Genomic DNA, 112019 nt, shown 5'->3' with positions numbered 1-112019 from the left:
AGCGGCCCCAGCAGCCGGACGTACAAGCGGTCCTCCCGCCTCCGGCGTGGCAACGGGGCGCGGCCGGACCTCGGTTGTCGGACAGGTCGGTCGCCAGCATCATGACACCCGCCCGGCCCCGGCCCAACCCGGGGACGGCCCGGCGGCGCGCGGCGGGCCCGGCGGGAGCCCGGCGGTGGTGACCTGCGGGAAGGTCAGCGCTCGCGGGTTCGCCGACCGCACCGGTGTCTGGATACGCTCACGACGTGATGGAGAACCTTCCCCCCTGTCCCGAGTGTGCCTGTGAGTACACCTACGAGATGAATTCCCTTGCGGTGTGCCCGGAATGCGCACACGAGTGGAACCCGGAGAGCGCCACGGAGGACGCGGGCACCGCGGAGCGCGTCGTGAAGGACGCCGTCGGCAACGTACTGCGGGACGGCGACACCGTGGTCGTCGTCAAGACGCTCAAGGTGAAGGGCAGCCCGTCGGGCATCAAGGCGGGTACCAAGGTGCGCAACATCCGGCTGATCGACGCCGTCGACGGCCACGACATCGACTGCCGGGTCGAGGGCTTCGGAGCGATGCAGCTCAAGTCCGGCGTCGTGAAGAAGGGCTGAGGAACGGCGTACCGCGCACGGTGCCGCGAGGGGTGTCCGCGGCCGGAGCGTGCCCCGCCCGCCGGGGGCACGCACGCACCGGCCGCCGGAACCCGGTCTCCGCCGGGGCCCGGGGCGGCCGGCTCCGGCGCGTGTCCCGCCGTCACGCCGCCCCGCGCCGGCTCCTGAGGGGCTCGCCCACGCGGTGCAGGTGGGTGAGGGCCTCGCGGTAGGACCGGATCAGGCCCGTCTCGTGGTAGGGCACGCCGGTCTCCGCGCAGTACGCGCGGACGAGGACCTGGGCCCGCCGCAGGTGAGGGGTGGGCATGCTCGGGAACAGGTGGTGCTCGATCTGGTAGTTGAGCCCGCCGAGCAGGACGTCGGTGAGCGGGCCGCCCCGCACGTTGCGGGAGGTGAGCACCTGGCGGCGCAGGAAGTCCGGGCGGTCGTCGCCGGTGAGGGTGGGCATGCCCTTGTGGTTCGGGGCGAACGTGCAGCCGAGGTACACGCCGAACAGGCACTGGTGCACGGCGAGGAACGCCACGGCCTTGCCGGGGGAGAGCACCAGGAAGAGCGCGGACACGTAGACCGCCAGGTGCAGGAAGAGCAGGGCGCCCTCCAGCAGGCGGTGCCTCAGCGTCGGCGAGCGCAGCGCCCGCACGCTCGCCACGTGCAGGTTGAAGCCCTCCAGTGTCAGCAGCGGGAAGAACAGGAACGCCTGGTGGCGGCCGACGAACCGGGCCACGCCCGTGCTGGCGCGGGCCTGGTCGGTGGACCACACCAGGATGTCCGGGGCGACGTCGGGGTCGAGTTCCTCGTGGTTGGGGTTGGCGTGGTGGCGGGTGTGCTTGTTCATCCACCAGCCGTAGCTCATGCCGATGCCGAGGTTGCCGAAGAGCCGTCCCCAGAACGCGCTCGCGCGGCGGGTGCGGAACACCTGGCGGTGCGCCAGGTCGTGGGCCACGAGGGCGACCTGGCCGGACATCAGGGCCATGAACGCGGCGATCGCCACCTGCCACCAGGAGTCGCCGAGGACGGCGAAGGCCGCCCAGCCCGCCGCCGTCAGGCCGGTCACCAGACCGAGGCGCACCGCGTAGTACCCGGGGCGCCGGCGCAGGAGACCCGCCTCGGTGACGCGCCGCGACAGCCGGGCGAAGTCGCTGCCGGCGTCCGGGCGGGATCTGCTGGGGCGCACGGCGGCCGGGGTGGTCGTGACCGTGGCGTCGGGGGAGAGCGTCATGCGGAAGAGTCTGGCGAGGGCGGGCCCCGCGTCACCAGCCTGTCAGCCGGAGACCGCGCGGGGGGCCGGACCCCCTCCGCCCCAGGGGGATAACCCCACCCCGGCGCCCCGCTGAACAGGGTATTCGCCTGTTCGTCCGCCGGTCCCCCCGACGGACCGAAGGCCCCGCACGCCGTCCACCAGGAGACCGGCGAGAAGGTGGTCCCCCTGCCCCTGCCGGAGCCCACCGACGAAACGTCGGGCGTGGTCGCCGGAGAGTTACCGCGCGCCGCCCCCGCGGTCGGGAGGTCGCGGGGGCGGCGCCCGCCGGCCCGCCGGGGGAGCGGCGGCCCGTACTACGGGAACCGTGGGGCGGTGGGCCCGGCCGGGCGCGGGCACGGTGTCAGCCGCCCGCGCCCCGGGCCGCTGCCGCCGCCCGGTCAGTGCCCGTGCGGGCGCAGCCACTGCGGCCGGTGGACGGCGGGCCGGCGGTGCCCGGCCGGTTCGCCCGCGGTGCTCCCGCCCCGTTCGTCGAGGCGGTCGGCCATCGCGTCCCGCTCCGCCGTGGCCTGCCGCGCGGTCTCACGGTGCCGGCGGTTCCGCTTGCTGCGGTGACGCGCCATCGCCATTCCGGCGAGGAGCATCCACATGCCCAGGCCGAAGATCAGCGTCAGGGCGATACCGCCGAGAAACGCTCCGAGCGTGTTGATCGTGAACGGATCGCTTCCGAGCAGGGTCACGGTGTAGTCCGGACCCCCGGACAGGTTGTACGCGATCAGCAGGCCTGCGAAGGCGGCGGCGCACGCCATGAGCAGGAGACCCAGCACCAGCATGGTTCTCACCTCGTTGCACGGGGATGTCCTCCACTCGAGTCACCACCGGCGCCCGGGCAAAACGCGGCTCCGGGCGCGGGCTGCGCGTCACCGCAGCGCCGGAAGCCGCTGCCTGGTGCATGTCGGACACGGCCGGCGGGGCTGTCTTCCGCGGTTTGCCTGCCTCGCGGCCTCTGGCCGACCTGGGCGTACGTCGGCAGCGGGCCTCGTCGAGGACGGCCCCGCCCTCACCCGTCCTCGCGAGGCCGCGCGTGCCGCCGCCCTCGCCGGAACGCGGGCTCAGGAGATCAACGCCGGTGCCAGCCGTTCTGGAGGGAGTAGGTGTGGGTGGACGTGTTGACGTTGGTGGTGATGTCGCCGACGTTGATGAATCCGCCGCAGACCAGGAAGCAGAGGCCGGGCGACGGGGTCGGGGGCGCGGGCGGGGTGGGAGCCGCCGTGACCTGGACGGTGGTGGTGTCGTTGGAGGCGTCGCAGTCGGTGTTGCCGTTGTAGGCGGCGGTGATGGTATGGGAGCCGGTCGTGGTGAAGGTGGCCGTGTAGGCGGCCTGGCCGTTGGCGTTCACCGGCACGGTGTCCAGCAGGTCGCCGCCGTCGAAGAACGTGACGCCGAGGCCGCCGGTGGGGTCGGCGGGGCAGTCGACGGTGGCCTGGAGCTGGACCGGGGTGTTCACCTCGGCGGACGGGGGAGTGGCCGTCACCGTGGTGCTCGACGCCACGGCCCAGGCGGGCGAGGCCAGTCCCAGTGCGGCGGCCAGTGCGGCGGCGACGGCCCATCTCGCCCTGCGGGGTGTGATGTTCATCTGTTCGGCTCCTTGTCTCTCACCGGGCCCGCGGGGCGCGGGCGCCGTGGAGCTTCACGCTAGGCCGGGTCCCCGGCCCCTCCAGGGACGCTGCGCCCAGAAGTAACCTGCCTGGATCAGCGGCCCGAAAGGCCGTCGGCCGACCGAGTGGGAGTGCCCTACGGGTGCCGTACGGGCGGTGCGCGCGTCGTCGGCGGGGTCAGATGCCGGGAGCCGCGACCCGGGTGTAGGCCGGCCCGGTGCCCGTGCCGCCCGCGGTGGTGACGGCCACCGTGACCGGTCCGGCGGGACCCGCGGGGGCGACCGCGGTGAGCTGCGTGTCGGACACGACGGTGAAGGAGACGGGCGTTCCGCCGAAGGTGACGGCCGAGGTGGTGGCCAGGTGGGTGCCGGTGAGGGTGACCACCGTCCCCCCGGCCGTCGGACCGGAGGCGGGTACGAGCGCCGTCAGGGTGGGCGCGGCGACGTAGGCGAAGGCGACCGGGTTGCTCGTGCCGCCCGGGGTGACGACCGTGACCGGCGGACTGCCCGTGCCCGGTGGGGAGGTGGCGGTGATCCGGGTCGCCGACACCACGGTGAAGGAGGCGGCGTCGGTGGAGCCGAACCGGACGGCGGTGGCGTTGAGCAGGTCGCTCCCGGTCAGGGTGACCACCGTGCCGCCCGCCGTCGGGCCCTGGGCCGGGGCGACGGCGGTGAGCACGGGGGGCGCGGCGTAGAAGAAGTAGGTGTCGGGGGCGCTGGTGCCGCCCGGCGTCGTGACGCTCACCACGGCGGCCCCGGCGGTGCCGGCGGGTGTCACGGCGGTGATCTGGGTGGCGGAGCCGACCAGGTACGACGTCGCCGGTACTCCGCCGAAGGAGACCGCCGTGGCACCGGTGAACCCGGTGCCGGTCAGGGTGACGCCGGTGCCCCCCGCCGTCGGCCCGCCGGCGGGCGTCACCCCCGTGACCACCGGCACCTGTGCCACGACGTAGGTGAAGGTGACCGAGTTGCTGTTGCCGGTGGGGTGGATGACCGTCACCGCTGCCGCGCCCGCGGCGCGGGGCGGGCTCACGGCGGTGATCTGGGTGGCCGAGTTGACGGTGAAGGAGGTCGCGTTGGTGCTGCCGAACCGTACGCCGGTGGACCCCGTCATCCCGGTGCCGGTCAGGGTGACGGGGGTGCCTCCGGTGGTGGGCCCCTGCGTGGGCGTGATGCTGGTGATCGTGGGCGGCATGAGGATGCTCCTAGGGCAGCCTGGGCGAGGCCCGCCCCGTCACCGGTGCCGGCCGGGCCGGGGGAGCACCGCGGCCGAGGGACGTCCGACGGCCGCGGACCAGGCGGCCGGGCCGGGGCGGAGCGGGAACCGTCGCTCGAAGGGCGGTGGCCGGGGCAGGACTGCCGCCCGGCGCGAACCGGGCGGCAGGAGGTGCGGATCAGATGCCGGGAGCGGCGACGTAGGTGAAGGCGTCGGCGGCCGTGTCGGAGCCGGCCGCGTTGGTCACCACCACGTCGACCGCGCCGGCGGCGCCGGGCGGGGTCACCGCCGAGAGCGTGGTCGTGTTCACCACGGAGAACGGTGCCGGGGCGCCGTCGAAGGTGACCGAGTCGGTGGTGTCGAGGTTGGTGCCGGTGATGGTCACCCCGGTCCCGCCGGACGTCGGCCCCGAGGTGGGGTTGACGGAGGTGATCGTGGGGGCGTCCACGTAGGTGTAGGACAGGCCGTTGTTGGTGCCGCCCGCGGTGGTCACGCTCACCCCGACCGGGCCGGCCGCCACGCCCGCGGGGACGGTGACGGTGAGCCGGGTGTCGGAGACGACCGTGGGTGTGGCGGTGTTGGCGCCGAAGGACACGCTGGAGGCCGTCGCCAGCCCGACGCCGTTGACGGTGACCGTGTTGCCGCCGGCCAGCGGTCCGGAGGTGGGGCCGAGGGAGGACTTGAACGGGGCCCCGACGTAGAAGAACGGGACCGGGTTGCTCGTACCGCCCGCGGTGGTCACGGTCACTCCGACGGTGCCGGTGCCCGAGGGGGACACGGCGGTGACCTGGGTCGGGGAGACGTTCGTGACGTTACTGGCCGGCTTGGTGCCGAAGGTGACGGCGGTCGTGCCGGTCAGGTTGGTTCCGGTGATGGTCACCAGGGTGCCACCGCCGGTGGAACCCTGGTTCGGAGAGAGGGGCATGAGGGAACTCCTCGCTGAGGGAGGGAACGGGGACACGGCGGAACCGGGAAACGGCCGGGCAACCTCCGGAGGAGGGCTCTCACGGGGGAGGGGCGACACGACCGCGGTGCGCGCCGAGGGAGTTCGCTCACGCGCACAGAAGGAAAACCGGCAGACGCCGCCCTTACCGTGATCCCCGGTCGTGGGATGGGCGGCCCGCCGGTTCGCTTTCTCAAGTAGCCCACAAAGTGGAGATCCTGACAAGACGTTCCTCACCATCTCCGGGGGCAAGGTGTGCGTGGTGGTGACCGCGTACCACCGGCGCGCGCTCGCGGTGTCCCCGGGCTCGGCGACCGACCCGCCCGTGCCATGGGCGACACGGGCCCGGCAACGAACCGGCCGGTGTCACGAGTGACACCGGCCGGCCATCCAACCCCGTCGGAGATGCCCATCGTGAGAGCGGCCGACCCGCGCCCTCCCCACGTGTGAAGGGCACCGGACCGCGCCGCAACCACGCTCCCCGGTCGGAACGGGCTGCCCGTCGATTGGATGGGTCCAGTAACTCAGGGCCGTCGCGCCCGCCTCAAGACCCGCCCTTCCGGGTCACCTGAACGAGGGAGCGCGTGGTGGTGAATGCGGCTCACGCCGACGGCGCGTGACAGCGAGGAGTCGCCAACTGTGAAGATCTCCCACGCTGTTCGACCGATGACTGTTCGCCTGGTCGGCGGCGGCCGGGGGACACGCTTTCGTCACCGCGCCGGCAGCATCGCCAGGATGATGACCGCGAGCAGCGCCGCGTAGGCCCAGGCGTGGGTACGGTCGGTGATCCGCGGCGGCCGGCGGCGCAGTACGGCGATCACGGGCAGTGCGCCGATCAGCAGGAGGGCTGCCGCGCGCAGGTCGACGGTGCCGACCAGGTGCGCCGGGAGGCGCGCGGTGGCGGGAGCCACGGCACCGGCCAGCGAGACCACGGTGGCCGGCAGCGCGATCGCCAGGGTGAGCGGATTGGCCAGGACGGTCGCCACCCGCATGGTGTGCCCGGCCCGTCGCATCGCCGGCACCGTCAGCACGCTGCCGCCCACACCGAGGAACGCGGCCACCACGCCGATCGGCGCCCCCACCCAGGCCCGCAGCGGCTCCGGCCCGCCCGTCGTCTCCTCGGCGCGGGCGCGCAGGAACCCCGGGCGCAGCAGCAGGTCGGCGAGGGTGACGGCGACGTACACGACGAACGCCCACCGGACCGGCCCCGAGGGGGCGCGCAGGGCGGCGAACGCGCCGGCCGAGGCACCGGCGGCCAGCAGCAGGACCAGCCCGCCGCTGCCCCGCAGCCGGTCGAGGAGGTGGCGAGGGGTGACGGCGGTGGCGAAGCCGGCGTTCACCACCATGACCACGGCCGAGGTGGCCGTCGCCACCCGCACGGCGTCCGGGCCGAGGCCGGCGTCCACCCACAGGACGACCGGGACGGTCACGAACCCTCCGCCGAAACCGAAGAGCACCGTGGTGACTCCGGTCAGGACGCCGATACCGAGCAACAGTGCGAGATCCACGGAGTCCACCCCACCAGCCGCGCGCCCCTTCCCGCATGCGATGCTCGGCGTCATTCCTTCGCGTCTCGGCCCCTAGCATGCGAGGGGTGAAGAACGTCCCCCTCGCCGACGTGGACCACGTGGACCGCGCCGTCCTGCCGATCGGCACCGACTACGCGCCCGGTCAGCTCCTGGACTGGCACGAGCACCGGCGCGCGCAGTTCCTCTACGGCGCCACCGGCGTCATGGTCGTCGACACCGCCGACGGCTCGTGGACGGTCCCGCCCGAGCGCGCGCTCCTGATCCCGGCCGCGACCCGGCACCGCGTGCGGATGCTCCAGGTGAGCACCCGGAGCCTCTACATCGAGCCGAGCACCGTGCCGTGGTGGCCGGCCGCCTGCACGGTCGTGGACGTCCCCCCACTGCTGCGCGAACTGCTGCTGGCCGCCGTCGAGTTCGAGCCCCGGTACGATCTGTCCGGGCGGGCCGGACACATCGCGGCGCTGCTGCTGCACGAGATCGCCGCGCTCTCGCCGCTGTCGTTCCACATCGGGCTGCCGGCCTCCGACGACCTCGCGGCGCTGTGCCGCGCCTACCTGGAGGCTCCCGACGTCACGGTCACCAACGCCGACTGGGCCGCGCGGACGGCCCTGAGCGAACGCGCCTTCACCCGGCGCTTCCGCCGGGAGACGGGGCAGAGCCCGGCCGGCTGGCGGGCGCGGGCCCGGCTGCTGGCTGCCGTCCCCCTGCTGCGGGCGGCCTCCGTCACCGAGGTCTCCGGCCGACTGCGTTACGCCTCGCCCGCCGCGTTCACCGCCGCCTTCACCCGTGCCTTCGGGGTTCCGCCGAGCCGGTTCCGGCCCGGCCCGCGCTGACGCCGCCGCCCACGAGCCCCGCGCAGCAGTGTTCGGGCGGGCGTGTGGCGTGTTCCCAGAGGTCGAGTCCCGCCCGCAGGAGCGCGCGGACGGCCGCCGTCTCCCGCGCGGTCCAGGCTCCCTCGCCGGCCGCCGGATCGAGGGCGCCGCCGCCGAAGACCTTCTCGTACGCGCTGTCGTGGACCGGGCCCTGGGCGGGCAGGCGCGGGCCGGTGCGCAGGCTGCGGGCGAGGTCCTCGAAGAAGTTCCACGCGTCCAGCAGCAGCCCCGGGGAGACCGGCCCGAGGCCCGGCTGCTCCAGGACCCACAGCCGCACGTCGACCAGATCGAGGGTGGCTTCGCCGTCCGGGACGAGCGTCCAGCCGTTGCGGTCACAGTGCTCGCGCAGGGGCGGGAGGTCCGCGAACGCGAGGAGCCTCCCGTCCTCGCCGACGGCGAGCGCGTCGGGCGCGTCGCCCTCGCCGCGCCGCCAGATCAGGGTCAGGTCCCCTCTCCTGCCGGCGATGCGGTACGGATGGTGGTCGGCCATGCGGGGTCTCCCTGATGTCGCGGCGGTCACTGCCGGCAGGGGCCATCCTGCCCGGAGCGACGGCGGGCGGGGCCACCCCCCTGGGCCCCCGGGGCCGCCCCCCTGAGCGACCCGGCGGGGTCGTCACGCCCGGCGGTACATTGGCCCTGCCATGGCAGCGCTCGCGGCAGGCCCGTTCCGGTGGCCGCGCCGGCTGCCCCGGGGCCGGCCCGGGGTGGCGGAGGACGGGAGGGGAAGTGTCCGAGAAGCATCGGCCCGAGAGGCGTCAGCACGGCGAACTGGTCGCGGACGTACTGGCGGTGCTCTGGCAGGCGGGCAAGCCGATGACCGCGCAGCAGGTCATCGCCGCGCTCGACACGGGGCTGGCCAGGACCACCATGGCCACCATCCTCGGCCGCCTGCACGAGAAGGGCACCCTGCGGCGGATGCCGGCGGGACGCGGATTCGCCTACGAGCCCGTGGCGGACGAGGCCGGGCTCGTCGCCGGCCGGATGCGCCGCGAACTGGAGAGCGAGCCCCGGCGGGAACTGGTGCTGAAGCGCTTCGTGTCGTCCCTGTCCGAGAGTGACGAGGAGACGCTGCGCCGCCTCCTCCAGGACATGGAAGACGGCTCCGCGTGACGTACGTGCTGGTCGCGGTCGTCCTGACCCTCGCCTTCCCGTGGGGCGGGGCGGCCGTCGCCGGGCGTCTCGCCGCGGCGCTGCCGCCGCGCGGGGCGTGCTGGGTCCTGACGGGCTCGGCCGTCCTGCTGGCCGGCGGGACCCTCTCCGCGCTGGTCGGCCTCTTCCACGTACCGTTCCTCGCCTCGCTGGAGCACCTGTCCCTGGCGCGGGTGCTGGACGCGTGGCCGGCCGCGGTGCCGCTCGCGTGCGCCGCCGGGGCGGTCCTGCTCGGACAACTGGTGCTGCTGGTGCGGCGCCGGCTCCGGCACCGTTGGCTGCTGAGGCGCGCGTGGCTGTCGGCGGAGGGCGGCACCGCGGAGGGCGACCTGGTGGTCGTCCCGGGACGGGACGTGGACGCCTTCGCGCTTCCCGGACGCCGGGGGCGCCCCGGCCGGGTCGTCGTGACCTCCGGGATGGTGCGGTCGCTGCGGGCGGGCGAGCGTGCCGTGCTCCTGGCGCACGAGCGGGCGCACCTGGCCGGGCGCCACCACCTGCTGTCGGCGGTGGGCGACCTCGCCGCCGTCGTCCACCCCGCGCTGCGCGGGCTGCGGGACGCGCTGGGCTTCCACCTGGAGCGGTGGGCGGACGAGGAGGCGGCCGTGGCCGTGGGCGACCGGCGGGTGGCCGCCGCGGCCCTCGCCCGCGCCGCGCTGGCGGGCGCGGCCCACGACCGCGTCGGCGGCTCTCCACTGCTGTCGGCGACGAGCGGGCCGGTGCCCCGGCGCGTCGAGGCGCTGCTCCGGCCGGAGCCCGCCGCGCCGCGCGGCGGGGCCCGGTGGGCCGCCGCCCTCGCCCTGGCGGGAACGGTGGTCCTCGCCGCGGCCGGTGCCCTCGCGCTGGCCTACGGACTGCACGAGTACGTGGAGTACGCGGCCCGCCGGCTCCTCGGCGCCCCGTCGGCAGGCTCGGGCTCCTGACCCGCGCGGCGCGCGGGACGTGCCAGGGCGGGGCCGGTCCCCGGTCCTGCCGAGAGCCCGCCCGAGTCCGACGAGGCACTCGGGCCGCGCTGCCCGGGGCCGAATTCCGTTGCCCCGGAGATGGGCGGCGGGCTAGGGTCTTTCGTCTGGATCAGGCCGGATCAGGGAGGGGGTCCGGTGCCGTGCATCGCAAGGCGGAGGAGGGCGGCAGGGCGGAGCCCTGGCAACCGACGACAACGCGGCGAGGTGCGGTGCAGGGCCCCGCGAGCCCGGCGTGATCCCAACGAAAGACCCTAGGTTTCCCCGGCCGTCCGCCGGAGACGAGCGCACGGGCCTTCTCCTCCTCCCGACGTACGGAGACACCTTGACGCCTCGCCTGACCGCACTGACCGACCCCGCTCCCGGCCCGCACGGCAGGCGTCTCGCCTGGCTGGCGTCCGATGCTGGCTCCGTGCCGCTCGGGACGGCCTTCCTGCGGCTGTTCACCGATCCGGACCGGGCACACCTGGCCGAGCTGGACCTGCACGTGCATCCCGCGGAACGACGCGGGGGCGTCGGTTCCCGGCTCCTCGCCGCCGCCGTGGCCGCCGCACGGGACGACGCCCGGCGCCGCCTCGTCGCGGGGGCCGAGGACGGGTCGCCCGGCGCCCGCTTCCTGACGGCCCGCGGCTTCCGTACGGTCCTGACCCTGCGGTTCTGCCGCCTGGCACTGGCCGAGGTGGACACCGCCGCACTCGCCGGGATCGTCGGGTGCCCGCATCCCGGCTACCGGCTGGAGTCGTGGGAGGGCACCGTGCCCGACGCCCTCGCCGCGACCTTCGCCGCCTCACGGCGTGCCATGGACGACATGCCCGCGGGCGACGCCGACCCCGCCAGGGTGGCCTGGGACGTGGACCGCGTACGGGCCGCGGCGAAGGCCGTGGCGGAGCGCGGCGACCTGCTGCACACGGTCGTCGCCGTCGACGTCCGCGACGGCGCGATCGCCGGGTTCACCGAACTCGTGATCCCGGGCGACGGCACGGGCGACGGCCGGCACTACGGCACCGGCGTGCTGCCCGAGCACCGCGGGCACGGCCTCGGCCGGTGGATGAAGGCCGAGTCGATCCGGCAGGCCCGAGGGCGCCATCCGGACCTCGGCGCCCTCCTGACCGACACCGCCGACGGCAACACGCACATGCGGCGGATCAACGACGGCCTCGGCTACCGGCCCACCCACACGAGCCACCAGTACCGGCTCGACCTCTGACCACCCGGGGCGCGAGGGCCGGGCGGGGCCGCGCCCGGCCCGTACCCGCGGTGCACGGCAAGCCTCCCGGGGCCGGGCCGGTGACCGCTGCCCCGCGCACGAGCGCCCCCGAGGGGTAAGGGTAGCCTTCCCTCTGTGTCTACATCTGCGTAGACTCCGCTGCGGCCGGGCGGGTGCGCCCGTGCCGTCGGCCCACCCGTGCGAAGCGAGGAACCATGTCCGTCAGACCCCGCCCCCTCCTCCTCGGTGCCGGCACCGCGATGGCCGTCGCCGTCACCCTGACGGGTTGCACGCAGAAGGCGGCGAGCGGCGACGGCGTGGTCACGGTGACCGCCACCGACACGCGGTGCACGGTCTCCGCCACCGAATTCCCCGCCGGGCACGTCACGTTCGCCCTGGAGAACAAGGGCTCCAAGGTCACCGAGGTGTACGTGCTCTTCCCCGACGACCGGATCGCCGCGGAGCGCGAGAACATCGGCCCCGGTACCAGGGCCTCCCTCGTCACCGAACTCAAGGCCGGTGACTACGAGATCGCGTGCAAGCCCGGGATGAGGGGCGACGGCATCCGCCAGGAGGTCCGGGCCACCGGCCGGAGCACGGCCACCCAGCGCAGCCCGGAGGCCGACGCCGCCGTCGCCGGATACCGCTCCTACGTCCTGGCGCAGGCCGAACAGACCCTGCCCCGGGCGAAGGCGTTCACCGACGCGGTGAAGGCCGGCGACATCGAGAAGGCGAAGAAGCTCTACGCCCCCTCCCGCATCGGCTGGGAACGCACCGAACCCGTCGCCGAGTCCTTCGGCGACATCGACCCCAAGGTCGACGTCCGCGAGGACGGTCTGGAGGACGGCCAGGACCCGGCCACGGACTGGACCGGCTGGCACCGCCTGGAGAAGGCCCTCTGGCAGGACGAGACGATCGGCGACCGGGAGAAGGAACTCGCCGACCGGCTGATGACCGACCTGGAAGACTGGGTGCGGCGCGTCGGCACCGCCGAGATCACCCCGACCTCGATGGCCAACGGTGCCAAGGAACTCCTCGACGAGGTCGCCTCCGGCAAGGTCACCGGCGAGGAGGAACGGTACTCCCACACCGACCTGGTCGACTTCAAGGCCAACCTCGAAGGCGCCCGGAAGTCCTACGACCTGCTCAAGCCGATCGCCGCGAAGAACGACCCCGCCCTCACCAGGGAACTCGACCGGCGGTTCGCCGAACTGACCGGCCAACTCGACACCCACCGCACGGACAAGGGCACGGACGAGAACGCGTACGAGTACGTCTCCTACGACAAGGTCCCCCAGCACCGGCGCAAGGAACTGTCCGACGGCGTCAACGCGCTGGCCGAGCCCCTGTCCCGGCTCGCCGCCGCCGTGGCGAAGTGAAGCGCGCGGGAAGACGAACGGGAACGGGCATGCAAGACAAGCAGTCACACCCCGCCTACTCGCGCCGCGCGGTGCTCGGCTGGGGCGGGGCCGGGCTCGCGCTCGGCGCCGCCACCGCCGGCGGCGCCGCGGCCGTGGCCGGCGGGCGGGGCACCGGCTCCGGCGACGGCGGTGCCGTCCCCTTCCACGGCCGGCACCAGGCCGGCATCGCCACCCCCGTACAGGACCGGCTGCACTTCGCCGCGTTCGACGTGAAGACGCGGGACCGCGCCGAACTGGCCGGGCTGCTCAAGGACTGGACCCGGGCCGCCGAGCGCATGACGGCGGGCCGCACCGTCGGCGACGGCGCCGACGGCGGCGTCCCCGAGGCGCCGCCCGACGACACCGGCGAGGCCCTCGGACTCCCGCCGTCCCGGCTGACCCTCACCGTCGGCTTCGGACCCTCCCTCTTCGACGACCGGTTCGGCCTGGCCGGCCGGCGGCCCGGCGCCCTCGTCGACCTGCCGAGGTTCCCCGGCGACAACCTCGACCCGGCGCGCAGCGGCGGCGACCTGTGCGTGCAGGCGTGCGCCGACGACCCGCAGGTCGCGGTGCACGCCATCCGCAACCTCGCCCGCATCGGCTTCGGCACCGTCGCGGTGCGCTGGTCCCAGCTCGGCTTCGGCAAGACCTCCTCCACCACGCCCGACGCGCACACCCCGCGCAACCTGTTCGGGTTCAAGGACGGCACCCGCAACGTCTCCGGCACCGACGACGCCGCCCTCGACCGGCACGTCTGGGCCACGGCCCGGGACGGGGCCGACTGGATGGACGGCGGCTCGTACCTGGTGGCGCGCCGCATCCGGATGCACATCGAGACCTGGGACCGCGCCCCGCTCCAGGAACAGGAGGACATCTTCGGCCGGGACAAGCGCGAGGGCGCCCCGGTCGGCAGGCCCCGCGAGCACGACGAGCCCTTCCTCAAGGCGATGAAGCCGAACGCGCACGTCCGGCTCGCGCACCCCGACTCCAACGACGGGGCGACCCTCCTGCGGCGCGGCTACTCCTTCACCGACGGCACCGACGGGCTCGGCCGCCTGGAGGCCGGCCTGTTCTTCCTCGCCTACCAGCGCGATCCGCGCACCGGGTTCCTCCCCGTCCAGACCCGGCTGGCGCGCTCCGACGCGCTCAACGAGTACATCCAGCACGTGGGTTCGGCACTCTTCGCCATCCCGCCGGGCGTCCGCGGCACGGACGACTGGTGGGGCCGGACGCTGTTCACGTGACGCACCGCGGCGCCCCGCCACCGTACCGACCGGAGAAAGGACCACCGGCGTGTTCGCCAACTACCTGATCGGGCTGCGCGAGGGACTGGAGGCGAGCCTCATCGTCTGCATCCTCGTCGCCTACCTCGTCAAGACCGGCAACCGGCACCGGCTGCCGCCCGTGTGGGCGGGTGTCGGCATCGCCGTCGCGCTCTCGCTCGCCTTCGGCGCCCTGTTGCAGTTCGGCTCGTCGACCCTCACCTTCCGGGCGCAGGAGATCCTGGGCGGCTCCCTGTCCGTCCTCGCCGTCGGCCTCGTGACGTGGATGGTCTTCTGGATGCGGCGCACCGCCCGCCACCTCACCAGCGAACTGCGCGGCAAGCTCGACGCGGCCCTCACGCTCGGCACCGGCGCGCTGGTGCTCACCTCGTTCCTCGCCGTGGGCCGTGAGGGACTGGAGACCTCGCTGTTCATCTGGACGGCGGTGCAGGCCGGCGGCGACGGGCTCCGGCCGCTCCTCGGGGCGCTGCTCGGGCTCGCCACCGCCGTGGTGCTGGGCCGGCTGTTCTACCAGGGCGCCGTGCGGATCAACCTCGCCGGGTTCTTCCGCTGGACGGGCGCCATGCTCGTGGTCGTCGCGGCCGGCGTCCTCGCGTACGGCGTCCACGACCTCCAGGAGGGCGACGTCCTGCCCGGCCTGCACACCCTCGCCTTCGACATCGGCGACACCGTCCCGCCGGACTCCTGGTACGGCACCCTGCTCAAGGGCGTCTTCAACTTCCAGCCCGATCCGACCGTCCTCCAGGTCGTCGTCTGGCTGCTCTACCTGGTCCCCGTGATGGCGTTCTTCCTCGCCCCCGAACGCCGCCGCCCCGCCGTCCCGGCGGGCCGGGCGGCGGACGAGGCGAGTACCGGCTGACCACCCGCCCGCCGGGCCGGCCACCGAGGCGACGGCCGGCCCCGGCGGTGCGCTTCGACGGCGCCCGGGGGAGCGGGCGCCGCGACGGGCCGGGGCGGGATCAGCAGGACGTGAGGTCCGGTTCCGGGCCGGAGTCGCCCATCAAGGGCTTGAGGTGGCGGGCGTAGACACCGGCCCAGCGCGAGGGCTGCCCGGAGGGCTTCGCCGTGATGGCGGCCAGGGCCGAGCACACCTTGCCGTGCAGCTCCCGGTCGCCGGCCTTCATCGCCACGCCGTAGCCCTCCGAACCCTTGAAGCTGTCCAGGGCCTTGGTCTTCTCGGAGTACTTGGCGGCGAGCCCGGCGACGATGACGTCGTCGGTCGCCACCGCGTACACGTTGGTGTCCGGGTCCAGCAACGCCTTGACGCAGTCGTCGTAGCCCGCCCGCAGCGTCATCTGGCCGCCGAGGCCCTGTTTCTCGATCCAGGGTTCGTAGACCGAGTTCCGGGCGGTGCAGATCTCGGCCCAGCTCGTCCGCTTCAGGTCGCTGAGGTCGTTGAACGGCCGGTTCTTGCGGACCAGCAGGCCCTTGAGCGCGGTGTAGTAGGGGCCGGCGAACCGCACCCCGTCCTCCTTCTCCCGCTGCTCGTTGATGCTGTACGAGGCCAGCACGAGGTGGACCCGGCCGGTGTCCAGGTAGCCGCTGCGGTTGTCGGAGTTGACCTCCACGAACGTGATCTGGTCGTCCTCGTACCCCATCTCCCGGCCGATCTCCTTGGCGAGGTCGACCTCGAAGCCCCGGTACGTGCCGTCGACCGCCACGCTCAGTCCGGGCTGGTCCCTCTTGACACCGATCCGCAGCTCACGGTCCCGGCCGCCGGCCGGGGCGCCGCCCTTCCTGTCCTCCGCCACGGTCCCCTCGCCCGCGCCGGCCGTGCCGGAGCCGCCGTTCACCTTCTCCCAGGTGAACCACGCCGCGCCCGCCAGCAGCGCCGTGCAGAGGACGGCCGCCGGCACCTTCCACCGGTCCCCGCGCCCGGCGGGTCTGCCCCGTCTCGCCTCGCCGGACGCCGGTCCGGCCGGGCCCTCCCCCTCGGCGTCGCCGGCCCCGCCCGCCGTGCCGGGCGCTCCGGACGTCGTCGGGGCCGGCTTCGGGACCGCTTTCGGGGCGGGCTTCGGGTCGGGCTTCGGGGCGGGGGAGACCGCGGCCGGGGTGTCCAGGGCCGCGTCGTCCGTGACGGCCTGCAGCATCCGGTCCGCCGCGGCGGCGTCGGGCCGTTCGGCCGGGTCCTTCCGCAGGAGCGCCTCGATCAGCGTGGTAAGCGGCCCCGCGTACTTCGGGGGCGGTGCCGGCGCCTCCCGCGCCGCGATGAAGATCTCGAAGCTCGTGGCCCCGTCGAAGGGACGCCGGCCCTCGACCATCTCGTACAGGGTGACCCCGAGCGCCCACAGGTCGGAGGCGGTGGACGCGGGACGCGGGTTGTCCGGGGTGTGGCTGAGCAGTTCCGGTGCCAGGTACTGCGGCGTGCCGATGATCTCGTGGGACCGGGTGACCTGCGTGGCGCCCTCGAAGGTGGCGATCCCGAAGTCCATGAGGAGCGCCCGCCCGTCCGGGCGGAACAGGATGTTGTGCGGCTTCACGTCACGGTGCAGGACCCCGGACTGGTGCACGGCGGCCAGCCCGCGCAGCACCTGGAGGCCGATCCGCGCCGCGTGCGGGACGGACAACTGGCGCTGCTCGCGCAACAGGTCCGCCAGGGAGCGGGAGTTGAGCAGCTCCATCACGATCCAGACCTGGTTGCCGTCCTCGATCACGTCGTGCACGGCGACCACGTTCTGGTGCCCGATCCGGGCGATGGCCTGCGCCTCGCGGCGTGCCCTCTGCACCCACTTCGCCTGGGCCTCCGGGTCCGCCGCCCCCGGGTACAGCAGCCCCTTCACCGCCACCTTCCGGTCCAGGCTCGTGTCGAGGGCCTCCCAGACGACGCCCATGCCGCCCCGCCCGAGGTGACGCTGCAACCGGTAACGGCCCGCGATCACCATGTCCGGCCCGTCGCCGTGGCCGCCCGCACCTTCGCTGCGCATGTGTCCCCCATACGTTTCCGATACGGAAAGCCACACTAGACGCACCCTCAGCCATACCGATGCCAGAGCGGACAGAGCGGTGACACCGGCTACGCTGCTCTGTGACCACCCCGTGACGTTCCCCTCGGGCCGCGGTTGACCGAGGACCAGGCACGCGGGCCGCGCCGCGCGCGCGTGCCCGCGGGGAGCGCCGGACGCGGGGCGGACCACCCGGGAAGCGCCGCGCGCGCCGCGAAAGAAGAACGGGGGCACCCCGCGGGGTGCCCCCGTTGACAGTCTCCGGCCTCAGTGAATGCGGATCGACATGACCCGGTGCACGTGACCGGGATTCCACGCGGTCCACTTCTGGAGGGTGACGGTATCGATTCTGGAGTTGCCCGCGTCCTTCTGGTATTCGAGGGTCACCACGTTGTTTCCGGATTCAACCCAGTTGACTCCGTAGATGGCGACCGGCATGAAACCGGCGTTGGCGAAGCACAGGAGGTCACGGCCGTTGTTGTTGTGGATCGTGAGGAAGGCGCGCTCGGTACAGGAGGTGCGGTGGATCAGGGCGCCGGCCTCCGAGGCGGCTGCGGTCCCGACGGGTACGGCCGTGGCGACCAGTGCCGCCAGGGCGGCGGCGGCGACGCCGACGGAGTGACGTACGGGCAGCTTCATTTCTTCCCTTTCCCTGTTGATCAGGAGCCTTCACCCTGGCACGCGCGGTGTCCCGCCGGGAGCGTATTTCTCGGCCAAAGATGAATGCGAGGGCGTCTTATTCGTCCTGCGGTGGTCTTCTTGCCAATCGGTCCGATGGAATGGCGAATTCCCTGTGGAACCTTTATCGGTCATCGTCGTGGCGTTCAATGGAATTTTCCAGTACGTGTCCGGGAGTTGTGCTAATGGCCGCTCGGTCGTGGTCGGCGGGCGTTTCACCGTGACCGGTGTCGTCGGCCGTCTGACGCCCCTCAGGCGCGGACGACCGGGACCTGGAGTTCCGTGACCCACTCGTCCCGGTCCGGCGGGCACCCGAGGCTGATCTCCCGAGGGTGGCCGGTCGAGCGGTGGCCGTTCGCGTCGATCCAGTGGGCCAGGGCCTGGACGGTGGGCAGCACGGCCTCCATCGGGCCGTGGTGCACGATGGTCGCCGCCCGCTCCAGGGGCGGCAGATCGAGCACCCGGAACGGCCCCTCCCGCAAGGGGGCCGCGACCTGGACGGCGGCGTGGACGACGATGCGTCCGTCGCCCTCCGGGGCGTCCTCGTAGGAGGCGACCCCGGGGCCGGCGGGCGTGACTCCCGCCGCCTCGAGGAGCCGGAACAGCTCGTCGTAGAGCGGTCCGGCCACCAGGCCGACCGCCTCGGGCGCGAAGCTCGCGGCGGTGGCCGTCAGCTCCGCCACCCGCAGGGCGGGGACGCTCTTGAGGACGACGTCGTTCGTGGGCATGTGCCCCTCGCTCTCGATCGCTCGGAGCCTCGCCTCGACCCCCGCCAGCCGCAGGGCCGCCGTCTCCATGGCGGTCTCCAGCTCGGCCCGCCGCAGCCGCAGCATGCCGCGCAGTTCCCCGGGCGTGACGCGCTCCTCGATGATGTCCCGCACCTGCCGGAGGGTGAAGCCGAGGTCCTTGAGCGCGATGACGCGGTGCAGCCGGGAGAGCTGCGCGGCCGTGTAGCGGCGGTAGCCGGTGACGGGGTCGACGTGGGCGGGGCGCAGCAGTCCGGTCGCGTCGTAGTGCCGCAGCATCCGGACCGACACGCGCCCGTGCCGGGCGAAGTCTCCGATGGTGAACATGGTGTCTCCGACTTCAGCGCCTGACACGGTGTGAGGGTCAAGGAAACCACCCCGCCGGCCGGCGGCCGTCCCCCGCGACACGAGACGTCAGGGGACACGCGAGGTCGCGGCGCGGCGGGGCCGATCGGACCGGACCGGGGGAATCGGGTGCGGACGGAGCGCCCCCTGAGAGGGTCGAGGCGGAAGGAGGCCCCGTGATCGCGGCACTGAACCGGCTCGTCGGCCTCGTCGAGGACCACCTCGCCGGGGAACTGGACGTCCACGAAGCGGCCAGGTCGCTCGGCACGACCGAGTACCACCTGCGCCGGATGTTCTCCTCGCTGGCGGGCATGCCGCTCTCGGAGTACGTGCGCCGGCGGCGCATGACCGTCGCCGCCGCCGAGGTCGTCCGGGGCGGGGAGCCGCTGCTGGACATCGCGGTCCGGCACGGATACGGCTCGACCGAGGCGTTCGGACGCGCGTTCCGCGCCGTCCACGGCGCCGCCCCCGGTGACGTGCGCCGCGACGGAGGCCCCCTGCGCACACAACCCCGGCTCAGGTTCCGCCTGACCGTCGAAGGGAGCACCCCCATGCACACCCGCGTCGTCGACCGCCCCGCCTTCCGCCTGATCGGACACGCGGCCCGCGTCCCGCTGGTCCACGAGGGCGTCAACCCCCACATCCGGCGGCACGTCACCGGCCTGCCGCCGGGCGAGCACGACCGGCTGAAGGCCCTCGGCGACACCGACCCGGCGGGGCTGCTCCAGGTCACCGACGGACTCGCGCCGGACGCCCCGGAGGGCAGCGAACTGACCTACCTGCACGGGGTCGCGGTCACCGGGCGGACGCCGGTCCCCGACGACCTCGACGCCCTCGCGGTGGAGGCCGGCCGGTGGGCCGTCTTCCGCAGCTCCGGACCCCACCCGCGGGCCCTCCAGGAGACCTGGGCGGCGACGGCGTCCGAGTGGTTCCCCTCCAACCCGTGGCGCCTGCGCCCCGGTCCGTCGATCGTCGCCGTCCTCGAACGCGCCGCGGACTTCACCACCGCCACCTGCGAACTGTGGCTGCCCGTCGAACCGGCGTGACGGCCCCGCCCCGGCGACCCCCGCGGCGTGCCGGGGAGCGCCGGGGCGCCCGCTGACCCCTGCCGGCCCCCGCGGTGAACAGGGACTTGACGCGGCACGGTCGCAGGGAACGCCTTCACCCGGAGCGAGGGGGCCGCTCGGTGAGCCGGGCGGGACGGCCGTGAACCGGCCGCTGGGTGCCGGCGGTGTTCTCGCCGTCCGTCATCAGCACGATCCAGGCCCTCCTTCCCCCTGCTCAGTACATGCATTGACATGCCTGAGAAGTCATGACATTCAGAAGGTATGGATTTTCGCCAGCTCGAGTACTTCGGAGCCGTCGTCGCCGCCGGTTCCGTTTCGCAGGCCGCCAAGAACCTGCACATGACCCAGCCGCCGCTGAGCCACGCCATCACCAAGCTGGAGCGGGAGGTGGGGGTGAGCCTGCTGGAGCGGACCGCCAAGGGCGTCCGTCCCACGCAGGCCGGGCTGCACCTCCTCTCCAAGGCGGAGCGCCTGATAGCCGACCGCAAGCGGGTCGTGGAGACGCTGCGGCTCATGGGCGGGGGCGCGATCGGCGACCTCTACATCGGCGTCGAGCCCATGGTGATCAACGAGATCATCGCCGACGTGCTGGCCGAGTTCCTCGACCAGGCGCCCAGGGCCCGGGTCAGCCTGGTGGACGTGACCCCGGACGTCATCGTGCAGCGCGTGCTCTCCGGGGAACTGGACATGGGCTGCATTCCTTTCGGCGCCACACAATTCGCGGGATTCGTCGAGGCCACCTGCGACTGGTACCCGATTATCGACATCGACCTCAAGCTCGCCGTGCCACGTTACCGTGCCGCCGAATCCCATCCGGACGGAAAGGGGTGGGGCCGGTGGATTCTCCCCTCCCGCATTCCGGCGTTCTCCGGCATGCCGGAGGTCGCGGAGAAGGCCCTTTCCGGCGACGAGACCTTCGACGTCCTCGAAGTGTCCACCCCGCAGACCGCCGTCGCCTTCGTCGCCGCCGGACTGGGCGTCGCGCCCGTCACCCGGCGCCTGGCCGGCCGCAGCGACTCCGTCGCCCTGCTGGACCCCCCGGAATGGCTGCGCCCCATGCAGGCCACGCTGTTGTGGAAGCGCGGGGGAGAGGTCACCCCGCTCATGGACCGCTGGCTCCAGGCGACCCGGACCGTCGCCGACCACCGCCGGGCCCTCGCCCACTGACGGCGGCCATACCGGGAACTATGCACCCCTCTCCTGCCGCACATATGGAAAGGCGATGCGACATCGATCTTTCCGCCTCGTAAAGCCCCGCCATTTCCTGTGATGCGCATCACATTCGCTCGTTTCGGCGGGCGGGCCCGATTCCTGCGCAGGCCCCTAAAACCGCTGGTCAGCGGTAGTTCGAGGTTCCCGCCCCCGCCGTGGGGCCGCCGGACGGCACCCCCATCCGGCGGCCCTCGCGGACTTCCGCCCTCTATTGCCCGCGCCCTTCCACCGTGCAAGTCTTCCCGGCAATTCGACGACGCCGGCAGCCCCGGGCCGAAGAGGGAATGTTCCCCCGCCACGGCTGCCCGCGTTCTCACTGTGGCGAAACGATGAACCGAACCGGTTCCGTGAACGACGAGGAAGGGCCGGACAATGACGGCGGAAAGCGCGAACCAGCCGGCACGGAGTCCTGTCGGACGTGACCATCTCCCTTTCACCGGAGAGGAATATCTCGAAAGCCTCGACGACGGCCGGGAGATCTGGATCTACGGGGAGCGGGTGGAGAACGTCGCCGAACACCCGGCGTTCCGCAACTCCGCCCGCATGATCGCCCGCATGTACGACGCCCTGCACGACCCCGCGCGCAAGGACGTCCTCACCGCCCCCACCGAGTGGGGAGGCTTCACCCACCGCTTCTACCAGGCGCCGCAGACCGTCGAGGAGCAGGTGGCCTCCCGGGACGCCATCGCCGAATGGCAGCGCATCACCTGGGGCTGGATGGGCCGCTCGCCCGACTACAAGGGCTGCTTCCTCGGCACCCTCGGCGCCAACGCCGGGTTCTACCGCGGCTTCGAGGACAACGCCCGCGCCTGGTACCGCAAGGCGCAGGAGAAGACCTGGTACATCAACCACGCCATCATGAACCCGCCGGTCGACCGCGGCCTCGGCGCGGACGCGGGCAAGGACGTGTTCATCCGGGTCACCAAGGAGACCGACGCCGGCATCCACGTCACCGGCGCCAAGGTGGTGGCCACCGGGTCCGCCCTCACCCACCACACCTTCGTCGGCCACGTCGGCCAGGTCGCCGTACAGGACCCGGCCTTCTCCCCGGTCTTCATCACGCCCACCAACGCCCCGGGCGTGAAGCTGCTCTGCCGCACCTCCAACGAGTACCGCGCGGCCGTCCTGGGCAGCCCCTTCGACTACCCGCTCTCCAGCAGGCTCGACGAGAACGACGCCATCCTCGTCCTGGACGACGTGTTCGTCCCCTGGGAGAACGTGTTCATCCACAACGACCTGGAGCAGGCCAACAAGTACAACATCCACTCCGGCTACCTGGAGCGCGCGTCCCTGCACGGCTGCACCCGGTTCGCCGTCAAGATGGACTTCCTCGTGGGCATGCTCTCCCGCGCCCTCGACGTCACCGGCGCCGGACAGTTCCACGGCGTGATGTCCCAGCTCGGCGAGGTCATCGCCTGGCGCAACACCTTCTGGGCCCTGTCCGACGCGATGGCCAAGAGCGCCGTGCCGTGGAGGGGCGGCATGATCCAGCCCGACCCGCAGTTCGCCGGCGCCTACCGTGTCATGAACCAGCTCGCCATGCCGAAGATCAAGAACATCATCGAGCAGGTCGTGGCGAGCGGCCTGATCTACCTCAACTCCCACGCCAACGACTTCAAGACCGAAGAGATCCGGGGCTACCTGGACACCTACCTGCGCGGCACCGGCGGCATCGACGCCGAGGAGCGGGTCAAGGTCATGAAGATGCTGTGGGACTCCATCGGCACCGAGTTCGGCGCCCGCCACGAGCTGTACGAGATCAACTACATCGGCAGCAACGACGTGACGCGCCAGACCAACCTGTTCGGCGCCCGCGGCAGCGGCCTGCTCGACTTCTGCCGGGACTTCGCCCAGAGCGCCATGGACGAGTACGACCTGGACGGCTGGACCGTGCCCGACCTGCGCGGCCCCGACGACGTCAGCATCCTCAAGCGCTGACCGTCCGCGGCTCCCCCTCGACGGGGAGCCGCCCCCCTCGCCCGGCGGCGCCCTCCGCGCACGCCGCCGTGCTCTCACCCCAGTCGAGGAGGACCCGTGGCCACGGCGATCGACGCTGCCCACGTCACCTACGAAGCACCGGACCTCACGGTGATGGAGGAGTTCCTCACCGCCTTCGGCATGGTGCGCGCCGAAGGGAGCGACGACCGGACCCTGTACATGCGGGGGACCGGCACCCAGCACCACATCCACGTCACCCGCAAGGCCGCCCGGCAGCGCTTCGCCGGCGCCGCCATCGAGGTCGCCGACCACGCCGACCTGGTCGAACTCGCCGCGCTGCCCGGCTCCTCGCCGGTCCGCGCGTCGACCGAACCGGGCGGTGGCCACGAGGTCGTGATGCACACGCCCGACGGCGTCGAGATCCGGGCGATCCACGGCCGGCGCCGGGTGGAGCCCCTCGCGGACCGCGAACCGTTCGTCATGAACAACCTCCGCGACAAGAACCGGGTCAACACCCCCGTGCGCCAGCCGGTCGCCCCCTGCACCGTCGCCCGCCTGGGCCACTTCGTGCTCCACGTGCGCGACCACGACGCGACCATGGCCTGGCTCACCGAGCGCTTCAACTTCCTCCCCTCGGACTACTTCGTCCCGCCGGGCGAGGAGGGGCCGGTCGTCGGCACCTTCGTCCGCCTCGACCTGGGCGAACGGCTCGTGGACCACCACTTCATGCTCGTCCTGCAGTCCGACTGGGCCGGCGTCCACCACAGCGCCTTCGAGGTCACCGACATGGACGCCGTCATGTCCTCGCACGACTACCTCGTGGGCCGGGGCTACTCCCTCGACGTCGGGGTCGGCCGCCACCTGCTCGGCAGCCAGATCTTCGACTACTGGAAGGACCCCTTCGGCTTCCGCATCGAGCACTACACCGACGGCGACGTCGTCGACCACCGTCACCGCCCCACCAAGTTCAACGGCACCGCCAGTGACACCACCCAGTGGGGGAACCGGCCGCCCCTGGAGTTCTTCCGATGACCGCCACCCCCGCCACCCTCCCCGACGACGCCCTGCCCGAGCGGGTCCGGGAGCGACTGACCCGGGCCGGCTCGGCCACCGTCGCCAACATGCTGCTCCGGCGCGGACTGCGCCACACCGTCATGGCCGGCGTCGGGCCGCTCGCGGCCGGCGCCCCGCCGATGGCCGGGCCCGCCCGCACCCTGCGGTTCATCCCGGCCCGCGAGGACGTCGACACCCTCGCGGGATACGCGAGCAGCGAGAACCTCCACCGGCGCGCGATCGAGGAGTGCCCGCCCGGCGCGGTCCTCGTGATCGACGCCTTCGGCTCCACGGCCGCCGCCTCCATGGGCGACCTGATGGCTGCCCGGCTGCGCCACCGCGGCGTCGCCGGTGTCGTCACCGACGGCGGCTACCGCGACGCGGAGGCGATCAGGGCGACCGGCCTGCCCTGCTACCACCGCGGCAACGCGCCCACGGCGACGCCCGTCGCCCTGCACCCGGTCGCCCTCGACGAGCCCGTGGGCTGCGGCGGCGTCGCCGTGTACCCCGGTGACGTCCTGCTCGGCGACGGGGACGGCGTCGTCGTCATCCCCCGCGAACTCGCCGCCGAGGTGGCCGAGGAGGCGGCCGACGCCGCCGCGTACGAGGAGTTCGCCGCGCTGGAGATCGGGCGGGGCCGGTCCCTGTTCGGACTGTTCCCCGCCACCCCCGAGAGCCGGCAGGAATACGACCAGTGGGTGGCCCGAGGCCGCCCCGGAAGGAAGTGAACACATGACCGTCGACCCCGCGGCGCTGAAGTCGCTCGAACTCCTGATCCACGCCACCGACCTCAGGGAAGAGGAGTGGATCGACTACCCGGACTACGGGTTCCGCCAGTACTTCCTGCACAAGAACCCCGAGACCGGCGCCAGCATCGCCCTCCTGGAGTACGAGAAGGGCGGCACCATCCCCACCAAGCACACCCACGCCTCGAACCAGTTCATGTACTGCCTCGAAGGCGACTACGAGTACACCGACTCCGGCCTGCGGCTGCGCCCCGGCTCCTTCTACATGAACCCGAAGGACCACCCGCACGGCCCGACCCTGGCCCACGAGCGCAGCGTGCTGATCGAGATCTACGACGGCCCGCACTACTACGAGAAGCCCGAGTACCACACCGACGAGACGATCGGGGACTTCCTTGCGAAGGAGTGAGGCGCCCGTCCGCCCCGCCCGAACCCGCCTCCTGCACCCTGCCGTTGGGGAGTGAAGATGACCCAGACCACCACCAAGCTGTTCGACACCGACGCGGCGCTCGCCGCCTTCGGCCTGCACGAGGTGCACTCCGGCACCTACGCGGACGCCCTCGGCTGGGGCCGCACCGAGGGCCGCCCGGTCATCGAGGCGTACTGCCCCGCCGACGGCGAGCTGGTCGGCCGCGTCGCCGCCTCGAACGCCGACGACTACGAGGCGCTGGTCGCCGCCGCCGTGCGGACGCAGCGCGAGTGGCGGATGGTCCCGCCGCCCCGGCGCGGCGAATTCGTGCGCCGCATCGGCCAGTTGCTCGAGGAGAACCTCGACGCCCTCGCCGCCGTCGTCTGCCTCGACACCGGCAAGTCGACGATGGAGGCCAAGGGCGAACTGCGCGAGGCCGTCGACATGGCGACCCTCGCGGCCGGCCAGGCGCGGATGCTGTACGGCTACACGCAGCAGTCGCAGCGCGCCGAGCACCGCATGTACGACCAGTGGCTGCCGCTGGGCGTGGTCGGGCTGATCAGCGCGTACAACTTCCCGGCCGCCGTGTGGGCGCAGAACGGCTTCCTGTCCGCGATCGCCGGCAACACGGTGATCTGGAAGCCGAGCCCCAAGGTGCCGCTCACCGCGATCGCCGTGCAGAAGCTGGTCAACCGGGCGGCGGCGGAGCTGGGCTGTGAGGGCGTCTTCTCGCTCTTCGTCCCCGAGGACGCCGACGCCGGCCGGCTGGTGGCCGACACCCGGGTCGCCATGATCTCCTTCACCGGCTCCACGACGGTGGGCCGCAAGGTCGCGGAGGTCGTGGGCTCGACGCTCGGCCGCCGCTACCAGCTCGAGTGCTCGGGCAACAACGGCTGCATCGTCGACGAGACCGCCGACCTCGAACTCGCCGCCAAGGCCCTGACGTTCGGCGTGCTGGGCACGACCGGCCAGCGCTGCACGAGCACCCGCCGGGTGATCGCGCACGTCAGCATCGCCGATGAACTGGTCGAGCTGATGAAGAAGTCCTTCGACCAGATCACCATCGGCGACCCGCGGGACCCGGCGACGGTCGTCGGCCCGCTGATCGACCGGCAGGCCGTCGAGGACTACCGCGAGGTGCTCGCCGCCGCCGAACGCGAGGGCGCCACCGTCGTCCACGGCGGGAAGGTGCTCGACCGGCCCGGACAGTACGTCGAGCCGGCCATCGTCACCGGCGTCCGGCCGCACTTCGCCATCGCCCAGTCGGAGACCTTCGTCCCGATCGTCTCCGTCCTCACCTACGAGGACCTGGACGAGGCCATCGAGATCCACAACGGTGTCGCCCAGGGCCTGGCCTCGGGCATGCACAGCACCGACCTGAACCACATCGAGACCTTCCTGTCCGCCCGCGGCAGCGACTGCGGCATCGTGCGCGTGAACATGGGCACGACCGGCGCCGACGTCGGCGCGGCCTTCGGCGGCGAGAAGGAGACCGGGGGCGGGCGCACCGCGGGCTCGGACGCCTGGAAGGGCTTCATGCGCCGCCAGAGCGTGTGCGTGAACTGGGGCGGAACCTCCGCCTGGGACAACCGGATCGACCTCTGAGGACGGCACAGCCATGAAGAAGGAACGTTTCATCTCCGACGCCGTGCGGGAACCGGCCGACCGGATGTGGTCGAACTGCCTGCGCGTCGACGACCTGATCATGATCTCCGGCATGACCGCCCGCGCCCAGGACGGCGAGTCGGTCCTCGGGGACACCGCCTACGAACAGGCCCGGACCGTCTTCGGCAAGATCAGGCACCTGGTGGAGGCGGCGGGCGCCGTCATGGACGACGTCGTCAAGATGACGATCTTCGTCACGGACATGGGTGACAACGCCGACGTGTGGAAGGCCCGCCAGGAGTTCTTCTCCGGCGACTTCCCGGCGTGCTCCCTGGTCGAGGTCTCCGCGCTCGCGAAGCCGGAGATCCTCATCGAGATCGAGGCCATCGCGGTGGCCGGTTGCAGCGCGGACTGACCGCTCCCAGCGACACCAGGCACGTCCTGTTCCGGCAGGCGGCCGTGGGCGCCCCAACTCACATGGGTAGGACCTCGTGACCACACACACCACAAGACCCGCAGCCGGCTCCACCGACTCCGCCCTGTCCGTGGCGGCGGAGGACCACGCCCTGGTCAGCGTGCCGGCGGCCGATCGCAAGAGCGGCTACCAGCTCGCCCTGAGCCCGGTCAGCGTGGCGACCGCGCTCGTCGTCTTCGCCATCGCGGGCTTCACCGTGGTGCTCGCCGGTTTCGCGGTGGGCATGCTCGTCGGCGCCCTCGTCGCGGCACTCGCCGTCCTCCTCGGCAAGTCCCTGGGGCGGATGGCCTTCGAGACGGGCATGTCGAGCACGCTCACCTCCCGCTTCTTCGGATTCGGGCACACGGGCTCGGCGATCGGCTCGGTCATCTTCGCGTTCATGATCCTCGGCTTCCTGGCCATCGAGTCGGCCCTGCTCTACCAGGGCACCCTGCTGATGCTGGACCTGCCGGACACCTGGCCGGTGCGCGTCCTGCTCTACGGCGCCATGACCCTGCTGTGGATCGCGCTGGCCATCTTCGGCCTGAAGCTCGCCCTGCGCGCCTCCGGCGTCCTCACCGTGGTCACGCTCCTGGTCACGGTCTACATGATCGTGCACATCTACGTGATCGAGGGCGCCAGCCCGATGGACGTCTTCACCTACGGCGGCGTCGTCCCCGGCGGCGTCTGGCCCCGCTTCGAGGCCGCGTTCTCGGTGATGGGCGCCACGGCGGGCACCATCGCCCTGGTCACGACGGACTTCGCCCGCTACTGCCGCACCCGCCGCGACGTGACGATCCTCGCCACCGCCGGACCGGTCACCCAGAACCTGGTCATGACCGTCCTGGGATCGCTCGTGGTCATCGGCGGCATGCCGGAGGTCGTGCGCCACCTCATGGCGCACGACCCCGGCCTCGGCCCCGAGGCGGCCAACGCCGCGGGCAGCGACTACGTCATGCAGAACACCGGCGCCTTCTTCGTCATCTTCGCCGGCTGGGCGGGCTTCGTGACCATCTACGCGGCCCAGGCGAAGGCCCAGGCCATCAACGCCTACTCGGGCTCGCTCTCACTGGTCAACCTGGCCGACTCGCTCACCGGGAGGAAGCCCGGCCGCGCAGTGATGGTCGTCGTCGGAAACCTCGTCGCCCTCGGCATGATCGCCGCCGGCATCCTGGAGCAGTTCAGCTCCTACCTCGCCTACCTCGGCGCCATGACGCTGGGCATGTGCGGCGTGATGATCGCCGACTACTACCTGGTCCGCCGCCGGGTCCACGACGGCTCCGCCCAGCGGGTGGAGAAGTGCAACTGGGCCGGCGTCACCACGCTGGTCGTCTCCGCCGCCGCGGGCATCGTCCTCATGGCCACGGACGTCTTCGCCCTCGGCTTCCTCGTCTCCCTCGTGCTGGCCGTCGCCCTCTACCCGGTGCTGCGCCACCTGCTCCCCGAGGGCACCGGCACCACCTTCGTCGCGGGCGAGGAGGCCGCGGCGGAGGCCCACTGACCCCGCGCCGGCGGCCGTCCCCGCGACCGGCCGCCGGCCCCGCCCCGGCCCGCACGGGCCGACCCCACGACGCACAGGAGGTTCGGATGACCGACATCATGTGGGACTCCGACATCTACGAGAGGGCGGCCGACGCGAGGACCCTCGCGCCGAGCGCCGCCGGCCCCCCGCCCGCCGACCCGCGCCTGCTCCGCAACACGCTGAGCAACTTCGCCACCGGCGTGGTCGTGCTCACCTACCGCTCCGGCGACAGCTACTACGGCGTCACGGTGAACTCCTTCACCTCCGTCTCCCTCGACCCGCCGCTGGTGCTCGTCTCGATGCAGCGGACCTCGCGGGCCCTGACGTACCTGCTGGAGCGGCCGTTCGCGGTCAACGTGCTCGGCGACGACCAGCTCGACACCGCCCTCCACTTCGCCGGAAAGCCCCAGGACGGGCACGTCGTCGAGTGGGTCGGCGACGACATCGCCCCCCGGATCAACGGCTCCCTGGCGTACTTCCAGTGCACGCCGTGGGCCGGCTACGACGGCGGCGACCACGTCCTGGTCCTCGGCCGCGTCATGTCGTACGGCCAGCAGGACGACACCAGCCCCCTGCTCTTCTACCGCGGCCGGTGGAGCGCCCTGGCCCCGGAGGCCGAGGCGGCCGAGCCGGGAAGGAGCCGGTCGTGAACCCGCGCACGCACCCGGGCGCGGCCGACGTCGACGCCCTGCTGGCGCGGCTGGCCGCGCTGTGGCCCCTGCTGCGGGAGGAGGCACCGGAGAGCGAACGCCTGCGGCGGCCCACCCCGGCGGTGCAGGACGCGCTGCGTGACAGCGGCGTCTTCCGGCTGATGGTGCCCGCCGAACTGGGCGGCATGGACGCCTCCCCGCTCCAGGTCCTGCGGGTGACGGAGGAACTCTCCCACGCCGACGCCTCGCTGGGCTGGCTGGTGCGGGCGGTGGCGAGCGAGACCGCCACGGCCGCCACCTACCTCGGCGACGAGGCCGTGGCCGAACTCTTCGGCGAGGGCGGGCACCCGCTGGTCGCGGGCCAGTCCACGTCCCACACCGGACACGCCGTGCGCGAGCCCGGCGGCTACCGGGTCACCGGCACCTGGCAGTTCGCCCCCGGCGTCTCCATGGCCACCCACCTCCACCTCGCGGTCACGGTCGAGGGCACCGGCGAACGGCTGGTCTGCCTGGTGCCCCGCGCGGCCCTGCGCATCAGCGACACCTGGGACATGCTCGGGCTGCGCGCCACCGCGAGCCTCGACTACCACGCCGAGGAACTGCGGGTGGCCGACACGCACGTCTTCGCCGTCGGCCCGGACAACGTCCGGCGCGGCTCCGCGATGCACGGCCTCAGCCCCGCCCTGATGGCCGGACTCCAGCAGGCCGCCTGGTCCCAGGGCGTCGGCCGCCGCATGCTCGACGAACTGCGCGACCTGACCCGCCACAAGGACCCGGCCGTGGGCTCGCCCGTCACCAGTGACGAGTTCTTCGCCGAGTACGCCCGCCACTACTCGCACGTGCGCGGCACCCTGGCGCTGCTCCGCGAGACCTGGCAGGACAACGAGGCGGCCCTCGCCGCCGGCCTGCCGCTCACCGACGAGCAGGAGACGATGTCCCGGCTCGCGTGCAGCCTGGCCACCCGGACCGCGCTGGAGATCGGCCAGCTCGTGCACCGCTTCGCCGGGGCCCAGGTCATGCGCGACGGCGCCCTCCAGCGCTTCTTCCGCGACAGCCACGCCGGCAGCCAGCACCGCGGCTCCTCGCACATCGTGACGCAGAAGTGCGGCCGGATGCTCTCGGGCACCCTGCCCACCGGATCGCACTGGGGCTTCTTCGACCTGGTCGTCCCCGAACCGGCAGCCGCCTGACAGACCCCGCCCCCGCGCCGCCGCCGTCCCCGACGACGGCGGCGGCGCGGCACGCGGGGCGAGAGGAAAGGAACCACGTGAGACTGGCAACCGTGCGCACCCCCGAGGGGACCACCCACGCCGCCCGACTCGACGGCGAGGAGTACACGCTCCTCCCCGGCCACGCCGACCTCGGCGCCCTGCTGGCGCACGAGGACTGGCGGCGGATCGCGCGGGACGCCGAGGGCCCCCGCCACCACCGGTCCGGCGTCGAGGAGCGGACCCTCGTGCCGCGCCCCTCGAAGGTGCTGTGCGCCGGCCTCAACTACACGGGCCACATCCGCGAGATGGGCCGTGAACTCCCCGCCCACCCGACCCTGTTCGCCAAGTTCGCGGACACCCTGACCGGCCCCCGCGACGCCGTGGAGGCCGTGGCGGAGGACCCGGAGATGGACTGGGAGGGAGAGCTGGCACTCGTCGTCGGCCGCACCGCCCACCGGGTGAGCGAGGAGGAGGCCGGCGCCCACATCGCCGGCTACACCGTCGCCAACGACATCTCGATGCGCGGCTGGCAGTACCGGACCACCGAGTGGCTCCAGGGCAAGATCTGGGCCCGCTCCACCCCGGTCGGCCCGGTCATGGTCACGCCGGACGGGTTCGACGCGGACACGGCGGTGCTGCGCACCACGCTCAACGGCGAGGTCGTGCAGGAACACGCCGTCGCGGACCTGCTGTTCAGCCCCGCCTACCTGCTGGCGTACGTGTCCACCATGGTGCCGCTGCACCCCGGGGACCTGATCCTCACCGGTACCCCCGGCGGCGTCGGCAGGGCCCGCACCCCGCAGCGGTACCTGCGTCCCGGGGACCTGGTCGAGGTGAGCGTGGACGGCATCGGCACCGTGTCCACGCCGATCGTCTGACCCGCCCGGGGGCACCGCAGGACGCCGTCCGCCCGGCACGACCCGTGAGGCCGTGCCGGGCGGACGCGTCGTTCCCGGGGCGCCGGTCAGGCCAGCCTGATCCGCTGGAGGTCCTCGCCGACCACGACCTCGCCGCCGTACCCGCGCTGCGCCCACTTCTTCCACTGCCGCGCGTCGATCGGGTTGCGGGCGACCTCGGAGATGTGCGACAGCACCAGCATGCCGACACCGGCCCGCCGGGCGATCGGGCCGACCTTCTGCACCTCGACGTGGGACTGCAGGAGGTGGTCCACGAAGACCGCGGGCGCGTCCAGCCCCTCGACGCTGATCGCCTCGTGGACCAGCACGTCCGACCCCTTGGCGAGCCGGATCAGGTTGTCGCTGTACGTGGTGTCGCCGGAGAAGGTGACCGACCCGTGGTCGGTGTCGAAGCGGAAGGCGAAGGCCGGGAAGACCGGGCCGTGCGGCACCAGTACGGCGCTCACCCTGACCCGGTCGTCCTCCATCACGAGGAACGGCTTCATCGGCGGCGCCGTGTTCGCGAAGCCCGCGCCGACCTCCGGGACGGCGATCTCGTGGACGTCGGCGAGGTCGCGGACGTCCTGGATGCCCATGTCCCGCAGGAAGACGTTGGTGCTGTAGGCGTACGCGGCGTGGCAGTCCTCGGTGAGCTGCCGGATGCCAGGCGTCGGGTTCCCCGGGCTGACCGTCGGCGCGTCGCCGCCGCCGAACTTCGGCGGCAGCCCGCCGGCCGGCCCCGGGCCGTGGACCGGCACCGGGCGCGTGATGTTGTCCTTCTCCTGGTTGGGGACGCTGCCGCCCAGCAGGAAGAAGTTGTAGTAGTCGGCGACGTGGTCGGCGTGCAGGTGGGTGATGAAGATGCCGCTCAGCGAGGACATCGTCAGGCCCGCGCGCACGTACTGGGTGGCGGCGGCCCGCCCGCAGTCGACCACGTAGGTGGCCCCGTCGACGACGAGCGCGGTGGAGATGCCGGTCCGCAGCGGGTCCACGGGCGGGCCCGCCTTGGTGCCCAGCAGTACCAGGTCGAGCTTGCCCCAGCGGTTCTTGCCGGGCTTCCCGGTGCCGGGTGCCGCCGCGGCGGCCGGGGCCGCGACGCCGGAGAGACCGGCGGCCACCGAAGTGGCGCCGAGGGCGGTCAGCACGGACCGGCGGCCGAGCCCGCCGCCGGTCCCGGAGGACGCTTCGCCGGTGTCGGCCGCAGGCGTGGCATCGCACAGGTTGCACATGGTCATCCGCCTTGAGGAGAAGTGAGGGTGAAGGGTGGTGACGCCGTTTTCGGAACGAACCCGCCGGGGACCGCCGGGAGAATGCGGGGATCGCCCACGGTGCCGTCGGCGTCGAATCGCGGCGAAGACTGGCACGGCAATTCCGGCCGGAGCAAGAGGCACGGGAAAGGCGGATGAACCGCCGGTTCACCCAGGATGAAGAACCGGCTGCGAGGCCCGCGGACCCGGTGCGCGCCCCTGAACTGGCGATTTAGCACAGGAGTTGAGGGACGGGGAAAGACGGACCCGTTCTTGGTGTGACGCAGGTCACGGCCCTGGCGAGTCGTTCCGGAACCGCTGGTCGGGGAAGTGACGGCCTTTCCCATACACGTTCCCGGGGAAGGGGACATAGAAATCGATATGGCACCGGGCCTTTTCCTCCGGGGCGGAATGCGGAGAAAAAGCGGGCCCGAGAACGCCGGGGGGGCCCGGCTTCGCGCACGGACCTCCACCACGGCTTCCCGGTCGCCGGCCCGGCGGCCGGCGGGCCGGTCAGAGCGTCCGCACCGCACCACCGTCGAACTCGACGGCACCGCCCACCACCGTGGCGCCCACGGTGACGTCCCGGATGCGGGAGGGGTCGACGGCGAACAGGTCGTCGGAGAGCACCACGAGGTCCGCGAGCATGCCCCGGGCCAGCACGCCCTTGTCGCCCTCCTCGCCGACCGCGTACGCCGACCCGTAGGTGTAGGCGCGCACCGCCTCCGCCACGGTCAGCCGCTCGTCGGCGTTGAAGACCTCACCGCCCGCGGTGACCCGGTTGACCATGTCGTGGATGTTCACCAGCGGGTTCCCGTCGGCGACGGGAGCGTCGGAGGAACCGGGCAGCACCGCGCCGGCCTCCAGCAGCGACTTCATCCGGTAGCACAGGCGGGCCCGCTCCGGACCGAGCGCCCGCAGCATGCCGTCCCCCAGCTCCGAGACGAACGCGCCCTGCGGCACCGGCACCACACCGAGCCGCACCAGGCGGGCCACCTGCTCGTCGCTCGCCACGCCGAAGTGCTCGATGCGGTGCCGTGCGCCGGCCCGGGGCGTCCGGAGCTGGGCCGCCTCGAAGGCGTCCAGCGCGGCGTCCACCGCCGAGTCCCCGATGGCGTGCGCCGCCACGGACCAGCCGGCCCGGTGCGCGTCGACCACGAAGTCGCGCACCTCCTCCGCGGTGAACTGCATGAAGCCCTTGTTGGACGGCTCGCCGTGGTAACACGTGTGCATCGCCGCCGACTTGCCGATCAGCGATCCGTCCGTGACGATCTTCACCGGCCCCAGCCGCATCCGCTCGTCGCCGAAGCCGGTCCGGATGCCCAGGTCGAGGCCGAACCACTCGCGCGGGTCCCGGAACCCCTCCAGGTAGTGCAGCTTGGTGATGTACGGCATCAGCGTGGTCCGCAGCCGCATCAGCCCCCGCTCCCGGGCGAGCTGGTAGGTGTGGACGTCCGAGGGGGAGGCACCGATCATCTCGTGGGCCCCGAGACCCGGCTCGGTGACGCTGGTCAGCCCCTCCGACAGGGCCTTGTCCGAGGCCAGCCGCACATGGCCGAGGACCTCCTCCGTCGGCAGCGGCCGGATCACCGAGTAGACGAGCCGCATGGCCCGCTCCTGGAGCAGCCCCTCCGCGGTCCCGTCCGCCAGCCGCGCCACGTGGCCGCCGTCCACGTCGGGCACGCCCCGGCCGTCCGCGTACCCGACCCGGCGGAACGCCTCGGTGCTGGCCACGCCCATGTGCCCGGAGACGTGCTCCAGCCACACCGGCCGGCCCCCCGCGGCCTCGTCCAGCAGACGGGCGACCGGGTGGCCGCCCGTCTTGTTCTGGTCGTAGCCCGAACCGAAGACCCACTCGTCCGGACCGAGACCGGCGGCCCGGTCGGCCACCGCCCGGTACAGCTCGTCGAGGTCGCCCACGGCCGAGGCGCGCAGGTCGAGCCAGGCCAGGCGGCGGCCCAGCAGGTGGGTGTGGAAGTGCGCGTCGTGGAAGCCGGGCAGCACCGGGGCGCCGCCCAGGTCGTGGGTGACGGCGGCGCTCACCCCGTCCAGCTCCTCGTCGAGCCCGACGACACGCCCGTTCAGCACCCCGAGCCGGGAGGCGGTGGGACGGGCCGGGTCCATGGTCCGGATACGGCTGTTGACGAACATCGCGTCGATCTGCATGTGGACGTGCGCTCCTGAGGGAAGGGGAGGGACGGGAAGAACGGCGAGGACGGGACGGCAGGGGGAGGGGCCCGGCCGGGCGGGCTCAGACGGCCTCGGGGACCCGCGTGCCGGAGTCGGCGGCGCCGGAGTCGGCGGCGCGCCGCGCGGCCAGCCGGGCGAGGCCGAGGACACAGGCCAGGGTGACGACCAGCATCACGCCGTAGAAGACCCCGATGCCCGCCACGCCGGTGTTGATCAGCACGGTCTGGGCGATCAGCGGGGTCGCGCCGCCGATCAGGGAGGAGCAGAGCTGGTAGGCGAGGGAGACGCCGGTGTAGCGGACGTTCGCGGGGAAGACCGAGGCCAGGAAGCTGGAGAGCATCGCGTAGTACAGGACCGTGCCGAGCGTCGGCAGGATCAGGCCCACCGTGATCAGCACCGGGTTGGCCGTGGAGATCAGCAGGAACATCGGCACCACGATCACCACGGAGAGCGTCAGACCGCCCGCCATGACGCGGACCGCGCCGAAGCGTTGCGAGAGCCGGGCCGCGAGCGGCTGCAACAGGAACTGGAGCACCGCGATGACCAGCAGGATGTTGAGCATCGTCTGCCGCCCGACACCGAGGTCGGTGGTGGTCCAGGACAGCACGAAGGTGTTGTTGAAGTAGGCGGCGGCGATGCCCATGATGGACGCGCCCATGCCGAGGGCGACCACGCCCGGCGCGGTGCGCAGCACCTCCATGAGGGGCATCTTGACGACGTCGTCGCGCTCCTTGGCCCGCTCGAAGTCCGCGGACTCCTCGACCTTCAGCCGGATCACCAGGCCGACCACGACCAGGAGCGCGGAGAGCAGGAACGGCACCCGCCAGCCCCAGGTGAGGAACGCCCGGTCGGGCAACGTGCCGACCAGCAGGAACATCAGCGTGGCCAGGATGGAGCCGGCCGGCGAGCCCTGCTGGACCCACATGCCGGCCGAGCCCTTGCGCTTCTCGGAGGCGTTCTCGGTCGCCATCAGCACGGCGCCGCCCCACTCGCCGCCCACCGCCAGGCCCTGCACGGCGCGCAGCAGCACCAGCAGGGTCGGCGCGGCGACGCCGATCTGCCCGTAGGTGGGCAGCAGGCCGATGCAGAAGGTCGCCACGCCCATCATCACCAACGTGATGACCAGCGTGTTCTTCCGGCCCACCCGGTCGCCCATGTGGCCGAAGACGATGCCGCCGAGGGGGCGTGCGAGGAACCCGACCCACATCGTGGCGAAGGAGGCGAGGACCCCGGCGCCGGGCGCGATGTCGGGGTAGAAGACCTTGCCGAAGACGAGGGCGGCGGCGGTGCCGAAGATGTAGAAGTCGTACCACTCGATGGCGGTGCCGACGAACGCGGCGGTCGTGGCTCTGCGGGACGACCGGGCGGAGGCCGACGGGGGAGTGCGGGACATGGGCGATTCCTCGGAGAACGAACCTCACCACTGTGGTGCTTCGCCGCCCACGGGACGAGCGCGGCGAAACGAGGTTGGGTGTATTCACTCCGCTCCGATATGCCCGGTCAAATAGCAGGAGTGCATGCTGGCTATGCCTGAACCGTATTTCCGCAGACAGCAGGGTGATGATGAAGCAGACGGTGCTCCGATACTTTTTGCACGTGGCCGTGCTCGGCAGCGTGTCGAAGGCCGCCGAACGGCTCGCGGTGACCCAGCCGACCGTCTCCCGGCAACTGGCCTCGCTGGAGAAGGAACTGGGCGCCCGGCTCTTCACGCGCACCTCGACCGGCCTGGAGCTGACCCCTGCCGGCCGGAGCTTCCTCCCCGCCGCCCGCGACATCCTCACCCGCATGGAACGGGGCGCCGAACTGGTGCGGGCGGTGGACGTGGGCCGGCACTTCGGCATCACCGCCGTGGCGCCGACGACGACCATGCACTACGTCCTGTGCCCCTTCCTGGCCGAGACCGGGGCGCCCCTCGTCGACGTCCGCGACACCGTCCCCGAACTGGTCTACGGGCAGGTGTCCGACGGGACCGCCGATATCGCCGTCAACTCCCGGCCGGCCCCCGTCGAACTCACCGAACGCCGGCTCGCCGAGGTGCCGCTCAACGTGCAGGGCCCGCCCGGCGGGCCCTGGTCCGGCCGGGCGGAGATGGACCTGCGGGAACTGCGCGGCCGGCGCGTGGTGGTGCCCGGCCGGGGCAGCGCGGTGCGCGCGGTCTTCGACGCCGCGGTCCGCCGGTCCGGGCTCGACGTCACCGTCCGCGAGGTGACCAGCGCCCCCGTCGCCCAGGCCGCGGCCCGCGCCGGACAGGGGCCCGCCGTCATCATCGAACCGGTGCGCTTCGGCCTGGACGGGGCCCGCCTCACCCTCGGCGGGAAACGCCTGACCATCAGCCTCTACGCGGCCTGGGACCCGGCGCACTACGCGGCCGGCGAACTCGCGGCCTTCGCCGAACGCCTCGCGGAGTGGAGCGCCGGCACGGTCTCCGAACCCCTGGCCTGGCCCACCGGAGCCCACTGACCGTGGCGGCCGGCCGGCTCACGCCTGCGCGAGCAGGCCGTCGTAGGCGCCGGAGCGGCGGCGGCCGGTCATGAAGGCGACGAAGTCCGCGACGAACGCGCTGCGGGAACAGCTCTGCCCGGCCTCCGCCATCTCGCGCCGGAAACCGGTGCGGAACAGCGTCCGGTACTCCTGCTCGTCGATGGTCCCGTCGCCGTCCCGGTCGGTGACGTCGAACAGCACCTCGGCCACCCGGATCAGCGCGGGCCCGGCGAGGGACGGCACCCCGGCGGCGTACTCCGCGGCGCTCACCCGGCCGTCGCCGTCGGTGTCCAGCGCCCGCTGGAGTTCCCGCCACCAGAGCGCGAACGCGTCGTAGAGCCGGGTCTCCTCCGGTTCGTCCAGGTCGAGGCGGCCGGCGACCTCGCGGGCCATCGCCGCCAGATCGGGCCAGTCCAGGAAGCCGTCGCCGGTCTGGTCGAGCACCGTACGGAAGAACTCCGCGGCACCCCTCCCCACCCCGTCCGGCTCGGCCTCCTCCGGCTCCGGCGGCAGTGGGGCGAGCAGCCGCAGCAGGGCACCGGCCCGTTTGAGCCCGTCGCGCACGGCGGTGACCGTCCGGGCGGGCGGGTCGTCCTCCCCGGGGGAGAGCAGCAGCCCGGCGAGGCCGTCCGTACTGCTCCAGCCCTCCGGCAGGTACCGGGCCAGACCGACGGCGAGGTACGCGCTCTGGGCGAGCGTCTGCCCACCGGGCACGTCCGGCAGCCCGGCCCGGCGGCGCAGGGACTCCGGCAGCGAGGCGATGGTGATCGCGCCGATCACCGGACCGGCCAGCGACCGGCCCACCGCCCACAGGGGCGCCAGCTCCTCCAGGACCGGGGGAGCGGGCAGGTCGTCGAAGAGCCGGTAGAGGATGACGCGCACCGCCTCGGTGCCCTCCAGGTCCTCCTCCACCACTCGGTCGAAGTACGGCCAGAACTCCTCCAGCGTCGCCGGGAGGTCGTCGTCCGCGCCGCCGAGCACCGCCAGGTAGGCGCGGAACTCGGCGTACAGCCCGCGCAGGGTGGACTGGTCGAGGGGCTGCCCGCCGAGCCGGCACATGGTGACGGTGCTCTCGAACAGGGTCGCCACCACCCAGGCACGGGCCGCCGGGTCCATCGCGTCGTACGGGCGGCCCTCGGCGTCGGTGCCCCGGATGCGGGCGTGGAGCCGGTTCAGGCGGGTCGCCTCCCGCTGCCGTACCGCCTCGTCGGCGCCGAACATCCGCCGCAGGCTGAGGAAGGTGTTGCGCAGCCGCCGCCAGGGGTGCGTCACGAACGTGGAGTTGCCGGCCAGCGCGGCGCCGACCTGGGGGTGCGCCGCCTCCAGGACCGTCGCCCGGATCATGGCCAGCGCCCAGCGCGGGTCGTCGAAGAACGGGTGGAAGTGCGAACCCGGTCCGAACAGCGGCCGCCCGTGGTCCTCGGGCGCCGACGGGCCGGAAGAGCGGTCGTCCGCCGGGGCCGAGGGGCCGGGGACGCGGGGGCCGGGATGCGGGTCGCGGCTGTCGGTCACGTTGCTCCGTTCGCGTGCGGTGCGACCCCGCCGAAACGGCGGTCGCGCTGCCGGTAGGTGTGCAGGCACTCCACGAAGTGCGCCGCCCGGAAGTCGGGCCAGAGCACCGGCGGGAAGACGAGTTCGGCGTACGCGACCTGCCAGAGCATGAAGTTGGAGATGCGCTGTTCGCCGGAGGTGCGGATGACGAGGTCCACGTCGGGAGTGTCCGGGAAGGGGAGGTGCGCGGCGAAGGTCCGTTCGTCGACCGCCTCGGGTGGCACGCCGGCCCGCAGCAGGGACCGGGCCGCCTCGACGATGTCCCGGCGTCCGCCGTGGTCGAACGCCACGGTCAGCGTCATGCCCCGGTTCGCGCCCGTCAGCGTGGTCAGGTCGGCGAAGTCCCGGGCCAGCGGTGCCGGGACGCGCGAGTCCGTCACGCCGAGGAAGCGGCAGCGGACGCCGCGGGCGTGCAGCAGCGGCGCGTGTTTGCGCACCACCCGGCGGACCAGCAGCATCAGGGAGGCGACCTCCTCGCGCGGGCGGCGCCAGTTCTCGGTGGAGAACGCGAACAGGCTCAGCCACTCGACCCCGGACCGGCGGGCCGCCTCGATCACCTCGATCACGGTGGCCTCGGCCGCGCTGTGGCCGGAGCTGCGCGGCAGGGAACGCCGGGTCGCCCAGCGGCCGTTGCCGTCTATCACGCAGGCCACGTGGCGCGGTACGCCGCGCCGCGTCGCGTCGTCGGCGGCGCGGTGCGGGCCGGGCCCGTGGCCCGCCGCGTCGTCCGCGGCGCCTGCGGTCTCCTCCGTGCTCAGAAGGGCCCCCTTCTCCGTTGCTCGGTCCCCGGGCAGCAGAGTGCCGGGACGGCCGCGCCGGCCGGGCGGAACTCCGGCCGGGTTCACCCCTTCGGGGAGAGCGGGAGCGTGTACGGGGAGCGGGGGCGTGCGGGCGGCGCGGAGCCGAGGGCCCCGCGCCGCCCGGGAACGGCTCGCGCCGTGCGGCCCGCGGGGTCAGCAGCCGCCGCAGTTGTAGTAGGTGACGTCCCAGTGGTTGCCCTCGTCGGCGTAGACGTTGCCGGAGGCGGACCGCCACTGCTGGGCGCCGTCACCGCGCACACCGATGTAACTGAAGCTGTTCTTCACGTAGTTGTTGAGGCAGGTGGACTTGCTGAAGTCCAGCTTGTAGCCGTTCCAGTGCGAGTAGGTGCCCGAGGCGTGCCCGGTCTCCGTCCCGCCGGTGATGTTCAGCGCGCACCCGCTGGCCCGCTTGAGGGTCTGCGCCCCCTGCGCGGTGGCGAGGTTGAGCTGCTCGAAGGACGTGCACGTCGAGATGTTGCGGTTGGAGCAGTTGCCCGAGGACGACCAGGTGACGCCCGCGTCGCGGAACATGGACGTCGCGGTGGCGTGGCTGATCTTGGTGGCCGCGGCGGCGTCGCCGGCGGTGCCGAGGACGACCGCGCCCGGAGCGGCCACCAGGGCCAGCGCCGTGACGAGCGAGCGGATGCGCGCGCCCCGGGAGCGCCGTGAACCGCGCGCCGCCGTACGGGGGGAGAGCGGGGCCGTGGAAGACGTCATGGGAACCTCCATGCGTACGTCATGCTGCCTGTGGGGTGGTTGAGCATGAGGTGCGAGACGATGGTGCCCGAGGTCTACGCGCGTACGCCAGAGTGCCGCACCCCCTATTTCGCCGTCCGCCGGCTGCCGCCCCCCGCCCGCGAGCCCGCCCGCCGCACCCGCCGCCGCCCGCGGGGCCCGTCCCGTTCCCGCGCGCCGCCCCGGACCCGGCTGATAAACTCGACGCCGGTCTCTTCGGCCGCTGTCGAGTGAGGAACGCGCGGACATGGTGGGTGACGACGACATCATCGGGTGATACCCGGCCCTGACAGGCCACGGCGGGCGCGGAGAGCGCCGACGCGGTGGCCGTCTCGTCGTCCCCTTCTCCCGCCTGCCGAGGCGTCCGTCCCGGCCGCCTCCCTTCCCGCGAAGGCACCTCCATGTCCGACGCCCGCGTCGTCTGCTCCGCCCTGTCCTTCTCCTGGCCCGACGACACCCCCGTCTTCGACGGCCTCTCCTTCACCGTGCCGTCCGGCCGCACCGGCCTGGTGGCCCCCAACGGCTCCGGCAAGTCCACCCTGCTCCGGCTGATCGCCGGCGACCTGCGGCCGGCATCCGGCTCCGTACGCGTCTCCGGCACGCTCGGCCACCTCCCGCAGACCCTGCCGCTCACCGGTGACCTCACCGTCGCCGAGGTCCTCGGCGTCGACGCCGTCGTCCGCGCCATCGACGCGGTCGAGTCCGGCGACGTGGCCGAGGAGCACTTCACCACCATCGGCGACGACTGGGACGTCGAGGAGCGCACCCACGCCCAGCTCGACCGGCTCGGCCTCGGCGGCCTCGCCCTCGACCGGCGCCTGGAGACCCTCAGCGGCGGCCAGACCGTCTCCCTCGGCCTCGCCGCCCGGCTCCTGCGCCGCCCCGACGTCCTGCTCCTCGACGAACCCACCAACAACCTCGACCTCGACGCCCGCCACCGCCTCCACGACGCCCTGGACGACTTCACCGGCTGCCTCCTCCTCGTCAGCCACGACCGCGCCCTGCTGGACCGGATGGACCGCATCGCCGAACTCCACGACGGTGAACTGCGCCTGTACGGAGGCGACTTCACTGCCTATGAGGAAGCGGTACGTGCCGAGCGGGACACCGCCGAGAAGAACATCCGCACCGCCGAAGCCGAACTGCGACGCGAGAAGCGGGAGAGGCAACAGGCCCGCGAACGCGCCGAACGCCGCGCCCACAACGCCGCCCGCAACCTGAAGAGCGCCGGCCTGCCCCGGATCGTCGCCGGCGCCATGAAACGCGGCGCGCAGGAGTCCGCCGGACGGGCCGGGCAGACCCACGCAGCCCGCGTCGGCGACGCGAGGACCCGGCTCGACGAGGCCGAGCGGGCCCTGCGCGACGAACAACGGCTCGTCCTGGACCTGCCCGCGACGGACGTGCCCGCCGGGCGCACCCTCGTCCACGGCGCGGGGCTGCGGGTGCGCCGCGGCGGACGCGACCTGTTCGGCGCCGAGGGCGTCACCCTGTCCATCCGGGGCCCCGAACGCATCGCCCTGACCGGACCCAACGGGGCGGGCAAGTCCACCCTGCTGCGCCTGCTGCACGGCGGACTCGCCCCCGACGCGGGCGAGATCCGGCGGACCGACGGCCGTGTCGCCCACCTCTCGCAACGGCTCGACCTGCTGGACGGGCGGCGGACCGTCGAGGAGAACCTCGCCGCCTTCGCACCCGGGCTGCCGGAGGCCGAGCGGAGGAACCTGCTCGCCCGGTTCCTCTTCCGCGGAGCCCGCGCCCAACTGCCGGCCGGCGCCCTCTCCGGCGGCGAACGGCTGCGGGCCACCCTCGCCTGCGTCCTGTGCGCCGAACCCGCCCCCCGGCTGCTGCTCCTGGACGAGCCGACCAACAACCTGGACCTGGCGGGCACCGCCCAGCTCACCAGCGCCCTCGGCGCCTACCGGGGCGCGTTCGTGGTGGTCAGCCACGACGAGCGGTTCCTCGCCGAGATCGGCGTGCGGCGCCGGCTGCGGCTCGCCGACGGCCGGCTCACCGAGACCGGCCCGCCCGCGAACTGACGGCCCGGCGCGCACGGCCCGCCCGGCGGCCCGCACACCCCTCGGGGCGCGCGGACCGCCGGGCCGGGGCCGCTCCGGTCGGATTCCGGCGAACGCGGCGAGCCTGGCACACCGGGCGGGACGCCCGATATATCCCTATCGGGTGCCCTGCCGTCCCTCCGCCGCCCAGCACCGCGAGACCGTGTGACCGCGCTCGTCCTCGCTCACTTCGCGCTCGCCCTGTTCGCCGCGCCCCTCGTGCGGTGGTACGGCACCCGGGCCTTCCTCGTCCTGGCCCTGCCGCCCGCCGCCGCCACCCTCTGGGCGGCCGGCCGCTGGAACGCCGCGGCGGCGGGCGGCGCCCACACCACCACCTGGACCTGGCTGCCCGACTACCACGTCGACTGGGCCCTGCGCCTGGACGCCCTCGCCGAGATCATGGTGCTGCTGGCCGCCGGCGTCGGCTGCCTCGTCCTCCTCTACTGCGTCTCCTACTTCGACGACCACGCCCCGGGCCTCGGCGGTTTCGCCGGGAACCTGCTCGCCTTCGCCGGGGCGATGCTCGGCCTCGTCCTCGCCGACGACCTCGTCCTGCTCTACGTCTTCTGGGAACTGACCACCGTCTTCTCCTACCTGCTGATCGGCCAGAACAGCGACCGCAAGCAGAACCGGCGCAGCGCCCTGCAGTCCCTCACCGTCACCGCCCTCGGCGGGCTCACCATGCTCGTCGGCTTCCTGACGCTCGGCCAGGCCGCCGGCACCTACCGCGTCTCGCGGATCCTCGCCGACCCGCCGCCCGCCTCCCCGGCCCTGACCACCGCCCTCGTGCTGATCCTCGTCGGCGCCCTGACCAAGTCGGCGATCTGGCCGTTCAGCCTGTGGCTGCCCAACGCCATGGCCGCCCCCACCCCGGTCAGCGCCTACCTGCACGCCGCCGCGATGGTCAAGGCCGGCGTCTACCTCGTGGCCCGCCTCGCCCCCGCCTTCGCCGACGTCACCCCCTGGCGGCCCCTCCTGCTGGTCCTCGGCTCCCTGACCATGCTCCTCGGCGGCTGGCGGGCGCTGCGCCTGCACGACCTGAAACTGGTCCTCGCCTCCGGTACCGTCAGCCAGCTCGGCTTCCTCCTGGTCCTGGCGGGAGCCGGCGGCCACGACACCGGCCTCGCCGCCCTCGCCCTGATCCTCGGCCACGCCCTGTTCAAGGCGCCCCTCTTCCTCGTCACCGGCATCGTCGACCACGCCACCGGCACCCGCGACCTGCGGCGGCTGTCCGGGGTCGGGCGGCGGCTGCCCGCCGTCTGCGCGGTCGCCACCCTCGCCGGGCTCTCCATGGCCGCCGTCCCGCCGCTGCTCGGCTTCGCCGCGAAGGAGGCCGCCTTCCAGGCGCTGCTGGCCGGCGGCACCGCCGAACGGTGCGCGCTCGCCGCGACCGTCGCCGGATCGGCGCTGACCACCGCCTACACCCTGCGGTTCCTGTGGGGCGCCTTCGCCCGCAAACCCGGCGTGCCCGACACCCCCGCCCACCGGGTGCCGCACGCCTTCCTCGCGTCCCCCGCCCTGCTCGCCCTGTCCTCCCTCGGCCTCGGCCTCGGCGCCCGCGCGCTCCAGCCCCTCCTCGGCGCGTACGCCGCCCGGTTCCCGGCGCCCGCGCACCCGTACCACGTGTCCCTGTGGCACGGGGTGGGCACCGCGCTGCTCCTGTCCGCGGCGGCCTGGGCGGGCGGCGTCCTGCTCTTCCTCCGGAGCGACCGGGTGATCCGCCTCGGTACCGCCCTCGCCTGGCGCAGCGCCGACCGCACCTTCGGACGGATCGTGCTCGGCCTCGAACGCGCCGCCCTCCAGTGCACCGGCTTCGTGCAGCGCGGCTCCCTCTCCGGGTACCTGGTGACGGCCCTCGGCGTGGTCCTGGCCGGGCAGATCGCCGTCCTCGTCGCCGACGAACCCTGGTCCGGCACCCCGGCCCCGCACCTGTGGGACACGCCCGTCCAGGCCGGTGTCGCCGTCCTGACCTGCGCAGCCGCCCTGCTCTGCCTCGGCGTGCGGCGCCGGATGAAGGCGGTGGTGCTCGCCGGGCTCACCGGCTACGGCACCGCCCTGCTCTTCGTGGTGCAGGGCGCACCGGACCTGGCGCTCACCCAGTTCTGCGTGGAGACCGTCTCGATGATCGTCTTCGTGCTGGTGCTGCGCCGGATGCCCGTCCACTTCGAGGAGAGCTACAGCAGCCTGCGGCGGGCCCTGCGGATGCCGGCCGCGCTCGCGGGCGGGGCCGCCGTCGCCGTCGTCGTCTGGATCATGGCGGGGCACCGGCGCGGCCCCACCGCGGGCGAGGCGATGGTGGCCGAAGTCGCCGACCACGGGCTCAAGGACGTCGTCGCCACCATCCTCGTCGACCTGCGCGCCTGGGACACCATGGGGGAGTCGGCCGTCCTCGCCGCCGCCGCGATCGGCGTGACGAGCCTGCTCTACCTGCACCGCCGCACCGACGCCGAACCGCCCGCGGGGCCGCTGCCCGGCGACCGGCCGGAGACGGCGCTCAGCACCACCTGGAGCCTGACCGCGCACCGGCTCGCCGGACTGCCCAGCGGTGACGAGGGCGCCCCCGAGCGGACCTGGATCGCGGGCGGTGCCACCCTCGCCCCCGAGCGGCGCTCCATCGTGCTGGAGGTCGTCGCCCGGCTGATCTTCCACCCGATCCTCGTCCTCTCCGTCTATCTGCTCATGTGCGCGGAGAACCTGCCGGGCGGCGGCTTCGTCGGCGGCATGGTCGCGGGCGTCGCCTTCATCACCCGCTACCTCGCCGGCGGACGCCACGAGTTCGCCGACGCCGCGCCCTTCGCGCCCGGCCTCTTCACCGGCCTCGGCCTGTGCCTGTCCACCGGCGTGGCGCTCGCCGGACTGGTCCACGGCACGGTGCTGCACGGCTGGACCTGGCACGGCCGGCTGCCCGTGTGGGGCGAGTCCCACCTGTCCACCGCCGTCCTCTTCGACTGCGGCGTCTACCTGCTGGTGCTCGGTGTCGTCCTCGACATCGTCCGCGCCCTCGGCGCCCGTGTCGACCGGCACATCGAACGGGCCGCGGCCCACCGCGCCGGACGCCCCGAGGGCGGTGCCGCGTGACGGTGAGCCTGACCCTGCTGGTCACCGCCGCCGTCCTCAACGCGGTGGGCGGGGTGCTGCTGCTGACCCGGTCCCTCACCCGCATCCTCATCGGCGCCGTCGTCCTCGGCAACGGCATCAACCTCTTGGTGCTGGCCTCGACTGGGCGGGCCGGCTCCGCCCCGCTGCTCCACCCGCACGTCATCCGCAACCGGCTCACCGACCCCCTGCCCCAGGCCATCGCGCTCACCGCGATCGTCATCACCCTCGCCACCACCGCGTTCCTGCTCTCCATGGCCTACCGCAGCCACCAGGTCACCGGCTCCGACGAGATCAGCGACGACACCGAGGACCGGCTCGTGGCACTGCGCGCCGACGTCCTGCACCGGCGCAGCGAACTGCGCGCCCGCTACCGGCGGGCCCGCGCCGGACGCGGCACCACCGGCGACGAACGCGCCCGCTACCGCGCCGAACGCCGCCGGCTGCGCGACCGGATGCGCGAGGAACGCGCCTACCAGGCACGGGCGCGGGACGTCTCCGGCAACCTGTGGAACGACATCCTGGGCGCCGATCCCGAGGACTACCGGGCCGGCGCCGAGCGGGGTTCCACCGACGCGGCGGGCCGCCCCGGACCCGCCCCCGCCCACGACGCGGGGCCCTCCAACGACCCGGAGGAGACCGGCCGGGAGCCGGACGGGGACCAGGACGCGCCCGGACCCGACGACCCCGGCCGGGGCGAGGGCCGGGACGACCCCGGACGGGACGAGCCCGGACGGGGCGACGGCCCCGAGGACCCCGGTCAGGAAGGACCCAGGTGAACGCGCTCGTCCCCCTCCCCGTCCTGCTGCCCCTGTGCGCCGCGGGCCTCGAACTCGCCGTCGGGCCACGCCTCCAGCGCCTCCAGCGGCTGGTGAGCCTCGCCGTGCTCGTCGCGGTCCTCGCCCTCTCCGTCGCCCTCATGGTGGCCGCGGACCGGCACGGCCCGCTCTCCGTCCACCTCGGCGACTTCGCCCCACCCCTCGGCATCACCCTGGTCGCCGACCGGCTCGCCGGGCTCATGCTCACGGTCTCCGGCGCCGTGACGCTGCTCGTGCACCTGTACTCGCTGGGCCAGGGCATGGCCGACCGCGACGACCAGACCCCGTTCGGCGTCTTCCACCCGGCCTACCTGATCCTCGTCGCCGGTGTCTCGTGCACCTTCCTCTCCGGAGACCTCGTCAACCTCTACGTGGGCTTCGAGATGATGCTCGTCGCCAGCTTCGTGCTGCTCACCATCGGCGGCACCGCGACCCGCGTCCGGGCCGGGTCCACCTACGTGATCATCTCGCTGTTCTCCTCGATGCTCTTCCTGGTGGCGGTCGCCATGACCTACTCGGTGGCGGGCACCGTCAACTTCGCCCAACTGGCCGGGCGGCTCCAGGAGGTACCGGCGGGGGTGCGGACCCTGCTGGAGGCGATGCTGCTGACCGTCTTCGCGATCAAGGCGGCGGTGTTCCCGCTCGCGGCCTGGCTGCCCGACTCCTACCCGACCGCGCCCGCGCCGGTCACCGCGGTCTTCGCGGGCCTGCTCACCAAGGTCGGCGTCTACGCGATGCTGCGCACGGAGACGCTGCTCTTCCCCGGCCACCGCCTCGCCGACCCGCTGATGTGCGCCGCGCTCGCCTCGATGGTCGTCGGCATCCTCGGCGCGGTGGCGCAGACCGACCTCAAACGGGTGCTGTCCTTCACCCTCATCAGCCACATCGGGTACATGGTCTTCGGCATCGCGCTCGCCGGCCGGGACGCGCTCAGCGGCGCCATCGTCTACGTGGCCCACCACATCACCGTGCAGACCACCCTCTTCCTCGTCGCCGGGCTCGTCGAACGGCGCGACGGCACCACGGAACTCACCCGCCTCGGCGGCCTGGCGAAGTCGGCGCCGCTGGTCGCCGTGCTCTTCTTCGTCCCGGCGATGAACCTCGGCGGCATCCCGCCCCTCTCCGGGTTCCTCGGCAAGCTCGGCCTGATGCGGGCGGGGGTCGAGGACGGCGGCGGCTGGGCCTGGGCGCTGGTGGCGGGGGCCGCCGTGACCAGCCTGCTCACCCTGTACGTCATGGCGAAGGTGTGGAACCTCGCCTTCTGGCGCGAGGCCCCGCCCGGCGCCCCGGGGGAGGGGACGGTCCTGGAGTCCGCGGAGAACGACGACGACGGCGACGGCGACCGCGCCGAGGGCGCCGGGGGCCCAGGCCGGGACGGCGCGGCCGGCGACGAACGCGGGGCGCGGGGCGACCGGCGCCGGCGCGGCCGGCGTCCCGCCCCGGCCGGCGCGGTCGTCTCCGCGGGCCTGCTCGGCCAGTCCATCACCACCACCACACGCCTGCCCTGGCCGATGCTCGCGGCGACCGGCGCCGCCGTCGCCCTCGGCCTCCTCTACACGGTGCTCGGCGGTCCCCTCACCACCTTCACCGGACACGCCGCCGCCGAACTCCTCGCCCGGACCCCCTACATCGAGGCGGTGCTCGGCACATGAGCCACACCGTCAGGAACCGCTCCGCTCGCCGCCGCCGCGTCCCCGACCCGCCGCTCGTCGCCTGGCTCACCGTCATCTGGGTCCTGCTGTGGGGCACGCTCTCCTGGGGCAACGTCGTCAACGGCGTGATCGTCGCCCTCTGCGTGAGCCTCGCCTTCCCGCTGCCCGCCGTGGAACTGGGCCTGCGCCTGCACCCGCTGGGCATCCTGCGGCTCCTCGGCTACCTCGTCTACGACATGGTCTCCTCCAGCGTCGAGGTCACCCGGCAGATCCAGGCCCGCGGCCCCTACCCGGCGGCCGTCGTCGCCGTACCGCTGCGCTGCCGCAGCGACCTCATGCTGACCGCCACCGCGGTCGCCGTCTCCAACGTCCCCGGCGGCTCCGTCATCGAGGTGCGCCGCGCGACGTCCACCGTGTTCCTGCACGTCCTGGACGCCGACGATCCGGGCGCGGTCGAACGGGCCCGGCGCTCCGTGTGGCGGATGGAGGAACTCGTGGCCGGGGCCTTCGGCACCGCGGCCGACATCGCACGGGCCCGCGGCCCGGTGCCGGAAGGGAACGGACCGTGATGACCACCCTGCACACCGTCGAGGACGCCCTGCTGGTCGCCTCCGTCGTGGTGATCCTCGCCGCGGGCGCCCTGCTCCTCTACCGCATCTGGAGCGGGCCCTCCATGCTGGACCGCGCCGTCGCCCTCGACGTCGCGGCGGCCCTCATCATCGCCGGGATCGGCGCCAAGGCCGCCCTGAGCGGCGACCCCTTCTACTACCCGGTGATGCTCGTCCTCGCCTTCCTCGGCTTCACCGGATCGGTGGGCATCGCCCGCTTCATCGCCGTACGCGACCGGCCCGCGATCCGCCCGGACGGCACCGAGGACCACCGGTGAACCCGTGGCTGGAGGCGGCCGACCTGCTCGGCGCGGTCCTGCTGCTGCTCGGCTGCGTGCAGTGCCTCATCGGCGTGATCGGCATGCTCCGCTTCCCCGACGTCCTGACCCGTTCCCACGCCGCGACCAAACCGCAGACCATCGGTGTGCTGCTCGCCCTCGCCGGGGTGACGCTGCGCCTGCGCGACCCCATCGACCTGGGCACGCTCGGGCTCATCGTCTTCTTCCAGTTCCTCACCAGCCCGGTCGCCTCCCACCTGGTGGCCCGCTCCGCGTACCGCACCGGGCAGACCGGCAGCCGCGGGCTCCTGCGCGACGACCTCGACCCGCAACTCGGCGAGGGCGACGACTGAGAGGCCGCCAGGGCGAAGGGAGGGAGGGAGGGGCCTTCGGCCGGGGCGAGATCACATCCCGTGCGGGAATGACGGCGAGCGCCCGCCCTGTTGCAAGGTGTCATGCAGGAAACCACCGCACGGCCCCCGGCTGCCCGTATGCCACTCGCCGTCTACGTCCTCGGCCTCTCCGTCTTCGCGCTCGGCACCAGCGAGTTCATGCTCTCCGGCCTGCTGCCGCCCATCGCCGACGACATGGACGTCACCATCCCGCAAGCGGGCCTGCTCATCTCGGCGTTCGCCATCGGCATGGTCGTCGGCGCCCCGCTGCTCGCGGTGGCCACCCTCCGACTGCCCCGCAAGACCACGCTGGTCGCGCTCGTCGCCGTCTTCGGCCTCGGTCAGATCGCCGGCGCTCTCGCGCCCACGTACGCCGTCCTGTTCGCCTCCCGCGTGGTGAGCGCGCTGGCCTGCGCCGGGTTCTGGGCGGTGGGCGCCGCCGTGGCCATCGCCATGGTGCCGCGGACCGCGCGGGCCCGCGCCATGGCCGTGATGATCGGCGGCCTGTCCATCGCCAACGTGCTCGGCGTCCCGGCCGGCGCCTTCCTCGGCGAGCACCTGGGCTGGCGGTCCGCCTTCTGGGCGGTGGGCGCGGCCTCCGCGCTCGCGCTCGCCGGGGTGGTCGCCCTGATCCCCCGCATCCCGCTGCCCGAGCGCCGGCCCCGGCTCAAGGGCGAACTGGCCATCTACCGCGACCGCCAGGTGTGGCTCTCCATCGGCGTGACCGCGCTCGCCGCGGGCGGTGTCTTCTGCGCCTTCTCCTACCTCGCGCCGCTCCTGACCGACGTGGCCGGACTGGCCGACGGCTGGGTGCCGACGGTGCTCGCGCTGTTCGGTCTCGGCGCGCTGATCGGCACCACCATCGGCGGCCGGGTCGCCGACGCCCACCTGTTCGGCGTGCTGCTCTCCGGCATCACCACCTCGACCGTGCTGCTGGCCGTGCTGGCGCTGACCGCGTCCAGCCCGGTCGCCGTGGTGCTGCTCTCCTTCCTCCTCGGGGTCTCCGCCTTCTACACGGCCCCCGCGCTCAACGCGCGCATGTTCAACGTGGCCGGCGCCGCGCCCACCCTCGCGGGCGCGACGACGACCGCCGCCTTCAACCTGGGCAACACCGGCGGACCGTGGCTCGGCGGCACCGTGATCGACGCGGGTCTCGGCTTCGCGTCCACCGCCTGGGCGGGAGCGGCGATGACCGCGGTGGCGATCGTCCTCGTCGTCCTGTCGCTGCGGCTGCACAGCCGCTCCCGCGTCGTCGCGGGCAGCCTCGCCGCGGAGCCCGCCGCGGCCGAGGCCCTGCGGCGGGCATGACACCCGCGGGGTGAGCGGCGGCGCCGGGGCCGGGTGCCGCCCGCCGCGTCAGCCGCCCGGCCCGCCCGACGGGGCGCGGGCGCCGGAGCCTCCCCCGGAAGCGGAGGCCGGGCCCCCGGCGCCGCCCGGGGAGGCACCCGGCCGGGCGGGGCTCCCGGTCTCGGCTTCCGGACCCCCGGCCCCCGGGACGGCGTCCGGTGTCGCGGGGGCCCCCGCGCCCGGCTCCGCCCCGTCGCCCGGGGCCGGGCCGCCGTCCCGCGCCGTACCGTCCCGGCCGCCGCCCCGGAGCAGGACGGCCACGGCGACCAGCGCCGCGATCCCCGCCAGCACCAGCAGCACCGTCCGGTCGGACACGGCCGAGCCCAGCGCCGAGATCCGCTCCTCCAGGGCGAACTCGGCGTCGGTGCTCAGCGGCGACGGCAGCGCCGACGCGCCGTCGAACACCAGGAAGGCCACACCGAGCAGGACGAAGAGCGCCCCGCCCAGCGCCGAGGTGCTGTGCACCGTCACCGGCCCGAGCGCCACCGCCCGGCCGCGCAGCCAGCGCCGGCGCCCGAGGTCGAACCGGTCCCAGAGCAGGGCCAGGAAGAACACCGGCACCGCCATGCCCAGCGCGTACACGGCCAGCAGCACGCCGCCGTGCACCGGGTCGCCGTCGAGCGCCGCGACGGTCAGCACCCCGCCGAGGATCGGCCCGGCGCAGAACCCGGCCAGCCCGTACACGGCGCCCAGCGCGAACACCGACAGGGCCGAGCCGGACCGCCGGGCCCCCGCCGCCCGGGCCAGCCGCCGGGAGCCGAAACCGAACCCGGCGACCTGCGCCGCGCCGAGCACGATCAGCGTCCAGCCGCCCACCGTGATCAGCAGGTCCCGGTGCCCGTAGAAGAGCCGGGCGGCGAACGAGCCGGCGACGCCGAGCGGGACCAGGGTCGTGCACAGCCCGGCGTAGAACACGCCGGTGCGCGCCACCAGACGGGTCCGCCCGGTGAAGGAGTAGGCGAAGAACGCGGGCAGCAGCAGCGCGCTGCACGGGCTGAGCAGCGCGAGCAGCCCGCCGAGGAAGGCCACCAGCAGGCCCACCTCGCTCACTCGCCGGCCGCCTCGGCCGCACGGGCCGCCGCGTCCACGGCCGCCTCGAAGGTCTCGGTCGGCTGCGCCCCGAGGATCGGCCGGCCGTTGACGAGGAACGCCGGGGTGCTGCTGACACCGAGTCCGTACCCCTCGTAGGCGTCCCGCTCGACGGCCGCGCCGGCCTCCTTTGACTCCAGGTCCGCGCGGAACGCGTCGAGGTCGGGGACCCCGGCCTCGCGGGCCATGGCGACCAGTTTGTCGGCGGCGAAGGCACCGGAGTTGCGCTTGCGCTCGGTGGCGTAGACCACGTCGTGGAACTCCCAGAACTTCTTCTGGCGGCCGGCCGCCCAGCCGGCGCGCGCCGCGCGGTCGGACTCCTCGCCGAAGACGGGGAAGTTGCGCCACTCGATGCGCAGCACGCCCTTGTCGACGTAGGAGCGCAGCAGTTCCGGTTTGGTCTCGCGCGCGAACCGTCCGCAGAAGGGGCACTGGAAGTCCGAGTACTCGATCATCACCACGGGGGCGTCGGCACGGCCGACCGCGAGCGCGTCGGAGGCGTCGCGACGGGCGAGGGCGAGCAGGCTCTCGTCGGCCGGGCCCGGGTCGGTCGCTCCGGTCTCGGCCGCCGCCGTGTCGCGGCGCTTCGTGTCCCCGTCGCCGGAGCCGTCCAGCGTGAGGGCGAGGGAGGCCGTGAGGGCGGCGGCGAGGAGCACCGCGACGGCCGTGTAGGTGCGCCGGCGGCGGCGACGGGCGGGGGAGGGTGTGGATGCAGTCATGGGAAGGAAGCCTTCGAACGTGTCGGAAGAACGGATCGGAGGGGATCGGAAGGGCTCGGAGCAGGTGGCCGACCGGAGCGGGGGAGTGCCGGGTCCGCGCTCAGGCGGCGGGGACGACCGGGCACGCGGTCTGCGTGGAGAGCCGCCGCAGCGCCGCCTCCGCCAGCAGGGCGAGGGAGGCGAGGGCCACCAGCGGCTGGAGGGGAGCCCAGTAGGCGAGGGCCCCCGAGGCGCCGAGCAGGACGAGGACGAGCTTGTTGCAGACCGGGCAGCCCACGGCGAGGAACGACAGCACCCCGCCGACCGCGCCCATCCGCCCGGCCCGCGCGTCGCCGGGACCGCCGGCGTCGGCGTCCTCGGGGACGGGCGGGCGGACGTACGTGCTCAGCACGAGGCCGGCCAGGACGGAGGTCAGGGCCAGGACGGGGTAGTTCCACCACTGGACGGGGACCGAGCGGGCGAAGAGCGGGTTGGGCACGACGACGGTGGGCACGCCGACGGCGACGGCCGTGGCCAGGGCACCGAGGCCCGCCACCCACCACTGTCCGGCCCGCCACGCGCGCAGCGACCGGCTCGCCCGGACGAGGGAACGCCGGGAAGAGGACATGCGGACGAACTCCGTTCACGCGGAAGCGGAAGAGCGAAGGAAGCAGGACGAGACCGCGCGGTCCGGCCTACAGCCGCAGAACGGAGGGGGAGGAGGACGCCGGGGGCGGCGCGGGCCCGCCCGAGGCCGAGGCCGGGCCGCCGCGGGCCGTCGCCGGGGCCGCCAGGGCGTCCGGCTGGAGCGGGGAGGGGACGAGCGGCGCATGCGTCGTGGCCTCGGCCCGCTGGGCGCTGTGGTCGGTGACGGCCTTCTTGCCGCACGGCGCGGCGTCGTCGTCCCCCGCGGGCTCCGTCCCGGTCACGGGCCCGGAGACCGGCGTCGCGTACGACACGGCCGTGGCGGCCGGGGCGAGGGGAGCGGCGGCCTCGTGCTGCGCGGCGCGGGCCGACACGCAGACCACGGCCACCACGGCGAACAGCAGCGCGAGCACGCCTCGCAGGGCGACCCTGGTCGCCACGAGGTCCGCCGCTCGCCGCATCCGTACTGCCCGCCTTCACTGTGGAGGTCACGCCACGATAGACGACGGGCCCGCGACCGGCGACGACCGGGCCGTCCGCCGGACGGGCGGGGCGCGCCGGATCAGCGCAGCAGGAGCTGGACGATGGCGAAGCTGCCGACGACCACGATGAAGACGCGCAGCGCGAACGGCGGGAGCCGGCGCCCCACCTTCGCGCCGATCTGCCCGCCGATCGCCGAGCCGACGGCGATGAGCACGACGGCCGTCCAGTCGAAGTGGGCGACGAAGAGGAAGAAGAGCGCCGCGATGGTGTTGACGATGGCGGCGAGGACGTTCTTGACGGCGTTGAGGCGCTGGAGGGAGTCGGTGAGCAGCATGCCCATCAGCGACAGGTAGATGATCCCCTGGGCCGCCGTGAAGTAGCCGCCGTAGACGCTGGCCAGCAGGATGCCGCCGAGGAGGACCGGCCCGCCGTGCGCGCGGGCGACGGTGCCCTTGCGCTCCCGGCGCCGCCGCACCCGCGCGGAGATGCGGGGCTGGAGCACGACGAGGACGAGGGCGAGCGCGACCAGTGCCGGGACGATCGTCTCGAAGGCGGTGGCCGGGAGCGTCAGCAGCAGCACCGCGCCGCACAGTCCGCCGGTCGCGGCCACGGCGCCGAGCCGCAGCACCAGGGGCCGCTGGCCCTTCAGCTCCGCGCGGTAGCCTATGGCGCCGCTGACGGACCCCGGGATCAGCCCGAGGGCGTTGGAGACGGTCGCGGTGACCGGGGGCAGCCCGGTGGAGAGCAGGACGGGGAACGTGATCAGCGTCCCCGATCCGACGATGGTGTTGATCGTTCCCGCGCCGATCCCGGCGGCGAAGACGGCCAGTGACTCCCAGATGGACAACGCCATCTCCTTCGTGTTCGGTCAGGTGCCTCCCCGCCGTGCAGGTCGAAGGGCTCACCGATCATGCACGAGCCGGGCCCGCGCGCACGGCCCGAGGGCCCCGCCCGTGGCGCATGCCACACCGCCGGCCGTCGCGCCCCGCCTCGCGGCCCCGCGCCCCGCCTCGCGCCGTGCCCCGCCCCGCGCTACGGCGTCCCCGGGGCGGCCGTCGCCCGGTGCCGGAGTGCCGCGGCGAGCGTGCGGTGCGCCCGGCGCTCGGTGCGCAGCAGCCGCTCCTCCGGCAGCGCGCGCTGCCACCACTCGCCGGCCGCCGTGTCGGCCGCGTCCCGCAGCTCCACCAGTCCGGCGGTGAGCCGGCGGCGGGCGGCGGCCAGTTCGGCGGCCGAGCCCGGGACGGCCGTCAGGACGCGCTCGGCCTCCCCGGCCGCCAGGTCGACCGCGGTGAGCGCCCGCTCCAGCCGGCCGCCGGTGCGGCGGCTGGTGACGAGGACGGCGGCGAGCATGCCCACCGCGACCCCGGCCACGGTGTCCAGCACCCGGTCGGTGATCAGCTCGGCGACCGGCCGGACGGCGCCGAACTCGGTGATCAGCAGCGCCATCGGCGTCACCGACACGGTGCCGAGCCAGTAGTTGCGGCTGATCAGCATCTCGTTGCAGAAGCTGAACGCCACGCACAGCGCGGCCAGGGCCACGACACCGGTCCGGGCCAGCGGGACGACCGCCGCGAAGACCGCGACCCCGCCCAGGTTGCCGGCCGTGCGCTGGAGCACCCGGTGCCAGGTCAGGGTGACGTTGGCCTGGTGGATCGAGGCGGCCGAGACGATCGCCCAGTACGGGTGGCCGACGCCGAGCGCCAGCCCGGCGTACCCGGCCAGGGCGCAGCCGACCGCGCAGCGCACGGCGAGGGGGAGCAGGGGCGCGGAGGGGGACAGGAGCCGCCGTGCGGCGCCCGCGCGGCGCCGGGCCCGGCGCTCGGCGGCGATGCCGAGGAGTTCGGCGTCGCCGCCCGGCGGGACGGGCACCTCGGGCAGCGGGCCGTGGCCGCGCACCCGGCGGGCCCAGGCGCGCAGCCGGGCGGGGCCGGTCTCGCCGGGTGCGTCGGCGAGGGCGGCCTCGGCGCACAGCACGAGGCGTTCCAGGGTGTGCCGGACCGGGGTGCGCCGGCCGCCCGCCGACAGCGACTGCCAGGCCCCGTGCACGGCGGCAGCGGCGGCGTGCCGGGCGCGGGCGCGGGCCGGCCCGTCCGGCGTGTCGAGGAAGCCGGCGGCGGCCTCCAGGGCGCGCGCGGTGGTCCGGCGCTCCGGTCCCTCGCGCCGGACCAGGGCGGGGGCGAGGGCGACGAGGCCGCCGACGACGCCGGCACCGAGGGTCAGGGCGGTGTGGAAGGGGACGTCCGCGAGCCGCTGCGGCAGGAAGAGGGTGCCGGAGGAGACGAAGACGAGGATCGTGTGGCCGGGCGGGCCGACGCGGGTCGCGTCGCAGACGGCCTTCTGGACGCCGGCGAGGAGGGCGGCGAGGGCGACCAGCACCGGCACGTCGTCGACGAGGGCGGCGCCGAGCAGCGCGGCGGCCATGCTCGCCGTCATGCCCGCCACCACCCCGGCGGTGGTCCGGACCCGGGCCGCGTAGGGGAGGTGGTGGGCGTACAGCGCGCAGAAGGCGCCGGGCATCACGTACATCGCCAGGTCGGTGCGGCCGGTGAGCAGCAGGGGGGCGAGGACCAGGGCGACGGCGACCGCGACGCTGGTGGCGGGCTTGAACCAGATGTCGGAGGGGCGGTTCACCCGGAACACGCCGGACAGCGGGAGTCTGCGGACGGGAGGCTGTCGGGTGGCGGTTTCCGGGGTGCTCATGGAGACCGATTTTAGCAGGTGTTTTACTAGTAAACGAAAAATGCGCGGTGCGGGCCCCTGGGCCGCCCCCCGGCCCGTGCCGTGGGCCGGGGGGCGGCGTCCCGGGTGCTCAGCGCACGGACGCGTCCGGTCCGGCCCGCTCCGTCGCCCCCGGCACGCACCGCTCGCCCGGGAGGAACGTCACCCGGGGCGCCCCCGTGCGGGGGTGGACCGCGACCTCCGCCGTCACGCCGTACACCTCCGCCAGCAGCCGCGGGGTGAGGACGTCGGCGGGCGGGCCGGAGGCGGTGACCTCGCCGTCCCGCAGGACGTAGAGGCGGTCGCAGTAGTACGCGGCCAGGTTGAGGTCGTGCAGGGCGACGAGGACCGTGGCGGAGAGCCGGCGCAGCGTGTCGAGGACGTCGAGCTGGTGCCGGATGTCCAGGTGGTTGGTCGGCTCGTCCAGCACGAGCAGGGAGGGCTGCTGGGCGAGCGCGCGGGCGATCAGGACGCGTTGCCGCTCCCCGCCGGAGAGCCGGTCGAAGGACCGGCCGGCCAGCGCGGCACCGTCCACCGCCGTGAGCGCCCGGTCGACGAACGCGGTGTCCTCGGCGGTGTCCCCGGCCAGCAGCCGCTGGTGCGGGGTGCGGCCCATGGCGACGACCTCGCGCACCGTCAGGTCGAAGTCGGCGCCGCCCTCCTGGACCACCGCCGCCACCGTGCGGGCCAGCCGGCGCACCGTCAGGGACCACACGTCGGCGCCGTCCACGCGGACCCGGCCCGCCCCGGGGCGCAGCACCCGGTAGACGGCGCGCAGCAGACTGGACTTGCCGCTGCCGTTGGGCCCGACCAGGCCGACGGTCTCGCCCGGCCGGGCGGTCAGGGACACGTCCTCCACCAGGCGGCGGGCGCCCGCGGTGAGGGTGACGCCCTCGACGCGGAGGTCGGCGGCGCTCACCCGGCACCCCCTTCCCGGTGCCGCCGGGCGTCCCGGCGCAGCAGCCACAGGAAGAAGGGGCCCCCGCACAGCGCCGTGAGCACACCGACCGGGATCTCCATCGGCGCGGCGATCGTGCGGGCGGCGATGTCGGCCCACACGAGGAAGACCGCGCCGCCGAGCGCGGCCGTCGGCAGTACCCGGCGGTGGTCGCCGCCGACCAGCAGCCGGACCACGTGCGGCAGCATCAGGCCGACGAAGCCGATCGGCCCGGCCGCGGCCACCAGCACGCCCGTCACCAGGGAGAGCAGCACGAACATCCGGGCCCGGAACCGCGCCACGTCCAGGCCCATGGTCGTGGCGGCCTCCTCGCCGGCCAGCAGCAGGTTGAGGCTGCGGGCCTGCGTCATGAGGACGCCGACCCCCACCAGCAGGGCCGCGCTCGGCAGGGCGAGGGTGCCCCAGTCGACGCCGCCGAGACCGCCGAGGGTCCAGGCGAGCACGGCGCGGGCCTCGTTGCCCCGGCCGGAGGTGAGCAGCAGCAGGTTCAGGACCGCGGTGAGCACCGCGGCGATCGCCACTCCGGAGAGCACCAGCCGTACGGAGGTGATGCGTCCGCCGGTGCGGGCGGTCGCGTAGACGAGGACCAGCGCGCCCAGGGCGCCGGCGAACGCCGAGACCGGCAGTGACGCCGCACCGAAGACGGAGATCCCGAACACGATCACCGAGACCGCCCCGAGCGACGCCCCGGAGGAGACGCCCAGCAGGTACGGCTCGGCCAGCGGATTGCGCACCAGCGCCTGGAGGGCGGTGCCCACCACCGCGAGCCCGGCGCCGGTCACGGCCCCGAGGACCACGCGCGGCGCCCGGACGTCGAGGACGATCGTCTCCCGGGCCCGCGTCCAGTCGGGCGCCCCCCAGTCGGCGCCCAGCGCGTGCGTCACGATGCCCCAGACCTGGCCGGGCGGCACCCGCACCGAGCCGATCGCCAGCCCCGCCGTCAGGGAGGCCAGCAGCAGCACGACGAGGACCGCCACCGTCGCGGCCAGGCCCGTCCGGCCGGGGTGCCGGACGGGCCCGGGGGCCGTGGTGGGGGTCCGCGGGGCGGGAGCCGTCACCGGAAGCTCGCGGGGTGCAGCCCGCGGGCCAGGTCCTCGACCAGGTGCGCGGAGCGGACCCCGACGAGCGTCGCGGTCAGCGGCAGGACCACGAACCGCTTCTCGCGCACCGCGGGCACGTCCGCGAGCGCGGGCTGCGACAGCAGGAACTCCTTCTTCTGCTCGACGCTGCCGGCACCGGCGTAGTCGTAGATGGCGATGACCTCGGGCCGGCGCTCGACCACCTGTTCCCAGGAGACGTCGCCGAAGACCTCGTCCAGGTCGGAGAAGACGTTCTTCCCGCCGGCCAGCCGGATCAGGTCGGTGCCGAGGCCCTTGCCGCCGGCGGTGAAGGCGCTCTTGTCGCCGCTGTCGTAGACGAAGACGGGCACGGTGGGCGCGTCCCGGACCGCGGCGGCGGCCTCGTCCACGCGGGCGCGGAGGCCGGCGACGAGACGGTCGGCGCGTTCGGACACCCCGAAGATCCGGCCGATGGTGCGGATCTCCTCGTAGGTGTCCTCCATCGTCACCTTGTCCCGGCCGCAGTACTCGCGATTGAGGTGGGTGTCGATCCCGGCGTCGGCGAACGCCGTGCGGGAGCGGCCCTCCTTCTCCGCGAACGCGCTGCCGTAACCGCCGTAGACGAAGTCGGGCTCCGCCTCCAGGATCGCCTCGAAGGACGGCTCCCGCTTGGCCAGTTCGGGGACGGACGCGAAGTCCTCCCGCAGTTCGGGCAGGACGGCGGAGTCGGGGAAGGCGGTGCCCACCATCCGGTCCTTCAGCCCGAGGGAGAGCATCAGTTCCGCCGGGTGCTGGTGGATGGTGACCGCGCGGGACGGCGGTCTGTCGTACGTGGTCGTGACACCGCAGTTGTCGACGGTCACGGGGAAGCCCGCCGGAGCGGACGCCGTGGCCTTCGCGTCCCCGCCGGTGCCGGGGGAGGTGCCGCAGCCCGCGGTGAGCAGGACGGCCGCCAGGGCGAGTGCGCCGGCGGCGCGGGCCGGGCGGCGCCGCCTGGCGGGGGACGGCGGTCGCAGGGAAGGGGGCATGCCGGAATACACGTGAAGCCTCCTGGGGAGTCCGCGCTCCTCGGAACGGGCCCGCGACAGGCCAGTGTCCTGACTCCCGGATCGACGTTCCCCCCGCCTTCCCGCGCGGCGCGCAGTGGCATGTCGAAGGGTTGCACTCCCCGGTCACAGTGGCGGGACCGTGCCGGATTCACACCGGCTTCCTGTCTCCCGTCGCGGCGATGACCCGACGATCCTACGTTCCCTCAGGTGACGGCGAGGCGCCGGGACCGCGATTTCCCGCTCCCGGCCGGGAACCCGCCGCCCCGCCTGCCGACCGTCTTCCGGGGCCGGGCGGGAGCGGCGGCGGAGGCGGGAGGGGCGGACCGGGCGACACCGCCCTCGTCCGCGCGGTGCTCGGCCCGCACCGCCGGCCGCCGGGGCGGCGGGCACAGCGCACGAGCCCTCAGCCGCGGGGGCCGGATCGGCGTGGTCGGCGGACGGAGGCGAGCCGTCGCCGGTGGGTACGTGAGAGCGTGGACCGCGAGGGCGGGGCGTCGGAGGAGGAAGCATGGCCGAAACCGTGCCCGCCCAGATGCGGGCCGCGTACATCGACTCCGTCGGCCCGGCGGAGGGCATCCGTCACGGGCCGCTGCCCGTCCCGCCCGTCGGGCCCACCGACGTGCTGGTCCGCGTCCGGGCCGTGGCCGTCGACCCCGTGGACACCTTCGTACGCTCCGGGGCCTACCCGACCCCGCTGCCGTTCCCGTTCGTCGTCGGCCGCGACCTCGTCGGCGAGGTGGCCGCCACCGGGAGCGGCGCGGTGGGCTTCCGGCCGGGGGACCGGGTGTGGTGCAACAGCCTGGGCCACGCCGGCCGGCAGGGCGCCTGCGCCGAGTACGCCACGGTCCCCGCCGACCGGCTCTACGCCGCACCGCCCGACCTCGACCCCGAGCACCTGGTGGCGGCGGCCCACCCGGCCGCGTCGGCCTGGCTGGCGCTCTTCCGGCACGGGCGGCTGACGGCGGGGGAGACCGTGTACGTCGGCGGCGGGGCCGGCAACGTCGGCGGCGCCGCCGTGGCCCTCGCCGCCTCGGCCGGCGCCCGGGTGATCGCCACCGCACGCGCCGAGGACGCCGCCGCGGTACGCGCCCTCGGCGCCGCCGAGGTCCTCGACCACCGCGCCCCCGGCCTGGGCGAACGGCTGCGCGCGGCCCTGCCCGACGGCTGCGACGTCCACCTCGACACCTCCGGCCGGGCCGACCCGGCCGACGCCGTCGACCTGCTCGCGCCCCGCGGCCGGCTCGTCGCCATGGTCGGACTGGGCGGCGCCGCGGCCCCGTTGCCGCTCGGCCGGCTCTACACCAAGGACGCGAGCATCGTGGGCTTCGCCCTCAGCAACGCCACCACCGACGACCTCGCCCGCGCCGCCCGGCAGGTGGTGCGCCTGCTGCGCGGGACGCCCTGGCGCCCGCGCGTCGCCGACCGCCTGCCGCTGTCGATGACGGCACGGGCCCACCGGCGGCTGGAAGACGGTGAGGTGAAGGGCCGTCTGATCCTTGTCCCGTGATTTCCCGGCGTATGGGCGCGAAGTGCGGGCACTCGAAGGAGCGGAGGTGGATAAAAGATGGTTCCCTTGCTTCTCGTTCTTCTGCTGGCCCTGATTCTTTTCGGTGCGGGTTTCGCCCTCAAGGCGTTGTGGTGGATCGCCGTCATCGTCCTCGTGGTGTGGCTGCTGGGCTTCCTCGTGCGCCCGGCGGGCAGCGGCGGTCGCCGGGGGCGCTGGTACCGCTGGTGAACGCGGACAGACCGAGCGAGGAACGGAGCGGGCCCACCGGCGATCGTCCGGTGGGCCCGCTCCGCCCGTCGTCCGGGAAATGCCCCGGCGTTGTTCCTGCCCGGCGCCCCGCATTTCCGCCGGATTCCCCTGCCCGCGTTCGGCGTCGGAATACGTCGCGGAATTCCGTAAAGGCTTTCGCCTCACCCGGCTCCGCTCAGGGCTGCGGGCGGACGGTCAGTATCTGCTGCGCGTGCCCGACCGGGCCGTCGACGTCGTGCAGGACGGTACTGGTGATGCCCTGGCCGGTCGGCCCGAAGACGACCGTGGTGTCCAGGCCGGTCCAGCCGCCGCGCGGCGCGCGGTGGAAGTGGAGGGTGAGGTCGACGTTGGGGAACATCCACTCCGTCGGCGACTCCCGCACCGCGATGCCGTTCGCGGTGTCGACGAGCGTGACGAAGGACGCCCGCGGGCTCGCCGCCTCCCCGGCGACCAGGTCGAGCCCCGTGGAGATCCACGCGGTGGTGCGTCCCGGCAGCGGCTCGGCGAGCGGCCGGACGTCCAGCGAGGCGATGTAACCGCCGGGCCACCGGGACGCCATGTCCCACGGCGCGAGGGACGCCGGGTCGGCGAGCCGGTCGTCCCCGCCGCCGGCGACGGCGCCGGTGTCCAGGGTGGCCAGCAGCCACGCCCGTGCCCGGACCACCGCACGGCCGCCGATCACCACCGTGACCTCGACCAGTTCGATGGTGCGGCCGGGGCGCAGCACCTCCACGCGGGTCTCGCACTCGTCGAGCGCGAGCCGCCCCAGGATGTCGAAGCTCATCCGGCCGAGGGCCATCTCCGCCGCGGGCCGTCCGGCGAGATGCCGGTCCAGGGCGTGCACGATCAGCCCGCCGAGCGGACTGAAGTGCTGCTCGTCCGTGCTCCACGCGCCGCCGGCGTGCGCGGTGGGCTTGTAGCGGTGCTCGTCGATGCGCTCGTAGTAGCTGTCCGGCGTCGATGTGCTGGTGGTCAACAGGCTTCTCCCGAGGCGGCGGCAGGGCGGGTGCGGCCGGACCGGCGGTGCCGGGACCGGCGCCGCTCAGGATAGTTCGCCCCTTCGGCGCGGGACCGGGCGCCCGGTGCCGTACGGTCCGGCCCGTGCTCCGGTGCGTCAGGCCGCGGCCGGTGCTCCGGTGCGTCAGGTGGGGCCGGGCCGTGCCCCGGTGCGTACGGGGGACAGCCCGTGCCCCGCGCGCCGGCGGGCGGGCCTCAGGCGCCCGGACCGCTCGTGGAGGGGGCCGGTGCCGGGGCGGGGAAGCGGGCCGCGGCGAGCGCGATGTTGCGGGCCATGCCGCCGAAGACCACCGAGTGGAAGGGCCACACGCTCCACCAGTAGGCGTGGCCCGCCAGCCCGTGCGGGTGGAACAGAGCCCGCTGCCGGTAGCGGGTCCGCCCGGCCTCGTCCGTCTCGGCGTACATCTCCAGCCAGGCCAGTCCCGGCAGCCGCATCTCGGCGCGCAGCCGCAGCAGCCGGCCGGGCTCGATCGCTTCGACCCGCCAGAAGTCCAGCGAGTCGCCCGCGCGCAGCCGGGCCGCGTCCCGCCGGCCCCGGCGCAGACCGACCCCGCCCACCAGCCGGTCCAGCCGGCCGCGCACCGCCCAGGCGAGCGGGAAGGAGTACCAGCCGTTGTCGCCGCCGATGCCCTCGATGACCCGCCACAGCGCCTCCCGCGAGGCGTCCACCGCCAGTGACCGGCGGTCGGTGTAGAGGCTGCCGCCCGCCCAGTCCGGGTCGGTGGGCAACGGGTCGCTCGGGGCGCCCGGCACGGACGCGGAGGACCAGCGCGTGCTGACCTGCGCCTCGCGCACCCGCCGCAGTGCGAGGCGGACCGCCTCGTCGAAGCCGAGCGCGCCGCCGGGCGGCGGGGGCACGTACCGGTCGATGTCGTGTTCCCGGCAGACCACCTCGTACCGCAGCGATTCCGTGAGCGGGCGGGCGATGGCGGCCGGGACGGGGGTGATCAGCCCCACCCAGTGGCTCGACAGCCCCGGGGTGAGCACCGGCAGCGGCAGGATCAGCCGCCGCGGCAGCTCGGCGGCCTCGGCGTACCGGAGCATCATGTCCCGGTACGTGAGGACATCGGGCCCGCCGACGTCGAAAGCTCGGTTCACATGATCCGGCATCCGCGCGCTGCCGACGAGGGCGCGCAGCACGTCCCGTACGGCGACCGGCTGGATGCGGGTGTGGACCCAGCTCGGCGTGACCATCACGGGCAGGCGTTCGGTGAGGTAGCGCAGCATCTCGAAGGAGGCCGAGCCGGAACCGATGATCACCGCGGCCCGCAGGACCGTGGCGGGCACCCCGGAGTCCAGGAAGACCCGGCCGACCTCCGCACGGGAGCGCAGGTGCGGTGAGAGCTGCCGCTCCGGCACGCCGGGCGGGGTGAGGCCGCCGAGGTAGACGATGCGCCGGACCCCGGCCGCGCGGGCCCGCTCGGCGAAGGTGCGCGCCGCGCGCCGGTCCTTCTCCTCGAAGTCCCGGCCGCTGCCGAGCGCGTGCACCAGGTAGTAGGCGACGTCCACGTCCGCCAGCGCGCCGTCCAGCGAACCGGGGTCCGTCACGTCCGCCCGGACCGTCTCCACCTCGCCCGCCCAGGGGTGGTCGCGCAGCTTCTCCGGGGACCGCGCCAGGCACCGCACCCGGTGCCCGGCGGCCAGGAGTTCCGGCACCAGCCGGCCCCCGATGTACCCGGTGGCCCCGGTGACCAGGCAGCGCAGGCCCGCTCCGTCGTCGTCCGGCGCCGTGCCGTGTGCTTCGCCCATGGTGCCCTCGTCTCCCGCCTCGCGCCGGACCCGTGTCCGGTCATCCCTTCCCCGGGGTTGCCCGCGGTGGACGCGGCATGCCCGAACGTGACCCTTCTATACGCTGGCCGCGTGGCGACAGCGAACCAGCGCGGACCCCGCGCGCAGCACGAGCGGCAGACCCCGGCCGCACCCCGCAGCGACGACCTCCAGACCGTCGCCGTCCAGCTCAGGCGGATGAACGGGGAGATCAACCGGCTCGTCCAGGGCTTCGCCGGCAGCCACGGACTGCACGCCACCGACGTCCAGGCGCTCGCCGCGATCCTGGACTCCCCGGGGCCCATGACACCCAAACGGCTCGGCGAGCACCTGGGGCTGACCTCCGGCGCGGTCACGGCGTGCGTGGACCGGCTGGAACGCGCCGGGCACGTGCGCCGGGTGCGGGAGAGCGCCGACCGGCGCGTCGTCCACCTGCACTACGCGCCGGACGCCCGGGAGTCGGCCCGGCTGTACTTCCGGCCGCTGGCCGAGGCGGCGGCAGCCGCCCGGGGCCGCTTCGACGCGGACGAACTCGCCACCGTGGCGCGCTTCCTGACGGCGGTCAACGAGGAACTGCGCGCCGCGCGCACCACCGACCGCTGAGCCCGCGCGCCGCTCACGCGCGTCGGCCGTCGCCGCGCCCGGCGGCGGAGCGCCCACGGGGACGGAGCGCCCACGGGGACGGTGCGGGTCCGAGCGCGCAGGACCACGGGCACGGCTCGCGTCCGGGCCGGGAACGCCGAGCGGTACGGTCCGCGTCCGGCCGCGCGGCGCACCGCGTGCCCCGTCATTAGCGGGGAGCAGTTACTCGATCATTGAGATTGTTTATGATCGAGTGACTGTCCGGCGCGTCGCCTTCGGCTCGGCCCCGGCCGGCCGGTTCACTTTCCCGTGGCAGGACCACCCCGCCACCCCAACGCCCAGACGCTCGGAAACCCAGACGCCCCGCGGTCCCGCCGGACCGCACGCCGATCCCCGGAGACCGTCGCCCCGATGACCCTCACCTCCCGGCGGGCCCGCCGGCTCGTCCCCTTCCTCCTGCTCCTGGTCTGGCTCGGCATCGGCGGGACCCTCGGCCCCTACGCCGGGAAACTGGGCGAGGTCGCCACCAACGACCAGGCGTCCTTCCTGCCCCGCAGCGCCGAGTCCACGCGGGTCATCGACGCGCAGAAGGCGTTCCAGCCGGAGGAGACCCTGCCGGTCATCGTCGTGTGGACCGCCGACGGCGGCGGCGCGGTCGCCGACCGGCGCGCGGCGGCCACCGAGGCGGTCGCGGCCCTCGACGGGGCGGCGGGCACCGTCGGCCGCGCCTCCCCGGCCCTGCCCTCCGAGGACGGCGAGGCGCTCCAGGCCGTCGTCCCGGTCGAGCCCGACCTCGGCGACCGCCTTCCCGGCACGCTGGACCGCATCCGCGCCGCCGCGGAGAAGGTCCCCGGGACCACGGCCCACCTGGCCGGTCCCGCCGCCACCCAGGCCGACCTCTCGCACGCCTTCTCCGGCATCGACGGACTGCTGCTCGGGGTCGCCCTCGTCACCGTCCTGGTGATCCTGCTGCTCGTCTACCGCAGCGTCCTGCTGCCGCTGGTCATCATCCTCGGCGCGGTCTTCGCCCTCGGCCTGGCCTGCGCGATCGTCTACGTCCTCGCCGACCGCGGTGTGGTCCGCGTCGACGGCCAGGTGCAGGGCATCCTCTCCATCCTGGTCATCGGCGCCGCCACCGACTACGCCCTGCTCCTCACCGCCCGCTACCGCGAGGAACTGGTCCGGCACGAGGACCGGTTCGCCGCCGGCCGCGCCGCACTGCGCTCCTCCTGGTCCACCGTCGTCGCCAGCGCCGCGACCGTCGCCCTCGGCCTGCTCGCGCTGCTGCTCAGCGACCTGACCAACAACCGGGCCCTCGGCCCCGTCGGTGCCATCGGCATCGTCTGCGCCGTCCTGAGCACCCTCACCTTCCTGCCCGCCGTACTGGTCCTGCTCGGCCGTGCCGCCTACTGGCCCGCCGCCCCCGCGCCCGCCGCCGGCCCGGACACCGGGGGCCCGGACGGCGCCGACGACGCCCCGGCCGGACACCCCGTGTGGCACCGGGTCGCGGCGGCCGTGGACCGTTCGCCGCGCCGGGTGTGGTCCGTCTGCCTGATCGCGCTCCTCGCCTGCGCCGCCTTCGCGCCCACGCTGACCTCGCGGGGCGTGCCGCTCGACGAGATCTTCGTCAAGGAGGTCCCGTCCGTCTCCGCCCAGCGGACCCTGGCCCGGCACTTCCCCGGCGGCTCCGGCACCCCCGCCGTGATCATCGCGGACGCCGGCCGCACCGACCGGGTGCTCGCCGCGGTCCGCGACACGACCGGCGTGGCCTCCGCCGGCGCCGTGACCGACACGGGCCGGCCCGGCGGCGGCCCCCCGCGTGTCGTCGACGGGCGGGTCCGCATCGACGCGACGCTGCGCGACCCGGCCGACAGCGACGCCGCCAAGGACACGGTGGCCCGGCTCCGCTCCGCCGTCCACGCGGTGCCCGGCGCCGACGCCCTGGTCGGCGGCTACACCGCCCAGCAGTACGACACCCAGCGCACCGCCGAGCACGACCGGACCGTCATCGTGCCCGTCGTCCTCGCCATCATCCTGGTCATCCTCGTCGCCCTGCTGCGCTCGCTGCTCATGCCGGTGGTGCTGGTGGCGACGGTGGCGCTGAACTTCCTCGCCACCCTGGGCATCGCGGCCCTCGTCTTCCGGCACGTCCTCGGCTTCACCGGCACCGACGCCTCCGTACCGCTGTACGGCTTCGTGTTCCTGGTGGCGCTCGGCGTCGACTACAACATCTTCCTGATGTCCCGGGTCCGGCAGGAGGCGCTGCGCCACGGGGTACGACAGGGCATCCTGCGCGGACTGACCGTCACCGGTGGCGTGATCACCTCGGCCGGGGTGGTGCTGGCCGCGACCTTCGCCGCCCTCGCGGTGATCCCGCTGGCCTTCCTGGTGCAGATCGCCTTCATCGTCGCCTTCGGCGTCCTGCTCGACACGCTGGTGGTGCGTTCGCTGCTGGTCCCGGCCCTCGCCCGGGAGACCGGGCCCGTCGCCTGGTGGCCCGGCCGCCTCGGCCGCGACCGCCCGGCCCGGACCGGCGGTCCGGACGGCGCCGCCGAAGGCTGAGGGGGCGCCGGACGCCGCGGGGGCGACGGCGCGGACGCCGAGGGGGCGGGGCCGCGCCCGTCACCCGGCGCCGTGCGCGTCCGGTCCGGGGCGCACCGTGCCGAGGAAGCGCCGGACGGAGACCTCGATGACGACCCGCCGCGGGTTCTCCCGGGGCCGCCGGTAGCGCGCCGCGTACCGCTCCTCCGCCTCCCGCACCGCGCCGGGGTCGTCCCGGACGGCCGCCGTGCCCTCCAGCGTGGACCAGCGCCGGCCGTCCACCTGGCCGACCGCGACCGTCGCCCGACCGGCCTCCACCGCCCGCAGGACGTTGCGGACCTTGGCGGTGTCCCGGCTGGTGATGACCCGCGCCGTGCGGGTGGCGTGGTCGTACGTCACGCCCACCGGCACCAGGTGCGGGCCGCCGCCGACGCGTGGGGTGGCCAGGAAGCACACTCGGCGCTCCTGCCAGAACCGTACGAACGCGTCGTCCGCCTCGTCGGTGGTCATCGCTCTCCTCCCGGACACGGGGTCCGTCGCCCACAGCGTGGCCCCGCGAGGACCCCGGAACCGGAACGGCCACACCACCAGGACCCTACGCGGCGCCGCCGGGCCCCCGGCCGTCAGGCCGCGTCCCGCTCCTCCCGGCCGTCCCCGGCCGCCGCGTGCCGTCCCCGGCCGCCGCCCGGGACGAGGCGCAGATGCCGGCGCCGGGAGCGCCGGGCGGGCCGCCCGGTCCCGTCGAAGAGCCGGTCCTCCAGGAACGTCATGGTGAGGAGCAGCAGCCCGAGGCAGGGCAGCAGCAGTACGGCAACGATGACCACGCCGCGGATCCCTCCTCGGTGGGCGACGTCCCACCGGGTGCCCCGCGACACGCCCGGGATGGGCGGACGCCGGTGAAGATGCCGTAACCATCCGGACAAGGCGGCGGAAGGCGGATGTATCGCCGTGTCGTCGTACGGCGCCGGGCGAAGGCGGTGACAAGGGGAGTCCGGGGCGGGCCGGTGGTGCGGCCCCGTCATGTTCGGGGCGGCCGTGGGTAGGTGTCGCCGACGGCGGTGCCGGCCGCGCACGCCGACGAACCCCGACACCCCCGACACCTCGACACCTCGATACCCCGAGATCCCGAGACCCCTGAGAACTCCGAGAGAGGGAGCACGCGAGCCGATGACGCACGCAACCGCACGCACCGGACCGGCCGCCGACGTCACCACGGCGGCCGACTGGTCGGGCTGGGTGGGCGAACACACCACCGCACTGATCGGGATACCGCTGCGCATCGCGCTCATCGTCGTCGTCCTGCTGGTCGTACGGGCCGTCGCCCGACGGGCCATCACCCGGATCGTGCAGCGCGTCCTGGAGCCGAACGGCGGCGAGAGCGACCACGGCCGGCCGCGCCGTGCCGGACGCGGGCCCGCCGTGCTCCACCGCGACCGCTCGCGGGCCCGGCAGCGCCGCGAACAGCGGGCCCGCACCATCGGCTCGGTACTGAGCAGCGCCGTGACCATCGTGCTCTTCATGGTCGGCGTGGCCATGGTCCTCGACCAGGTCGGCATCGCGCTCGGCCCGCTCCTCGCCAGCGCCGGAGTCGTCGGCCTCGCCATCGGCTTCGGCGCCCAGAGCCTGGTCGCCGACTACCTGTCCGGACTGCTCATCATGATCGAGGACCAGTACGGCGTCGGGGACTCCGTCGACCTCGGCGAGGCCGTCGGCGAGGTGGAGCACGTCGGGCTGCGCCTCACCCACGTCCGCGACCTCAACGGCGGCCTGTGGCACATCCGCAACGGCGAGATCCTGCGCGTGCGCAACGACAGCCAGGAGTGGGCCCGCGCCGTCCTGGACGTCACCGTCTCCTACGACGAGGACCTCGACACCGTCTACCGGGTCCTGGAGGAGGCCGGCCGCGGACTGCGCGAGGACCCCGGCTTCTCGGACCTGCTCCTGGAGGACCTCGCGGTGTGGGGCGTGCAGTCCCTCGACGCCGACGGCGTCCTGGTGCGCGTCGCCGTCAAGACCGTGCCGCTCCAGCAGTGGGGCGTCACCCGCGAACTGCGCCGCCGGGTCAAGGAGTCCCTGGAGGCGGCCGGCATCGACCTCGCGTTCCCGCAGCGCGCCCGCTTCCTGCGCGGCGAGGACGACGACAGCGGAGCCACCGCCCGCCCCTACCGCTGACCGGGCGCGCTTTGCCGGAACGGCAACGCCGTTTGTCCCCGGGGCCGCCCCCGGTGCAACCTGCGGGGGAGGCGCCCGGCACGCCGCGCGCCACCGGCAGCAGCACACCGTCCCCGGGGAGGCACCCATGACCGACACGCCGTCGCGGCCCGCCGACTTCTGGGAGGCCCGCTACCGGGACTCCGGGCGGGTGTGGAGCGGACGCCCGAACGACCTGCTGGTCCGGGAGGCCGCGGACCTCGGCCCCGGCACCGCCCTCGACCTGGGCTGCGGCGAGGGCGCGGACGCCGTCTGGCTGGCCTCGCGGGGCTGGCGGGTGACCGGCGTCGACATCTCCGCCACCGCCCTCGAACGCGCCGCCGCGCACGCCGCCGACGCCGGGGTGGGCGAGCGCACCGCCTGGGAACGGCACGAGTTGGGCCGCACCTTCCCCGAGGGCTTCTTCGACCTGGTGAGCGCGCACTACCTCCAGTCCCCGGTGGCACTGGACCAGCGCGGTGTGCTGCGCTCCGCCGCGCACGCCGTCGCGGAGGGCGGCACGCTGCTGATCGTCCTGCACGCCGCCTGGCCCTCCTGGCAGACCGAGCCGCCCTTCGACGCGGTGTTCCCCACCCTCGACGGGCTCCTCGACGACCTCGCCCTGCCCGACGAGGCGTGGACCCTCGTCACGCGGGAGACCGTCAGCCGGCCCAGCACCTCGCCCGAGGGCGTCGAGGGCCACCGCGAGGACCACGTCTGGCGCCTGCGCCACCGCTGAGCACCGCCCCGGCCGGCGACCCCGCCCGGCCCGCACGAGGCGCCGCGCACCCCGCCGGTCCGCGCGCCGCGCACATGGCACGGGCCTCGGCGGTGCGCGCCCACGGCACGGGTGCTCGGCGCTGCCGCGTCCACGCACGGCCCGGCGCCGAGGGACGCCGGCCGGCGAGGGTGGCCGCCCCCGTCCGGGGCCCGTGCGCGGACCGGCGGCCCGTCAGGCGCGCCGCCACAGGGACGGCGTGGCCTCGGGGGAGGCGGCGGCCTGCGCCTGGTGGTCCTGCAGGCAGCGGTAGCGGACGCCCCCGTGGCTCACCGCGGCCCCGGCCTCGTAGACGCGTCCGGCGGTCCACGCGTCCCCCGCCGTGCTCTCCTGCGGCGCGGGCGTCTTCGTCGTGGCGGACGTGGTCAGCAGGGTCAGCCCGAAGTCGGCGAGCGTGGCGTTGACCGGCTGGTAGTACGTGGTCCCGCCGCGCGTGCAGTCGCCGGAGCCGCCGGAGGTGGTGCCCTGCGCCTGGGCGCCCGCGAGGAAGGGGCCGCCGGAGTCGCCGGGCTCCGCGCACACCGAGGTCTCGGTGACGCCCCGGACCGTGCCCTCCGGGTAGCTGACGCTCGTGTCGTGCTGCCGGACGGTGCCGCAGTGCCAGCCCGTGGTGGAGCCCGAGCGGCAGACCGACGCCCCCGCCAGGGCCTCCACCGAACCGGCGACCTGGATCGTCGTGCCGTCCTGGGCCCTGACGTCCGGCGTGGCCGTCCAGCCCGCGCCGACCGCCACCCACGCCATGTCCCGGCCCGGGAAGACGGACTGCCGGACGGTGCCCTGCGCGCTCTCGTCGGGGCCCGTGGTGACCGCGCCCGGGGCGCCGCAGTGGCCGGCGGTGGCGAAGCCCTCCTGCCCGTCCCGGGTGACGGAGAAGCCGACGGAGCAACGGGCCCGGCCGTCGATGAGGTAGGCGTCGCCGCCCACCAGGTCCGTGAACAGGCGGGGCCGCTCCGCCGAGATCCGGACGCCCAGGTCCGCGCGGTCCACGCCGGCGGCCTCGGCGAAGGCGTCCGCGGCCGGTTCACCGGCGGCCTGGACCACGACCCGGTTGGCGCGCACGTCGACGTACCAGACCGGCGTGGCCGCGGTGGACACGCGGCCGGCGGCGGCGTCCAGCCGCTCCTTGACGGCGGTGAGTTCGCCCAGGCCCCGGGCGACGACGGCCGCCCGCGCGCCCTGCGCCTCGATGGCGTCCGTGTCGGCGGCGTCCGTGGTGGCGACGGTCAGCTCGGCGGAGGTGTCGCCGCTCACCCAGGCACCGGCGAAGCGGTCACCGAGGCTGTCGCGCAGCAGCCCCGCGCGGGTGCCCGCCTCCGCCTCGTTGACCAGCCGGGCCGCCGCCCGGCCGGGCGCGAGCCCCAGGTCCCGCTCCATCGCCCGCAGCAGCGCCGCGGGCGCCCGGCCGGCGCCGGAGGGCGGGACGGCCGAGGGGGCGGGGGCGGGCGGCGGCGCGGCCGAGGCCACCGGGGGGAGCGCGGCCAGGGCCAGCGCGCCGAGCGCCGTCCAGACGGCGCGGCGGCCGTACCTGGCGTGTCTGCCGACCATGCGGGATGCCTCCTTCGGTCGCCGCCCGGCACGGCGACGGCTGAGTGGGGGGAAGGGACGGGAGCGGTACCGGCCGGGGAAGCCACAGTCCTTGCCGGAACGGCTCCGGACGATGCCGAGCGGCGGCGTCATTCGCGCGATGGGGGACCCGCCGGGCGGCAAGTGCAGTAGGCGCGGACCGGAACCGGGAGGTCCGGGGCCGGTCGCAGGCGGGTTTCAGGCGGCTTTGAGGCCGGGGGCGCCGGCCTCGGTGACGAAGGACGCGGCCGTCGTGACGGGGGCGCCCGGCGTGGTGACGGCCGGGACGGCGCGGAAGTCGACGCGGGCCGCCGCCCGGCCCAGTTCGACCCGGGCGTAGCCGCGTTTGCCGTGGTAGAAGCGCAGGTGCGGATTGGCCCGCAGATACGCGTCCCAGGTGGCCGGCTTCTCCTGGCCGTCCCGGCCGCTGGCCACCGAGGTGCAGGTGATCTCCGTGCCCAGCGTCCGGGAGTCCGGGTCGTCGAAGTCGTCCAGGACGTCGAAGGCGTAGGCCACGTGCACGTCACCGGTGAGGACGAGCCAGTTGTCGATCCCGGCCGCCTTGGCACCGGCGACGACCCGGTTCCGGGAGGCGCGGTAGCCGTCCCAGGCGTCCATCGACATGTCCGCGTCGGCCCCGGCGGCGAACTTCCGCTGGGAGAAGCAGACCTGCTGCGGCATCACGTTCCACAGCGCCGTGGAGGCGTGCCAGCCGTCGAGCAGCCAGCGCTCCTGCGCCGCCCCGGTGAGGGTGCGCGCCGGATCGTCGGACTCCGGTCCGGGCGGGTGCGGCCGGTCGTCGTAGACCTGGTCGGAGCGGTACTGGCGGGTGTCCAGCACGTCGAACTGGGCGAGCGTGCCCCAGTGCAGCCGGCGGTACATCCGCGCGTCGGGTCCCTGCGGCAACTGGGCCGCGCGCAGCGGCTGGTGCTCCCAGTACGCCCGGTACGCGGCGGCCCGGCGCAGCAGGAACTCCTCGGGCGGCACGTCGTTCTCGGGCACGGCGCCCGCGTAGTTGTTCTCGGCCTCGTGGTCGTCCCAGGTGACGACGAAGGGGTGCGCGGCGTGCGCCGCCCGCAGGTCCGGGTCGCTCTTGTAGAGGGAGTAGCGCAGCCGGTAGTCCGCGAGCGTCATGGTCTCGTGGTCGAAGACGCCGGGCAGCGTGCCGGAGGGGTAGCGGCGCTCCCCGCCGGAGGAGTTCACCGCGTACTCGTACAGGTAGTCGCCGAGGTGGAAGACGACGTCGACGTCGTCCTCGGCGAGGTGGCGGTGGACGGTGAAGTAGCCGTCCTGGTACGCCTGGCAGGCGACGGCCGCGAGCCGCAGCGACGCCACCGGGGTGCCGGCGGCGGGCGCGGTGCGGGTGCGGCCCACGGGACTGATCCAGGCGCCCGCGCGGAAGCGGTAGTGGTAGACCGTGCCGGGCGCGAGCCCCCGCACGTCGACGTGCACGCTGTGCCGGTACTCGGCGTGCGCGAGGGCCTGACCGCGGCGGACCACGGTGGCGAAGCGCTCGTCGAGCGCCACCTCCCAGTCGACCGTGATCCGCTCCTCGCCCAGCCCGCCGTCGGCGGTGAACGGCTCGGGCGCCAGCCGCGTCCACAGCAGCACCGAGTCGGGCAGCGGGTCCCCGGAGGCGACGCCCAGGGTGAAGGGGTCGGCGGCGATCCGCGCGCCGCCCCGGGCGGGGGCGGCGAAGGCGCCGCGGGCCGGCAGGTCGGTGGCGAAGGCGAGCGCGGCGGCGGCCGCGGTCACCGTGAGGAAGCGCCTGCGGCCGAGGCGGCGGGCGGCGGCCCGCAGCGTGGCGTCGTGCGGGGCGAGGGCGTGGTCGGCCGGTGCGCGGTGACGGCCCCTGGGCGCCATCTGGTGTCCTCTCGTACGGGCGGGCGGGTCCCGGGGCGAGCGGCGCGGGCGGGCGTGGTCCCGGACGGTCGTCCCGCGCACCGCGGCACGGGGCCTTCGCCACGTGGCGCCGGGGTGCGCCGTCCGGGCCGGGGTGCCGTCGCGCGGTGGCGCCGACGGCCCGTCAGGCGCGGACCCCGCATGCTAAGCAGACAAACCGCCTGAAAGAGGGAGGGCTTGCGGGGCGAACGCCAAGATGATCACACAAGAGGCGGTACGGGGGCGGGGTACCCGCTCCCGTACCGGGTGCGTACGGCCTCCGGCCCCCGTCCGGGCGTGCGGCGAGCGGGAACCGCGCGAGGAAGCACCGCGTCCGGCCGGTGCCCTGGCTCAGCACCAGCCGGTGGGTGCCCAGCTCCCGGTCGCGGCCGGGCAGCGGCGCTCCCCAGGACATGCCGACGAGCACGGGCGGGGCGAGGCTGAGCGCCTCCGCGACGGCGGCGGCCCGGCGGCGAGCGAGCCGTGCGCCCCGCCGCGGTGTCTCGGCCCCGGTGCCGCGCGCCGCGTAGCCTCGACGGGAGCGCCCGACGAGAGCGCGACGACGACCGGGGGCGCCGCGGGCCGCTGTCGGAAAGACGCCGGTCCGCCGCCCGGACCAGAACCGGAGGACCCGCGTGCCCGCCACCGACCCGCTGCCCGTCACCCTCGGCGACGTCCGGGCCGCCGCCGCGCGCCTCGCGGGCGTCGTCCACCGCACCCCGGTCCTGCGCTCCCGCACCCTGGACTCCCTCGTCGGCGCGGAGATCCACCTCAAGTGCGAGAACTTCCAGCGGGTGGGCGCCTTCAAGTTCCGCGGCGCCTACCACGCCGCCTCGCGCCTGCCGCCCGCCCGGCTCGCCCGGGGCATCGCCGCCTACTCCTCCGGCAACCACGCGCAGGCCGTCGCCCTCGCCGCCCGGGAACTGGGCACCACCGCCGTCATCGTCATGCCCGAGGACGCGCCGCCCTCCAAACGCGCGGCCACCGCCGCCTACGGCGCCGAGATCGTCACCTACGACCGCTACGGCGCCGACCGCGTCGCCCTCGCCGAGGCCCTGGCCGCCGACCGGGGCCTGACCCTCATCCCGCCCTACGAACACCCCGACGTCATCGCCGGACAGGGCACCGCCGCCCTCGAACTCCTCGACGACGCCGGCGCGCTGGACGCGCTGATCGTCCCGGTCGGCGGCGGGGGACTGATCGCCGGCAGCGCCGTCGCGGCCACCGGCCTCCACCCCGGGCTCAAGGTCATCGGCGTCGAACCGGAGGCGGGGGACGACACCCTGCGCTCGCTGCGGGCGGGCCGGCGGGTGCGGGTGCCGGTGCCCCGCACCATCGCCGACGGCCAGGCCGTCGACATGCCCGGGGAACTGACCTTCTCCGTCAACCGGCGGCTGCTCGACGGGATCGTGCTCGTCGGCGACGACGAGATCCGGGACGCCATGCGCTTCGCCTTCGAACGGCTGAAGATCGTTCTCGAACCGAGCGGTGCCACCCCGCTCGCCGCGCTCCTGACCGGCCGGGCCGGCCCGCTGCCCGGCCGGGTGGGGCTGATCCTCTCCGGCGGCAACGTCGACGCCGCGCGCTTCGCCCGGCTGTGCGGCACCCGCGGCTGACCCTCGCGCCGCGGACCGGGCCCGGGGCCCGCCCGGGGGTTGGCGGCACGGCCCCGGCGGGCGGACCATGGAAGGAAGGGAAACCAGGGAAGGAGGAGCGTCATGCTGGAGATCAAGACGCTCGACAAGCCCGACGAGCGGCGCGATTTCCCCCGCGGCCACATCGAGGCCGTGCACCTCGGCGGACTCGACTTCGCCGTCGCCACCTTCGAACCGGGCTGGCGCTGGTCGGAGTCGGTGGCACCCATCGCGGGCACCGACAGTTGCCGCATCCACCACAACGGCTACGTCGTCGCGGGCCGGATGCGCATCCGCATGGACGACGGCGCCGAGAGCGAGGTGGGCGCCGGCGACGTCTTCGTCTGCCCGCCCGGACACGACGCCTGGACCGTGGGCGACGAACAGTGCGTGGTCTACGACTTCGCCGGCGGTATGGCCCAGGAGTACGCCAAGGCCGACTAGGGAACGGCCACGGCGCCGGGCCCCGCGCCCGGCGCCCCGCCACGCGCCCACCGCACACGCCGCCGCACCGGACCCGGCCGTGCCGGGCCCCGGCCGCAGCGGAGGCGGGGCCGGCCGGCGCGGCCACACCGGGCGCCTACTCCGCCAGGACCACCTCCAGGGTGCGGGGGCCGTGCACCCCCTCGACGCGGCTCAGCTCGATGTCGCTGGTGGCCGACGGGCCGGAGATCCAGGTCAGCGGGCGGGCCGGATCGAGGCGCGGCAGCGCCAGCGGAACGGAGGCGACCACCTGGTCCGGCACCCGCACCACACAGACGTGGTGGTCGGGGACGAGGGTGACGCGACGGCGCCCCTGCCCGGCCGAGCCGTCCAGGACGATCGTGCCGGTCTCCGCGATCGCCACGGCGCACCCGGTGACCACGCTGTCCACCAGGTCCAGTTCGTCCGGCGTGCTCTCCGCCCGGTCCCCGACCCGTTCCGCGCCGCACGCCGCGACCCAGTCCGGGTCCAGCCCGGCCGGGACCAGCACCGTCCGCGCCCCCCGCGCCGCCAGCAGCCCGGCGACCGTGGCCGCCACCTCGCCGGCCGCGCAGCGGTGCACGAGGGCCCGGTAGTCGGCCAGGTTCCGGGCGAGCAGGTCCACCGTCTCGGCGGCCCCGCGCTTCCCGTGCTCGCGCAGGTAGTCCCGCGCGATCACCTCCTCGTAGGGGCGCTCGTCGCGCGGTACGTCCGCCAGCGCCCGCCGCACCCGGCCCAGGATCCGCTCCCTGGAACTCATCGAGCCGCTCCCCCTGTCCCGTCCGCCCCGCCGCCCGTGCGCCGCCACCAGTCCCTGAACGGTTCCGCCGGCACCGGGGGCAGGTCCCGGGTGCCGCTCCAGGCCCGGCCCGGACCGGGCAGCGTCCGCGGATGGAAGCGGCGGGTGCGCGAGGCCAGCCGCTGGCCCGTCCGCAGGGCCCCGGGACGGGCCAGCGCCCACAGCGCCGCCCGCATCGCCGCCCGTTCCGCGGCGTGCCCCCGGGCCGGGCGCAGCACCACCCGGTCGCCGCCGCGGACCGCGGGGCCGCCCCGCACCACCCGCTCCCGCAGGTGCACCAGCACCTCGGGGATGTCGATGGCGACCGGGCACACCTCGTAGCAGGCGCCGCAGAGCGAGGACGCGTACGGCAGCGACGCGTCGAGCGCGCTGCCCGTGCCGCGCAACTGGGGGCTGAGGATCGCGCCGATCGGACCCGGGTACACCGAGCCGTAGGCGTGCCCGCCCGCCCGCTCGTAGACCGGGCAGACGTTCAGGCAGGCCGAGCAGCGGATGCAGCGCAGCGCCTGGCGGCCCACCTCGTCCGCGAGGGTGTCGGTGCGCCCGTTGTCCAGCAGCACCAGGTGGAAGACGCGCGGGCCGTCCCCGTCGGTGGTGCCGGTCCACATCGACGTGTACGGGTTCATGCGCTCGGCGGTCGAGGAGCGGGGGAGGGTCTGGAGGAAGACCTCCAGGTCCCGCCAGGCCGGCACGATCTTCTCGATGCCGACCACGGAGATCAGCGTCTCGGGCAGGGTCAGGCACATCCGCCCGTTGCCCTCCGACTCCACCACGATCAGGGTGCCGGTCTCCGCGACCACGAAGTTGGCGCCCGAGACGCCCACCTTGGCACGCAGGAACTTCTCCCGCAGGTGCAGCCGGGCCGCCTCGGCGAGCTGCGCGGGCGTGTCGGTGAGCCCGTCGGGGGCCGGCCGTCCCCACGCGCCCATCTCGGAGCGGAAGACGTCGCGGATCTCCCCCCGGTTGCGGTGGATGGCCGGCACCAGGATGTGCGAGGGGCGGTCGTGGCCCAACTGCACGATCAGCTCGGCGAGATCGGTCTCGTAGGCGTGGATGCCCTCGTCGGCGAGGGCCTCGTTGAGGCCGGTCTCCTGGGTGGCCATCGACTTGACCTTGACCACCTCCGACTCGCCGGTCTCGCGCACCAGCCGGGCCACGATCCGGTTCGCCTCGTCCGCGTCGGCCGCCCAGTGGACGATGCCGCCGGCCGCCGTCACGGACGCCTCCACCTGCTCCAGGTAGCGGTCGAGGTGGCGCAGCGTGTGGTCCTTGATCCGCCGGCCCGCCTCGCGCAGCGCCGCCCAGTCGGACACCTCGGCCACCGCGGCGGCCCGCTTGGCCCTGATGGTGTGCGTGGCGTGGCGCAGGTTGCCGCGCAGGGTCGTGTCGCGCACCGCCGCCCGCGCCGCCTCGGGGAAGGCCGGCATGCCCAGGTGGGTCCCGCTCATCCGCGCGCCTCCGCTTCCGTGGTCGCCAGGATCTCCGCGATGTGCACCGGACGCAGGGCCGTGCCCAGCCGCCCCATCGTCCCGCCGAGGTGCATCAGGCAGGAGTTGTCCGCCGCGCACAGCACCTCGGCGCCCGTCGAGACGGCGTGGCGCACCTTGTCCGCGCCCATCGCCGCCGACACGTCCGGGTTCTTCACGGCGAAGGTGCCGCCGAAGCCGCAGCACTCCCCGGCACCGGGCAGCTCGACCAGCTCCAGCCCCCGCACCGCCTCCAGCAGCCGCCGCGGCCGGTCGCCCAGGCCGAGGGAGCGGAGCCCGTGGCAGGTCGGGTGGTAGGTCACCGTGTGCGGGTAGTACGCCCCCACGTCCGTCACCCCCACCACGTCCACCAGGAACTCCGTCAGTTCGTACGTCCTCGGCACCACCGGCGCCAGCGTCGCGGCGAGGGCGCCGCCCCGGCCCTCGGCTCGGGCCCGCGCACCCAGCCGCGGGTACAGCTCCCGCACCATCGCCGCGCAGGACCCGGAGGGCGTCACGATCGCCTCGTAGTCCCGGAAGACCTCGGCGAAGCGGACGGCGAGGGGCTCCGCCTCGTGCCGGTAGCCGGAGTTGTAGTGGGCCTGCCCGCAACAGGTCTGCCCCATCGGGAAGCCGACCTCGACGCCCAGTCTGGTCAGCAGTCTCACCACGGCGCGGCCGGTGTCCGGATAGAGCGTGTCGTTGACGCAGGTCAGGAACAGGGCGACACGCATCGCGGCTCCTCGGTGTGCTCAACGGATGGACGCAGGGTAGTGGGGGCGCGCGGGTGAGCGGGAGACCCCGTTCGCCGTCCGGCGAGTCGGTCCCCCGCGGCCCGCAGGCGGGCGGTGGTGCCGCGGGGCGTGGCGGACCGGGCGGACGGTGCGGCGCGGCAGCCCGCCGAGGGCCGCGAGGCCGCCCACGTGCCAGGGCGCGGGCCCGCACCAGGCCGTCGCCCGGCGCGGCCATCCGGGCGGACCGGCCGCCACCGGCGGCCCGCGCGCGTCGGCGCCGTGGCCGTCCCCGGCGGTCTCGCCCTCGTCTTCCACGGCGACATCGAGTGCCGCGGCCCGTCCCCCTCACCTCGGTGCGCCGGCCCGCCGTCACCATGGGCGCCCTCGCCGCCGAACTCCCCCCGGAGGAGACCGAGTCGGCGTGCACCGGCCGCCCGCGCGCGCACCGCCGGGTCGTCCCGCGGCCCGTGCCGGTGGTGCGCGGCCCGGGCCTCACGGCCCGCTGGGCGCCAGAAGTTCCGGTCCCGGGGGAGGCCGGCCGCAGGTCCATGTGCTGAACTGGGTCCCGGCCGAAAATCCGTCCGCCCCAGGAGTCACCGTTGAGCGTCAGCTACCGCCAGCCCGGCGTCGTCCTCACCGACCGCCGGTTCACCGTCCCCCTCGACCACGACGACCCGGCCGGGGAGACGATCGAGCTGTACGCCCGTGAGGCCGTCGCGAGCGACAAGGCGGACCGGGACCTGCCCTGGCTGGTCTACCTCCAGGGCGGCCCCGGCTTCGGGGCGAACCGTTTCGTCGGCCGTCCCGCCTGGCTCGGCCGGGCCCTGGAGGAGTACCGCGTCCTCCTTCTGGACCAGCGTGGCACCGGCGCCTCCACCCCCGCCAACCGGCAGACGCTGCCGCTGCGCGGCGGCCCCGCCGAGCAGGCCGACTACCTCACCCGCTTCCGCGCCGACTCCATCGTCCGCGACTGCGAGGCGATCCGCCCCCGGGTCACCGGCGGCGCCCCCTGGACCGTGCTCGGCCAGAGCTTCGGCGGCTTCTGCACCGTCGCCTACCTCTCCCTCGCCCCCGAGGGGCTGAGCACCGCCCTCGTCACCGGCGGCCTGCCCTCCCTGGACGCCCACGCCGACGACGTCTACCGGGCCGCCTACCCGCGCATCGAACGCAAGGTCGCCGCGCACTACGCCCGCTACCCCCAGGACGTCGAACGCGTCCGCCGCATCGCCGAGCACCTGCTCACCCACGACGTCGTCCTGCCCGGCGGCTACCGGCTCACCGTCGAGGCGTTCCAGTCCCTCGGCATCCTCCTCGGCAGCGGCGACGGCAGCCACCGCCTGCACTTCCTGCTGGAGGACGCCTTCGTCCGCACCCCCTCCGGAGCCGAGCTGTCCGACGCCTTCCAGGAGCAGGTCCAGGGCCTCCTGTCGTACGCCGGGCACCCGCTGTACGCCCTCGTCCACGAGGCGATCTACGCCCAGGACGCGCGTCCCACCGCCTGGTCGGCCGAACGCGTCCGCGCCGAGTTCCCCCGCTTCGACGCGGCCAAGGCCCTCGCCGGCGACGACCCCGTGCTGCTCACCGGCGAGTCCGTCCACCCCTGGATGTTCGCGTGCGACCCGGCGCTGCGCCCGCTGCGCGAGACGGCCGAACTCCTCGCCGCCCGCACCGACTGGACGCCGCTGTACGACCCGGCCCGGCTCGCCGCCAACGAGGTGTCCACCGCCGCGGCCGTCTACCACGACGACATGTACGTCGAGACCACCCACGCGCTGGCCACCGCCCGCACCGTCCGCGGCCTGCGCACCTGGGTCACCGACGAGTTCGAGCACGACGGCGTCCGCGCCGGCGGCCCCCGCGTCCTGGACCGGCTGCTCGCCCTCGTCCGCGACGAGGTCTGAGCCCCACCCGGCCGCGGGCCCCGTGTCCCGCCCGCGGCCGGGTTAGTGTGCCGCCATGACCGATCCCGCAGGCACCCCCCTGGAACCCCTGCCCGGTGACTGGCGCCGGGCCCTCGCCGTCGTCGCCCACCCCGACGACCTGGAGTACGGCTGCGCGGCGGCCGTCGCCTCCTGGACCGACGGGGGGCGGGAGGTGACGTACGTGCTCGCCACCCGGGGCGAGGCCGGCATCGACACCCTCGCGCCCGAGGAGTGCGGCGCCCTGCGGGAGCGAGAGCAGCGCGAGAGCGCCGCCGAGGTGGGCGTGGACCGGGTGGAGTTCCTCGATCACCGGGACGGCGTCGTCGAGTACGGCGTCCCGCTGCGCCGCGACATCGCCGCAGCGATCCGCCGCCACCGCCCCGAACTGGTCGTCACCCTCAACCACCGGGAGACCTGGGGCGGCGGCTCCTGGAACACCCCCGACCACGTCGCGGTCGGCCGGGCCACGCTGGACGCGGCGGCGGACGCCGGGAACCGCTGGATCTTCCCCGAACTGGCCGCACAGGGCCTCGAACCCTGGGACGGCGTCCGCTGGGTCGCGGTCGCCGGCTCCACCTCGCCCACCCACGCCGTGGACGCGACGGCGGGCCTGGAACGCGCCGTGCGCTCCCTGCTCGCCCACCGCACCTACCTCCAGGTCCTCACCGACGAGGACCCCGAGGCGTACGCGCGCGGCTTCCTCACCCGCAACGCCGAGGAGACCGGGAAGCGCTTCGGGGGCCGCCCCGCGGTCGCCTTCGAGCTGTTCGCCCGCTGACGGCGCGGGGCGCACCGACGCCCCTCACGGACCCGGGCGGTGCACGGGGCACCGCCCGGCCGGGCCGGGACCGGCGTCCTCGGGCGCGTCCGCGGCGGGGGCCGGCGCGGTGCGCCGCTCGGGGCGGAGCCTGAGGCCGCGCGGCATCAGGGTGAGCCGTTCCGTCACGCTCAGCCGGTACTCCTCCTCGGGAAGCAGCGCGTAGCGGCGCAGCAGCAGCCCGAGGACGAGGGTCGCCTCGTGCAGCGCGAACTGCCGCCCGATGCACGCCCGCGAGCCCGTCCCGAAGGGTTTGAAGACGTGGGCCGGCCGGGACCGCACGGCCTGCGGCTCGAAGCGGTCCGGGTCGAACCGCTCGGCGTCCGGACCCCACACCTCGGGGTCCCGGTGCAGCATCGGGACCAGCACCAGCGTCCAGGCGCCGCGCCGCATGGGGTGGGCGCCGGCCAGCACGGTGTCGGCGCGGGCCTCCCGGGCGAACGCGGGCGCGGTCGGCCACAGCCGCAGCGACTCGTCCAGCACCCGGCGCACGTAGCGCAGTCGGGCGACCTGCTCGTAGCCCGGGGTCTCGGTGGGGCCCCACACGCGGTCCACCTCGGCGCGGGCGCGGGCCGCCGCCTCGGGGTGGCGGGAGAGGTAGTGCAGGGCGAAGGAGAGCGCGCCCGAGGTGGTCTCGTGGCCGGCCACCAGGAAGGTGATGACCTGCCGGCGCACGTTCTCGGCCGACAGCCGCTCCCCGGTCTCGGGGTGGGCGGTCTCCAGCATCCGGCCGAGCAGGTCGCCCGACCCGGAGCCGGGGGCCTCGCGGCGGGCGCGGACCAGCTCGTCGACGGTGCGGTTGAGGTGGGCGATGTCGTCGGCGTTGCGGCGGCTCGCCCGGCGCAGCAGCCACGGGGCGAGCGGCGCGGGCACGGTGTTGAGCCGCTGGGCGTGGGCGAGGGCGCCCACCATGGCCGTCACGAAGGGGTGCGGGCGGGCGCGCTCGAAGGAGCCGAAGTCGTGGCCGAACCCGGTGCGGGCGATCGTCTCCAGCGTCAGCCGGGTCATGTCGCCCGGCACGTCCACCGTCCGCCCCGCCGCCGCGGCCCGGTCCCAGCGGTCCGTCAGCCGACCGGCCACGTCGAGCATCATCGGGTGGTAGCCGGCCATCGCCTCCCGGCCGAAGGCGGGCGCGAGCACGTCGTGCGCGGTCTGCCAGTTCGGCTCGTCGTTGTACGCCGTGAACAGCCCGTCCCCGGCGAGCGGCCGCAGGTTGGCCACCCCGAGCCCCACGTGCTTGGCGAAGCGCGTCTCGTCGGCCAGGTCGGCGACGAGACCGGCGCCCCACACGAGCACGAACTCCTTGCCGAAGGCCCGCCTCCGGAAGATCGGCCCCAGCCGCCGGGCCAGCGCGAGCGAGTCCTGAAGGGGCGTCTCGCGGCTCGCCCCCACCACGTCCCCGAGCAGCGGCACCCGGTACGGCGGTCGCGGGATGCGGCGCAGCTCCGGCCAGCCCTGTTCGGCTCCCCGGAAGCCGCGGGGCAGGCTCTCCCGTGCCGGTCGGTCGGTCGTCTCCACCATGACGCGATCTCCCTTGACGCAGCGGCGTTCCGGAGCGTGTTGTACGTCGGTTCAACAACGCCTCCCCAGTCTCGTCCCGCTGCTGAACCGGCGTCAAGTAGAGTCCGGGGCATGGCCGTCGACGAGCGCGGGCGCACACGGCGCCGGCTGAGCACCGAGGAGCGCCGCGAGCAGTTGCTCTCGGTCGGCGCGCGGCTGTTCTCCGAGAGCCCCTACGACGAGGTCTGGATCGAGCGGGTCGCGGAGATCGCCGGTGTCTCGCGCGGGCTGCTGTACCACTACTTCCCGGGCAAGCGGGAGTTCTTCGCGGCCGTCGTCGAGCACGAGAGCGAGCGCATGCTGCGGCTGACGCAGGCGGTTCCCGGCGTCCCGGTGCGCGGGCAGCTGACCGCCGTGCTCGACGCGTTCCTGGAGTACGTGCGCACGAACGCGGACGGCTTCGGCGCCTTCCACCGCGCCGAGGCGGCGGGGGACCAGGCCGTGCGCCGGGTCTACCGGGCCGCGCTGGCCGCCCAGGAGCGGCAGATCCTCGCCGTGCTCGCCGCCGACCCCGAGTACGGTCCGGACGTCGCGGAGCGCCCCGGCGTGCGGCTCGCGGTGCGCGGCTGGCTGGCCTTCACGACGGCGGTCTGCCTGGAGTGGCTGAGCGAGGGGGAACCGGGGCGCGAGCAGGTGCGCGACCTGTGCGCCCGTACCCTGCTGGGTGCGCTGGCCCCCTGAGTGCCGGGCACCGCCGGGGCACGCGCCCGGGGGCGGCGGGCCGTGACGGCACCGGGCTCCGGCGGGTCCGCCGGGCGTCGAACGGCCCTGGCCGGAGCGGCGGTCAGGCGGTGCGGGGGACGCTCGCGCAGGCGGACGGCGGGTGCGCGTGCCGGGAGCGGGTGATCTCGACGGTGGTGCCGGGCGCGAGCGCGGCCGGTTCCTCGGGGAGCCGCGGCCGGCGGGCGGTCAGCCGCGTGCCGGCCGCGGTGCGGACGGTGGCCGTGGTGGTTCACCGGTCAGTCGTGGTCGTCAGCGTCGGCGACGGACTCGTCTCCTCGTCGTCCGGGAGCCGGACCCGCACCGCGTGTCCCTCCCTCCGGCGTCCCCGCTGGTGTCGCCGTCCAGCACGGCGAGGATCTCCGCCACCCGCGCCGGTGCGCGCCGCCGCCCGTCGGGCGAGGCGCCGCCGTCCTGCCAGTCGTGCACCGGCTCGGGAGCGGCCTGGCGGGCGTGCGCGCGCAGGGCGAAGTGCCGGGCCGGATCGTGCGGGACCGGCGGCCGGCAAAGTTCCCGCCGGCGGGAGACCGCGAGGGACCGCACCGGCACCGTGGCGGGCGGCCCGGGTCACGGGACGGGAACCGCCGTGTGAACGCGGAGGACCGCCCGGAAAGGTCTCGCGAAGACCACGCGTCCCGGTTGGCGCGCACCCCGATCTCCTATAGGTTAGGCAAGCCTTACCTAATGAACTTGACGACGGAGGTTGGGGATGGGCGACAGTCACACCTGGGCGGCCGCGCCTGCCGCGGCGGAGCAGGCCCGCTCCGTGCTCGCCGCCGCGTGGTCCTGCGCGGTGACCGCGGAGGGCGGACGCGAGGAGTACGTCGGCGCGCACGCCGTGTCCGACGAGGGCCGGGTGCGCCTGAGCGTGCCCGGGGACAGTGTCCTGTCCGCCGCCGTGGTGTGCGCGCCCCGCGGCCAACCGTCCGGCGTGCTGGAGTTCGCCGACGTCGCGCCCGTCCCCGTCCGGGGGCGCGTCCGCGCCCGGCTCTGGCTCGCCGGCCGGTTCGCCGCCGAGGGGGACCACCTCTCCTTCGAGCCGACCCGGGTGGTGCTGCGCCGGGCGGCCGGCGCCGTGGTGGTCGACCCCGGCGAGTTCGCCGCCGCCCGCCCCGACCCGCTCGCCACCGCCGAGGCCCGGCTGCTGACCCACCTCGCCGACTGCCACGGCGACGCGGTGGAGCGCCTCACCCGGCTCGTCGACGCCGACAGCCTGCACGGCGCGGTCCGCGTCCGCCCGCTCGCCGTCGACCGGCACGGACTGACCCTGCGCATCGAACGCCTCCGCTCCCACGGCGACGTCCGGCTGCCCTTCCACACCCCCGCCGACGACCTCGCCCAGCTCACCGAGCGCATGCACGTCCTGCTGGCCCAGGCGAGCGCCGCCCGCCCCCGCGCCCTACAGCGGCAGCGCACACACGGCGACCGGTGACGCGAACGGCTCCCCGGCCGGACGCAGTCCGCCACCTGCGCGGTCGACGTGGAAGACACCCACCGTGCCGGAGCGCTGATGCGCCGCGAACAGCAGCGCGCCGTCGGGCGAGAAGGCGATCTGGCGCGGGAACTCCCCGCCCGCCGGCACCTCGTCGAGCAGCCGCAGCCGGGCGCCGCCGTCCTCGACCGCGTACCGCGTGAGGGTGTCCCGCCCCCGGTTGGCGAGGTAGGCGTGGGAGCCGTCGGCGGTGACCAGGAGCTGTGCCGGGTGATTGCGCCCCGTGCCCGCGCCCGTCCCCGTGGGCTGCGGCTCGCCCGGGTCGAGACGGCCGGTGCGCGGGTCGTGGCCGCAGACGGTGACCGTGTCGTCGAGTTCCCCGACGAGGTACGCGTACCGCCCGCCGGGGTGGAAGGCGAGGTGGCGCGGTCCGGTGCCCGGCCGCACCCGGGCCCGCGAGGTCTCGGCGAGCGTGCCCCGCTCCTCGTCGAGGCGGTAGGTGTACACGGTGTCCGTGCCCAGGTCCACGGCGAGCACGTGGCCGCCGGGGCCGGTGACGACCTGGTGGGCGTGCGGCCCGTCCTGTCCCGGGCCGGGCGGGGGAGAGGCGTGCCGGACCAGCGCGGTGTGTTCCCCGAGGGCGCCCGAGGCGTCGATGGGGTGCACGGCGACGCCGCCCGAACCGTAGTGCGCGCTCAGCAGCCAGCGCCCGTCCGGACGGACCGACAGGTGGCACGGGGCCGAGCCGCCCGCGCTCCGCACGCCCAGCACCCGGGGCCCGTCCACCCGGAAGGCGCTCACCGTGCCCGCCTGCCGCTCGCCGACGGCGTAGACCGTGCGCCCGTCCGGATGGACGGCCAGGAACGAGGGGTCGTCGAGCCCGGCGAGCGTGCCGGCGCCGGTGATCCGGCCCGTCGCCGGGTCGTAGGAGGCCAGGCCGACACCGTCGCCGCCGCCCTCCGCCGAGGTGTACGTGCCGAGGAAGAGCGGGCGCCGCCCGGAGGGCCCCGCGTCCCGGCCCGCCGCCCCGCCACTCGCCAGGGGCGCCGGAGTGGCCGCCCCGCGCGTCCCGGCGTCCGGAGCCCTCCCGCAGCCCGCCGCCGGGACCACCGCCGCCAGGGCCGCCGCACGCCACGCCAGCCCTGTGAACCGGCGCCTGCTCCAGTCCGCACCGCTCATGCCCCGCGCACTCCCGTCACCCGTCGCTCTCCGTCCGCCCCCGCCCACCGGGCCGCCGCCCTCCCGCCACGCCGGGGCGGCGGGGCGTCCTCACTCGTCCCCGCGGCCCGCGGCCAGGCCCCTCACCCGTCACCACGGCTTGCGCAGCCGCCGGGGCCGCGGCGGCAGGTGCGGCCAGATCCGGTCCCGCAACCCGGTCAGCCGGGGCCGGCGTTCGCGCTGCTCGCGCGTGTGCCGGTCCAGCTCCTCCAGCAGCCGGCGCGAACGGTGCTCGGTGTCCAGCTCGTCGATGATGCGGTTCACCTCGGTCAGCACCGCGCCCTGCAGCTGCCACTGCCGGGAGTCCCGCCGGACGTCCTCCAGCAGCAGTTCGGCCAGCCGGTCCCGGGTGAGCGCGGCCTGCCGCAGTTCGGCGGTCAGCCGTTCCTCCGCGGACTCGGCGTTCTCGCTGGCACTCGTGGTGACCAGTACCGAGAAGCTGACCACCGCGTCGGCCACCTCCGACAGCAGCCGCTCCAGCGTCTCCCCGGTCCGGGGCGGGAACAGCGGATCGGGCTCGCGCACCTTCGCCAGGTCGGTGAGGCTGCGGGCGAGCACGCGCAGCACCACCGTACTGATCTCCAGGGTGTCCAGCCCGGTGCGCAGCACCACCCGGTGCAGCAGCCCCTCGCGCACCCGCGGGTTCAGCCGCAGGCTGTCCTCGGCCTGCCGCAGGTCCTCGTCCACCTCGGCGATGTCGTGGTCGAGCTGCCGGGCCTCGTGCAGCCGGGCCGCGGCCTCGTGGTAGCGGGTGCGCCCGGCCGCCTGCTCGCCCATGCGCAGCAGGAGTTGCCGCACCCGGCGGGCCAGGCCCTCGATGGACTCGCCGGCCTGCTCCACCCACACCGGCGGGGCCAGCACCAGGTTGAAGGTGAGTCCGACGACCGCGCCGATCAGGGTCTCCACCACCCGCGCCCAGGCCAGCGTCCCGTGCGAGGTGACGCCGAGGACGAGCATGGCGCTGATCGCCACCTCGGCCACGAACTCGTGCGCCCGCACCAGGTGCCCGACGCCCAGCGCCGCCACGATCACCAGGGCCAGGCTCCACCAGGACAGGCCGACCAACTGGCTGAAGGCGATGGCGACCAGCACGCCCGCGACCACCGCGTTGACCCGGCGGAAGCTCATCTTGAGCGTCGCGTACAAGGTGACCTGGACGACCAGCAGCGCGGTCAGGGGAGCGGTGAGCGGGGCCGGTTCGGGGCTCAGCCGCAGGGCGATGACATAGGCGATCGACGCCGCGGCGGCCGAGCGCAGCGCCTGCACCACCATCGGGTCGCGGTGCCACTTCACCAGGCGCGCGACCCACGCGGTGCTCTCCCGTACATCCAGCATCCTCAGGGCGTTCCCCTTCGCCGGGGCCTCGAACGTGTCCGGACAGGACGGTAACCGGACACCGCCGGACCACACGCCTGCACGCGCCGCACACCGCCGGACGGGTCCCCCGCCTCCCCGCCGGAGCACCGGCGACGGGGAGGCGGGGCGAGAGGGACGCGAGGGGAGGAGAGGGAGGGAAGGGAGGGAGAAGAGGGGATGTGGGAGAGGACCGAGGGGCCGGGCGCGTCAGGTCGTCAGCTTGGCGAGGAAGGCGGCGAGGTGGTCCGATGTCCGCGCTATCTGCTCCTCCAGGGTCAGGCTCTCCTCGAACCGGGCCCCGGACCGCGGCACCCGCAGCCCCCGCAGGTACAGCGAGCACGCCAGGTCGGCGCAGAGGTACAGGCCCACCGAGTTGCCCTCGCGGCCGGCCGGGCCCGCCTTGCGCGCGGTCATCAGCGCGACCCCGCCCCGCGGATGGGTGGTCAGGCACAGCGAGCACATGCTGCGGTGCAGGAAACCGCGCCGGGCGGGCGGTACCCGCAGGGCCACGCCGACCAGGCGCCCGCCGTGCTCGGTGACCAGATGCGCCCGCTCCGGCGCCCCGGGGTCGCGCCAGCCGAGGAAGTCGAGCGACTCCCAGGGGCGTTCGGCGAGGTCGCGGGGGACGGACATCCGCTTCGCCTCGCCCTGGGAGCAGTTGACGAAGGACGCGCGGATGTCCGGCTCGGTCAGTGGTCTCATGATGGGGTGTCTCCGGACGCGACGGCGCCCGGGGTCCCGGGGCCGGCGTCCACCCTAGGGAGACGGGAGAGGGCCGGGCGAACGGTTTTCCGCGCTGCGCCCGGGACGGCGAAAGGTTCAGAACATGAATTAAGTGCGGAGGAAAGTCGCGGCCGGTCCCGCGGCAGAGGTATCTTGCCAGCCGGAACCCGGTTCGGAAGGAGCCACATGGCGGGGCGCAACGGACGTACGGTACGCGACCTCAGAAGGGCCAACCGCACGGCCGTACTCCAGCGGCTCTACTTCGACGGACCGCTCAGCCGGTTCGAACTGGGCCCGGCGACCGGGCTGAGTTCCGGATCGGTCAGCAACGTCGTCGCCGACCTCGTCGCCGACGGGCTGGTCCGGGAGGCCGGCAGCGTCGACTCCGACGGCGGCCGGCCCCGCACCCTGCTCGCGGTGGCGCCCGGCAGCGGCCACATGATCGGCGTCGACGTCGGCGAGACCCGGGTGCGCATCGAGCTGTTCGACCTCACCCTCACCGAACTCGCCCGCGCCGAACGCCCGCTGACCCGGCGTGGCCACGAGGTCGAGGCCATCGTCGGTCACATCCGCGACGGCGTGGCCGAGGTGCTCGCCACCGCCGGACTCGCTCCCGAGCGGCTGCTCGGCGTCGGGATCGGCGTCCCCGGCATCGTCGAGCACACCGCCGAGGACGGGGCCGTGGTGCACGGCCAGACCATCGGCTGGGACGCGGTGCCGCTGGAGCGGCTGCTGCGCGCCGCCTCCCCCCTGCCGGAGAGCGTCCCCTACGCCATCGACAACGGCGCCCGCACCCTCGGCCAGGCCGAGATGTGGTTCGGCGCCGGGCGCGGGGCCCGCAACGCGGTCGTGGTCCTCTTCGGCTCCGGCGTCGGCGCCAGCCTCGTCACCCCCGAGGTCGAGCAGGGCCGGGCGGTCGAGTGGGGGCACCTGACCGTACGGGTGCGGGGCCGCCGATGCCGCTGCGGCGCGCTCGGCTGCCTGGAGGCGTACGCGGGCGCGGAATCGCTGCTGGCCCGCTGGCGGGAGGCCGGCGGCACGGTGCCGGAGGACACCGACGAGGAGACCGCGCTCACCGGCATGCTCGCCGCCGCCTATCCGCCCGGGGAGACCGCCGCCGACCCGGTCGCGCTCTCCGTGCTGGAGGAGACCGCCGAGTACCTGGGCGCCGGGCTCTCCGACCTGATCAACCTCTTCCAGCCCGAGCGCATCCTCATCGGCGGCTGGGCCGGGCTCCAGCTCGGCACCCGCTTCCTGCCCGCCGTCCGCCGCCACGCCGTCTCCTACGCCCTGCGCCACCCCGCCCGGAAGGTGACCGTCGATCTCGGGCGGCTCGGCCCCGACGCGGTCACCGTCGGCGCCGCGATCCTGCCGCTGGCCGACTTCTTCGCCCGCGGCGGCCGGCGTCCCGACCCCGAGCCGCAGAACCCGCCCCCGGCCTGGCGCACCGCCCTGAGGGAACGGACCCCGCGCTGAGGGAACGGACCCGCGCCGAGGTTTCGCCGGGCCCGGCCCCGGTTACCCGGGACCGCTGGACCGACGGGGGAAACCGACGGAAGGGAGACCGCCGTGACCGACCACCGCTCCGAAGGACCCGGCGAGAACGGCTCCCCCGTCCCCCGGGACATGCAGGACCAGCAGGCCGGCACCGGCGAGGACCCCTGGGAGGCCGCCCCGAAGCGCGCGGCGCCCACCCGGAGCCCGCGGACGCACGAGCCCGGCCCGGACGCCGTCGGGCGGGAGGCGCGGGGCGAGCCAGGAGTGACGGACGACGAGACCGACGAGCCCGAGGAGGGGGCGGACGAGCCGGTGGCCGAGGGTCCCGACGGCGCGCGGGTCACCGACGTCCCCGACACGGACGAGGCGGGGACCGGCCGCCAGGGCGCCCCGCACTCCGGCGCGGTCCACCCCGAACACCCGGTGCCGGACGAGTCCCCGGGCTGACGGCTCCCGCCGCCCCGGCCGGCATCCTCCCGGCCCGGGGGCGTCGGCTGCCGGTGGCCCGTTCCCGTACCGCCCGGGGTCGTGGGCACGACCCGCGGCCGGTTCCCGTACCACGTGAGGCCCGGCCGGAGCGTCCCTCCGGCCGGGCCTCGCGCCTGCCGTCCCGCTCAGCCCGCCTTGCGGCCCCGCAGCGGCACCGTGGCCGCGCCCGCGCCCTGGCGCAGCCCCTCCAGGAACTCCTCCAGCACCTGCGTGGCCGTGCGCTCCGGCCGCCAGCCCAGTTCCTCCCGCGCCCGGGCGCAGTCCATCAGCGGCAGCCGCAGTACCGCGTCGAAGAGGTGCGGGGAGGCGGGCAGCAGGCGCAGGCCCCACGCGGCGGCCATCGCCGTCCGCGCCGCCGTGCGCGGCAGGCGCACCGGCCGTCCGCCGGTCATCGCGGCCAGCGTGCCCGCGTCCACCGGCGGCTCCGTGGCCAGGTTGAACGGCCCCCGGGCCTCCGGCGAGCGCACGGCGAGCCGGTACGCGTGGGCCGCGTCGTCGGTGTGCAGCACCTGTACCCGGAGCCCCGGCACGTCCGGCAGCACCGGCAGCAGGTCGGGGCGGGCCACCGGGCCCGGCAGGAACCGGCCGGCGAAGATCCGGCGCTGTTCGCTCGCCGACTCCCGCTTGAAGAGGAAGGCCGGCCGCATCCGCACCACGCGCATGTCCGGATGGTCGCGCTCGTAGGTGTCCAGGACGCGTTCCAGGTACGCCTTCTCCCGGCAGTAGGCCGCGTCCGGCCAGCCGTGCGTCGGCCACGACTCGTTTACGGCGCGGTCCTTCGGCCCCGGCGAGTACGCGCCGACCGAGGAGGCGTGCACGAGCGCGGGCACCCCGGCGGAGGCCGCCGCCCCGAAGACGCGCAGGGAGCCGAGCACGTTGGTGCGCCACGTGGTGGCCGGATCGTGCGTCGGCTGGAAGGCCCAGGCCAGGTGGATCACCGCGTCGGCGCCCGTGAAGTGCCCGGCCAGGTCGTCGTGGTCGCGGGCCAGGTCGACCGAGGCCCACTCCGTCTTCGGCGGCGGCCGGTCCGGCAGCCGCCGGGCCAGCCCCAGCACCGACTCGACCTCCGGGTCCTGTGCCAGCAGCCGCACCACACTGGTGCCGACGTTGCCGGTGGCGCCCGTGACCACGATCCGTTTGCCCGTCGTGCCGCCCACCGTCCGCTCCTCTCGCCGGATGCTCCTCGCGGGCCACCGGGTACCCCGGCCGGCTCCGGGCAAAGAAGAGCCCCGACCGGACGGGGGGATCACGGTCGGGGCGGTATGGGGTGGACGCGGATGGCGGTCGCCTCCCGGCGGGGGGCTCCACGGGGCTTCAGCCGGACGATCGTCCCCGTGGGCGAAAGGTGTGGCCCGAGGACACTGTTCCATCCGTATCCACACTTGTTCCAACGCACCGGTGGCGGTGGGTGTTCCCCGTCTGTCGGGATCCGTGGTGATCCGTGTCACCCGTACCCGCTCGCCGGGTTTCCGGGGGTGTGTCACGACTTCGGCGGCCGAGCCCGACGGCCGCTCGGGTGGCCGGTGCTCCGGTCGCCCCGGGCCTGCCCCCGCTCCGCCGGGCCGGGACGACGTCCGCCCAGAAGTTCTCGCCTGGAGCAGTAGCGTGCCGAGCACGGCGGCACCGCAGGCCCGTCGCCCGGCGTGCTCCCGCGGCTCCTCGTGCAGCCGGGCGTGCAGCTCCTCCGACGCCGCCCGCCGCCCCTCGCGCGGCGACCGCGCCCCGTCCTCGCCGAGCAGGCCGGCGGCCTGGGCGTGGGAGTCGCCGATCAGCTCCAGCAGTCTTCCGTACCGGTCCAGCGCGGCGCCCTCCGGCACGGTGGGGAAGCGATGCTCGTCGGCGGCCACGGCGAGGGTGCGGGTGCCCCCGGGTGCGGCGCGTCGCCCCGGGGGCCGCGCGCGTACGGGGGTGGCCGCCGCGGCGCCGGTGTGCCCGCGCCCGGCTCATGCGAGGGGGCTGTCCGGGAGGGCGGCCAGCAGCTCCGCCGGATCGGCGTGGACCGCCTCCGCCCCGGCCTCCTCCAGGTCGGCGCGGGGCAGGCCGCCGCAGAGCAGGCCCACGCACCGCACCCCGGCCCGGCGGCCCGCGCGCATGTCCCAGACCGTGTCGCCCACCAGGACGCCCCGCCCCGGCGGCACCCCGGCGAGGTCCAGCGCGTGCCGCACCGGATCGGGCGCCGGTTTGCCCGCCGCCACGTCGTCGGCGCTCGCGGTCGCGGTGATCGCGTCGTCCGCGTCGATCGCCCGGCGCAGCGCCGCCAGTTCGGGCCCGCCCGCCGAGGTGGCGAGGACGACCGCCCAGCCGTGCCGGGCCAGGTGCCGCAGCAGCTCGCCCGCCCCCGGCAGCGCCGGCAGCCGGTCGAAGAACTGGCCGTACAGCGCGGTGTGGGCGGCGCTCAGCTCCGCGTCCCGGTCCCGGTCGCGGTCCGCGCCGAGCAGATGGCCGATCAGGTCGGCGGAGGGCAGTCCCACGGCCCGGTGGACGGCGTGCATCGGCACCCGGTGGCCGGCCTGCCGGAACGCCTCCCACCACGTGGTCACGTGCAGGTGGTTGGTGTCGACGAGGGTTCCGTCGACGTCGAACACGGCCGCCCGTTCCATACGCCGTTCCCTTTCCGTCCCGCGCCCGCCGCGCGTGTCCTCGCGGGCGCCCCGGCGCCCCGTACGGCGGCACGGGTACCACGTCAGGGCGCCGCCACTCCGGACGGCGCGCGTCCTTCCCGGGTCCAGGCCAGCAGGTCGGGCAGCGACCAGGTCGTCACCACCCGCTCCGGGGGCACCCCGCACTCCTCCGCCCGCGCGCAGCCGTGGATCTGCCAGTCGAGCTGGCCCGGGGCGTGCGCGTCGGTGTCGACGGAGAACAGCAGGCCCGCGTCCACCGCGCGGCGCAGCAGCCGGCGCGGCGGGTCCAGCCGCTCCGGGCGGCTGTTGATCTCCAGGGCGGTGCCGGACTCCGCGCAGGCCGCGAAGACCTCGTCCGCGTCGAACTCCGACTCGGGCCGGCCCCGCCCGGTCAGCAGCCGCCCGGTGCAGTGCCCGAGCACGTCGGCGTGCGGATCGCGGACGGCGGCCACCATCCGCCGGGTCATCGAGCGGGCGTCCATGCGCAGCGCGGAGTGGACCGAGACCACGACCACGTCGAGCCGGTCCAGCAGCTCCGGTTCCTGGTCCAGGGAGCCGTCCTCCAGGATGTCGCACTCGATGCCGGTCAGCAGGCGGAAGGGGGCCCACGTCTCGTTGAGCCGGGCCACCACGTCCAGTTGTTCGCGCAGCCGCGCCGGGGAGAGCCCGCGGGCCACCGTGAGCCGGGGCGAGTGGTCGGTCAGGACCGCCCACTCGTGGCCGAGCGCCGCCGCGGTCCGGCCCATCTCCTCGATCGGGCTGCCGCCGTCGGACCAGTCCGAGTGCAGGTGGCAGTCGCCGCGCAGCAGGGACCGCAGTCGCTCCCCGCCCCGGGCGAACGGGGCGGACGCCTCGCCCTCCAGCCGCTCCAGGTAGCCGGGCGTCCGCCCGTCCAGCGCCTCCCGCACGACCTGTGCCGTCTTCGGGCCCACCCCCTTGAGGGACTCCAGCGACCCGGTGCGCGTCCGCTCGGCCACCTCGCCGTCGGGCAGCGCGCCCAGCACCCGGGCCGCGGTGCGGAAGGCCCGGACGCGGTAGGTGGGCTCCTGGGAGCGTTCCAGCAGGAAGGCGATCCGTTCCAGCGCCTCGACGGGGTCCATCGCCACCTCCTCGCTCGGCACCTCCAGGGTTGCCCACCGCCCACCGGAGCGCACGGCGGCCCGGCCCGCCCCGCCCCGGGGCGCGTGGCCCCGGCCCGGATGGTTCGAACTGTTCGAATGCGAGGTGTCGCCTCCCGCGTCCCGGACCGCTCGCGAGGCCGACGCACCCGGTTGCGGCCTACCCTCTAGGCATGACCGAAATCGCGAGCCCGCACATCGGCAGTCCGCGGATCCTCGTGCTCGGGGTGCAGCCCGGCACGCCGCCGTTCCGGATCGTGGAGATCGACGGACAGGTGGTCGGCGAGGCGCGGACCGTCATCGACGTACTGGAGACCGCCGCCGCCTTCGGCATCGTGGTCCACGACCTCGACGACCCGGACGTGGTGCGCTGGGTGGGCGGCGACAAGTTCACCTGGACCCCGCGCTAGGTGTTCTGACCCGGGAGGCGCCGGCCGGGGCGGTGCGCCCGGCCGGCGAGGCCGGGCCGGCCCCCGCGGGGCGGGGACCGGCGGGGTGGTCCCGGCGCGGGGCGCCCGGACCACCGTGGCGCGGGGTCAGCCGACCGTCCACTTCTGGTTGGCGCCGCCCGTGCAGGTCCATATCTGGAGCCGCGTGCCGTTCGCCGGGTCGTTGCCGCTGACGTCCAGGCACTTGTCGGCCTGCGGATTGACGATGTCCCGGGCCCCGGTCACCACCCAGCGCTGGGCGGCCGAACCGTTGCAGTCCCACAACTGGACCGGGGTGCCGTCGGCCGTGCCGCCGCTCGCCACGTCCAGGCACTTGCCGAGCGCCCGGATCGTGCCGTCCGGGCCCACCGTCCACTGCTGGGCCGGGGTGCCGTTGCAGTCGTAGAGCTGGACGGGCGTGCCGTTCGCCGAGTTCGCCGCGGCCACGTCCACGCACTTGCCCGCCAGTCCGCGGACCGCCTCGCCGGCCGGCGCGTCGCCCGTCGTCACGGAGACGTGGTCCACGACCAGGGTCTGCGGGAAGGACGTGGAGCCGTCGGGGTCGCCGGGCCAGTAGCCGCCGACCGCCAGGTTGAGGATGAGGAAGAACGGCTTGTCGAACGCCCACTGACGGCCGCCCAGGTCGGCGGGGGTGCGGCGCTGGTAGACGTTCCCGTCCACCGACCAGGTGATCGATCCCGGCGCCCAGTCGACGGCGAAGGTGTGGAAGCCGTCCGCGAACGCCTGACCGCCCGGCAGGGTGTAGCCCGCGCCGATCCCGTCCGCGCCGGAGTACCCCGGGCCGTGGATCGTGCCGTGCACCGTGGACGGCTCGAAGCCGACGTTCTCCATCACGTCGATCTCGCCGGAGTCCGGCCAGCCGACCTGGCCGAGGTCGTTGCCGAGCATCCAGAACGCCGGCCACATGCCCTGCCCGCGCGGCACCTTCATCCGGGCCTCCACGTGCCCGTACTGCGCGGTGAACCTGCCGGCCGTGTTCAGCCGGGCCGAGGTGTACTGGCAGGTGCCGTACCAGCACTGGTGGTCGGACGGGTTCTCTTGGCGGGCCGTGATGGCCAGGTGCCCCTGGCCGTCCAGGGCCGCGTTCCTGGTGCCGGACGTGTAGTACTGCCGCTCGTGGTTGTTGACGTTGTCGCCGGTCTCCAGTTGCCACTTGGCGGAGTCCACGGCGGCGCCGGCCGGACCGTCGAAGGTGTCGGAGAACGTCACCGTGGCGGGCGCGACCGCGGCCCGGGTCTCTGGTGGGGTCTCCGCCCGGGCGGGGCCGGTCACGACGGAGGCGGCCAGCCCGGCGGACAGGGCGGCGAGCAGACATCTGCGGAGCAGGCGTGGGCGGGCCACGGCTCTCCCTTCCGTACGGCGCCCCGCCGTGACGGGGGCGCCGACCGAGGTGGGGGGTAAGGGTGACGCCCTTGATTTAAGGAGTGAGATAAGGGCCCGTCAATACCCTGGTCCATACCACCTGCCATTCCGTTACGAACGGGCCCGCCGCGCGTGCACCGCCCGGCTCATCCGGCGGCCCAGGAGCAGGTAACCGGCCAGCGCTCCCGCGCTGTTGAGGATCACGTCGTCGATGTCGAAGGCGTGTCCGGTGACCAGCGCGCCCTGCGCGAACTCCACCAGCAGCATCACCGCGGCCGTCAGGAGCAGCAGGCGCGGCGCGCCGCGCGCCCCCGGGGCGACCAGCGGGACCAGCACGCCGAAGGGAACCCCCAGCAGGAGGTTGCCGCCGACCTGCTTGACCGCGTCGCGCAGCGCGGGCTGGTCCAGGTAGGCGCGCAGGGAACGGCCCGGCCGCAGGTTCGTGTGGACCAGCGCCTCCGAGGCGGGGGAGGGGTGCAGGGTCAGCCGGGCCAGGACGGCGGCGAAGGCCACCATCACCACGAAGGCGCAGGCCGTCACCAGCAGCCGCAGCGCGAGGGCGGCGGGGCGCCGTCCGGGCCGGACGGCCTCCTCGCCCGCGTCGGCGGGACGGGAGCGGGAGAGGAAGCGCGGACGTGGAACGGTACGCATGGATCGGCCCTCCGGTCGTCGACTTCCCCGCGTGGTGAGGCGGTTACCCGCCGCGGCCGCGGGGATGCCGGGCGCCCCGGCGTCTCCCGCCCCGGGAGCGCTTCCGTTTCCCCGGCCCCGCCGGGCACTCCCGCCGGGACGCGCCGCGCGCCGCCGCCCGCCGGACGGTGCGGGCCGGGCGCGACCGGGTCTCGCTGCCGAACAGGTCCCTCAGTCCCGGTACGACGCTCAGCCGGAGCCCGGCGAAGAGCGCGGCGAGGACCAGGACCAGGGCGCCTGCCGCCTTCACCCGGCCGGGCACGCGGCGGGGGAGGCGCTTGATCGGAGACGTCGTGGCGTCGGCCCTCCTTCCTCCCGGCCGGATGCCCGTCATCTTCCGTGCCAGGAAGGGCTGTTGGCGCCTCCGGGGGGAGGGGAGGGGGTGCGAGGAGGCGCGGCCGCCGGGGCCGGCCCCCGGCACGCGGGAGCCGGCCCGCCGCGCAGGGGGCGGGCCCGGTCAGTGCTCCGTCCGGTCCGTCCGCGGCCGGCCGAGGCCGGGCACCGCCTCCAGGTCCGGATGCGGCGGCAGCACCGCGGCCAGACCGGTGATCCGCAGCATGCGCAGCGTCAGCGGGTGGGCGCACACCAGGTGCACCCGTCCGCCGCCGCCGAGCACCCGTCCACGGGCCCGGTTCAGCAGCCGCAGCCCTGAGCAGTCGAAGAACTCGACACGGCCGAGGTCGAGCACGACCAGGGCGCCGGGCCGCCCCGTCTCCCGGTCCAGGAGCGGGCCGATCTCCGCGGCGGAGGCGATGTCGATCTCGCCGCGGAACTCCAGCACGGTGTGGCCCCGGTCCTGGTGGACCCGTAGGTGTCGGCTGAGCGACACGGATTCCCGCCGCACGACGCCACCGCCTCCAGCATGCTCCGCGGATGGGCTCCGTGGGGGCGGGACTGCCCCAACGGCCCTTGCTGTTCAGCAAGTTACCCTTGTTGAGGGAAAACTGAGCATGTTCGACCGACATATGTCGCCGGATTTTCACATCGTGGGGGCTCCGTCAAGAACGGGCACCCGGTCACTCCATGACGAGGACCAGCTTCCCCTGGGTCCGGCCCGTCTCGCCCAGCCGGTGCGCCTCGGCCGCCTCGGCGAGGGGGAAGGTCCCCGCGACGGTGGCCCGCAGCCGCCCCGACTCGACCAGGCCGGTGATCTCCCGGAGGTCGGCGCGGTCGGAATCGACCAGCATCCGCAGCGCCCGCACGCCCAGCCGCTCGGCCTCCTCCAGGAAGGCGTCCGGGCCCACGGGCAGGATGGACACCACGATCCCGCCGGGGCGCACCACCCGCAGCGAACGCATGCCGGTGTCGCCTCCGATGGTGTCCAGGACCACGTCGACGTCCCGCACCACCTCCGCGAAGTCCCGCTCGCGGTAGTCGAGCGGCTCGTCCACGCCGAGCGAGCGCAGGAAGTCGTGCTTGGCGGCGCTCGCCGTGCCGATCACGTGGGCGCCGCGGGCCTTGGCGATCTGCACCGCGACGTGGCCCACCCCGCCGGCCGCCGCGTGGATCAGCACCCGCTGGCCCGGCCGCACGTCGGCCCGCTCCACCAGCGCCTGCCAGGCGGTGAGCGAGACCAGCGGCAGCGCGCCCGCCTGGACGTGGTCGATCCCCGCCGGCCGCGGCGCGAACACCCGCGCCGGCGCGCTCACGTACTCCGCGTGGGAGCCGTGGCCGTACGGGTAGGACAGCATGCCGAACACCTCGTCGCCCGGCCGGAAGGCGGCGACGCCGATCCCCACGGCCTCCACCGTGCCGGCGACGTCCCAGCCCAGCACGTAGGGCGGCTCGCCCAGGAAGCCCCCGGTCGCCCGGTGCTTCCAGTCGGTCGGGTTCACCCCGGCGGCCCGCACCCGCACCAGCACCTCGTTGACGCGGGGTCCGGGCCGTTCCAGCCGGATTTCCCGCAACACCTCGGGACCGCCGAGGGTGTCCTGACTGATCGCGCGCATCGTGTTCATCCAGGGCCTCCGAAAGGCCCCCGGCCGCCGCCGGGGGGAAGGGGCGCGCCTCCCGCGGGCAGGGGAGACGCCGGGAGCGCGGTGCCGGCGTGGCGCGCCGGCGGCCGCCGGCCGGGGTCGGCCCGGCCGGTCCCCCGAGCCTAGAACCCTCTCGCCCGGCGAGCGAACGAACGCTCCCGGTGGGCCGATGTAACCGACTTTCCGGTCTTGCGGCCCATGGCGGAGCGTGACGGAATCCTCACATCCCATGATCTGCGGAATTGATCTTTTCCCCTTCGCAACCGATAAGCTCCGGACCGGCGCTGCGAGTTGACACGTCGTATGACGGGTCGATCCGTGGTGCGTACTCATGAGTGCGGTGCCCTTGCCACAACCCCCTTGTTCGACTGGTTTGCTTCGAAGGATGCAGATGGAACTCGCCACTCCGCCACCGGCGGCGCGGGCCCCTGTCGCCTGGTACAGCTGGTGGCTCATGCCACTGGGCCTGGGCGGCGGAACGGTGGCCGCCACATTCATGAGCTCGGAGCGAATAACCACCGCCGTGGCAGGTGCGGTGGCGACGGCCGCCGGCACCGCGTGCGTGCAGCTCCTGCTGCGCACCCGCGGCCGGCTCAGCCGCGCCGAGGCGGTCCACCGCGCCTCGCAGACCGAGCACTCCCAGCAGTGGCAGCAGCACGTGGCCGGCCTGGAACGCAAGTTCGCGGCCGAACGCGCCTCCCAGGAGGAACTGCTCGCCGAACGGTCGCAGAGCTACGAGACCCAGCTCACCGAGCACTCCCGCGCCTACGAGGCACGGCTGGCCGAACAGGCCGCCGCCTACGAGACCCGGGTCGCCGAGCAGGCCGAGGCGTGGCGCGAGCAGGTGGAGCGCCAGCTCGCCGCGGTCGCCCGGCTCGCCGACGAGCAGCTTCCCGGTGCGATGCGCCGGCTGCGGGCCGGTGACGCCATCGACGACATCCTGCCCGACATCGAGCGGGACGCGGAGCTCGGCGTCGAGCTCCAGACCGAGCTGCGCAAAGTCCTGCGGACGGCGCTCATCGGCCTGGAGGCGGAGTTCGACCGCTCCACGTCGGCCGAGCAGGCGGTCATCAGCGTCGGCAACCGCATCCACGTTCTGACCAGCAAACTCCGCGGCCGGCTGCACGAGATGCAGGGCGAGCACGGGCGGCTGCCCGCCGTCGCCCGCGGCCTGATGGAACTCGACCAGGCGATCGGCCCCGCCGACTGCCTCGCCGCCAGCATCGGCGTGCTCGGCGGCTCCGACCGCCCCGGCCGCCAGTGGCAGGAGCCGCAGCGCCTGCTCAGCGTGGTGCGCGGCGGCATCGGCCGGATCAAGGACTTCCACCGCGTCCAGCTCAGCCACCTGCCCGAACTGGGCGTCGACGGCGGCCTGGTGGACCACCTCACACTGATCTTCGCGCACCTGCTGGACAACGCGGCGCGCTACTCGCCGCCCACCGAGCCCGTGGTGATCTCCGGCAAGGAGGTCCCCAACGGCGTCGGGATCGAGATCCAGGACTCCGGCAAGGGCCTCAACGAGGAGAAGAAGCGCGAGGCGGAACACGCCCTGGCGGGCACCGCCCCCGGAGCGGGCCTCGGCGGCATCTCCGAGGACGCCAACATCGGCCTTCGGGTCGTCGGCACCCTCGCCCGCCGCTACGGCATCCGCGTCACCTTCGCGGACTCGCCCTGGCTCGGCACCTCGGTCGTGGTCGTCGTACCGCACAAGTACTTCAGCCCGCTGCCCACGGCGGCCACCCCGCCGGCCGCCCCCGCCCCGCCGAGCGGCCCGGCCGCCCCCGAGGCCCCGCCGGTCCCGGCCGGCGTCCCCGGCCCCGACGACGCCGGTACCCTCGGTGCCCCGGCGAACCCCCCGGTTCCCGACCCCGCCGAGGAGGCCGTCGACACGACGCCCGGGGGCCTGCCCCGCCGGCGCAGCCGACGCGAACCGGCCGCCGACGCGCGGCCGGAGCGCTCCGGGAGCCCCGACCGTACCGGCCGGACCGAGGGGACAGCCGTCTCCGCGGTACCGCCGGACGCATCCTTCTCCGGTCTCGCCGCCTTCGCCACCGCCTCCGGCGCGGTGGGCGGTACGTCCCCCACGCCCGAGACCGTGGAAGACCGCGAACCGAACCCCGGTGGCGCGTCCACCGAGCACCGCACTGAAGAGAGCGACTAGTCCCCATGACGCACCAGGGAACAGACGTGAGCTGGGCGCTCCGCGACCTTGTGGAGAGCATCCAGGAGATCCGCTTCGCGCTCGTTGCCTCCAGCGACGGCAAGGCCATCACCTCCTACGGCGCCGAAGACCCCGACGACGTGGACCGGTTCGCCGCCGTGGTGGCCGGCCTCCAGGCACTGGCCCAGCCGGTCGCCGAGCAGTTCCCGCAGCACGCGGGGCAGCTCCGGCTGGCGATGATCGAGGTGGACGGCGGGCACCTCTTCGTGGTCCGCGCCGGCATGGAGACCTACCTCGGCGTCCTCGCCCGCGAGGGCCTCGACCAGGGGCTGCTCGGCCATCAGATGCGGGACCTGGCACGCCGGATGGGTGAACTCCTCGGCACCACTCCGCGCCTGGAGGAGCACTCTGGATGAGTGCTCCCCGCCGACCGTCCGATCCGTCCGGGCTCGAGCGCTACTACGTCCTCACTGGTGGGCGCAGCGGGCCGGGCGGATCGGCGTCGACCCTCGACGTGGCGACCCTCGTCGTCGCCCGTGCCGTTCCTTTACCGGGCATGCAGCACGAACACACGGAGATCCTCCGGCGCTGCCGTGACCCGCTGTCGGTGGCCGAGCTCGGCGCCCACCTCCACCTGCCCTTCAACATTCTCGCGGTGCTGCTGTCGGACCTCTTGCAGGCCGGCCGCGTCGAAGCCCGTGATCCCATCCCGGCACACGACGCCGGTCGCGGGCCCGACCTCGCGCTCCTTGAGGAGGTACTCAGTGGACTTCAAAGGCTTTGACCGATCCGGGCGGCCGGAGGCCGGGGACACCCGCTCGGTGAAAGTGATGATCGCCGGAGGGTTCGGTACGGGCAAGACCACCATGGTGCGCTCGGTCAGCGACATCAAGCCGCTGACCACGGAGGAGACGCTCACCCAGGCCAGCGCCGACGTCGACCACCTGATCGGGGTCGCCGACAAGACGCAGACCACGGTCAGCCTGGACTTCGGCAAGATCAGCCTCAACGACACACTGATGCTGTACCTGTTCGGAACGCCGGGCCAGGAACGTTTCTGGTTCCTGTGGAACGGCCTGTTCAAGGGCGCGCTCGGCGCGGTCGTCCTGGTGGACACCCGGCGGCTGGCCTCCAGCTTCCGGGCGATCGAGGAGATGGAACGGCAGAACGTGCCCTTCGTCATCGCCCTCAACGTCTTCCCGGACTCCGAGGAGTACCCGGTGGACGAGATCCGGGACGCCCTGGACATCCCCCCGCACACCCCGGTGGTCGCCTTCGACGCCCGTGACCGGTCGGCGAGCCGCGACGTGCTCGTCACCCTCATCCGGCATCTGAAGGACCGGTCGGCCGCCGCACTGGAGCCCCGATGAACGACCAGACCCCGCCCGAGTCCTCCGGCGGCGGGTGCCCCGTCGCCCACGGCGGCGGAGCCACCCGGCTCTACGGCCCGGAGGCGGCGACCGACCCCCACGGCATCTACGCGCGGCTGCGCAAGGAGCACGGCACGGTCGCCCCCGTGCTGCTGGAGGGCGACGTCCCCGCCTGGCTGGTCCTCGGCTACCGGGAGAACCGGCGGGTGCTGGACAACCCGCTCCAGTTCAGCCGGGATTCGAGGATCTGGCGGGACTTCGCCGAAGGACGGGTGGAGCCGACGTCGCCGCTCATGCAGATGGTGGGCTGGCGGCCGGACTGCGTCTCGCAGGACGGCGAACCGCACCGCCGGCTGCGCGGGGCCGTCACCGACAACATCTACGCGGTCGCCGGGCGGGGCATCCGCCGCCACGCCACCCACTTCGCCAACAAGCTGATCGACGCGTTCGCCGTCTCCGGACGCGCCGATCTGGTCGAGGACTTCGCCGAGTACCTGCCGATGCTGGTGCTCACCCGGGTCTTCGGCCTGGCCGAGCGGGAGGGCCGCAGCCTGGCCGAGTCCAGCAGCCTGGTCCTCAAGGGCGGGGCGGACGCCCTCACGCACAACGACCGCATCATGGCGATCCTCGGCGAACTCGCCGCCCGCAAGCGGGAGGAGCCCGGTTCGGACTTCACCACCGGGCTCATCGAGCACCAGGCCGGGCTCGACGAGGACGAGATCGTCAACCACCTGCGGCTGGTGCTGATCACCGCCCACACCATGACCAGCAACGTGCTGGCGCGGGTGCTGCAGATGATCCTCACCGACACCTCGTGGCTCTCCGGGCTGGTCAGCGGCCAGCTCACCCTGGCCAGCGTGGTCGAGGAGGTGATGTGGAACCAGCCGCCGCTGACGGTGCTGCCGGGGCGGTTCGCCACCGCCGACCTGGAACTGGGCGGCTGCCCGGTCAAGGAGGGGGACCTGCTGGTGCTGGGCCTCGCGGCCGGCAACCACGATCCGGAGATCCGCCCGGACGCCGGGGTCTCGGTCCAGGGCAACGCCTCGCACCTGGCCTTCAGCGCGGGCCCGCACGAATGCCCCGCGCAGAACATCGGCCAGGCCATCATCGAGACGGCGGTGGACGTCCTGATCCACCGCCTGCCGGGACTGCGGCTCGCCGTCCCGCCGGCCGAACTCACGTCCACCGCCTCCACCTGGGAGTCGCGGCTGGACCACCTTCCGGTCGAGTTCGCCGTCTGACACCGCCGCCCGGCCGGTTCTCCCGGCCGGGCGGCGCGCGTCTCACACCGACAGCAGGTCGTCCACCGACCCGCGCCCGGCCTGCTCGGCCGTGGCCACCGGGCCCTCCTTCGACGCCGCGTAGCGGCCGCTGGTCAGGGCCCATTCGTAGTTGCCGTTGATCCAGTGCCGGATGGCCTCCACGCCCATCCATACCCGCTCCCGCTCCTCGGCGCCGAGCCCCAGTTCGTCGCACATCCGCGGGATCTCGGCCTCCAGGGCGAGGTATTCGTCCAGGGCCGTCCTGGTCATCCGGTACGCCTCGTCGGCCGCCTCGTCCCAGGAACACCCCCGCTCCCGGTGGAGCACGGCGATGAGGTTGTGACCGTCGCCGCGGCGCCGCTCCCGTTCGAAGGAGTGGATGTCGTTCATGAAGCCGATGGTGTCGGCGGCCAGGTCCCGCATCCGCTCCATCAGGGGGTGGCCCATCACCGCGGGCGGCACCTCGAAGCGGCGGCTGCGCTCGCCCGCGTCGATGCTGTGGTGGATGCCGACCGTGCGGCGGCGGAAGACGGCGTACTCGTCGAGGCCGAGCTTGCCCTCCAGCCCCCGGGCGGCCAGGTCCACCTCCTCGCAGTGCGCCACGAGGAACCGGCCCCAGGAGGCCGCGAACCGGGTCTGCCAGGTCAGGGACATGCCATCCGAGAGCTGCGCCCAGACCTCGGCCCAGGCCAGGGTGATGGGGCAGACCACGCGGGGCTCGGTGCCCGCGGGGCGCAGCGGGGTCGCGATCAGCTCGCGGGCCACCTCGGCTATGCGGTCGGCGCGGTCCGGCCGGCTCGCGTCGAACTGGTCGTCGAAGAGGAAGGCCAGGGAGAACCAGTTCATCAGGACGACCATGTCGTCCGCCGAGGCGTGGGGGTAGGTGCGGGCCGCCGCCTCGGAGAGGTCCCAGGATTGGTATTCCTCGAAACCTGCCCGGCTGCGTACCAGCCCTGTCTCGCGCACCCAGCGCAGGTGGCGCTCGCGGGCGGTCGCCAGGTGCGGACTGACGGGCGTGTCGAAGGGCATGTCGAACCGGACGTCCTGAGGCATGTGTTTCCTTTCGGGAGGCGATTGGCGCAGAGTCCCCCCGCCCTGCGAGCGGTCGGCCCGGGGGCCGCCCGCACACTCGAACCAGGCTTCGCAGTCAGAAAGTTGAACGGAGAAGCGGTAGCAGGCTGCCCCCACCGTAAATGATCTACACGACTCCCGGTGGTGATCTTCGTTACTGTGTGCTCCCGCCGGGCCCGCTAGGCTACGGGCCTTTTGCCCAACGGCCCGACTTTTTCCGCCTGTTGGGGATATCCGCAGGATACGGGGCAACGGCACGGAGGAGTTTCGCCCCCCAGAGAACCGGAGGAGACATGGCACTGGTGACCGCGGGCACGGTGGTGCTGGACTGCGCCGAGCCCGAGAGACTCGCCGCGTTCTCCGCGGACCTGCTGGACGCGCGGGAGACCGGGGCGAGCGCCGACCGGATCGAGATCAGGGCGGCGGACGGCGTCCGCATGGCCTTCCGCCGGGACGCCAACGCCACCCCGCCGAGCTGGCCCCGCCCGGAGAACTCCCTCCAGGCCCACCTGGACTTCGTCGCGGCGGACCTCGACGCGGCGGAGCGCCGGGTGGTGGCGCTGGGCGGTCGCCCGGTCGAGGCCGGCCACACGCCCGGCCCGTACGAGGAGCGCGGCTTCTGCGATCCGGCGGGCCACTCCTTCACGCTGCGCCGGGGCGCCCCGCCGACGGCGCCCAAGCAGGGCTGAGGCGGCGTCGGCGGGAGCGGGCTCACGCGCCCTCGCCGGCGCCCCCGTCCTTGCCGGACTTCTTCCCGCTCACCGGCCAGGTGCCCGTGGAACGGGCGATCGCCTTGGCGCCCGTGCGGTCCACGGCGCTGCGCACCACCGCGAAGATGGCGCCCTGCACCGCCGCGGCGAGCAGGATCTCACCCCAGCCCCGGTCCGGGTCCAGGGGCTCGGGGGCGTCGTCCTCGTGCCGGATCAGCTTCCAGGTCCGCTGGAAGGCCAGTCCGGCCAGCGCGCCGCCCAGCCAGCCCAGTACCAGGCCGGCGGGCTGGTAGGCGAGGGGCAGCTTCTGCTTCTTCTTGCCCACGTCGGTCTCCTTCGGTAGTGCCGGTGGTGCGGTGGCCCGGTCCCGGAACGGTGGCCCGGTCCCGGAACGGTGGCCCGGTCCCGGAACGGCGGCCCGGGGCCGGCCGGCGGTCCCGGGGGTCAGGGCCGGCCGGCGGCCGGCACCTCCTCGCCGGCGGGGACCGGCCCCGGCGGCGTCCCGTCCCCGAACGGACGGCCGCCCAGCTCCTCGCGGTGGTGCGGGGTCAGCCAGCCGGCCAGGTCCGGGCCGAGCGGCACGATGCCGGTCGGGTTGATGCCGGTGTGCACCTGGTAGTAGTGCCGTTTGATGTGGTCGAAGTCGACGGTGTCGCCGAAACCCGGCGTCTGGAACAGGTCGCGGACGTACGCCCACAGCACCGGGTTCTCCGCCAGCTTCCACCGGTTGCACTTGAAATGACCGTGGTAGACGGGGTCGAAGCGGACCAGCGTGGTGAAGAGCCGGATGTCCGCCTCGGTGATCGTGTCGCCCACCAGGTAGCGCTGCCGCTCCAGCCGGGGCACCAGGTGCTCCAGGCGCCGGAAGACGGCCGTGCAGGCGGCCTCGTACTCCTCCTGGCCGGTGGCGAAGCCCGCCCGGTACACCCCGTTGTTGACGTCCTCGTAGACGCCCGCCATCACCTCGTCGATCTCCTCGCGCCGGTCCGCCGGGTACAGGTCGGGCGCCCCGGGCCGGTGCAGCGCGGTCCACTCGGTGGCGAGGTCGAGCGTGATCTGCTGGAAGTCGTTGGTGACCAGCCGCCCGCTCGGCACGTCCACCACGGCGGGCACGCTCACCCCGCCCGGGTAGCCGGTCTCCCGCCGGTCGTACGCCTCGCTCAGGTAGCGGATGCCGAGAACCGGGTCCCGCCCGTCCGGGTCCAGGGTGAAGCGCCAGCTCCGGTCGTCCTGGATCGGGTCGGCGACCGCCAGGGACAGCGCGCCCTCCAGCCCGAGCAGCCGCCGCGAGACCAGGGCCCGGCTCGCCCAGGGGCAGGCCCGGCTCACCACCAGCCGGTAGCGTCCGGCCTCCACCGGCCAGCCGTCCCGGCCGTCCGCCGTGATCCGGTCGGCGAAATGGCTCCGGGACCGTTTGAAGCTCTTCCTGCCGTACGCGCTGTTGCCGGGCGTGCCGCCGTCGCCGCTCATCGGTGCTGCCTCCCTGTCGTGGTGTGCCTGGTGGACGCGTTCCCCTTTTTCGCCGACCGGCACGGGCGGACCGCCCGCCGGGGCGTCCGGACGCGGTGGCGGGAGGCGGGCGAGGCGAAGGCGCGGCGTCCCGGGGACGGGGGTGTCCCGGGAGGAAGGGCGCGTCTTCGGGGGAGGGGGCCGCCCGGCGGGCGGCGGCCGGTGCGACGGCGGGCGGGCACGGCGGACGGCCCCGCCGCGACGGGGGAACGCGGCGGGGCCTGACCCACGTCTGCCCGGCCGGCCCCGGTCCATGTGCGCCCGTCCCCGGCAATCCGCGTCCGCAGCCACCCGCCGCCCGCCGCCCGCCGCCTCGCGGGGCCGCTGGGCCGCGGGTCAGATCTGCCCGGCCGGTTCCAGGACGAAGACCGGGATCTCCCGCTCCGTCTCGCGCTGGTAGTCGGCGTACGAGGGGAAGGCCGCGACCGCCCGCTCCCACCACTCGGCCTTCTCCGCGCCGGTGACCTCACGGGCCGTCATGTCCTGCGTGACCGGGCCGTCCCGCAACTCCACGTGCGGATCGGCCTTCACGTTGTGGTACCAGACCGGGTGCTTCGGCGCCCCGCCGAGGGAGGCGACCACCGCGTACCGGCCGCCGTGCTCGACGCGCATCAGCGGCGTCTTGCGCAGCTTCCCGCTGCGCGCGCCCCGGGTGGTCAGCAGGATCACGGGCAGCCCCGTGTCCCGCAGCGTCGTCCCCTTCGTCCCGCCGGAACTCTCGTACAGCTCGACCTGCTCGCGCACCCACTGCGTCGGGCTGGGCTCGTACTCGCCCTCAAGAGGCATGGCATCCGTCCCGTCGTCGTCTCCTGTGGCTGACCGGCACCGCCGCCCCCGTCCCGCGGCGCCCGCTCCATCCCTACCGCACCCGTCCCGTCCGCGAACCCCACCGCGCACAGGGAACCGCCGGGGGCGCGCACAAGCGCCCCACCCCCGGTGCCCCGGCGGCACGCGGCGGCGGGCCGCGCGCCCCGGCGAGATCCGGCGGGACGGTGCCGCCGGCGGGAGAGCCGATCAGGCCATCCCCCTGGGACCGGCGACGCCGGCCCTCCGCCGTCCGGGGGACGCGACCGCCGCGCCGACCGGCTCCCGCGTCGCACGGCCGGCGAGTCCCCCCGCCGGTGGGGGCGATCCCCGGCCAGTTCGCTCCCGCAACGCATCTGGCCGAACTTCCCGTCGCCAGTTGGATGCCCAAGGCATCTAATGGCGGGCGTCACGACGCACCCTTCGTCTGCGAGGTCATCCATGACGGACACGGCGCAGCCCGTCGCCTTCCCCCAGGACCGGACCTGCCCCTACCAGCCGCCCGCCGGATACCGGCCGCTGCGCGAGGCCCGGCCGCTGGCCCGCGTCACGCTCTTCGACGGCAGCCCCGCCTGGCTGGTCAGCGGCCACGGCACCGCCCGGCGCCTGCTCGCCGACCGGCGGCTCTCCACCGACCGCACCCGCGACGGCTTCCCGATCACCACCGCACGCCTGGCCGGGCTGGCCCGCCGCACCACCGCCCTGCTCGGCGTCGACGACCCCGAACACCGCGCCCAGCGCAAACTGGTCCTGCCCGAGTTCACCCTCAAACGCGCCTCCGCCCTGCGCCCGCGCATCCAGGAGATCGTCGACACCCGGCTCGACGCGATGATCGCCGGCGGCCCGCCCGCCGAACTCGTCGGCGACTTCGCGCTGCCGGTGCCCTCCATGGTGATCTGCGCCCTGCTCGGCGTCCCCTACGCCGACCACGACTTCTTCGAGGAGCAGTCGCGCCGGCTGCTGCGCGGCCCCGGCTCCGCCGACGTCGCCGACGCCCGGGACCTGCTGGAGGACTACCTCGGCGACCTCGTCGACCGCAAACGGGAACACCCCGGCACCGGCCTGCTCGACGACCTCGTCCGCCAGGGCGTCGACCGCGAGCAGACCGTCGCCCTCGCGGTCATCCTCCTGATCGCCGGCCACGAGACGACCGCCAACATGATCTCGCTCGGCACCTACACCCTGCTCCGCCACCCCCAGCGCCTGGCCGAGCTGCGGGCGGACCCCTCGCTGATGCCGGGCGCCGTCGAGGAACTGATGCGCGTGCTGTCCATCGCGGACGGACTGCTCCGGCTCGCCACCGAGGACATCGAGGTCGAGGGCCGGACCATCCGGGCCGGGGACGGCGTCGTCTTCGCCGCCTCCGTCATCAACCGCGACGAGAGCGTCTACCCCGAGCCGGACACCCTCGACTGGCACCGCTCCACCCGCCACCACGTCGCCTTCGGCTTCGGCATCCACCAGTGCCTCGGCCAGAACCTGGCCCGCGCCGAACTGGAGATCGCCCTGCGCACCCTCTTCGCCCGGCTGCCCGGACTGCGCCTCGCCGCCCCCGCCGAGGAGATCCCCTTCAAGCCCGGCGACACGATCCAGGGGATGCTGGAACTCCCCGTGGCCTGGTAGGAGGGGCCGGCCATGCGGCACGACATCGGTATCGACCACGACCTGTGCATCGGCGCGGGACAGTGCGCGCTGACCGCCCCCGGCGTCTTCACCCAGGACGACGACGGGGTCAGCACCCTGCTGCCCGGCCGCGAGGACGGCGGCGGCAGCCCCCTCGTACGGGAGGCCGCGCGCGCCTGCCCGGTGGGCGCCATCACCGTCACCCCCCGCGCCGACTGACCGCCACGGGGCTGCTCCGGCCCCGCGCGGGGCCTCGGCATACCCTCCCTGCAAGTGATCCCGAGGGCAGGAGCAGCAACGTGGAGTATGTGAAGCTCGGTTCGACGGGCCTGGACGTCTCGCGCATCTGTCTGGGCTGCATGACCTACGGCGTCCCCGGCCGCGGCACGCACGAGTGGACCCTCGACGAGGACGCCTCGCGCCCGCTGATCCGGCAGGCGCTGGAGGCGGGCGTCACCTTCTTCGACACCGCCAACGTCTACTCCGACGGCACCAGCGAGGAGATCGTCGGCCGGGCACTGCGCGACTTCGCCCGCCGCGACGAGGTCGTGCTCGCCACCAAGGTGCACGGCCGGATGCGCCCCGGACCCAACGGCGCGGGGCTCTCCCGCAAGGCGATCATGACCGAGATCGACCACAGTCTCCGCCGGCTGGGCACCGACCACGTCGACCTCTACCAGATCCACCGCTACGACCCGCACACGCCCGTCGAGGAGACCATGGAGGCCCTGCACGACGTGGTGAAGGCGGGCAAGGCCCGCTACATCGGGGCCAGTTCGATGTACGCCTGGCAGTTCTCCAAGGCCCAGTACACCGCCGAGCGGCACGGCTGGACCCGCTTCGTGTCGATGCAGAACCACTACAACCTGATCTACCGCGAGGAGGAGCGCGAGATGCTGCCGCTCTGCGCGGACCAGGGCGTCGGCGTCCTGCCCTGGAGCCCGCTGGCGCGCGGACGCCTCACCCGGGACTGGGACACCGCCACCGCGCGCAGCGCCGCCGACGCCTTCGGCGGGACGCTCTACCAGGAGGGCGACCGCGCCGTCGTCGAGACCGTCGGCCGCGTCGCCGCCCGCCGCGGGGTGCCGCGCGCCCAGGTGGCCCTGGCCTGGCTCCTGCACCGGGACGGGGTGACGGCGCCGATCGTCGGCGCCTCCCGGCCGGGTCACCTGGAGGACGCGGTGGCCGCGGTCGGCCTCGCCCTGGACGCCGAGGAGATCGAGGAGCTGGAGCGGCCCTACCGCCCGCACCCCGTCGCCGGTCACTGAAGCCGGCGGCCCCCGGGACGGCACACACCGCCCGGGGGCCCGCGGGCGCCGGGGACCGGACCCCGGTGGTGACCGGCCGGTGACCGGGCGTCAGGGCCCGGTGCCCGCCTCCAGCGTGCCGAGCCGCACCGTCGACGCGTCGCCGCCCACCGGGACCTCGCCGCCCGTCCACCGCACCGTGAGGGAGTCCCGCTCGTCCGGCGGGGTGACCAGCAGCGACGCCGGCACGGCCGTCTCGGCACCGCTGATCCGGGGGCTGGAGAACGACAGCCCCGACCAGCCGCTCGCGCCCGGCGCCAGGGTCAGCGTCGCCGGTGAGGCGGGCGCGCGCACCGGGTCCGGGCCGAGCTGCCTGCCGGCGGCGTCCACGAAGGCGGCGCCCGGGTAGCCGCGCAGCGTGCAGGTCCGCTCCGAGACGTTGGTCAGCACGACGGGGAAGTTGCGCTGCCCCGCGCCCGGGTCGTCGCGGCCGACCGAGGCCCGCAACTGCGCCGTGTGACAGCGGTCGCCGGCCCGCCCCGAGGCGGAGGCGGACCCCGCGGTGTCGCCGGGCACCGCGGCGGTCGCCGGCGCGCCGTCCGGCGTGGCGCTCCCGTCCGGCGTGGCGCTCCCGCCCGGCGAGGCGCCGGTACGGCCCGCGGTGCCGCCGGCGCCGGGCGGGCGCTCGGCCGTGCCGGACGGGGTCACGCTCGCCGTGCCGCCGCCCGCACCGCAGGCGGTCAGCGCGCCCAGTACGGCGACGGCGCTCGCGATCAGGGCCGTCCGGCGGACGGGCGGGGTCGTCTTCGCCATGGCTCCTCCACACTCCCGTGGGTGGGTCGCGTACGGTCCCCGGCGCCGGTGGGTCCCGGGAACCCGTGCGTCCGGGCACCTGTGCGCGGGGCGTACGCCCGTCCCCTCCGGGTGTCCCGTCACACGGCCGGGGAAACCGCGGTCAGGTCTCGCCGCCCAGATCCAGCTCCGCCCAGATGGTCTTGCCCTCCGGGGTGTGCCGGCTGCCCCAGCGCTGGGTGAGCTGGGCGACCAGCAGCAGGCCCCGCCCGCCCTCGTCCCAGGTCCGGGCCCGGCGCAGGTGCGGGGCGGTGTGGCTGGCGTCGGAGACCTCGCAGATCAGCGTGGCCGCGTCGTGGATCAGCCGCAGCCGGATCGGCGGGGAGCCGTAGCGGATGGCGTTGGTGACCAGCTCGCTCACCACCAGCTCGGCCGTGAACGACGTCTCCACCAGCGTCCAGGCGGCGAGCTGCTCGACGACCTGCTTGCGGATGGGCGCGACCAGCGCCGGGTCGGCCGGAATGTCCCAGGTCGCCACCTGGCCGGCGGTCAGCCCGCGGGTGCGGGCCAGCAGCAGGGCCACGTCGTCCTCGATGCCGCCCGGCGGCAGCAGCGTGTGCAGCACCCGGTCGCAGGCGGCCTCCAGCGAGCCGTCGGGCCGCGCCAGCGCCTCGCCCAGCCGCCGCCAGCCGTCCGCCGCGCCGGTCCCGTCGGCGGGCGGGTCGCCCCGGCCGCTCTCGCCGCCGCCGGTCAGGCCGTCGGTGTAGAGGGCGAGCACGCTGCCCTCGCGCAGCTCCAGCTCGGCCGACTCGTACGGCAGCCCGTCCACGCCCAGCGGGGGACCGGAGGCCATCTCGACCAGCTCGGGCGGGCCGTCCGGGGGCACCAGCACCGGCGGCGGATGCCCGGCCCGCGCC

106 protein-coding genes, 2 pseudogenes and 1 riboswitch (2 of these 109 cut by a window edge) are annotated in these 112019 nt (G+C 74.6%); of the genes and pseudogenes, 54 read left to right on the top strand and 54 right to left on the bottom strand.

Annotation, left to right across the window (positions count from 1 at the left end; all coding sequences use genetic code 11):
- Positions 1-26: the beginning of a BTAD domain-containing putative transcriptional regulator gene (locus VM636_RS01600; RefSeq protein WP_338482993.1), read on the bottom strand. It extends 2905 nt beyond the left edge of the window; 26 of the gene's 2931 nt are visible here — the first part of the coding sequence; its start codon is at positions 24-26; its stop codon lies off the left edge, out of view.
- Between the two features lie 219 nt (positions 27-245).
- Between VM636_RS01600 and VM636_RS01595 the strand changes: the two genes are divergently transcribed.
- Positions 246-599: a zinc ribbon domain-containing protein YjdM gene (locus VM636_RS01595; protein ID WP_053912797.1), complete on the top strand. Its 354-nt coding sequence runs from the start codon at positions 246-248 to the stop codon at positions 597-599.
- A gap of 142 nt (positions 600-741) precedes the next feature.
- Here VM636_RS01595 and VM636_RS01590 read toward each other — a convergent pair whose 3' ends face one another.
- The 6 genes from VM636_RS01590 to VM636_RS01565 all read right to left on the bottom strand — a co-directional run bounded on the left by VM636_RS01590 (position 742) and on the right by VM636_RS01565 (position 7121).
- On the bottom strand, positions 742-1818 hold the full coding sequence (locus VM636_RS01590) for an acyl-CoA desaturase (RefSeq protein ID WP_053912796.1): 1077 nt from the start codon (positions 1816-1818) through the stop codon (positions 742-744).
- Positions 1819-2237: 419 nt separating this feature from the next.
- Positions 2238-2630, bottom strand: coding sequence for a hypothetical protein (locus tag VM636_RS01585; RefSeq protein WP_030418906.1), 393 nt, complete (start codon positions 2628-2630; stop codon positions 2238-2240).
- Between the two features lie 287 nt (positions 2631-2917).
- A complete protein-coding gene (locus VM636_RS01580) occupies positions 2918-3433 on the bottom strand; it encodes an Ig-like domain-containing protein (RefSeq protein WP_078855754.1) in 516 nt (171 codons plus the stop codon).
- A gap of 199 nt (positions 3434-3632) precedes the next feature.
- Positions 3633-4649, bottom strand: coding sequence for an IPT/TIG domain-containing protein (locus VM636_RS01575; protein WP_338482990.1), 1017 nt, complete (start codon positions 4647-4649; stop codon positions 3633-3635).
- 199 nt (positions 4650-4848) lie between these two features.
- Positions 4849-5595 carry an IPT/TIG domain-containing protein gene (locus tag VM636_RS01570; protein WP_030418909.1) on the bottom strand — a complete coding sequence of 249 codons (747 nt, stop codon included), beginning with the start codon at positions 5593-5595 and terminating at the stop codon, positions 4849-4851.
- Between the two features lie 728 nt (positions 5596-6323).
- Positions 6324-7121, bottom strand: coding sequence for a sulfite exporter TauE/SafE family protein (locus VM636_RS01565; protein ID WP_338482989.1), 798 nt, complete (start codon positions 7119-7121; stop codon positions 6324-6326).
- Positions 7122-7207: 86 nt separating this feature from the next.
- Between VM636_RS01565 and VM636_RS01560 the strand changes: the two genes are divergently transcribed.
- Complete coding sequence (locus VM636_RS01560; RefSeq protein ID WP_053912795.1) at positions 7208-7975, top strand: helix-turn-helix transcriptional regulator; 768 nt, start codon at positions 7208-7210, stop codon at positions 7973-7975.
- Here the strand turns inward: VM636_RS01560 and VM636_RS01555 are convergent.
- Positions 7923-8504: a hypothetical protein gene (locus VM636_RS01555; protein ID WP_234340360.1), complete on the bottom strand. Its 582-nt coding sequence runs from the start codon at positions 8502-8504 to the stop codon at positions 7923-7925. The genes VM636_RS01560 and VM636_RS01555 overlap by 53 nt on opposite strands.
- 236 nt (positions 8505-8740) lie before the next feature.
- On the opposite strand from VM636_RS01555, the gene VM636_RS01550 reads away from it, so the two are divergent.
- From VM636_RS01550 to efeU, 6 genes are all read left to right on the top strand, one after another.
- Entirely contained in the window at positions 8741-9124 is a 384-nt protein-coding gene (locus VM636_RS01550; RefSeq protein ID WP_030418913.1) for a BlaI/MecI/CopY family transcriptional regulator, read from the top strand.
- Positions 9121-10083, top strand: coding sequence for a M48 family metalloprotease (locus VM636_RS01545; protein WP_030418914.1), 963 nt, complete (start codon positions 9121-9123; stop codon positions 10081-10083). The genes VM636_RS01550 and VM636_RS01545 overlap by 4 nt, the downstream gene beginning before the upstream one ends.
- A gap of 364 nt (positions 10084-10447) precedes the next feature.
- Positions 10448-11329 carry a GNAT family N-acetyltransferase gene (locus tag VM636_RS01540; protein ID WP_053912794.1) on the top strand — a complete coding sequence of 294 codons (882 nt, stop codon included), beginning with the start codon at positions 10448-10450 and terminating at the stop codon, positions 11327-11329.
- 260 nt (positions 11330-11589) lie between these two features.
- Positions 11590-12708 (top strand): iron uptake system protein EfeO, encoded by a 1119-nt coding sequence (efeO, locus tag VM636_RS01535; RefSeq protein WP_234312523.1) that lies wholly within the window; start codon positions 11590-11592, stop codon positions 12706-12708.
- Positions 12709-12737: 29 nt separating this feature from the next.
- Positions 12738-13973: an iron uptake transporter deferrochelatase/peroxidase subunit gene (efeB, locus tag VM636_RS01530; RefSeq protein ID WP_053912793.1), complete on the top strand. Its 1236-nt coding sequence runs from the start codon at positions 12738-12740 to the stop codon at positions 13971-13973.
- 49 nt (positions 13974-14022) lie between these two features.
- Positions 14023-14871, top strand: coding sequence for an iron uptake transporter permease EfeU (gene efeU, locus VM636_RS01525; protein ID WP_051821216.1), 849 nt, complete (start codon positions 14023-14025; stop codon positions 14869-14871).
- A gap of 100 nt (positions 14872-14971) precedes the next feature.
- Here the strand turns inward: efeU and VM636_RS01520 are convergent, their stop codons facing one another.
- From VM636_RS01520 to VM636_RS01510, 3 genes are all read right to left on the bottom strand, one after another.
- The gene (locus tag VM636_RS01520) at positions 14972-16936 is read right to left on the bottom strand and encodes a serine/threonine-protein kinase (RefSeq protein WP_030418919.1); all 1965 of its coding nucleotides are present in this window, start codon (positions 16934-16936) and stop codon (positions 14972-14974) included.
- Positions 16937-17221: 285 nt separating this feature from the next.
- Entirely contained in the window at positions 17222-17593 is a 372-nt protein-coding gene (locus VM636_RS01515) for a beta/gamma crystallin domain-containing protein (protein WP_030418920.1), read from the bottom strand.
- 290 nt (positions 17594-17883) lie between these two features.
- Positions 17884-18705 carry a MerR family transcriptional regulator gene (locus VM636_RS01510; protein WP_053912792.1) on the bottom strand — a complete coding sequence of 274 codons (822 nt, stop codon included), beginning with the start codon at positions 18703-18705 and terminating at the stop codon, positions 17884-17886.
- A gap of 194 nt (positions 18706-18899) precedes the next feature.
- Here VM636_RS01510 and VM636_RS01505 point away from each other — a divergent pair, with 194 nt between their 5' ends.
- The 12 genes from VM636_RS01505 to VM636_RS01450 all read left to right on the top strand — a co-directional run bounded on the left by VM636_RS01505 (position 18900) and on the right by VM636_RS01450 (position 31468).
- Positions 18900-19769 (top strand): AraC family transcriptional regulator, encoded by an 870-nt coding sequence (locus VM636_RS01505; protein WP_030418922.1) that lies wholly within the window; start codon positions 18900-18902, stop codon positions 19767-19769.
- 282 nt (positions 19770-20051) lie between these two features.
- Entirely contained in the window at positions 20052-20957 is a 906-nt protein-coding gene (locus VM636_RS01500; RefSeq protein WP_030418923.1) for a LysR family transcriptional regulator, read from the top strand.
- 417 nt (positions 20958-21374) lie between these two features.
- A complete protein-coding gene (locus tag VM636_RS01495) occupies positions 21375-22940 on the top strand; it encodes a 4-hydroxyphenylacetate 3-hydroxylase N-terminal domain-containing protein (RefSeq protein ID WP_030418924.1) in 1566 nt (521 codons plus the stop codon).
- 96 nt (positions 22941-23036) lie between these two features.
- A complete protein-coding gene (locus tag VM636_RS01490) occupies positions 23037-23972 on the top strand; it encodes a VOC family protein (protein WP_030418925.1) in 936 nt (311 codons plus the stop codon).
- Positions 23969-24721, top strand: a complete 753-nt coding sequence (locus VM636_RS01485; protein WP_051821217.1) for a dimethylmenaquinone methyltransferase — start codon at positions 23969-23971, stop codon at positions 24719-24721. The genes VM636_RS01490 and VM636_RS01485 overlap by 4 nt, the downstream gene beginning before the upstream one ends.
- 4 nt (positions 24722-24725) lie before the next feature.
- Positions 24726-25148 (top strand): cupin domain-containing protein, encoded by a 423-nt coding sequence (locus VM636_RS01480; RefSeq protein WP_053912791.1) that lies wholly within the window; start codon positions 24726-24728, stop codon positions 25146-25148.
- 57 nt (positions 25149-25205) lie between these two features.
- Positions 25206-26753 (top strand): aldehyde dehydrogenase family protein, encoded by a 1548-nt coding sequence (locus tag VM636_RS01475; protein WP_053912790.1) that lies wholly within the window; start codon positions 25206-25208, stop codon positions 26751-26753.
- A gap of 13 nt (positions 26754-26766) precedes the next feature.
- Positions 26767-27168 carry a RidA family protein gene (locus tag VM636_RS01470; protein ID WP_030418929.1) on the top strand — a complete coding sequence of 134 codons (402 nt, stop codon included), beginning with the start codon at positions 26767-26769 and terminating at the stop codon, positions 27166-27168.
- A gap of 76 nt (positions 27169-27244) precedes the next feature.
- Positions 27245-28708 carry a hypothetical protein gene (locus VM636_RS01465; RefSeq protein WP_030418930.1) on the top strand — a complete coding sequence of 488 codons (1464 nt, stop codon included), beginning with the start codon at positions 27245-27247 and terminating at the stop codon, positions 28706-28708.
- 86 nt (positions 28709-28794) lie between these two features.
- A complete protein-coding gene (locus VM636_RS01460) occupies positions 28795-29379 on the top strand; it encodes a flavin reductase family protein (protein WP_030418931.1) in 585 nt (194 codons plus the stop codon).
- Positions 29376-30569 (top strand): acyl-CoA dehydrogenase family protein, encoded by a 1194-nt coding sequence (locus VM636_RS01455; RefSeq protein ID WP_053912789.1) that lies wholly within the window; start codon positions 29376-29378, stop codon positions 30567-30569. Before VM636_RS01460 ends, VM636_RS01455 begins: the two co-directional genes overlap by 4 nt.
- Before the next feature lie 77 nt (positions 30570-30646).
- A complete protein-coding gene (locus VM636_RS01450; RefSeq protein WP_053912788.1) occupies positions 30647-31468 on the top strand; it encodes a fumarylacetoacetate hydrolase family protein in 822 nt (273 codons plus the stop codon).
- An 86-nt stretch (positions 31469-31554) separates the two neighbouring features.
- Here the strand turns inward: VM636_RS01450 and VM636_RS01445 are convergent, their stop codons facing one another.
- The 3 genes from VM636_RS01445 to VM636_RS01435 form a co-directional block, all read right to left on the bottom strand.
- Positions 31555-32721, bottom strand: a complete 1167-nt coding sequence (locus tag VM636_RS01445; protein WP_030418934.1) for an MBL fold metallo-hydrolase — start codon at positions 32719-32721, stop codon at positions 31555-31557.
- 525 nt (positions 32722-33246) lie between these two features.
- Positions 33247-34899: an amidohydrolase gene (locus tag VM636_RS01440; RefSeq protein WP_338482978.1), complete on the bottom strand. Its 1653-nt coding sequence runs from the start codon at positions 34897-34899 to the stop codon at positions 33247-33249.
- A gap of 85 nt (positions 34900-34984) precedes the next feature.
- Complete coding sequence (locus VM636_RS01435) at positions 34985-36316, bottom strand: MFS transporter (protein WP_030418936.1); 1332 nt, start codon at positions 36314-36316, stop codon at positions 34985-34987.
- 167 nt (positions 36317-36483) lie between these two features.
- Here VM636_RS01435 and VM636_RS01430 point away from each other — a divergent pair, with 167 nt between their 5' ends.
- Positions 36484-37383 carry a LysR family transcriptional regulator gene (locus tag VM636_RS01430; RefSeq protein WP_078855756.1) on the top strand — a complete coding sequence of 300 codons (900 nt, stop codon included), beginning with the start codon at positions 36484-36486 and terminating at the stop codon, positions 37381-37383.
- Between the two features lie 18 nt (positions 37384-37401).
- On the opposite strand, the gene VM636_RS01425 is transcribed toward VM636_RS01430, so the two are convergent.
- The 3 genes from VM636_RS01425 to VM636_RS01415 form a co-directional block, all read right to left on the bottom strand.
- Positions 37402-38808, bottom strand: coding sequence for an oxygenase MpaB family protein (locus VM636_RS01425; RefSeq protein ID WP_030418938.1), 1407 nt, complete (start codon positions 38806-38808; stop codon positions 37402-37404).
- A gap of 104 nt (positions 38809-38912) precedes the next feature.
- The gene (gene uppS / locus VM636_RS01420; protein WP_053912931.1) at positions 38913-39608 is read right to left on the bottom strand and encodes a polyprenyl diphosphate synthase; all 696 of its coding nucleotides are present in this window, start codon (positions 39606-39608) and stop codon (positions 38913-38915) included.
- 300 nt (positions 39609-39908) lie between these two features.
- A complete protein-coding gene (locus VM636_RS01415; protein WP_234312522.1) occupies positions 39909-40472 on the bottom strand; it encodes a hypothetical protein in 564 nt (187 codons plus the stop codon).
- A 419-nt stretch (positions 40473-40891) separates the two neighbouring features.
- On the opposite strand from VM636_RS01415, the gene VM636_RS01410 reads away from it, so the two are divergent.
- From VM636_RS01410 to VM636_RS01375, 8 genes are all read left to right on the top strand, one after another.
- On the top strand, positions 40892-42526 hold the full coding sequence (locus tag VM636_RS01410) for an ABC-F family ATP-binding cassette domain-containing protein (RefSeq protein WP_338482976.1): 1635 nt from the start codon (positions 40892-40894) through the stop codon (positions 42524-42526).
- 183 nt (positions 42527-42709) lie between these two features.
- Positions 42710-45622, top strand: coding sequence for a Na+/H+ antiporter subunit A (locus VM636_RS01405; protein WP_338482975.1), 2913 nt, complete (start codon positions 42710-42712; stop codon positions 45620-45622).
- Complete coding sequence (locus tag VM636_RS01400) at positions 45619-46419, top strand: Na(+)/H(+) antiporter subunit C (protein WP_030418943.1); 801 nt, start codon at positions 45619-45621, stop codon at positions 46417-46419. The genes VM636_RS01405 and VM636_RS01400 overlap by 4 nt, the downstream gene beginning before the upstream one ends.
- Entirely contained in the window at positions 46416-48110 is a 1695-nt protein-coding gene (locus VM636_RS01395; RefSeq protein ID WP_030418944.1) for a Na+/H+ antiporter subunit D, read from the top strand. Before VM636_RS01400 ends, VM636_RS01395 begins: the two co-directional genes overlap by 4 nt.
- Entirely contained in the window at positions 48107-48679 is a 573-nt protein-coding gene (locus tag VM636_RS01390) for a Na+/H+ antiporter subunit E (RefSeq protein ID WP_030418945.1), read from the top strand. Before VM636_RS01395 ends, VM636_RS01390 begins: the two co-directional genes overlap by 4 nt.
- Positions 48679-48996, top strand: a complete 318-nt coding sequence (locus VM636_RS01385; protein ID WP_030418946.1) for a monovalent cation/H+ antiporter complex subunit F — start codon at positions 48679-48681, stop codon at positions 48994-48996. The genes VM636_RS01390 and VM636_RS01385 overlap by 1 nt, the downstream gene beginning before the upstream one ends.
- Complete coding sequence (mnhG, locus tag VM636_RS01380; protein ID WP_030418947.1) at positions 48993-49349, top strand: monovalent cation/H(+) antiporter subunit G; 357 nt, start codon at positions 48993-48995, stop codon at positions 49347-49349. Before VM636_RS01385 ends, mnhG begins: the two co-directional genes overlap by 4 nt.
- Positions 49350-49487: 138 nt before the next feature.
- On the top strand, positions 49488-50696 hold the full coding sequence (locus VM636_RS01375; RefSeq protein WP_053912784.1) for a Cmx/CmrA family chloramphenicol efflux MFS transporter: 1209 nt from the start codon (positions 49488-49490) through the stop codon (positions 50694-50696).
- 48 nt (positions 50697-50744) lie between these two features.
- Here the strand turns inward: VM636_RS01375 and VM636_RS01370 are convergent, their stop codons facing one another.
- From VM636_RS01370 to VM636_RS01330, 9 genes are all read right to left on the bottom strand, one after another.
- A complete protein-coding gene (locus VM636_RS01370) occupies positions 50745-51785 on the bottom strand; it encodes a cytochrome c biogenesis CcdA family protein (RefSeq protein ID WP_338482974.1) in 1041 nt (346 codons plus the stop codon).
- Positions 51782-52543 carry a DsbA family protein gene (locus VM636_RS01365; protein ID WP_338482972.1) on the bottom strand — a complete coding sequence of 254 codons (762 nt, stop codon included), beginning with the start codon at positions 52541-52543 and terminating at the stop codon, positions 51782-51784. Before VM636_RS01365 ends, VM636_RS01370 begins: the two co-directional genes overlap by 4 nt.
- Positions 52544-52643: 100 nt before the next feature.
- Positions 52644-53150, bottom strand: coding sequence for a hypothetical protein (locus tag VM636_RS01360; RefSeq protein WP_030418951.1), 507 nt, complete (start codon positions 53148-53150; stop codon positions 52644-52646).
- A 67-nt stretch (positions 53151-53217) separates the two neighbouring features.
- On the bottom strand, positions 53218-53628 hold the full coding sequence (locus VM636_RS01355) for a hypothetical protein (protein WP_338482970.1): 411 nt from the start codon (positions 53626-53628) through the stop codon (positions 53218-53220).
- A 101-nt stretch (positions 53629-53729) separates the two neighbouring features.
- Positions 53730-54503, bottom strand: coding sequence for a sulfite exporter TauE/SafE family protein (locus VM636_RS01350; protein ID WP_199809341.1), 774 nt, complete (start codon positions 54501-54503; stop codon positions 53730-53732).
- 179 nt (positions 54504-54682) lie between these two features.
- Positions 54683-56350: an FUSC family protein gene (locus VM636_RS01345; protein WP_338482969.1), complete on the bottom strand. Its 1668-nt coding sequence runs from the start codon at positions 56348-56350 to the stop codon at positions 54683-54685.
- Between the two features lie 109 nt (positions 56351-56459).
- Positions 56460-57287 (bottom strand): ABC transporter ATP-binding protein, encoded by an 828-nt coding sequence (locus VM636_RS01340; protein WP_030418955.1) that lies wholly within the window; start codon positions 57285-57287, stop codon positions 56460-56462.
- The gene (locus VM636_RS01335) at positions 57284-58384 is read right to left on the bottom strand and encodes an iron ABC transporter permease (protein WP_053912782.1); all 1101 of its coding nucleotides are present in this window, start codon (positions 58382-58384) and stop codon (positions 57284-57286) included. Before VM636_RS01335 ends, VM636_RS01340 begins: the two co-directional genes overlap by 4 nt.
- On the bottom strand, positions 58381-59412 hold the full coding sequence (locus VM636_RS01330) for an ABC transporter substrate-binding protein (RefSeq protein WP_107439819.1): 1032 nt from the start codon (positions 59410-59412) through the stop codon (positions 58381-58383). Before VM636_RS01330 ends, VM636_RS01335 begins: the two co-directional genes overlap by 4 nt.
- Before the next feature lie 41 nt (positions 59413-59453).
- Positions 59454-59645, bottom strand: a riboswitch (cobalamin riboswitch).
- 296 nt (positions 59646-59941) lie between these two features.
- Here VM636_RS01330 and VM636_RS01325 point away from each other — a divergent pair.
- Positions 59942-60940 (top strand): zinc-binding dehydrogenase, encoded by a 999-nt coding sequence (locus tag VM636_RS01325; RefSeq protein ID WP_338482966.1) that lies wholly within the window; start codon positions 59942-59944, stop codon positions 60938-60940.
- 57 nt (positions 60941-60997) lie between these two features.
- Positions 60998-61168, top strand: a complete 171-nt coding sequence (locus tag VM636_RS01320) for a hypothetical protein (RefSeq protein ID WP_030418959.1) — start codon at positions 60998-61000, stop codon at positions 61166-61168.
- A 196-nt stretch (positions 61169-61364) separates the two neighbouring features.
- On the opposite strand, the gene VM636_RS01315 is transcribed toward VM636_RS01320, so the two are convergent.
- Positions 61365-62165: a thioesterase family protein gene (locus tag VM636_RS01315; RefSeq protein WP_030418960.1), complete on the bottom strand. Its 801-nt coding sequence runs from the start codon at positions 62163-62165 to the stop codon at positions 61365-61367.
- Between the two features lie 236 nt (positions 62166-62401).
- Complete coding sequence (locus tag VM636_RS01310; protein WP_338482965.1) at positions 62402-63955, bottom strand: SDR family oxidoreductase; 1554 nt, start codon at positions 63953-63955, stop codon at positions 62402-62404.
- Between the two features lie 111 nt (positions 63956-64066).
- On the opposite strand from VM636_RS01310, the gene VM636_RS01305 reads away from it, so the two are divergent.
- Both VM636_RS01305 and VM636_RS01300 read left to right on the top strand, forming a co-directional pair.
- Entirely contained in the window at positions 64067-64576 is a 510-nt protein-coding gene (locus tag VM636_RS01305; protein WP_053912779.1) for a helix-turn-helix domain-containing protein, read from the top strand.
- Positions 64577-64966: 390 nt separating this feature from the next.
- Positions 64967-67117 (top strand): MMPL family transporter, encoded by a 2151-nt coding sequence (locus tag VM636_RS01300; protein WP_053912778.1) that lies wholly within the window; start codon positions 64967-64969, stop codon positions 67115-67117.
- A 60-nt stretch (positions 67118-67177) separates the two neighbouring features.
- On the opposite strand, the gene VM636_RS01295 is transcribed toward VM636_RS01300, so the two are convergent.
- The gene (locus tag VM636_RS01295) at positions 67178-67606 is read right to left on the bottom strand and encodes a TIGR03618 family F420-dependent PPOX class oxidoreductase (RefSeq protein WP_053912777.1); all 429 of its coding nucleotides are present in this window, start codon (positions 67604-67606) and stop codon (positions 67178-67180) included.
- Between the two features lie 113 nt (positions 67607-67719).
- On the bottom strand, positions 67720-67920 hold the full coding sequence (locus VM636_RS01290) for a hypothetical protein (protein WP_037857571.1): 201 nt from the start codon (positions 67918-67920) through the stop codon (positions 67720-67722).
- Positions 67921-68263: 343 nt separating this feature from the next.
- Between VM636_RS01290 and VM636_RS01285 the strand changes: the two genes are divergently transcribed.
- The gene (locus tag VM636_RS01285; RefSeq protein ID WP_030418965.1) at positions 68264-69268 is read left to right on the top strand and encodes a mechanosensitive ion channel family protein; all 1005 of its coding nucleotides are present in this window, start codon (positions 68264-68266) and stop codon (positions 69266-69268) included.
- Positions 69269-69395: 127 nt separating this feature from the next.
- Positions 69396-70025, top strand: coding sequence for a class I SAM-dependent methyltransferase (locus VM636_RS01280; protein WP_338482963.1), 630 nt, complete (start codon positions 69396-69398; stop codon positions 70023-70025).
- A 213-nt stretch (positions 70026-70238) separates the two neighbouring features.
- Here VM636_RS01280 and VM636_RS01275 read toward each other — a convergent pair whose 3' ends face one another.
- Both VM636_RS01275 and VM636_RS01270 read right to left on the bottom strand, forming a co-directional pair.
- Positions 70239-71609 carry an alpha-lytic protease prodomain-containing protein gene (locus VM636_RS01275; RefSeq protein WP_053912776.1) on the bottom strand — a complete coding sequence of 457 codons (1371 nt, stop codon included), beginning with the start codon at positions 71607-71609 and terminating at the stop codon, positions 70239-70241.
- 216 nt (positions 71610-71825) lie between these two features.
- Positions 71826-73490 carry an alkaline phosphatase D family protein gene (locus VM636_RS01270; RefSeq protein WP_030418968.1) on the bottom strand — a complete coding sequence of 555 codons (1665 nt, stop codon included), beginning with the start codon at positions 73488-73490 and terminating at the stop codon, positions 71826-71828.
- A gap of 653 nt (positions 73491-74143) precedes the next feature.
- Between VM636_RS01270 and VM636_RS01265 the strand changes: the two genes are divergently transcribed.
- Together VM636_RS01265 and VM636_RS01260 are read left to right on the top strand one after the other, a co-directional pair.
- Entirely contained in the window at positions 74144-75124 is a 981-nt protein-coding gene (locus VM636_RS01265) for a pyridoxal-phosphate dependent enzyme (RefSeq protein WP_030418969.1), read from the top strand.
- A gap of 102 nt (positions 75125-75226) precedes the next feature.
- Entirely contained in the window at positions 75227-75586 is a 360-nt protein-coding gene (locus VM636_RS01260; RefSeq protein WP_030418970.1) for a cupin domain-containing protein, read from the top strand.
- Between the two features lie 136 nt (positions 75587-75722).
- Here VM636_RS01260 and VM636_RS01255 read toward each other — a convergent pair whose 3' ends face one another.
- The 3 genes from VM636_RS01255 to VM636_RS01245 are packed head-to-tail and all read right to left on the bottom strand — an operon-like array spanning position 75723 to position 78603.
- The gene (locus VM636_RS01255) at positions 75723-76364 is read right to left on the bottom strand and encodes an LUD domain-containing protein (RefSeq protein WP_030418971.1); all 642 of its coding nucleotides are present in this window, start codon (positions 76362-76364) and stop codon (positions 75723-75725) included.
- On the bottom strand, positions 76361-77851 hold the full coding sequence (locus tag VM636_RS01250) for a lactate utilization protein B (RefSeq protein WP_338482962.1): 1491 nt from the start codon (positions 77849-77851) through the stop codon (positions 76361-76363). Before VM636_RS01250 ends, VM636_RS01255 begins: the two co-directional genes overlap by 4 nt.
- Positions 77848-78603, bottom strand: a complete 756-nt coding sequence (locus VM636_RS01245) for a (Fe-S)-binding protein (protein WP_030418973.1) — start codon at positions 78601-78603, stop codon at positions 77848-77850. The genes VM636_RS01250 and VM636_RS01245 overlap by 4 nt, the downstream gene beginning before the upstream one ends.
- Before the next feature lie 273 nt (positions 78604-78876).
- On the opposite strand from VM636_RS01245, the pseudogene VM636_RS01240 reads away from it, so the two are divergent.
- The 3 genes and pseudogenes from VM636_RS01240 to VM636_RS01230 form a co-directional block, all read left to right on the top strand.
- Positions 78877-79160: pseudogene (locus VM636_RS01240) on the top strand (hypothetical protein); the annotation flags it as partial.
- Positions 79161-79202: 42 nt separating this feature from the next.
- Positions 79203-80504, top strand: a complete 1302-nt coding sequence (locus VM636_RS01235; protein ID WP_338482961.1) for an alpha/beta fold hydrolase — start codon at positions 79203-79205, stop codon at positions 80502-80504.
- A 55-nt stretch (positions 80505-80559) separates the two neighbouring features.
- On the top strand, positions 80560-81303 hold the full coding sequence (locus VM636_RS01230) for a PIG-L deacetylase family protein (RefSeq protein ID WP_030418976.1): 744 nt from the start codon (positions 80560-80562) through the stop codon (positions 81301-81303).
- 24 nt (positions 81304-81327) lie between these two features.
- Here VM636_RS01230 and VM636_RS01225 read toward each other — a convergent pair whose 3' ends face one another.
- The gene (locus tag VM636_RS01225) at positions 81328-82863 is read right to left on the bottom strand and encodes a cytochrome P450 (RefSeq protein ID WP_030418977.1); all 1536 of its coding nucleotides are present in this window, start codon (positions 82861-82863) and stop codon (positions 81328-81330) included.
- Positions 82864-82974: 111 nt separating this feature from the next.
- On the opposite strand from VM636_RS01225, the gene VM636_RS01220 reads away from it, so the two are divergent.
- Complete coding sequence (locus VM636_RS01220) at positions 82975-83583, top strand: TetR/AcrR family transcriptional regulator (RefSeq protein WP_030418978.1); 609 nt, start codon at positions 82975-82977, stop codon at positions 83581-83583.
- Positions 83584-83874: 291 nt separating this feature from the next.
- On the opposite strand, the gene VM636_RS01215 is transcribed toward VM636_RS01220, so the two are convergent.
- A complete protein-coding gene (locus VM636_RS01215; RefSeq protein ID WP_338482960.1) occupies positions 83875-84165 on the bottom strand; it encodes a hypothetical protein in 291 nt (96 codons plus the stop codon).
- Positions 84166-84331: 166 nt separating this feature from the next.
- On the opposite strand from VM636_RS01215, the gene VM636_RS01210 reads away from it, so the two are divergent.
- Positions 84332-85054: a DUF2470 domain-containing protein gene (locus VM636_RS01210; RefSeq protein WP_030418979.1), complete on the top strand. Its 723-nt coding sequence runs from the start codon at positions 84332-84334 to the stop codon at positions 85052-85054.
- Here VM636_RS01210 and VM636_RS01205 read toward each other — a convergent pair.
- The 3 genes from VM636_RS01205 to VM636_RS01195 all read right to left on the bottom strand — a co-directional run bounded on the left by VM636_RS01205 (position 85022) and on the right by VM636_RS01195 (position 88330).
- Entirely contained in the window at positions 85022-86233 is a 1212-nt protein-coding gene (locus VM636_RS01205) for a lactonase family protein (RefSeq protein ID WP_030418980.1), read from the bottom strand. The two genes, VM636_RS01210 and VM636_RS01205, sit on opposite strands and share 33 nt — an antisense overlap.
- Positions 86234-86362: 129 nt before the next feature.
- A complete protein-coding gene (locus tag VM636_RS01200) occupies positions 86363-87607 on the bottom strand; it encodes an FUSC family protein (RefSeq protein WP_030418981.1) in 1245 nt (414 codons plus the stop codon).
- 228 nt (positions 87608-87835) lie between these two features.
- A complete protein-coding gene (locus tag VM636_RS01195; protein WP_030418982.1) occupies positions 87836-88330 on the bottom strand; it encodes an FBP domain-containing protein in 495 nt (164 codons plus the stop codon).
- Positions 88331-88537: 207 nt separating this feature from the next.
- Between VM636_RS01195 and VM636_RS01190 the strand changes: the two genes are divergently transcribed.
- Together VM636_RS01190 and VM636_RS01185 are read left to right on the top strand one after the other, a co-directional pair.
- A complete protein-coding gene (locus VM636_RS01190; RefSeq protein WP_338482959.1) occupies positions 88538-89827 on the top strand; it encodes an ROK family transcriptional regulator in 1290 nt (429 codons plus the stop codon).
- A 93-nt stretch (positions 89828-89920) separates the two neighbouring features.
- Positions 89921-90295, top strand: a complete 375-nt coding sequence (locus VM636_RS01185; protein WP_030418984.1) for a hypothetical protein — start codon at positions 89921-89923, stop codon at positions 90293-90295.
- Positions 90296-90462: 167 nt separating this feature from the next.
- Here VM636_RS01185 and VM636_RS01180 read toward each other — a convergent pair whose 3' ends face one another.
- From VM636_RS01180 to VM636_RS01170, 3 genes are all read right to left on the bottom strand, one after another.
- Complete coding sequence (locus VM636_RS01180) at positions 90463-91494, bottom strand: SDR family oxidoreductase (RefSeq protein WP_037857576.1); 1032 nt, start codon at positions 91492-91494, stop codon at positions 90463-90465.
- Between the two features lie 786 nt (positions 91495-92280).
- The gene (locus VM636_RS01175; RefSeq protein WP_030418986.1) at positions 92281-92937 is read right to left on the bottom strand and encodes an HAD family hydrolase; all 657 of its coding nucleotides are present in this window, start codon (positions 92935-92937) and stop codon (positions 92281-92283) included.
- 83 nt (positions 92938-93020) lie between these two features.
- The gene (locus VM636_RS01170; protein ID WP_338482958.1) at positions 93021-94058 is read right to left on the bottom strand and encodes a PHP domain-containing protein; all 1038 of its coding nucleotides are present in this window, start codon (positions 94056-94058) and stop codon (positions 93021-93023) included.
- Between the two features lie 191 nt (positions 94059-94249).
- Here VM636_RS01170 and VM636_RS01165 point away from each other — a divergent pair, with 191 nt between their 5' ends.
- Positions 94250-94486 carry a hypothetical protein gene (locus VM636_RS01165; protein ID WP_030418988.1) on the top strand — a complete coding sequence of 79 codons (237 nt, stop codon included), beginning with the start codon at positions 94250-94252 and terminating at the stop codon, positions 94484-94486.
- Between the two features lie 126 nt (positions 94487-94612).
- Here the strand turns inward: VM636_RS01165 and VM636_RS01160 are convergent, their stop codons facing one another.
- The 5 genes and pseudogenes from VM636_RS01160 to VM636_RS01140 all read right to left on the bottom strand — a co-directional run bounded on the left by VM636_RS01160 (position 94613) and on the right by VM636_RS01140 (position 98535).
- Positions 94613-95866: an RICIN domain-containing protein gene (locus tag VM636_RS01160; RefSeq protein WP_338482957.1), complete on the bottom strand. Its 1254-nt coding sequence runs from the start codon at positions 95864-95866 to the stop codon at positions 94613-94615.
- A gap of 132 nt (positions 95867-95998) precedes the next feature.
- Positions 95999-96538 carry a VanZ family protein gene (locus tag VM636_RS01155; protein WP_338482956.1) on the bottom strand — a complete coding sequence of 180 codons (540 nt, stop codon included), beginning with the start codon at positions 96536-96538 and terminating at the stop codon, positions 95999-96001.
- Between the two features lie 187 nt (positions 96539-96725).
- A pseudogene (locus tag VM636_RS01150) lies at positions 96726-96911 on the bottom strand (hypothetical protein); the annotation flags it as partial.
- A 123-nt stretch (positions 96912-97034) separates the two neighbouring features.
- Positions 97035-97421, bottom strand: coding sequence for an anti-sigma factor antagonist (locus VM636_RS01145; protein ID WP_030418991.1), 387 nt, complete (start codon positions 97419-97421; stop codon positions 97035-97037).
- Between the two features lie 172 nt (positions 97422-97593).
- Positions 97594-98535, bottom strand: coding sequence for an NADP-dependent oxidoreductase (locus VM636_RS01140; protein ID WP_030418992.1), 942 nt, complete (start codon positions 98533-98535; stop codon positions 97594-97596).
- Positions 98536-98944: 409 nt separating this feature from the next.
- Between VM636_RS01140 and VM636_RS01135 the strand changes: the two genes are divergently transcribed.
- Genes VM636_RS01135 through VM636_RS01115 form a run of 5 tightly spaced genes read left to right on the top strand, consistent with a single transcriptional unit; the run spans position 98945 to position 103325 of the window.
- A complete protein-coding gene (locus VM636_RS01135; protein ID WP_338482954.1) occupies positions 98945-100714 on the top strand; it encodes an ATP-binding protein in 1770 nt (589 codons plus the stop codon).
- 5 nt (positions 100715-100719) lie between these two features.
- On the top strand, positions 100720-101130 hold the full coding sequence (locus tag VM636_RS01130) for a roadblock/LC7 domain-containing protein (protein WP_030420414.1): 411 nt from the start codon (positions 100720-100722) through the stop codon (positions 101128-101130).
- On the top strand, positions 101127-101498 hold the full coding sequence (locus VM636_RS01125; protein WP_030420415.1) for a DUF742 domain-containing protein: 372 nt from the start codon (positions 101127-101129) through the stop codon (positions 101496-101498). The genes VM636_RS01130 and VM636_RS01125 overlap by 4 nt, the downstream gene beginning before the upstream one ends.
- Positions 101479-102084, top strand: coding sequence for an ATP/GTP-binding protein (locus tag VM636_RS01120; protein WP_030420416.1), 606 nt, complete (start codon positions 101479-101481; stop codon positions 102082-102084). Before VM636_RS01125 ends, VM636_RS01120 begins: the two co-directional genes overlap by 20 nt.
- A complete protein-coding gene (locus tag VM636_RS01115) occupies positions 102081-103325 on the top strand; it encodes a cytochrome P450 (protein ID WP_053912761.1) in 1245 nt (414 codons plus the stop codon). The genes VM636_RS01120 and VM636_RS01115 overlap by 4 nt, the downstream gene beginning before the upstream one ends.
- 42 nt (positions 103326-103367) lie before the next feature.
- Here VM636_RS01115 and VM636_RS01110 read toward each other — a convergent pair whose 3' ends face one another.
- Positions 103368-104399, bottom strand: a complete 1032-nt coding sequence (locus VM636_RS01110; protein ID WP_030420418.1) for a 7-epi-alpha-eudesmol synthase — start codon at positions 104397-104399, stop codon at positions 103368-103370.
- Between the two features lie 311 nt (positions 104400-104710).
- On the opposite strand from VM636_RS01110, the gene VM636_RS01105 reads away from it, so the two are divergent.
- Positions 104711-105106, top strand: a complete 396-nt coding sequence (locus VM636_RS01105; protein WP_030420419.1) for a VOC family protein — start codon at positions 104711-104713, stop codon at positions 105104-105106.
- A gap of 22 nt (positions 105107-105128) precedes the next feature.
- On the opposite strand, the gene VM636_RS01100 is transcribed toward VM636_RS01105, so the two are convergent.
- The 3 genes from VM636_RS01100 to VM636_RS01090 all read right to left on the bottom strand — a co-directional run bounded on the left by VM636_RS01100 (position 105129) and on the right by VM636_RS01090 (position 107422).
- The gene (locus VM636_RS01100; RefSeq protein WP_338482951.1) at positions 105129-105452 is read right to left on the bottom strand and encodes a DUF4235 domain-containing protein; all 324 of its coding nucleotides are present in this window, start codon (positions 105450-105452) and stop codon (positions 105129-105131) included.
- Positions 105453-105571: 119 nt separating this feature from the next.
- Complete coding sequence (locus tag VM636_RS01095; RefSeq protein ID WP_053912759.1) at positions 105572-106597, bottom strand: glutathione S-transferase C-terminal domain-containing protein; 1026 nt, start codon at positions 106595-106597, stop codon at positions 105572-105574.
- 375 nt (positions 106598-106972) lie between these two features.
- Entirely contained in the window at positions 106973-107422 is a 450-nt protein-coding gene (locus tag VM636_RS01090; RefSeq protein WP_053912758.1) for a nitroreductase family deazaflavin-dependent oxidoreductase, read from the bottom strand.
- Between the two features lie 459 nt (positions 107423-107881).
- Between VM636_RS01090 and VM636_RS01085 the strand changes: the two genes are divergently transcribed.
- From VM636_RS01085 to VM636_RS01075, 3 genes are all read left to right on the top strand, one after another.
- On the top strand, positions 107882-109063 hold the full coding sequence (locus VM636_RS01085) for a cytochrome P450 (protein ID WP_338482949.1): 1182 nt from the start codon (positions 107882-107884) through the stop codon (positions 109061-109063).
- A gap of 12 nt (positions 109064-109075) precedes the next feature.
- Positions 109076-109282, top strand: a complete 207-nt coding sequence (locus tag VM636_RS01080) for a ferredoxin (protein ID WP_030420424.1) — start codon at positions 109076-109078, stop codon at positions 109280-109282.
- Between the two features lie 80 nt (positions 109283-109362).
- Positions 109363-110331, top strand: coding sequence for an aldo/keto reductase (locus tag VM636_RS01075; RefSeq protein ID WP_030420425.1), 969 nt, complete (start codon positions 109363-109365; stop codon positions 110329-110331).
- 90 nt (positions 110332-110421) lie between these two features.
- Here VM636_RS01075 and VM636_RS01070 read toward each other — a convergent pair whose 3' ends face one another.
- Together VM636_RS01070 and VM636_RS01065 are read right to left on the bottom strand one after the other, a co-directional pair.
- Positions 110422-111123, bottom strand: a complete 702-nt coding sequence (locus tag VM636_RS01070) for a DUF4232 domain-containing protein (RefSeq protein WP_030420426.1) — start codon at positions 111121-111123, stop codon at positions 110422-110424.
- 142 nt (positions 111124-111265) lie between these two features.
- Positions 111266-112019: the 3' portion of a SpoIIE family protein phosphatase gene (locus VM636_RS01065; protein ID WP_338482947.1), read on the bottom strand. The gene runs 1655 nt beyond the window's last position; the window shows 754 of its 2409 coding nt (coding positions 1656-2409); its start codon lies off the right edge, out of view; the stop codon is at positions 111266-111268.

Origin of the sequence: Streptomyces sp. SCSIO 75703, from assembly GCF_036607905.1 — a bacterium.
GTDB lineage: Bacteria > Actinomycetota > Actinomycetes > Streptomycetales > Streptomycetaceae > Streptomyces.
Note: the sequence above shows the minus strand (reverse complement) of the source record. Positions and strands in the feature narration are given on the sequence as shown.

Coding starts and splice junctions, on each gene's coding strand:
- VM636_RS01475 (WP_053912790.1), top strand. CDS start 25,206: ATGACCCAGACCACCACCAAGCTGTTCGACACCGACGCGGCGCTCGCC.
- VM636_RS01275 (WP_053912776.1), bottom strand. CDS start 71,609: ATGGTCGGCAGACACGCCAGGTACGGCCGCCGCGCCGTCTGGACGGCG.
- VM636_RS01435 (WP_030418936.1), bottom strand. CDS start 36,316: ATGTCCCGCACTCCCCCGTCGGCCTCCGCCCGGTCGTCCCGCAGAGCC.
- VM636_RS01510 (WP_053912792.1), bottom strand. CDS start 18,705: ATGTTCACCATCGGAGACTTCGCCCGGCACGGGCGCGTGTCGGTCCGG.
- VM636_RS01515 (WP_030418920.1), bottom strand. CDS start 17,593: ATGAAGCTGCCCGTACGTCACTCCGTCGGCGTCGCCGCCGCCGCCCTG.
- VM636_RS01245 (WP_030418973.1), bottom strand. CDS start 78,603: ATGCGTGTCGCCCTGTTCCTGACCTGCGTCAACGACACGCTCTATCCG.
- VM636_RS01090 (WP_053912758.1), bottom strand. CDS start 107,422: ATGCCTCTTGAGGGCGAGTACGAGCCCAGCCCGACGCAGTGGGTGCGC.
- VM636_RS01330 (WP_107439819.1), bottom strand. CDS start 59,412: ATGCCCCCTTCCCTGCGACCGCCGTCCCCCGCCAGGCGGCGCCGCCCG.
- VM636_RS01260 (WP_030418970.1), top strand. CDS start 75,227: ATGCTGGAGATCAAGACGCTCGACAAGCCCGACGAGCGGCGCGATTTC.
- VM636_RS01295 (WP_053912777.1), bottom strand. CDS start 67,606: ATGACCACCGACGAGGCGGACGACGCGTTCGTACGGTTCTGGCAGGAG.
- VM636_RS01130 (WP_030420414.1), top strand. CDS start 100,720: ATGACGCACCAGGGAACAGACGTGAGCTGGGCGCTCCGCGACCTTGTG.
- VM636_RS01495 (WP_030418924.1), top strand. CDS start 21,375: ATGACGGCGGAAAGCGCGAACCAGCCGGCACGGAGTCCTGTCGGACGT.
- VM636_RS01445 (WP_030418934.1), bottom strand. CDS start 32,721: ATGACCATGTGCAACCTGTGCGATGCCACGCCTGCGGCCGACACCGGC.
- VM636_RS01255 (WP_030418971.1), bottom strand. CDS start 76,364: ATGAGTTCCAGGGAGCGGATCCTGGGCCGGGTGCGGCGGGCGCTGGCG.
- VM636_RS01220 (WP_030418978.1), top strand. CDS start 82,975: ATGGCCGTCGACGAGCGCGGGCGCACACGGCGCCGGCTGAGCACCGAG.
- VM636_RS01105 (WP_030420419.1), top strand. CDS start 104,711: ATGGCACTGGTGACCGCGGGCACGGTGGTGCTGGACTGCGCCGAGCCC.
- VM636_RS01325 (WP_338482966.1), top strand. CDS start 59,942: ATGGCCGAAACCGTGCCCGCCCAGATGCGGGCCGCGTACATCGACTCC.
- VM636_RS01385 (WP_030418946.1), top strand. CDS start 48,679: ATGACCACCCTGCACACCGTCGAGGACGCCCTGCTGGTCGCCTCCGTC.
- VM636_RS01365 (WP_338482972.1), bottom strand. CDS start 52,543: ATGACTGCATCCACACCCTCCCCCGCCCGTCGCCGCCGCCGGCGCACC.
- efeO (WP_234312523.1), top strand. CDS start 11,590: ATGGCCGTCGCCGTCACCCTGACGGGTTGCACGCAGAAGGCGGCGAGC.
- VM636_RS01345 (WP_338482969.1), bottom strand. CDS start 56,350: ATGAGCACCCCGGAAACCGCCACCCGACAGCCTCCCGTCCGCAGACTC.
- VM636_RS01360 (WP_030418951.1), bottom strand. CDS start 53,150: ATGTCCTCTTCCCGGCGTTCCCTCGTCCGGGCGAGCCGGTCGCTGCGC.
- VM636_RS01085 (WP_338482949.1), top strand. CDS start 107,882: ATGACGGACACGGCGCAGCCCGTCGCCTTCCCCCAGGACCGGACCTGC.
- VM636_RS01270 (WP_030418968.1), bottom strand. CDS start 73,490: ATGGCGCCCAGGGGCCGTCACCGCGCACCGGCCGACCACGCCCTCGCC.
- VM636_RS01230 (WP_030418976.1), top strand. CDS start 80,560: ATGACCGATCCCGCAGGCACCCCCCTGGAACCCCTGCCCGGTGACTGG.
- VM636_RS01415 (WP_234312522.1), bottom strand. CDS start 40,472: ATGACGTCTTCCACGGCCCCGCTCTCCCCCCGTACGGCGGCGCGCGGT.
- VM636_RS01250 (WP_338482962.1), bottom strand. CDS start 77,851: ATGAGCGGGACCCACCTGGGCATGCCGGCCTTCCCCGAGGCGGCGCGG.
- VM636_RS01190 (WP_338482959.1), top strand. CDS start 88,538: ATGGCGGGGCGCAACGGACGTACGGTACGCGACCTCAGAAGGGCCAAC.
- VM636_RS01210 (WP_030418979.1), top strand. CDS start 84,332: ATGGGCGACAGTCACACCTGGGCGGCCGCGCCTGCCGCGGCGGAGCAG.
- VM636_RS01570 (WP_030418909.1), bottom strand. CDS start 5,595: ATGCCCCTCTCTCCGAACCAGGGTTCCACCGGCGGTGGCACCCTGGTG.
- VM636_RS01575 (WP_338482990.1), bottom strand. CDS start 4,649: ATGCCGCCCACGATCACCAGCATCACGCCCACGCAGGGGCCCACCACC.
- VM636_RS01470 (WP_030418929.1), top strand. CDS start 26,767: ATGAAGAAGGAACGTTTCATCTCCGACGCCGTGCGGGAACCGGCCGAC.
- VM636_RS01280 (WP_338482963.1), top strand. CDS start 69,396: ATGACCGACACGCCGTCGCGGCCCGCCGACTTCTGGGAGGCCCGCTAC.
- VM636_RS01285 (WP_030418965.1), top strand. CDS start 68,264: ATGACGCACGCAACCGCACGCACCGGACCGGCCGCCGACGTCACCACG.
- VM636_RS01410 (WP_338482976.1), top strand. CDS start 40,892: ATGTCCGACGCCCGCGTCGTCTGCTCCGCCCTGTCCTTCTCCTGGCCC.
- VM636_RS01585 (WP_030418906.1), bottom strand. CDS start 2,630: ATGCTGGTGCTGGGTCTCCTGCTCATGGCGTGCGCCGCCGCCTTCGCA.
- VM636_RS01165 (WP_030418988.1), top strand. CDS start 94,250: ATGACCGAAATCGCGAGCCCGCACATCGGCAGTCCGCGGATCCTCGTG.
- VM636_RS01555 (WP_234340360.1), bottom strand. CDS start 8,504: ATGGCCGACCACCATCCGTACCGCATCGCCGGCAGGAGAGGGGACCTG.
- VM636_RS01155 (WP_338482956.1), bottom strand. CDS start 96,538: ATGCGTACCGTTCCACGTCCGCGCTTCCTCTCCCGCTCCCGTCCCGCC.
- VM636_RS01300 (WP_053912778.1), top strand. CDS start 64,967: ATGACCCTCACCTCCCGGCGGGCCCGCCGGCTCGTCCCCTTCCTCCTG.
- VM636_RS01430 (WP_078855756.1), top strand. CDS start 36,484: ATGATGAAGCAGACGGTGCTCCGATACTTTTTGCACGTGGCCGTGCTC.
- VM636_RS01200 (WP_030418981.1), bottom strand. CDS start 87,607: ATGCTGGATGTACGGGAGAGCACCGCGTGGGTCGCGCGCCTGGTGAAG.
- VM636_RS01390 (WP_030418945.1), top strand. CDS start 48,107: ATGAGCCACACCGTCAGGAACCGCTCCGCTCGCCGCCGCCGCGTCCCC.
- VM636_RS01480 (WP_053912791.1), top strand. CDS start 24,726: ATGACCGTCGACCCCGCGGCGCTGAAGTCGCTCGAACTCCTGATCCAC.
- VM636_RS01375 (WP_053912784.1), top strand. CDS start 49,488: ATGCCACTCGCCGTCTACGTCCTCGGCCTCTCCGTCTTCGCGCTCGGC.
- VM636_RS01460 (WP_030418931.1), top strand. CDS start 28,795: ATGACCGACATCATGTGGGACTCCGACATCTACGAGAGGGCGGCCGAC.
- VM636_RS01095 (WP_053912759.1), bottom strand. CDS start 106,597: ATGAGCGGCGACGGCGGCACGCCCGGCAACAGCGCGTACGGCAGGAAG.
- VM636_RS01110 (WP_030420418.1), bottom strand. CDS start 104,399: ATGCCTCAGGACGTCCGGTTCGACATGCCCTTCGACACGCCCGTCAGT.
- efeB (WP_053912793.1), top strand. CDS start 12,738: ATGCAAGACAAGCAGTCACACCCCGCCTACTCGCGCCGCGCGGTGCTC.
- VM636_RS01175 (WP_030418986.1), bottom strand. CDS start 92,937: ATGGAACGGGCGGCCGTGTTCGACGTCGACGGAACCCTCGTCGACACC.
- VM636_RS01485 (WP_051821217.1), top strand. CDS start 23,969: ATGACCGCCACCCCCGCCACCCTCCCCGACGACGCCCTGCCCGAGCGG.
- VM636_RS01070 (WP_030420426.1), bottom strand. CDS start 111,123: ATGGCGAAGACGACCCCGCCCGTCCGCCGGACGGCCCTGATCGCGAGC.
- VM636_RS01135 (WP_338482954.1), top strand. CDS start 98,945: ATGGAACTCGCCACTCCGCCACCGGCGGCGCGGGCCCCTGTCGCCTGG.
- VM636_RS01125 (WP_030420415.1), top strand. CDS start 101,127: ATGAGTGCTCCCCGCCGACCGTCCGATCCGTCCGGGCTCGAGCGCTAC.
- VM636_RS01225 (WP_030418977.1), bottom strand. CDS start 82,863: ATGGTGGAGACGACCGACCGACCGGCACGGGAGAGCCTGCCCCGCGGC.
- VM636_RS01310 (WP_338482965.1), bottom strand. CDS start 63,955: ATGGGCGAAGCACACGGCACGGCGCCGGACGACGACGGAGCGGGCCTG.
- VM636_RS01205 (WP_030418980.1), bottom strand. CDS start 86,233: ATGAGCGGTGCGGACTGGAGCAGGCGCCGGTTCACAGGGCTGGCGTGG.
- VM636_RS01320 (WP_030418959.1), top strand. CDS start 60,998: ATGGTTCCCTTGCTTCTCGTTCTTCTGCTGGCCCTGATTCTTTTCGGT.
- VM636_RS01520 (WP_030418919.1), bottom strand. CDS start 16,936: ATGCGCAGCGAAGGTGCGGGCGGCCACGGCGACGGGCCGGACATGGTG.
- VM636_RS01355 (WP_338482970.1), bottom strand. CDS start 53,628: ATGCGGCGAGCGGCGGACCTCGTGGCGACCAGGGTCGCCCTGCGAGGC.
- VM636_RS01440 (WP_338482978.1), bottom strand. CDS start 34,899: ATGCAGATCGACGCGATGTTCGTCAACAGCCGTATCCGGACCATGGAC.
- VM636_RS01140 (WP_030418992.1), bottom strand. CDS start 98,535: ATGAACACGATGCGCGCGATCAGTCAGGACACCCTCGGCGGTCCCGAG.
- VM636_RS01580 (WP_078855754.1), bottom strand. CDS start 3,433: ATGAACATCACACCCCGCAGGGCGAGATGGGCCGTCGCCGCCGCACTG.
- VM636_RS01350 (WP_199809341.1), bottom strand. CDS start 54,503: ATGGCGTTGTCCATCTGGGAGTCACTGGCCGTCTTCGCCGCCGGGATC.
- VM636_RS01115 (WP_053912761.1), top strand. CDS start 102,081: ATGAACGACCAGACCCCGCCCGAGTCCTCCGGCGGCGGGTGCCCCGTC.
- VM636_RS01195 (WP_030418982.1), bottom strand. CDS start 88,330: ATGAGACCACTGACCGAGCCGGACATCCGCGCGTCCTTCGTCAACTGC.
- VM636_RS01590 (WP_053912796.1), bottom strand. CDS start 1,818: ATGACGCTCTCCCCCGACGCCACGGTCACGACCACCCCGGCCGCCGTG.
- VM636_RS01500 (WP_030418923.1), top strand. CDS start 20,052: ATGGATTTTCGCCAGCTCGAGTACTTCGGAGCCGTCGTCGCCGCCGGT.
- VM636_RS01170 (WP_338482958.1), bottom strand. CDS start 94,058: ATGGACCCCGTCGAGGCGCTGGAACGGATCGCCTTCCTGCTGGAACGC.
- VM636_RS01080 (WP_030420424.1), top strand. CDS start 109,076: ATGCGGCACGACATCGGTATCGACCACGACCTGTGCATCGGCGCGGGA.